General features: G+C 32.4%; 99 protein-coding genes and 1 CRISPR repeat array (1 of these 100 running past the window's edge). Of the genes, 40 read left to right on the top strand and 59 right to left on the bottom strand.

The window, feature by feature from the left end; genetic code table 11:
• On the top strand, nucleotides 1-1,724 hold the 3' portion of the coding sequence (typA, locus tag AB3G39_RS13330) for a translational GTPase TypA (protein ID WP_367752001.1). The gene continues 73 nt to the left of window position 1, outside the view; the window shows 1,724 of its 1,797 coding nt (coding positions 74-1,797); its start codon lies off the left edge, out of view; its stop codon occupies nucleotides 1,722-1,724.
• Nucleotides 1,725-1,815: 91 nt separating this feature from the next.
• Here the strand turns inward: typA and AB3G39_RS13325 are convergent, their stop codons facing one another.
• The 7 genes from AB3G39_RS13325 to AB3G39_RS13295 all read right to left on the bottom strand — a co-directional run bounded on the left by AB3G39_RS13325 (nucleotide 1,816) and on the right by AB3G39_RS13295 (nucleotide 15,592).
• The gene (locus AB3G39_RS13325; RefSeq protein WP_369753442.1) at nucleotides 1,816-4,602 is read right to left on the bottom strand and encodes a T9SS type B sorting domain-containing protein; all 2,787 of its coding nucleotides are present in this window, start codon (nucleotides 4,600-4,602) and stop codon (nucleotides 1,816-1,818) included.
• Nucleotides 4,603-4,697: 95 nt separating this feature from the next.
• Nucleotides 4,698-9,182: a T9SS type B sorting domain-containing protein gene (locus AB3G39_RS13320; protein ID WP_369765444.1), complete on the bottom strand. Its 4,485-nt coding sequence runs from the start codon at nucleotides 9,180-9,182 to the stop codon at nucleotides 4,698-4,700.
• Between the two features lie 23 nt (nucleotides 9,183-9,205).
• Nucleotides 9,206-11,539: a choice-of-anchor L domain-containing protein gene (locus AB3G39_RS13315; RefSeq protein WP_369765443.1), complete on the bottom strand. Its 2,334-nt coding sequence runs from the start codon at nucleotides 11,537-11,539 to the stop codon at nucleotides 9,206-9,208.
• Between the two features lie 15 nt (nucleotides 11,540-11,554).
• The gene (locus AB3G39_RS13310; RefSeq protein WP_367752008.1) at nucleotides 11,555-12,391 is read right to left on the bottom strand and encodes an ABC transporter permease; all 837 of its coding nucleotides are present in this window, start codon (nucleotides 12,389-12,391) and stop codon (nucleotides 11,555-11,557) included.
• A gap of 5 nt (nucleotides 12,392-12,396) precedes the next feature.
• Nucleotides 12,397-13,311 carry an ABC transporter ATP-binding protein gene (locus tag AB3G39_RS13305; protein ID WP_369765442.1) on the bottom strand — a complete coding sequence of 305 codons (915 nt, stop codon included), beginning with the start codon at nucleotides 13,309-13,311 and terminating at the stop codon, nucleotides 12,397-12,399.
• A 72-nt stretch (nucleotides 13,312-13,383) separates the two neighbouring features.
• Complete coding sequence (locus tag AB3G39_RS13300) at nucleotides 13,384-13,773, bottom strand: response regulator (RefSeq protein WP_367768508.1); 390 nt, start codon at nucleotides 13,771-13,773, stop codon at nucleotides 13,384-13,386.
• Nucleotides 13,763-15,592 carry a PAS domain S-box protein gene (locus AB3G39_RS13295; protein WP_367768510.1) on the bottom strand — a complete coding sequence of 610 codons (1,830 nt, stop codon included), beginning with the start codon at nucleotides 15,590-15,592 and terminating at the stop codon, nucleotides 13,763-13,765. Before AB3G39_RS13295 ends, AB3G39_RS13300 begins: the two co-directional genes overlap by 11 nt.
• A 299-nt stretch (nucleotides 15,593-15,891) precedes the next feature.
• On the opposite strand from AB3G39_RS13295, the gene AB3G39_RS13290 reads away from it, so the two are divergent.
• Together AB3G39_RS13290 and AB3G39_RS13285 are read left to right on the top strand one after the other, a co-directional pair.
• Entirely contained in the window at nucleotides 15,892-16,956 is a 1,065-nt protein-coding gene (locus tag AB3G39_RS13290; RefSeq protein ID WP_367752016.1) for a hypothetical protein, read from the top strand.
• A 51-nt stretch (nucleotides 16,957-17,007) separates the two neighbouring features.
• Nucleotides 17,008-17,892 carry an SdiA-regulated domain-containing protein gene (locus tag AB3G39_RS13285; protein ID WP_369765441.1) on the top strand — a complete coding sequence of 295 codons (885 nt, stop codon included), beginning with the start codon at nucleotides 17,008-17,010 and terminating at the stop codon, nucleotides 17,890-17,892.
• Here the strand turns inward: AB3G39_RS13285 and AB3G39_RS13280 are convergent.
• Nucleotides 17,875-21,603, bottom strand: a complete 3,729-nt coding sequence (locus tag AB3G39_RS13280; protein ID WP_369765440.1) for a metallophosphoesterase — start codon at nucleotides 21,601-21,603, stop codon at nucleotides 17,875-17,877. The two genes, AB3G39_RS13285 and AB3G39_RS13280, sit on opposite strands and share 18 nt — an antisense overlap.
• A 23-nt stretch (nucleotides 21,604-21,626) precedes the next feature.
• On the opposite strand from AB3G39_RS13280, the gene AB3G39_RS13275 reads away from it, so the two are divergent.
• Nucleotides 21,627-22,817 (top strand): Pycsar system effector family protein, encoded by a 1,191-nt coding sequence (locus tag AB3G39_RS13275; protein ID WP_367768518.1) that lies wholly within the window; start codon nucleotides 21,627-21,629, stop codon nucleotides 22,815-22,817.
• Here the strand turns inward: AB3G39_RS13275 and AB3G39_RS13270 are convergent.
• The 9 genes from AB3G39_RS13270 to AB3G39_RS13230 all read right to left on the bottom strand — a co-directional run bounded on the left by AB3G39_RS13270 (nucleotide 22,814) and on the right by AB3G39_RS13230 (nucleotide 31,410).
• Nucleotides 22,814-25,177, bottom strand: coding sequence for a GAF domain-containing protein (locus AB3G39_RS13270; RefSeq protein WP_369769435.1), 2,364 nt, complete (start codon nucleotides 25,175-25,177; stop codon nucleotides 22,814-22,816). The two genes, AB3G39_RS13275 and AB3G39_RS13270, sit on opposite strands and share 4 nt — an antisense overlap.
• A 160-nt stretch (nucleotides 25,178-25,337) precedes the next feature.
• Nucleotides 25,338-25,577, bottom strand: a complete 240-nt coding sequence (locus tag AB3G39_RS13265) for a hypothetical protein (RefSeq protein ID WP_369769434.1) — start codon at nucleotides 25,575-25,577, stop codon at nucleotides 25,338-25,340.
• Nucleotides 25,578-26,366: 789 nt separating this feature from the next.
• Nucleotides 26,367-27,425, bottom strand: a complete 1,059-nt coding sequence (locus AB3G39_RS13260) for a nucleoid-associated protein (protein ID WP_367752027.1) — start codon at nucleotides 27,423-27,425, stop codon at nucleotides 26,367-26,369.
• Between the two features lie 94 nt (nucleotides 27,426-27,519).
• Nucleotides 27,520-28,059, bottom strand: coding sequence for a hypothetical protein (locus AB3G39_RS13255; protein ID WP_367752029.1), 540 nt, complete (start codon nucleotides 28,057-28,059; stop codon nucleotides 27,520-27,522).
• Between the two features lie 106 nt (nucleotides 28,060-28,165).
• Nucleotides 28,166-28,768 carry an HPP family protein gene (locus AB3G39_RS13250; RefSeq protein ID WP_369769433.1) on the bottom strand — a complete coding sequence of 201 codons (603 nt, stop codon included), beginning with the start codon at nucleotides 28,766-28,768 and terminating at the stop codon, nucleotides 28,166-28,168.
• Nucleotides 28,769-28,774: 6 nt separating this feature from the next.
• Complete coding sequence (locus AB3G39_RS13245) at nucleotides 28,775-30,055, bottom strand: chloride channel protein (RefSeq protein WP_369769431.1); 1,281 nt, start codon at nucleotides 30,053-30,055, stop codon at nucleotides 28,775-28,777.
• Between the two features lie 142 nt (nucleotides 30,056-30,197).
• Nucleotides 30,198-30,587 (bottom strand): VOC family protein, encoded by a 390-nt coding sequence (locus AB3G39_RS13240; protein ID WP_369769430.1) that lies wholly within the window; start codon nucleotides 30,585-30,587, stop codon nucleotides 30,198-30,200.
• 1 nt (nucleotide 30,588) lies between these two features.
• Entirely contained in the window at nucleotides 30,589-30,849 is a 261-nt protein-coding gene (locus AB3G39_RS13235; RefSeq protein WP_367752037.1) for a hypothetical protein, read from the bottom strand.
• Nucleotides 30,850-30,852: 3 nt separating this feature from the next.
• Nucleotides 30,853-31,410: a sugar O-acetyltransferase gene (locus tag AB3G39_RS13230; RefSeq protein WP_369769429.1), complete on the bottom strand. Its 558-nt coding sequence runs from the start codon at nucleotides 31,408-31,410 to the stop codon at nucleotides 30,853-30,855.
• 270 nt (nucleotides 31,411-31,680) lie between these two features.
• Here AB3G39_RS13230 and AB3G39_RS13225 point away from each other — a divergent pair, with 270 nt between their 5' ends.
• The 9 genes from AB3G39_RS13225 (at nucleotide 31,681) to AB3G39_RS13185 (ending at nucleotide 40,854) form a co-directional block, all read left to right on the top strand.
• Nucleotides 31,681-33,840: a TonB-dependent receptor domain-containing protein gene (locus AB3G39_RS13225; RefSeq protein ID WP_369765437.1), complete on the top strand. Its 2,160-nt coding sequence runs from the start codon at nucleotides 31,681-31,683 to the stop codon at nucleotides 33,838-33,840.
• A 252-nt stretch (nucleotides 33,841-34,092) separates the two neighbouring features.
• Nucleotides 34,093-34,743: a hypothetical protein gene (locus AB3G39_RS13220; protein WP_369765436.1), complete on the top strand. Its 651-nt coding sequence runs from the start codon at nucleotides 34,093-34,095 to the stop codon at nucleotides 34,741-34,743.
• A 46-nt stretch (nucleotides 34,744-34,789) separates the two neighbouring features.
• Entirely contained in the window at nucleotides 34,790-36,127 is a 1,338-nt protein-coding gene (locus AB3G39_RS13215; protein ID WP_367768546.1) for a histidine kinase, read from the top strand.
• 222 nt (nucleotides 36,128-36,349) lie between these two features.
• Nucleotides 36,350-37,249, top strand: a complete 900-nt coding sequence (locus AB3G39_RS13210; RefSeq protein ID WP_369753454.1) for an alpha/beta hydrolase family protein — start codon at nucleotides 36,350-36,352, stop codon at nucleotides 37,247-37,249.
• A gap of 249 nt (nucleotides 37,250-37,498) precedes the next feature.
• Nucleotides 37,499-37,810, top strand: coding sequence for a 2TM domain-containing protein (locus tag AB3G39_RS13205; protein WP_367752048.1), 312 nt, complete (start codon nucleotides 37,499-37,501; stop codon nucleotides 37,808-37,810).
• Between the two features lie 17 nt (nucleotides 37,811-37,827).
• Nucleotides 37,828-38,133: a 2TM domain-containing protein gene (locus AB3G39_RS13200; protein ID WP_367768551.1), complete on the top strand. Its 306-nt coding sequence runs from the start codon at nucleotides 37,828-37,830 to the stop codon at nucleotides 38,131-38,133.
• A gap of 17 nt (nucleotides 38,134-38,150) precedes the next feature.
• Nucleotides 38,151-38,504, top strand: a complete 354-nt coding sequence (locus AB3G39_RS13195; protein ID WP_367768554.1) for a 2TM domain-containing protein — start codon at nucleotides 38,151-38,153, stop codon at nucleotides 38,502-38,504.
• Between the two features lie 58 nt (nucleotides 38,505-38,562).
• Nucleotides 38,563-40,053, top strand: coding sequence for an ArnT family glycosyltransferase (locus AB3G39_RS13190; RefSeq protein ID WP_369765435.1), 1,491 nt, complete (start codon nucleotides 38,563-38,565; stop codon nucleotides 40,051-40,053).
• A gap of 45 nt (nucleotides 40,054-40,098) precedes the next feature.
• Entirely contained in the window at nucleotides 40,099-40,854 is a 756-nt protein-coding gene (locus tag AB3G39_RS13185) for a LytR/AlgR family response regulator transcription factor (RefSeq protein WP_369765434.1), read from the top strand.
• Nucleotides 40,855-40,945: 91 nt separating this feature from the next.
• Here the strand turns inward: AB3G39_RS13185 and AB3G39_RS13180 are convergent, their stop codons facing one another.
• The 9 genes from AB3G39_RS13180 to AB3G39_RS13140 all read right to left on the bottom strand — a co-directional run bounded on the left by AB3G39_RS13180 (nucleotide 40,946) and on the right by AB3G39_RS13140 (nucleotide 49,188).
• Nucleotides 40,946-41,719 (bottom strand): CDP-alcohol phosphatidyltransferase family protein, encoded by a 774-nt coding sequence (locus AB3G39_RS13180; protein WP_367768563.1) that lies wholly within the window; start codon nucleotides 41,717-41,719, stop codon nucleotides 40,946-40,948.
• 63 nt (nucleotides 41,720-41,782) lie between these two features.
• A complete protein-coding gene (locus AB3G39_RS13175) occupies nucleotides 41,783-42,805 on the bottom strand; it encodes a COX15/CtaA family protein (RefSeq protein ID WP_369765433.1) in 1,023 nt (340 codons plus the stop codon).
• A gap of 49 nt (nucleotides 42,806-42,854) precedes the next feature.
• On the bottom strand, nucleotides 42,855-44,276 hold the full coding sequence (locus AB3G39_RS13170; RefSeq protein WP_369753459.1) for a CCA tRNA nucleotidyltransferase: 1,422 nt from the start codon (nucleotides 44,274-44,276) through the stop codon (nucleotides 42,855-42,857).
• A gap of 29 nt (nucleotides 44,277-44,305) precedes the next feature.
• On the bottom strand, nucleotides 44,306-44,689 hold the full coding sequence (locus AB3G39_RS13165) for a GxxExxY protein (RefSeq protein ID WP_367752062.1): 384 nt from the start codon (nucleotides 44,687-44,689) through the stop codon (nucleotides 44,306-44,308).
• Nucleotides 44,690-44,747: 58 nt separating this feature from the next.
• Entirely contained in the window at nucleotides 44,748-45,314 is a 567-nt protein-coding gene (locus tag AB3G39_RS13160) for an L-threonylcarbamoyladenylate synthase (RefSeq protein ID WP_369753460.1), read from the bottom strand.
• Nucleotides 45,315-45,460: 146 nt separating this feature from the next.
• Entirely contained in the window at nucleotides 45,461-46,234 is a 774-nt protein-coding gene (locus AB3G39_RS13155) for a glycosyltransferase family 2 protein (protein WP_369753461.1), read from the bottom strand.
• 40 nt (nucleotides 46,235-46,274) lie between these two features.
• Entirely contained in the window at nucleotides 46,275-47,339 is a 1,065-nt protein-coding gene (locus AB3G39_RS13150) for a glycosyltransferase family 9 protein (protein WP_369753462.1), read from the bottom strand.
• Nucleotides 47,340-47,358: 19 nt separating this feature from the next.
• The gene (locus AB3G39_RS13145) at nucleotides 47,359-48,339 is read right to left on the bottom strand and encodes a glycosyltransferase family 2 protein (RefSeq protein WP_369753463.1); all 981 of its coding nucleotides are present in this window, start codon (nucleotides 48,337-48,339) and stop codon (nucleotides 47,359-47,361) included.
• Between the two features lie 33 nt (nucleotides 48,340-48,372).
• Complete coding sequence (locus AB3G39_RS13140; protein ID WP_367752071.1) at nucleotides 48,373-49,188, bottom strand: 2,3,4,5-tetrahydropyridine-2,6-dicarboxylate N-succinyltransferase; 816 nt, start codon at nucleotides 49,186-49,188, stop codon at nucleotides 48,373-48,375.
• A gap of 344 nt (nucleotides 49,189-49,532) precedes the next feature.
• Between AB3G39_RS13140 and AB3G39_RS13135 the strand changes: the two genes are divergently transcribed.
• From AB3G39_RS13135 to AB3G39_RS13120, 4 genes are all read left to right on the top strand, one after another.
• The gene (locus AB3G39_RS13135) at nucleotides 49,533-49,766 is read left to right on the top strand and encodes a hypothetical protein (RefSeq protein ID WP_369753464.1); all 234 of its coding nucleotides are present in this window, start codon (nucleotides 49,533-49,535) and stop codon (nucleotides 49,764-49,766) included.
• A complete protein-coding gene (locus AB3G39_RS13130; RefSeq protein ID WP_367752075.1) occupies nucleotides 49,756-50,037 on the top strand; it encodes a type II toxin-antitoxin system RelE/ParE family toxin in 282 nt (93 codons plus the stop codon). Before AB3G39_RS13135 ends, AB3G39_RS13130 begins: the two co-directional genes overlap by 11 nt.
• 1 nt (nucleotide 50,038) lies before the next feature.
• Nucleotides 50,039-50,455, top strand: a complete 417-nt coding sequence (gene ruvX / locus AB3G39_RS13125; protein WP_367768583.1) for a Holliday junction resolvase RuvX — start codon at nucleotides 50,039-50,041, stop codon at nucleotides 50,453-50,455.
• 119 nt (nucleotides 50,456-50,574) lie between these two features.
• A complete protein-coding gene (locus tag AB3G39_RS13120) occupies nucleotides 50,575-52,074 on the top strand; it encodes a malate:quinone oxidoreductase (protein ID WP_367768586.1) in 1,500 nt (499 codons plus the stop codon).
• A gap of 40 nt (nucleotides 52,075-52,114) precedes the next feature.
• Here AB3G39_RS13120 and AB3G39_RS13115 read toward each other — a convergent pair whose 3' ends face one another.
• Entirely contained in the window at nucleotides 52,115-54,346 is a 2,232-nt protein-coding gene (locus tag AB3G39_RS13115) for an FUSC family membrane protein (protein ID WP_367768588.1), read from the bottom strand.
• A gap of 201 nt (nucleotides 54,347-54,547) precedes the next feature.
• On the opposite strand from AB3G39_RS13115, the gene def reads away from it, so the two are divergent.
• The 3 genes from def (at nucleotide 54,548) to mazG (ending at nucleotide 56,565) form a co-directional block, all read left to right on the top strand.
• Nucleotides 54,548-55,135, top strand: coding sequence for a peptide deformylase (def, locus tag AB3G39_RS13110; protein ID WP_367768590.1), 588 nt, complete (start codon nucleotides 54,548-54,550; stop codon nucleotides 55,133-55,135).
• Between the two features lie 89 nt (nucleotides 55,136-55,224).
• On the top strand, nucleotides 55,225-55,698 hold the full coding sequence (locus AB3G39_RS13105) for a DUF5606 domain-containing protein (protein WP_367752085.1): 474 nt from the start codon (nucleotides 55,225-55,227) through the stop codon (nucleotides 55,696-55,698).
• 84 nt (nucleotides 55,699-55,782) lie between these two features.
• Nucleotides 55,783-56,565: a nucleoside triphosphate pyrophosphohydrolase gene (mazG, locus tag AB3G39_RS13100; RefSeq protein WP_367752087.1), complete on the top strand. Its 783-nt coding sequence runs from the start codon at nucleotides 55,783-55,785 to the stop codon at nucleotides 56,563-56,565.
• A 209-nt stretch (nucleotides 56,566-56,774) separates the two neighbouring features.
• On the opposite strand, the gene AB3G39_RS13095 is transcribed toward mazG, so the two are convergent.
• A complete protein-coding gene (locus AB3G39_RS13095) occupies nucleotides 56,775-57,455 on the bottom strand; it encodes a Crp/Fnr family transcriptional regulator (protein ID WP_369753465.1) in 681 nt (226 codons plus the stop codon).
• A 106-nt stretch (nucleotides 57,456-57,561) separates the two neighbouring features.
• Between AB3G39_RS13095 and AB3G39_RS13090 the strand changes: the two genes are divergently transcribed.
• From AB3G39_RS13090 to AB3G39_RS13050, 9 genes are all read left to right on the top strand, one after another.
• Complete coding sequence (locus tag AB3G39_RS13090) at nucleotides 57,562-59,964, top strand: heavy metal translocating P-type ATPase metal-binding domain-containing protein (protein WP_369765432.1); 2,403 nt, start codon at nucleotides 57,562-57,564, stop codon at nucleotides 59,962-59,964.
• Between the two features lie 69 nt (nucleotides 59,965-60,033).
• The gene (gene ccoS, locus AB3G39_RS13085; RefSeq protein WP_367768600.1) at nucleotides 60,034-60,225 is read left to right on the top strand and encodes a cbb3-type cytochrome oxidase assembly protein CcoS; all 192 of its coding nucleotides are present in this window, start codon (nucleotides 60,034-60,036) and stop codon (nucleotides 60,223-60,225) included.
• Nucleotides 60,226-60,227: 2 nt separating this feature from the next.
• Complete coding sequence (gene ccoN, locus AB3G39_RS13080) at nucleotides 60,228-62,411, top strand: cytochrome-c oxidase, cbb3-type subunit I (protein ID WP_369753467.1); 2,184 nt, start codon at nucleotides 60,228-60,230, stop codon at nucleotides 62,409-62,411.
• A gap of 83 nt (nucleotides 62,412-62,494) precedes the next feature.
• Nucleotides 62,495-62,665, top strand: coding sequence for a CcoQ/FixQ family Cbb3-type cytochrome c oxidase assembly chaperone (locus tag AB3G39_RS13075; RefSeq protein ID WP_367752096.1), 171 nt, complete (start codon nucleotides 62,495-62,497; stop codon nucleotides 62,663-62,665).
• 25 nt (nucleotides 62,666-62,690) lie between these two features.
• A complete protein-coding gene (locus tag AB3G39_RS13070; protein ID WP_367752098.1) occupies nucleotides 62,691-63,590 on the top strand; it encodes a cbb3-type cytochrome c oxidase N-terminal domain-containing protein in 900 nt (299 codons plus the stop codon).
• A gap of 69 nt (nucleotides 63,591-63,659) precedes the next feature.
• Complete coding sequence (gene ccoG / locus AB3G39_RS13065) at nucleotides 63,660-65,078, top strand: cytochrome c oxidase accessory protein CcoG (RefSeq protein WP_367752100.1); 1,419 nt, start codon at nucleotides 63,660-63,662, stop codon at nucleotides 65,076-65,078.
• A gap of 47 nt (nucleotides 65,079-65,125) precedes the next feature.
• A complete protein-coding gene (locus tag AB3G39_RS13060) occupies nucleotides 65,126-65,575 on the top strand; it encodes a FixH family protein (protein ID WP_367752102.1) in 450 nt (149 codons plus the stop codon).
• 84 nt (nucleotides 65,576-65,659) lie between these two features.
• Nucleotides 65,660-66,361, top strand: a complete 702-nt coding sequence (locus AB3G39_RS13055; protein ID WP_369765430.1) for a sulfite exporter TauE/SafE family protein — start codon at nucleotides 65,660-65,662, stop codon at nucleotides 66,359-66,361.
• Nucleotides 66,362-66,402: 41 nt separating this feature from the next.
• The gene (locus AB3G39_RS13050; protein WP_369765429.1) at nucleotides 66,403-66,639 is read left to right on the top strand and encodes a YdcH family protein; all 237 of its coding nucleotides are present in this window, start codon (nucleotides 66,403-66,405) and stop codon (nucleotides 66,637-66,639) included.
• A 130-nt stretch (nucleotides 66,640-66,769) separates the two neighbouring features.
• Here the strand turns inward: AB3G39_RS13050 and hemN are convergent, their stop codons facing one another.
• A complete protein-coding gene (gene hemN / locus AB3G39_RS13045; protein ID WP_369765428.1) occupies nucleotides 66,770-68,134 on the bottom strand; it encodes an oxygen-independent coproporphyrinogen III oxidase in 1,365 nt (454 codons plus the stop codon).
• Nucleotides 68,135-68,273: 139 nt separating this feature from the next.
• The gene (locus AB3G39_RS13040) at nucleotides 68,274-70,280 is read right to left on the bottom strand and encodes a DUF349 domain-containing protein (RefSeq protein WP_369765427.1); all 2,007 of its coding nucleotides are present in this window, start codon (nucleotides 70,278-70,280) and stop codon (nucleotides 68,274-68,276) included.
• Nucleotides 70,281-70,789: 509 nt separating this feature from the next.
• Between AB3G39_RS13040 and cas9 the strand changes: the two genes are divergently transcribed.
• The 4 genes from cas9 to AB3G39_RS13020 all read left to right on the top strand — a co-directional run bounded on the left by cas9 (nucleotide 70,790) and on the right by AB3G39_RS13020 (nucleotide 78,437).
• Nucleotides 70,790-74,248, top strand: a complete 3,459-nt coding sequence (gene cas9, locus AB3G39_RS13035; protein ID WP_369765426.1) for a type II CRISPR RNA-guided endonuclease Cas9 — start codon at nucleotides 70,790-70,792, stop codon at nucleotides 74,246-74,248.
• A 49-nt stretch (nucleotides 74,249-74,297) separates the two neighbouring features.
• Nucleotides 74,298-74,537 carry a type II toxin-antitoxin system ParD family antitoxin gene (locus AB3G39_RS13030; protein WP_369765425.1) on the top strand — a complete coding sequence of 80 codons (240 nt, stop codon included), beginning with the start codon at nucleotides 74,298-74,300 and terminating at the stop codon, nucleotides 74,535-74,537.
• Nucleotides 74,530-74,805 (top strand): type II toxin-antitoxin system RelE/ParE family toxin, encoded by a 276-nt coding sequence (locus AB3G39_RS13025; protein ID WP_369765424.1) that lies wholly within the window; start codon nucleotides 74,530-74,532, stop codon nucleotides 74,803-74,805. The genes AB3G39_RS13030 and AB3G39_RS13025 overlap by 8 nt, the downstream gene beginning before the upstream one ends.
• 93 nt (nucleotides 74,806-74,898) lie before the next feature.
• Nucleotides 74,899-77,500: direct repeats of the CRISPR family, unit length 36 nt; unit sequence GTTGTGGTTTGATTAAAGATTAGAAAACACGATATT.
• A gap of 397 nt (nucleotides 77,501-77,897) precedes the next feature.
• Nucleotides 77,898-78,437, top strand: coding sequence for a transposase (locus tag AB3G39_RS13020; protein WP_369769428.1), 540 nt, complete (start codon nucleotides 77,898-77,900; stop codon nucleotides 78,435-78,437).
• On the opposite strand, the gene cas2 is transcribed toward AB3G39_RS13020, so the two are convergent.
• From cas2 to AB3G39_RS12990, 6 genes are all read right to left on the bottom strand, one after another.
• Nucleotides 78,434-78,763 carry a CRISPR-associated endonuclease Cas2 gene (cas2, locus tag AB3G39_RS13015; protein ID WP_369765422.1) on the bottom strand — a complete coding sequence of 110 codons (330 nt, stop codon included), beginning with the start codon at nucleotides 78,761-78,763 and terminating at the stop codon, nucleotides 78,434-78,436. The two genes, AB3G39_RS13020 and cas2, sit on opposite strands and share 4 nt — an antisense overlap.
• Nucleotides 78,739-79,653 (bottom strand): type II CRISPR-associated endonuclease Cas1, encoded by a 915-nt coding sequence (gene cas1, locus AB3G39_RS13010; RefSeq protein ID WP_369765421.1) that lies wholly within the window; start codon nucleotides 79,651-79,653, stop codon nucleotides 78,739-78,741. The genes cas2 and cas1 overlap by 25 nt, the downstream gene beginning before the upstream one ends.
• 203 nt (nucleotides 79,654-79,856) lie before the next feature.
• Nucleotides 79,857-80,609 (bottom strand): shikimate dehydrogenase, encoded by a 753-nt coding sequence (locus AB3G39_RS13005; RefSeq protein ID WP_369765420.1) that lies wholly within the window; start codon nucleotides 80,607-80,609, stop codon nucleotides 79,857-79,859.
• On the bottom strand, nucleotides 80,602-82,005 hold the full coding sequence (locus tag AB3G39_RS13000; protein WP_367768619.1) for a tetratricopeptide repeat protein: 1,404 nt from the start codon (nucleotides 82,003-82,005) through the stop codon (nucleotides 80,602-80,604). The genes AB3G39_RS13005 and AB3G39_RS13000 overlap by 8 nt, the downstream gene beginning before the upstream one ends.
• A gap of 129 nt (nucleotides 82,006-82,134) precedes the next feature.
• Nucleotides 82,135-83,331 (bottom strand): aspartate aminotransferase family protein, encoded by a 1,197-nt coding sequence (locus AB3G39_RS12995; protein ID WP_369765419.1) that lies wholly within the window; start codon nucleotides 83,329-83,331, stop codon nucleotides 82,135-82,137.
• Between the two features lie 75 nt (nucleotides 83,332-83,406).
• Complete coding sequence (locus AB3G39_RS12990; protein WP_369765418.1) at nucleotides 83,407-85,038, bottom strand: OstA-like protein; 1,632 nt, start codon at nucleotides 85,036-85,038, stop codon at nucleotides 83,407-83,409.
• 260 nt (nucleotides 85,039-85,298) lie between these two features.
• Between AB3G39_RS12990 and AB3G39_RS12985 the strand changes: the two genes are divergently transcribed.
• Nucleotides 85,299-87,167, top strand: a complete 1,869-nt coding sequence (locus AB3G39_RS12985) for an alpha-amylase family protein (RefSeq protein ID WP_369765417.1) — start codon at nucleotides 85,299-85,301, stop codon at nucleotides 87,165-87,167.
• Between the two features lie 85 nt (nucleotides 87,168-87,252).
• On the opposite strand, the gene AB3G39_RS12980 is transcribed toward AB3G39_RS12985, so the two are convergent.
• From AB3G39_RS12980 to rsfS, 7 genes are all read right to left on the bottom strand, one after another.
• On the bottom strand, nucleotides 87,253-88,029 hold the full coding sequence (locus AB3G39_RS12980) for a superoxide dismutase (RefSeq protein WP_367752130.1): 777 nt from the start codon (nucleotides 88,027-88,029) through the stop codon (nucleotides 87,253-87,255).
• A 7-nt stretch (nucleotides 88,030-88,036) separates the two neighbouring features.
• Nucleotides 88,037-88,306: an acyl-CoA-binding protein gene (locus tag AB3G39_RS12975; RefSeq protein WP_367752132.1), complete on the bottom strand. Its 270-nt coding sequence runs from the start codon at nucleotides 88,304-88,306 to the stop codon at nucleotides 88,037-88,039.
• The gene (locus tag AB3G39_RS12970) at nucleotides 88,306-88,959 is read right to left on the bottom strand and encodes a phosphatidylserine decarboxylase family protein (protein ID WP_369765416.1); all 654 of its coding nucleotides are present in this window, start codon (nucleotides 88,957-88,959) and stop codon (nucleotides 88,306-88,308) included. Before AB3G39_RS12970 ends, AB3G39_RS12975 begins: the two co-directional genes overlap by 1 nt.
• Entirely contained in the window at nucleotides 88,949-89,794 is an 846-nt protein-coding gene (locus AB3G39_RS12965) for a phosphatidate cytidylyltransferase (protein WP_367768631.1), read from the bottom strand. The genes AB3G39_RS12970 and AB3G39_RS12965 overlap by 11 nt, the downstream gene beginning before the upstream one ends.
• Before the next feature lies 1 nt (nucleotide 89,795).
• On the bottom strand, nucleotides 89,796-90,398 hold the full coding sequence (locus AB3G39_RS12960) for a lactate utilization protein B/C (RefSeq protein ID WP_367752138.1): 603 nt from the start codon (nucleotides 90,396-90,398) through the stop codon (nucleotides 89,796-89,798).
• Nucleotides 90,399-90,515: 117 nt separating this feature from the next.
• Complete coding sequence (gene ftsH / locus AB3G39_RS12955) at nucleotides 90,516-92,441, bottom strand: ATP-dependent zinc metalloprotease FtsH (protein ID WP_367752140.1); 1,926 nt, start codon at nucleotides 92,439-92,441, stop codon at nucleotides 90,516-90,518.
• A gap of 15 nt (nucleotides 92,442-92,456) precedes the next feature.
• Complete coding sequence (gene rsfS / locus AB3G39_RS12950; RefSeq protein WP_187016767.1) at nucleotides 92,457-92,828, bottom strand: ribosome silencing factor; 372 nt, start codon at nucleotides 92,826-92,828, stop codon at nucleotides 92,457-92,459.
• Nucleotides 92,829-92,923: 95 nt separating this feature from the next.
• Here rsfS and AB3G39_RS12945 point away from each other — a divergent pair, with 95 nt between their 5' ends.
• A complete protein-coding gene (locus AB3G39_RS12945; RefSeq protein WP_367768634.1) occupies nucleotides 92,924-93,652 on the top strand; it encodes a biotin--[acetyl-CoA-carboxylase] ligase in 729 nt (242 codons plus the stop codon).
• On the opposite strand, the gene AB3G39_RS12940 is transcribed toward AB3G39_RS12945, so the two are convergent.
• From AB3G39_RS12940 to pyrE, 3 genes are all read right to left on the bottom strand, one after another.
• Nucleotides 93,646-94,167 carry a GNAT family N-acetyltransferase gene (locus AB3G39_RS12940; protein ID WP_367768638.1) on the bottom strand — a complete coding sequence of 174 codons (522 nt, stop codon included), beginning with the start codon at nucleotides 94,165-94,167 and terminating at the stop codon, nucleotides 93,646-93,648. The genes AB3G39_RS12945 and AB3G39_RS12940 overlap by 7 nt on opposite strands.
• Nucleotides 94,168-94,250: 83 nt before the next feature.
• Nucleotides 94,251-94,643 carry an SRPBCC family protein gene (locus AB3G39_RS12935; RefSeq protein WP_367768641.1) on the bottom strand — a complete coding sequence of 131 codons (393 nt, stop codon included), beginning with the start codon at nucleotides 94,641-94,643 and terminating at the stop codon, nucleotides 94,251-94,253.
• A gap of 12 nt (nucleotides 94,644-94,655) precedes the next feature.
• Nucleotides 94,656-95,306: an orotate phosphoribosyltransferase gene (pyrE, locus tag AB3G39_RS12930; protein ID WP_367768643.1), complete on the bottom strand. Its 651-nt coding sequence runs from the start codon at nucleotides 95,304-95,306 to the stop codon at nucleotides 94,656-94,658.
• A gap of 7 nt (nucleotides 95,307-95,313) precedes the next feature.
• Between pyrE and AB3G39_RS12925 the strand changes: the two genes are divergently transcribed.
• Nucleotides 95,314-95,928 (top strand): NUDIX hydrolase, encoded by a 615-nt coding sequence (locus AB3G39_RS12925; RefSeq protein WP_367768645.1) that lies wholly within the window; start codon nucleotides 95,314-95,316, stop codon nucleotides 95,926-95,928.
• A gap of 187 nt (nucleotides 95,929-96,115) precedes the next feature.
• Nucleotides 96,116-97,462: a DEAD/DEAH box helicase gene (locus tag AB3G39_RS12920; RefSeq protein WP_367768648.1), complete on the top strand. Its 1,347-nt coding sequence runs from the start codon at nucleotides 96,116-96,118 to the stop codon at nucleotides 97,460-97,462.
• Between the two features lie 84 nt (nucleotides 97,463-97,546).
• On the opposite strand, the gene eutC is transcribed toward AB3G39_RS12920, so the two are convergent.
• The 4 genes from eutC to AB3G39_RS12900 all read right to left on the bottom strand — a co-directional run bounded on the left by eutC (nucleotide 97,547) and on the right by AB3G39_RS12900 (nucleotide 101,827).
• Nucleotides 97,547-98,287 carry an ethanolamine ammonia-lyase subunit EutC gene (gene eutC, locus AB3G39_RS12915; protein WP_367768651.1) on the bottom strand — a complete coding sequence of 247 codons (741 nt, stop codon included), beginning with the start codon at nucleotides 98,285-98,287 and terminating at the stop codon, nucleotides 97,547-97,549.
• 15 nt (nucleotides 98,288-98,302) lie between these two features.
• Nucleotides 98,303-99,679, bottom strand: a complete 1,377-nt coding sequence (locus AB3G39_RS12910) for an ethanolamine ammonia-lyase subunit EutB (protein ID WP_369769427.1) — start codon at nucleotides 99,677-99,679, stop codon at nucleotides 98,303-98,305.
• Between the two features lie 44 nt (nucleotides 99,680-99,723).
• Nucleotides 99,724-101,028 (bottom strand): ethanolamine permease, encoded by a 1,305-nt coding sequence (gene eat, locus AB3G39_RS12905; protein WP_369769426.1) that lies wholly within the window; start codon nucleotides 101,026-101,028, stop codon nucleotides 99,724-99,726.
• Between the two features lie 220 nt (nucleotides 101,029-101,248).
• Nucleotides 101,249-101,827, bottom strand: a complete 579-nt coding sequence (locus tag AB3G39_RS12900; protein ID WP_369765412.1) for a PhnA domain-containing protein — start codon at nucleotides 101,825-101,827, stop codon at nucleotides 101,249-101,251.
• Between the two features lie 187 nt (nucleotides 101,828-102,014).
• Between AB3G39_RS12900 and AB3G39_RS12895 the strand changes: the two genes are divergently transcribed.
• A complete protein-coding gene (locus AB3G39_RS12895) occupies nucleotides 102,015-102,545 on the top strand; it encodes a hypothetical protein (protein WP_367768660.1) in 531 nt (176 codons plus the stop codon).
• Nucleotides 102,546-102,722: 177 nt separating this feature from the next.
• Here AB3G39_RS12895 and coaD read toward each other — a convergent pair whose 3' ends face one another.
• A complete protein-coding gene (coaD, locus tag AB3G39_RS12890; protein ID WP_367768663.1) occupies nucleotides 102,723-103,184 on the bottom strand; it encodes a pantetheine-phosphate adenylyltransferase in 462 nt (153 codons plus the stop codon).
• Nucleotides 103,185-103,234: 50 nt separating this feature from the next.
• Entirely contained in the window at nucleotides 103,235-104,203 is a 969-nt protein-coding gene (locus AB3G39_RS12885) for a D-alanine--D-alanine ligase (protein ID WP_369765411.1), read from the bottom strand.
• A 228-nt stretch (nucleotides 104,204-104,431) separates the two neighbouring features.
• Here AB3G39_RS12885 and AB3G39_RS12880 point away from each other — a divergent pair, with 228 nt between their 5' ends.
• Both AB3G39_RS12880 and AB3G39_RS12875 read left to right on the top strand, forming a co-directional pair.
• On the top strand, nucleotides 104,432-105,049 hold the full coding sequence (locus AB3G39_RS12880; protein WP_369753482.1) for a PASTA domain-containing protein: 618 nt from the start codon (nucleotides 104,432-104,434) through the stop codon (nucleotides 105,047-105,049).
• A complete protein-coding gene (locus tag AB3G39_RS12875; protein ID WP_367768671.1) occupies nucleotides 105,039-106,079 on the top strand; it encodes an RluA family pseudouridine synthase in 1,041 nt (346 codons plus the stop codon). Before AB3G39_RS12880 ends, AB3G39_RS12875 begins: the two co-directional genes overlap by 11 nt.
• Nucleotides 106,080-106,243: 164 nt before the next feature.
• Here the strand turns inward: AB3G39_RS12875 and AB3G39_RS12870 are convergent, their stop codons facing one another.
• The 7 genes from AB3G39_RS12870 to truA form a co-directional block, all read right to left on the bottom strand.
• Nucleotides 106,244-106,504, bottom strand: a complete 261-nt coding sequence (locus AB3G39_RS12870) for a hypothetical protein (protein ID WP_369753484.1) — start codon at nucleotides 106,502-106,504, stop codon at nucleotides 106,244-106,246.
• 149 nt (nucleotides 106,505-106,653) lie between these two features.
• Nucleotides 106,654-107,193 carry a hypothetical protein gene (locus AB3G39_RS12865; RefSeq protein ID WP_369769424.1) on the bottom strand — a complete coding sequence of 180 codons (540 nt, stop codon included), beginning with the start codon at nucleotides 107,191-107,193 and terminating at the stop codon, nucleotides 106,654-106,656.
• Nucleotides 107,194-107,253: 60 nt separating this feature from the next.
• Nucleotides 107,254-108,423, bottom strand: coding sequence for a dipeptidase (locus tag AB3G39_RS12860; RefSeq protein ID WP_369765409.1), 1,170 nt, complete (start codon nucleotides 108,421-108,423; stop codon nucleotides 107,254-107,256).
• A gap of 356 nt (nucleotides 108,424-108,779) precedes the next feature.
• Nucleotides 108,780-110,690: an SPFH domain-containing protein gene (locus AB3G39_RS12855; protein ID WP_369765408.1), complete on the bottom strand. Its 1,911-nt coding sequence runs from the start codon at nucleotides 110,688-110,690 to the stop codon at nucleotides 108,780-108,782.
• 326 nt (nucleotides 110,691-111,016) lie between these two features.
• The gene (lpdA, locus tag AB3G39_RS12850; protein WP_369753488.1) at nucleotides 111,017-112,405 is read right to left on the bottom strand and encodes a dihydrolipoyl dehydrogenase; all 1,389 of its coding nucleotides are present in this window, start codon (nucleotides 112,403-112,405) and stop codon (nucleotides 111,017-111,019) included.
• Between the two features lie 219 nt (nucleotides 112,406-112,624).
• Nucleotides 112,625-114,379: an ABC transporter ATP-binding protein gene (locus AB3G39_RS12845; RefSeq protein ID WP_367752177.1), complete on the bottom strand. Its 1,755-nt coding sequence runs from the start codon at nucleotides 114,377-114,379 to the stop codon at nucleotides 112,625-112,627.
• 109 nt (nucleotides 114,380-114,488) lie between these two features.
• Entirely contained in the window at nucleotides 114,489-115,229 is a 741-nt protein-coding gene (gene truA, locus AB3G39_RS12840; RefSeq protein WP_369769422.1) for a tRNA pseudouridine(38-40) synthase TruA, read from the bottom strand.
• Nucleotides 115,230-115,343 lie beyond the last annotated feature (114 nt).

The raw sequence follows: 115,343 nt of genomic DNA, 5'->3' as shown, positions 1-115,343 counted from the left end.
TGTATCACTGTCAGTTATTTCGTGACAACGAAAACACAGGTGATCTAATCCTTGATAACAACGACTTAGAGCGCGAAAGAGGTATTACCATTACTTCCAAGAATGTTTCTGTTCAGTATAAAGGAACAAAAATTAACATTATTGATACTCCTGGTCACGCCGATTTTGGTGGTGAGGTAGAACGAGTATTAAACATGGCTGATGGAGTTTGTCTACTAGTAGATGCTTTTGAAGGACCAATGCCACAAACGCGATTTGTATTGCAAAAAGCGCTTGATCTTGGTTTGAAACCATGTGTTGTTATAAATAAAGTTGATAAAGAAAACTGTACTCCTGAAGAAGTACATGAGAAAGTTTTTGACTTAATGTTTGAATTAGGAGCTACTGAAGAGCAGTTGGATTTTCCAACAGTTTATGGTTCTGCTAAGAATAACTGGATGTCTGACCATTGGGAAAACGTAACTGATAATGTTGAAGCATTATTAGATATGGTTATTGAAAATGTACCAGCACCTAAAGTTTCTGAAGGAACTCCACAGATGTTAATTACATCTTTAGACTTTTCTGCTTTTACGGGTCGTATCGCTATTGGACGTCTTGAAAGAGGTGTCTTAAAAGAAGGAATGCCAATTTCTTTAGTAAAAAGAGATGGTACTGTTTCTAAATCAAGAATTAAAGAATTACATACTTTTGAAGGACTTGGTCGTAAAAAAGTAACAGAAGTAATTGCTGGAGATATTTGCGCTATTATTGGTGTTGAAGGTTTTGAAATTGGGGATACTATTGCTGATTTTGAAAACCCTGAAGCATTAGCGTCTATTGCTATTGACGAGCCTACAATGAGTATGTTGTTTACAATTAATGACTCTCCTTTCTTTGGTAAAGAGGGTAAATTTGTAACTTCACGTCATATTAGAGACCGTTTGACAAAAGAATTAGAAAAAAACTTAGCAATGAAATTGGGTGAAACTGATTCAGCTGATAAGTTCATGGTTTTTGGTCGTGGTGTACTTCATTTATCTGTTCTTATTGAAACAATGAGAAGAGAAGGGTATGAGTTGCAAATTGGTCAGCCACAAGTTATCATCAAAGAAATTGATGGTAAAAAATGTGAGCCTATCGAGGAATTAACTATCGACTTACCAGAATCACTTTCAGGTAGAGCAGTTGAATTTGTTACTATGCGTAAAGGTGAGATGCTTTCTATGGAAACTAAAGGGGAGCGTATGATTGTAAAATTCAATATTCCATCACGTGGAATTATTGGATTACGTAATCAATTACTTACTGCTACAGCTGGTGAGGCTATTATGGCACACCGATTCATAGGGTATGAACCTTACAAAGGTGAAATTGCTGGACGTAATAAAGGTTCGTTAATTTCTATGGAAAAAGGAAAAGCTATTCCTTATTCTATCGATAAGTTACAAGATCGTGGTAAGTTTTTTGTTGAACCAAATGCTGAAATCTACGAAGGTCAAGTAATTGGAGAAAACTCTCGTGGTGATGATATGTGTGTAAACGTAACTAAAGAGAAAAAACAATCTAACGTACGTTCTTCTGGGAATGATGAAAAAGCGAGAATTATCCCGCCAATCATTTTCTCTCTTGAAGAAGCATTAGAATACATTCAAAAAGATGAATATGTAGAGTGTACTCCAAAATCTATTCGTTTAAGAAAAATTTATTTGACAGAAACTGATAGAAAAAGATTTAAAATCTAATTTTATTATTATATAAAATAAAAGCCATTCGTAAGAATGGCTTTTTTTATGTCTTTACTTTTATTTCAGTCTTTATATGGTTTGTGTTTAGTTACCTTTTTAAACTAAAATGGCCTTTCGCTTTTCTACCATCTTCGAGTTCAATACTAAACCAATAATCATCTGAAGGAAGTGGGCCTCCGTTGTAATTTCCATCCCAACCAGGACTTGAGGGATTTAATTGCTTTAACAGCTTTCCATATCTGTCAAATATAAATATTTTTGCATTTTTATAAACACTCCCATTTAGTCCTTTTAAATTCCAGTTGTCATTTGCCCCATCTCCATTAGGTGTAAAGAAAGGTGCAGCTTCTAATACGGCAAAATTTCTTTTTACAAGGCCACATCCATTTATGTTTTCAATTATCAATTCATGAAATCCACCAGGTATATTTTTAAAATTTGGATTATCCTGAAATACTGTAGATAATCCATTTTCAAAATGAATCATATATCTATAGTCTTCTGGATTTGTAAGTTCAATTGTAACTTGATTAATTGGAGCTAAATCTTGTACATCGATATTTTGTATTTTTGCCAAATATGACATTATTACACTGCAGGTCCTAGTTTCGCTGCAACCAGATTTATTCTTTACAATAACTTTATAGTCCCCTTCTTTAGTTACTGTAATCGAAGGAGTCGTTTCTCCAGTTGACCATAAAAAAGTATAATCACTTGATAAAGCTTGTGGACCTAAACCAGAATTGATTGTAATAGATGGGTTTTCGCTTTCACAAAGAAAGCTTTTTTCAAAAGTGTTTATTTTTGGTGTTGGCTCTACAATTAAATCAAATTGTCCCGTTCCATAACATCCTTCTTTGTTCTCAGCTCTAATAAATATAGTTTTTGAATTTGAAGAATATTCTTTTTCAAGTTCATTGGTGCTTAATGACGCATCTTGTTCAGTAGGGTAAAAAAACAAAAGAATATCTGGCGTTAACCCCAGCTCGTTCCTAATTGCGTCTTTTTTTTCTTCTAAATTAAATACGCCTATTCCATCTCCCTTGTCACATTCATGCAAAGGTTCTGGAAGTATAGAATTGTTTTTATTTGCATGTAAAATTACTGTGCCAATTCTGTAACAAGATGAATTAGGTTGTGTTACTTTAAGGTATATATATTCGTCAGGAATAGTGTTTCTGTAGATAGGGTTGATAGAATTTAGATTGTCGACATCATTTTCTGCATCATTGATAGTGTGATAATAAAATACATCATATTCTTTATTTCCGAAGGTGATTTTATCATTTGCAGCTTCCAAATTAAAAGTAGCAAGACCATCTAAAGGATTTGAATCTTGTGTATCACATTGAACAAGTGTATAGGGATCCGTTGAAATAATGGGACTTTCATATATTGTAATGGTCTTTTCAATAGGCTCTCTATTTTCGCCATTTATAGTTTTTATTAATGTTACTTTATAATCACCGGGGTTTTTGTAAATATGATAAGCATCAATAGCATTTGATGTTGTACCATCCCCAAAATCCCATTGCACGGAGTCAATTTTTTCAATAGTGTTTAAAAAGAAATGAGTTGAATCTCCTAAGCAGTTAAATTCATATTCAAAAGTATATAGAAATAAGGAAGTAATAAATGGGGGTAATCCTAACTGTGATATTCCTCCATTTAAGCTAATAGCATTTTGTAGAAAATTACAACTTGTTCCATTTAATTCTGGATTGTTTATTACGGACATTTTATCAATATATCCTCCGCCATTGGGGTAACCAACACGGTATATTTTTTCATCAATGGCTAATTGTAGCGCTCCCGCTACATAATTCGAATTATTAACAATTGTATTTGTAGATGGAATGTTTGGATTTTTTAAATCAAATTGAATTAAATTACTTCCCAAAGACATTCTTCCGGTTTGATCAAATAAGTTTACGGTAACATATAGTTTTTTTGATTTTGCCGAGAATTCAACTCCATAAGGATTGGCATTATTTAATAATGTAATACCATTACTAATTTTACCTGTTCCTGCATCAAAGTCGTATAATAAAACATTTCCTGTATTTCTCCTTACCTCTCCTTTTGGACCCAAGTCATTGGTAAGTCTTATCGCCGTATTTGCCATGGCAATTTTTTTTCCATTAGGAGAAAATTTTAAGTAACCAATAGCATTAGAGATATAGCCACTGGTGGGAACATCTAGAGGAGTAGTTGTTTGAATGGGTTTTTGATTTAGCCCTTGAGTACTAATTTTAAAGGAGTAGAAAGTGTTTTTAAAATGTGTGACTACCCATATTGAAATACCATCTAAATGTTGAACTGCAGTAATTTTTTCAGAACATTTAAATTTTACATCTTCTGCATCATTTGGATTGTAGGTAATAAGATGTATGTTTTTTTCAGTACTTATGATGTCACCCAGTCCATTATTTAATCTTAAATCTACTACTGAATAGTTTAAACCATCATTTGGAGGATCTTCATCATTTGTTAAATCATCATCCACATTATCGGGATTAGGTTGGTCTACTGTGAAAATATAATAGATATTAGGATTTTTTGGTTTGGGAACAATTATTGCCGATTGAGTACTGGATTTATGACCAAGAAGTCCATAACCATTTGGCATTACTTGATGTGTTTTGTCGTATACAATTGAGCCGTCAGTATAAAATAATATGTTTCCATTTTTATCTGATATACTAGCGCAGCCTTCATTTGTGACCAATTTTCCATTATTTAATGCAACTGGACTTCCTGAGTTAAAGTCTAATCCAGCATTACCTCCAAAGTACCATATTGCAGCTTCTTTTTGTGCAAATAAAGGAGTTATTAATAATGAAAAAACCAAAACAAAAAAAATATTTATTTTCATGACCTATCTGAATATATCAAATGTACTAATTTTCAGAATTATAACAGAATTATAACAAAACAATTAAAATTTAATATTTAAAATAATTGAGCTTCTTATCTTTTGATACTAAAATGTCCTTTTACCTCTCTACTGTCTTCTAGTTTTATTGTATACCAGTAATCATCGGCAGGTAATGGTAGTCCATTAAAAGTTCCATCCCAACCTATACTATTGGGATTTAATTGTTTGAGAAGTTTTCCATAACGATCAAAGATGTAAATTATTGATTTTGAATTGAGATTAGTATTTACGCCTTTTAAATTCCAATAGTCGTTAAATCCATCGCCATTAGGTGTGAAAAATTTGGGAACCCCTATAACAGCAATCGTTTTTTGGATGATGCCACATCCATTGGTGTCATTTATAAATACTTCGTGAATCCCTGCTGAAACATTGTCAAAGAAATTAGAGGACTGGAAGGGGCCAGAAATGGCATCTAAACTATATTCATAATTCCCTTGTCCAGTAGCGTTCACTGTAATAGTATTGTTTTCAACTAAGTCTAAAACTAATATTGTTTCAATATGTGCTACATCAGAAGCAGTTACATTAATGGTCCTAATTCTGCTACAACCTGAGGCATTAGTAACCGTAACTGAATAATTTCCTGTTGCATTCACATCTAATGTATATGCCGTATTTTCTGCTAGAACTTGATTGTCCTTCGACCAAACATAAGTGTAGTTTTCTGTTGGCGAACTATCATGAACTCCAGCATTTAATTTTACAAAAAAGGAAGCGAGATTCGAACACACTAATGCATCATCGGTATGATCCTCATTTGTATTTATATTAGGTTTTGCATTTACTTTAAGTTTTATATGTGGTCCAAGCCCATAACAAGAGTTGTCTAATGTACTTTCTACTCGGACCCAAATTTCTTGGAAGTAAGGTGAATTTGTATTTCTGTAAGTAGTTGTGTTCGTTATTTCATTTAATTCAGATAAAGCATCCAATTCATTGTTGTAATATTTTATAGCATATAATGTACTTGGGGAAGGTAGAATTGCTTTAATATCTAAAGTGGTGGAACTAAAATCAAATGTACTTACCCCATCCATATCATCATGAGTGGAATCTATATAGTCGTCACAAGTTTCATAGGTGCGACTAAAAGTTGTTGGAATTTGTGTTGATGACACAACTAAATTTAACTGAGATATACTAAAACATCCATTTGCATTTTCTACTCGGGTCCAAATAGTATTTGTTTTACTTTTGTAATTAATAGGATTAACAATTTGAACGAATTGATTTTTTGCTTTTGCTCCATCAAAAGTGGTATAATACGTGAAAATTTCTTTGGATGAATTAGTAGAAATGGAACTATTTTGTTCAGTAATATTAAAAGTTGAAAAACCATCTAAATCATCATCACATTGTATTAATTCAATAGGTGTTACCACTATTGGTAGGGGGTAAACAGTAAGAATTGCTGCGTTAGAAATAAGTCCACAGGAATTTCCAACTTTACTTAAAAGTACTCTATAGTGATAACCATTCATATTATTAGTTACGCTTTTTATTATTATTTGATCTGTAGTTACTCCTGCATAAGTTGGACCATTAACAATATCATTCCAAGCAGTTCCATCTATTGATACCTGCCATTGATAGGCAGTTACGGCATTAGTTTGGATAGTAAATGAAGTTGCTTGTAATTCGCATTCTGATTGACTTTTGGGTTGTTCAGTGATACTAATAGGTGCTGCTACGAGGTAATTACTGTTAGGGAGCATATAACCATTAATTCGGCTAGTAACGATTCCAAAAGCATTAATTGTAACTGGATTATTTCCTAAAACGCCGTCATTATTGTTATCTGTAAAACCTGCTTCAGTAACATCAAAACAAGAATCATTATCACTGTCTAAATCTATATAATTAAAGCTACCGTCATTATCCGTATCTTCAATAGGTTTTTTTAAAATGCCACTGTCGGGAGTTGTTTCAAGATTGTCATAAAGGCCATTATTTCCAAAAGAGGAAGGAGGTCCATCAATTATTCCATCATTATTCGTGTCCGGAGCGCTACTTCCAGATTCAACCAAATCATAAATTCCATCATTATCACTATCTAAGTCGATGATATCGTATTTTTTTATAATAGAATCAAAGAGATCATTATCAGTGTTGATTTTGTTTATTCCTGGTTCAAAGGCATTATCTAATCCATTATTGTTGTCATCAATTCCGGAATAAATTTTAAATCCTTTTCCTTGTGCTTCAATAGTATCAGGAATTCCATCATTGTCACTATCTAAATCTAATAAATCTGGAATTCCATCTGAATCCGTATCATAGGTTTCAGTATGAGTAATCATAAATATCGCTTTATTTATGTTGGTTTCGGATAAATTATTATGAATTAAAGTAATTGAATTTGTAAGGTAGGTCGAAAATGTAAAGCTGCCAGTTCCAGGAAGCAATGGAGTAGTGCTCTTTAATCTAAATCTTATTTCAAATGAGGAAAATGTAGTATTGCCACTTTCGTAAATGCCGTCGAAGTTAGTGTCTACTAATAATTGATTTTGAGGATCACTCAAAGTAATAGTCTTGTCCGAAGGCACGCGTAATATAAAATCACCCTCAGAATTTAAATACTCAGAAATAGCTGTCGCTTGCGACGGACTATCTTGTGTAATATAATTTATTGAAAGGCTTTGAGGCGTCGTTAAATTAATGGTATAAGATGTGTTATTTGCTTTTCCAGCAGGAACTTCTGATACAAAACCATAAATAGGTTTGCCTATTATTGTACCATTGCCACTGATTACAGCATTAAAATCGGTGCTAGTAGTTGGATTAGATTGGTTAATAAGAGAGACGTAAGCTTCATCACTATTCAATATCCCGTCGTTATCAAGATCAATATCAATGTTGTTATTTACCGTGTCATTATCAGTATCTAACGGACAGTCACTAACTGGAATTTTATCTGATTCTAAAGTTGTACCACAACTAGCAATTGTTGCTTTAACATGGTAATATCCAGGTTCTTTTGGAAATAATACGTTTGTAGTTGCACTAGGAATTGCTACATTGTTATAATACCATTGGAAAGTATCAAAACCTGTAATTTCGCTTACGAAAAGACGCGTATTTGAGACACAACCAGTCTGGGCAATATTTATTTTGTCAAAAGTTATTTGTGGTTTAAAAGTAAATCCAGAATAAAAACCGCCATAAGTCGCCGCTCCATCTGAACCGTAGGAAGCAAGATATAATTGTCCCGAAGAATAAGCAGATACGTTACCAGAAAGTCCCGTTATCGTATAGGTTTCATAATTTGAATTTCCTGTGACTAATTTTGGTCCATCCACTGTAGCAGGTAAATCAGATAGCGAGAACGGTGTTCCATTGATTGCAAATGTTAGTGTTGCATTTTTCTCGGTAACGATTGTTACACGACCCGTAAATGTTCTGGAACCTATCTGGTTTAGATTAGGAATATTGTCAATTAACTTTGGAGTTTCACAACTTAATGGAGGGACGAAAAATAATTCTTGATTGGCTTGGTCGCTTCTAGAATTATCGCCAACACTTTGATAGATAAAAGTGTTTTTTGAAGTTCTAATATACAAATTACCAGCTACACTATAATTTGATCCATTCAAAGCAATGTATTCGCCAGCATTTAAAACTTTCGATGGACTTAAATTATCATTTAAATATATTTCGGTATTGTCTTCATTTGCGACAATAAGAACTCTTTCGACTAAATTTTGTCCTGTACTCTTTATTAATATATAATCCTTACCAGTTCTTTCCGCAGAAACAATCTGATCAAAACCTAAGTCGACATTTTGAAGTATATCACCATTTGTTCCAGCGTAAGATCCACAATTTACTGCAATAGGTTTATCTGAACTCACTAGTGAACCTATTAAGCCATCTCTGTTGGCATTGTTAGGTCCTTTAACAGCCAAAACATAACTTTCGCCACTATTTAGTGTAATATTTGCGGGAGTTGCTCCACCACCATTATTTATTAAAGAAACGCCTGTTTTAATTCCGCTAAATTTTATTAGTGTATTGTTCTCTGTAGCTAAGATTGATATGAAAGTAAGATGATTTACACTTAGACTACTAATATCTGTGTTTGTAAACGCACCAATCCGAAACTGAGTTCCTAAAGCGGCTAATCCTTTGGAAACTAATGCTCCTGCCTGATTACCATTTCCGGCTATTACCCTAACGGTTACATATACAACGTCCTCGGCTTCTATAACATATCCTTTGTTGTTTAAAACAGTACTTATTAAACTTTCTTTTACGTGAAGTTGAGTGTCATTTCCATAACCAACATTAAAAATATAGGGGCTACTTTGTGATACAATTCCTGTTACTATTGTTCCTCCTAGTTGAATTATTTTGAAATTTATAGGTGTAGTACTTGGAGTTGAGATATAAATATATTGCTCTTCGGCAGCAACATTACTTGAACCACTTAAAGGTGGTATGTAGTGGGTTTTGCTAAATTGTGCAAAACAGTTTATGGATAAGAATAAAAAGAAAAGAGCAGTTATCTTTTTCATTTGCTAAAAATATAAAAAAGATATTATCTTTTTAACGAAAAATGCCCTTTAATCATTTTCCCATCGGCAAAGGTTAATTGAAACCAATAATCGTCTGCAGGTAATTCGTACCCATTGAAAGTACCATTCCATCCTGTACTTTTTGACCCCAACTCTTTTAATAATTTACCATAACGATCAAATATTGTCAAAGTAGATTTTGATAATAAATCAAGATTTTTAATGTTCCATAAATCATTAAATCCATCCCCATTAGGAGTGAAATAACGAGGATAATCTAAAACATATAGGAGAAATGGATTTGATAAACCACATCCGTTTTTGTCACGTGCATAGGCTAAATAATTACCAGAAGCTATTCCATTAAAAATGGGGTTATCTTGAAAATAAGACCCATCTAATGAAAACTCATAATTTCCTGTACCAGTATATTCCAGTTCAACTGAATTTTCATTCCCTGCAAAATCATTTATTGTTGCTCCAGTTATTGTTGCTATACCAGAGGCTGTGATGTGGAAGTTCTTTGTTGCCTCACAACCATTTGTATCTGTAACGACTACTGAATAATCTCCTGCCGTATTGACCAAAATAGAATTTGAAGTTGCGCCTGTATTCCATAAATAACTGGAATATATGTTGTTTACAGCTATAGTAAGAGCACTTCCTTCGCATAAAGGAATGTTTTCATCTTCAAAGTTTGGAGGATTAAATGTATTTATAAAAAGTGTAATTTGAGTAATCGCATAACAATCAGATCCGTTAAGTACTCTTACAAATAGAGTTTGTTGGTAGGGAATCGTATTTTTGAATAAGAAAGGTAATTCGTTTTTTTCAAGATATGCATCTGTTGGGTTTGAATAAAAAGTAACAAAAATATTATTTCCTATACCTGAAAATTGACCAGAAGTAGCTACAGCCATTAAATCAAATTGATGTATTCCATCACTGACTCCATCATCATCACAAACTGTTACTGGATCTAGTGGAGCTATAGTTTTATTCGAAATGGATAGTGTCAATTCTGCGGAGTTAGAACAGCCATAATTGTCCGAAACTTTGGCAATTACAATTTGATTATTTGCTTTGTTCGTATAATTAGTTGGATTTATAATTTGATTTTGATTGTTTTGAGCATCAAAACTATTTTCGTAAAAAAACATTTGTTTTAGATTACTATTATTGTTTTTTATGATTGCTTCAGCTTTTGTTAAATTAAAAATGGCTATTCCATCTCCATTTTCATCACATTGAAATAAAGAGGTATTTTTTAATACAATTTCGGGTGTGTATTCAACTTTTAGTTCACTTGTAGCTATACATATTGTAGGACTTAAAATGACTTCGACTTTGTAGGTTCCTGCATCTTTAACGGTATAAGAAGGGCTAATTTCTCCTATTAATAAGACATTGTTTTTATACCATTTATATATATAACTGGCAGGAAGTTTAGTGTCAATTACATAATTTTCACCAAAACAAATTCCATTATTAGTTGCTAATAACCGATCGGCTCCTAATTCTACTTTGGTTGTAAAACTTCCTGCTTGTAGAAAAACTGCCGAATCATAATACTCAAATTCATCATCAGCAAGTACTAATTTAATATGATATGAATTTCCCGCAACAACATTAGTTTGTGCATTTAATACAACCGTTTGTCCACTATAATTAATAGGGCTTGTATTTGCTGGGCTTGTATTTATTTGTCCAAAATAAGATTCGTTTTTTGCTGCACAGCCTGATGTACTTCCAGTAGTATTAGTAAAACTGATAGTAGGATGAACATTTTCAGAGGAAACAGGAGTAATGTTATCGGGTAAAACAGCTAAATTTTTATAAACACCTGTTGGTCCATTTTCTTTAATTAAAAAAGCAAAACCATCTGAAAACCGACAAGGGAAATCATCTTGATATTCATTTGAAGCAAAAATATAATTGAAATTAACAAAATTGGTTAAGGGCGTAAAATCAAATTCTAATACTGTTGCATTTATGGACTTAATTCCTAAGGCTTGATCTAAATCGGTATCTCCTTTCCAAGACGAACTTCCGCCACCTTGATTTCGTATAAAGGGACCAACTGAATTAGTGCTACTCCAAGTACTTAATAATACTCCTTCGGTAAAAGGAAAGTTACTTGTTACTGAATTAAAATAACTATAACTATTTTTTATTCCAGAAAAAGTATCCCCAGTTACACTAGGATTAGAGGTGTTAGCGCAAGGACTTTTATTTGTTAATAAATCAACCAAGTTTTGTGCTGTGTAGCTATCATTTACAGTAATATATTGAGCCTTTCCTATTGTAGTGCAAAAGGAAAAAAGGATACAAAGTGAAATTGTTTTTAAACATCTCATAGCCTTGTAAAGGTACTACAAATCTCTGTTTTTTAATAATCTATAAGATAATAACATAAAAAGTAATGACCAAGTTAGTACAATTAGTATAGCGCTAAAGTGTACACTATAATCTATTGTGCTATTAACTCCAATTTGCGTCCCAATATTTTTTATGACCGATAGCCTTCTAAAGGGCATAACAATTAAATTAGACATAGATTCTAAAGGGAAAAATTGTGTTATAGAATCGGCGGTATCACTATCTGGAAATATTTTAAAAGTTAAAATTCCTTTCGTAATCCATTCCCCTATTGTCCAAACTAAAAGAAAACCTAATGCAAAAGCGGAGCGTTTAACGAGTATCCCCAAAAACAAACAAAAGGAGAAAAACCCAACTAATTTCACGAAAAATGCCACTAGATATTCTAAATCACTAAATACGATACTTATTTCTGTATAAGATGAAAAGCTGTACCCTAATAATAAACTCATCAAGAAAACAAAAACAGTTGAAACCAATGCAAATAGAAGTACAGTCAAGAATTTAGAAATGATTAATTCTTTTTTACTCATTCCGTCAATCAAGTTTTGTTTTAACGTACCATAGCTGTATTCATTTGCCATCATTGAAACAATAACAATGGCTAAAAAGAATTTTAACCAAGCAGCTATATAGGTATTGAAATGCCATATAATTGGAAAGTTAAAAATCCCCATTTCGGCAAGATCTAACTTAAAAAATCCAATATCAAATTTTATTGATGCTATTAATGCAATAAAGGAAAGAAGAATGAAATAAGTAAGTGTAAGTATTCTACTGGCTTTATTCATCCAGATTTTTTGTAATTCTATAGATAGTAATCGTTTCATAGCGGCTAGTTTAATGTTGTTGGTGTAACTGTACTGGTCAATTCTAAAAACTGTTCTTCAAGGCTATTTTTACGTTTTACCAAATGACTTAAACTAATGTTTTTTTCAAAAAGGAATTTGTTTAATTCAGCCGCTTCTAATGCATTTTTTAAATAAACAAAAACTTTTCCCTCTTCTGTTTTTACACTTTCTACAGCTGGATGTGTTTTTAAAATAGCAATTAAATTGGCGTTGTCATCAGCTTGTAGCTCAAAGAATCCTTCATTTGCAGTCATGCCATCAACAGAACCAGAATATAAAACAGTTCCTTTTCTTAAGACCAATACATGGGTACATACTTTTTCGACTTCATCGAGTAAATGAGAAGCAAGTAATATAGTTGTTCCTTGAGCAGCGATTTGCTTGATAATATCTCTAATTTGGTGAATTCCTTGTGGATCTAATCCATTGGTAGGTTCATCAAGAATAAGGATTTCTGGATCATTCAGTAGGGCAGAAGCAATGGCTAGGCGCTGTTTCATTCCTAAAGAAAAAGTACTGAACTTACTATTTTTTCTTTCATCTAAACCTACTAATTCTAGTTTTTCCTGAATTTTAGTATAGTTGATATTCTTAATTTTACAAACTAGTTTTAGATTTTCTTCCGCCGTCATGTAAGGATAAAAGTTAGGTCTTTCAATAATAGCCCCTACTTTTTTCAAAGCTTCATGAGTTTCCATTTTACCATCAAACCAAAAGTATTCTCCGGATGTTTTATTTACAACATTCAAAACAATTCCCAATGTTGTGGATTTTCCACTTCCGTTAGGACCTAAAATACCGTAGACATGTCCTTTTTTAATTTCAAAAGAGACATCTTTCAAGGCTTGTAAACTGCCGTAGCGTTTATTGAGATTTTTAATCGAAAGAATAGTTTCCAAAATGTTCGTTTTTTAGTTTTTAATAGGACGAACAAAGTATGAAATTGTTACTATTATATTTCAAATTATGAATTAAATTAATTTTGAGGCTTCTTCTAATTTTTTTGCGTTGATAGGTTTCATAATATAGCTTTTTACCATATCATATTTTTTTGCCATTTCAATATCTGAAGGATCAATGGAAGAGGTAACAATAAAAATTGAAATATCTTTTTTTATTGGTAAAAGGATAAATTCGTCCAAAAATTGCCAACCATCTAGTATTGGCATATTTAAATCAAGTAAGATAACATCAGGCAAATTATCAGGATCTGTAGCGTTTTTTTTTAAGTTTTCTAATGCAACTTGGGGGTTAAAAAACGGAATAATCTCTTCACAAAAATGATTTTTTGTAATTAACATACTCATTAATTTTATAGATAATTTATCATCATCAATAATATAAGTAATTTTATTTTTCATTTAAGTGAATTTTAAAAGTTGACCCAACACCTTCTTCACTTTCTACTTCAATTTTACCTTTCATCGCTTCTAATTGGTTTTTGGTAATAAAGAGTCCAATACCTCTTGCGTCATCATTGCCATGAAAAGTTTTGTACATTCCAAATAATTTATGACCGTTTTTATTTAGATTTATTCCTAATCCATTGTCTTTAAAGCTTATTATGGTATAATGTTCATTAATTTCGTAACCTATTTCTAAAGTAGCTTTTCTTTTCGTGGATTTGTATTTGATAGCATTTGTAAATAAATTAAGTAGAATGCTGTCCAGATAGGCAGGAATTACACTTACAACAAGGTTGTCAGGAATAGAATGTGTTATTTCTATGCAACTTTCAACGATTGATTGACTTAATGCCATCTTTACTTTTTCTATTTCATCTTTTAAACAAATGTGTTTTTTATCAATATTTGTGTTTTTTTGAATGGTTATGATTTCGTTTAAATACTCAATCGTTTCGGATAATTTATCAGTTCCTTCTTTAAACATTTCTATATAAGACAATTTTTCATCAGTATCATCCGCACTTTCCATAACATCTAAAATCATAGATAAATTACTGGCATGCGAGCGGATATTGTGTGAAACGATATGAGCAAAATTAAAAAGTTTGTCATTTTGATCATTGGTAACATCTAATATTCTTCGGAGTTCTAGTTCTTTTTCTTTAGCTACGGTAACGTCTCTACCTACACAAATAAATTTGGTGCAATTTCCTAGATTGTCAAAAACAGGTGTTGTACTTGACTCATACCAAAATTTTTCTTTTTGTTTGTTATAATTAAGGATTGTGGTTTTTATATTTTTTTTAAAATGAAGGGCATCATTAATGTTACTAATAGTTTGTAAATCGGTTTCCGGACCATTTAAAAAGGCACGAGGTTTTTTACCAATGATTTCATTTAGAGAAAAACCAGTCAATTTTAGAAAAGCATTGTTTGCCCATACAGTCTCACCTTCTGGATTTGCAATTATAATTGCATCAGATGTTTCGGATGCTACTAGAGATAGCATGTTAAGGTTGTCTTCTACATTTTTACGTTCACTTATATCTCTAAAAAAACAAACTAAAAAAGTACGATTGCCGACGATGAATTTTTTTCCTGATGCGACTTCAACTGGGATTATAGCACCCAAGTTTGTCTTTATAAAAGTCTCATTTACAAAGTAGTTGTCTTTATCTTTATTATTGGCTAGAAACAATCGGATTTCAATTCTTTTCTCAATTGGGAACAACTTTGAGTTGTGTATACCTAGTAATTCAGATGATTTATATCCCGTAAGCTCATAAGCTCTCGAATTACAATCCGTAATTATTCCAGTAGAATAATCAATAATAATTATGGCATCATTAGCACTGGAAAAAATAGAAGAAAATTTCTTAACGTTTAATTCAAGTTCATTAATTAAATTTTGCTCTTTTGTAATATCTTGAAAAGTACCTAATAGTCTAATTACTTTATTGTTTTTCAATTCCGTCCGACAAATACATTCAACATATTTTATGTTATTTTTTGCTGTGGTAATTTGAAATTTATCATTAAATGAGATACCATCGCTAATTGCTTTTTCTATTAAAGCTACAATTCTTTCTCTGTTTTCACCGGGGCTATAAAATTTAATTCCGTCACCATTTATCGGTTGAAAGTCTTCAGGGACTTCAAGAATACATTTTGTAATGGAATCCCAATATACAGAATTGGTCTCTAAATTCGATTCCCAGATACCAATTTTTGCAGATTCGGCTGCCTTGATATAAATATCATGCTTATTCGTCATAGTAGGTTTTAAGATAATGGTATATTATGTCTTGGGGACTTTCAAATTTAAAATAAATTATTCTCTGAATCGTTTTTTTTGTATTTAATATTTTATTTTTTGAAGTTAAAAAATGTTTATTTTCTAATTGCTTGATAATCAGAAATATTTTTTAGCTGGTTAAAATATTTTTTTTAGTAGATTAAATATTGCATGAATTAACTGATACTGATGCATTCCGCTTTTTTAAAACTAAGAAGTTTATCTTTTATTGCCAATACGGATCAAATTAATGTAAATTTGCATTAAATTTTATCCAAATGAGCGAAGGCGAAATTCTATTTAAAAAACCAACTTATCCTGTAAATAAACCGTTATTTGACTATTTAGAGCGTTTTGACCGTATTTCAAAAGTTCAAATTTGTTATGATGATTTACTGCGTTTTTCTGGTTCAATAAATGTGTATGATAAGCAGGACCAGGACACTTTATGGGCACGTGTTTTTTATAATGAATTTGAAAGAAATGAAATAGACTTGAATTTGAAAAAAATCTATTCTCTTTTGCACTCAGATGGAAACAATGATATTATAAAATTTTTAAATGTAGATGCAATTGATTTTTGCACTTTTGGAAATTCTAAACCTTTTAGGATAAAAGTCAGAAATATTTTAAATGATAATTATGTACATTTTTACATTAAAAAAGCAGATGCTTCCCGTATATATGGACTGGAATTGGAACATATATTATCACCTGATAAAATAAATTTTTTAGTATACGATGATACTTTAATTGAAGAGCATATTATTGGGATTCCAGGTGATGTATTCATTGAAACACTATTAAATGACTGTACGGAGACTGAAAAATCTCAAATTGCAAAAGAATTTGTAAAATTTAATGAACGTTGTATGATTCGCCTTTTGGGTGACATGAGAGCGTATAATTATGTAATCATCCCAATTCATGATTTTGATCAAGTAGTGTATAGAATTCGTCCTATCGATTTTGATCAACAATGTTATGAGGGTAATTTTAAAATTTATCGTCCCCAATTCTTTAAGGAAAACTATCCGATGGTAAAATTGGTTAAAGAAAAACTGCAAGAAAGTTCAATTGAGCAATATAAAAATGAAGAACGTGCAGCCTTAGCCAAAAGAATTCTTTCGGCAGAAACACGTATCAAAAGAATATTGAAAATTATGGGGAACGATATGATTGCCCCAGACGAACATGTACAACAATTAAAATTGGACCTTTATAAATACACCAACGACTTGAATTTTAAAAATGCAAAACGAATGGGTAATGTATTGAGTGCTGCATTCAAATTTGTTACAAGGAACTTTAAAAATGCCAACTTATTTAAACCTGGTTTCTAGTTTGTTTTTTTGATTATCTTCTTTTTTATTTATGTGATATCGGTATAATTTATGAAAAATTATTTTTTGTTTTTTTCGGTCGGTTTCTTTTTATTTTCATGTCAACAAGATTCAGGTTTACTATCTCCCCTTTATAAATTACCGGACAATTTAAAGGAGGTTTCTGGTATTAGTTACGCACCAGAAAATCATTTAGTTTGGGTAATTGAAGATAGTGGCAATAAGAATAAAATCTATGCTTTAGATCAAAAAGGGAATGTTGCGAATAGTCTAACAATAAAGAAGACAAAAAATATTGATTGGGAAGAGATTACTAAAGATGGAGATGGGAACTTATATATAGGTGATTTTGGGAACAATGAGAATGTCAGAAAGGATTTATGCATTTATAAAATTGCAAAAGCAGCATTAGATAATAAGACAACTGCACCCATTTATAAAGTGTCTTTTTCTTATCCAGAACAAAATGAATTTCCTCCAAAAAAGAAAGAATTACTTTTTGATGTTGAAAGTTTTTTTGAACTAAAGGGTAATTTTTATTTGTTTACTAAAAACAGAAGTAAGGGATTTGATGGTACTACATTATTGTATCGAATCCCAAATAAAGAAGGATTCCATCAAGCGAAGTTATTAGGTAAATATAAAACAGGGAATGATTTTGATAACTATGCAATAACAAGTGCAGCTATTAGTCCAGATCAATCAAAAGTAGTCTTGTTGAGTCATAGCAGAATTTGGTTATTTGAGAATTTTAAAGAGGACGATTTTTTCTCGGGAAAAATGTGTGAATTTAATTTAAAGCATAATTCTCAAAAAGAAGGGATTTGTTTTAAAGATAATGATAAATTACTAATTGTCGACGAAAAAACAAAGGGTAATGGGGGAATGGTTTATGAAGTTTCCATAAATAACCTTAAACTAAAATCCAAACCCTAATCCAAAAGTGATTCGTCCTTCATCATCTGGGCTCTTAAAATAAGTAAGCCTAGCAGTGATTACATTTAAACCATTAAGCCATAAACCTCCACCAAAGGATTGATGCCACTTGTTTGATTTCTCTCCGTCTAACCAAACTCTTCCATAATCAAAACCTCCTAAAACACCATAAGTCATTGGAACAATACTTTCGCGTATTTTTCCAATATTCCATCTTAAATCACTACTTTGAAAAAAGGATTGCTTGCCTAAAAAGCGTTCATTTCTAAAACCTCTTAAATCATAATCACCGCCTAAAGTTGCACCTTGATGGAATTCAAAATTATTATTTAATACTGCTTTTCCTTTTAACAGTGTTGCTAAAACAAACTTACCATTAGAGTCAATTTTGTGATTAAAATTAAGTTTTGATTCAATTGTTGGAAAATTACGATTTAGATCACCTAGGTTTACTTTCCAGCTTCCTGAAATCGAGAAACCCATTCCAATGCTTGGTAATGAGAGGTTGTCGTAATTTTCATAACTATATTTTAATGAGGTTCCTGCAAATTGTTGATTTTCAAAAACGTTTGGGTTTACAGTATTTACAGTGGTTATAAAACGATTTACAGTCCTGTCAATTTCTATATTTTCAAAAATAGATTGAATAGTTATTGTACTACCATTAAGGCCTGCTTTTTTTAATTGTGGAGCCGCTTTAATAATTCGAATACGAACACGGTTGTAATCCATTCCTTCGATATCATCATTATTTAGTGTTTCGTTTCCATATCCAAAATAATTGATTGCAAAATTGGGACTTGTAAACTGTGTATCTAAATTAAAATCCCATGAACCAATAACTTTTGGCGCTGATAAATTATAAAGCAATTCAAAACCTTCAGTAGCAAAATAATAATTAGCTTTAAATATATGTTTTCTAGTGTATGGATTTTGCTTGAAACGATTAACGGTGTAGTTGACATTTATACCAAATTTTATTCCATCATCAGGGTTAAAGCCTATTATAGGATATCCTGAAAAGGCATTGTATTTTGGCTTTTTGTAATTATATAAGTTAGTTTCATAATTGTCGCTCAATTTTTTTTGAGTTTTAGAATCGATATTGAAAGTGTTGTTTTTAGAATCAAAATCTAAGATTTTAATTTTATCTCCGTTTTCTACGGTATAGGTATCGTTATTTTGACCACCAATTAGTCTAATTTTTGTTTTTGAATAATAATTCCCTTTTACTTCAAATTCATCATCATCATCTAACCCATAGATCCATATGTTTTTAGTTTTAGAACCATTATAACTAATGCTATGGATTAATTGTTCTCCTTCTTTTTTTAATCTATAAACAGAAACTTCAATATTGTTTTTTGAGATGTGATTGATGACAAATTTGTCTTTTTTATTGGTACCAACAATCAAAACTGTTTTTTGTAAAACGGTGGAATAATTAGAAGCATAATTAGCTAGTTTTGCTCTTCTAGATTTTAACTTTTCCTTAATTTCGGCAATTGTTTTATCCTGAACCTCTTTTGGTAAACTAGTAAAAGCATTATCAATCGCTTCATCTGTAAGGTTTTCTTGAATGTATCGTGCTTCTTTAATCCAATCTTTTTTTGTTGCCGTTTTTAAAAAAGCCAAGTCTAATTGATAGGCTTCACGATTAAACCACTTGACATTTTTTATATCATCTTTAAAACTTTGCATATGTCGCAATGCGGGAATATTCATTAAAATAGAAAGCAAAGCACCATCGTATTTTGAAAATGCTTGGTCTCTATCTCTAGGAATCGGTTTGTAAATTATTTTCCCATCCTCCTTATATTCGCCCCAACGCCATTGATCATAATGCCTGTCCCAATCTCCAATTAACATGTCAAATAAACGGGCTTTTATATATTCGTTTTCATCAATACTATATTTCTCGTCTTTTACTAGATTTTCTAATACTTCTTCGGTTCCTATTATATCCTTTGGAGTACCAAAACTTTTTAATTTTTTTTGACTTTCCGAAGGCCTTTCTTCAACTAAATACAATTCATCACCAAAATTGGTGTTAAATTCTTCCAAGCCATTTTGCTTTGGGATGTAAAATAATTTTGGATTAGTGTGAGATACCCCAATTTTATCTGCTAAAGCACCAACAGCTAAGGGAGTGTATGGATGTGCAGTGGTATAAAAATCATATAAAAAGTCTTCAGCAAATGTATTTTCAAATTCGTTTTCTACATATTGATCTTTAAATGCAACACTTTGCAAAAATCGGGAGACACTCTTTTTAACTGCACGCATTACATATTCCTTACCGTCTTTATCAACAAGTCGTAATGATTTTGATTGATGACCCCCACCTGCAATATCTGGTTTTAAACCTCCATACAAGGTATCTAGAATGGCAGTTTTGGCTTCTATAAGTACACCATAATAATTTCTATAATGTGTTCCTAAAAATAAATTATGTGCTTTACTTTTATGAATCATGTCTGGAGTATAAACAGCCGATTTTGTTGTTAGAGAAAATTTATTTGGATATTCTAAAACTACTTCGTTTTTGGGAAATAAGACAGTTTTCTCAAAAAGGAGCTTGTTTTTATTGTTTTCTTGACCAAAAAAGGAAACGATTGTTTTTCCATTACGATAGACTTTTAAAGTAGCAAAACCATTTTTACCGTAAGAGAAATCATTTTGATAGATCGCTCTGGCTGCTTCCGACTTTGATCCAGCACCGCTTATTATTTGTTTTATATTTTGATGATCAATGTATTGTAAATTATGATCGTGTCCAGAAACGACTATAACATTATCATGTCCTTGTAAAAGGGTTTTTATTCTTTTCGAAAAAGCGGTATATTGTTTGTTTTGAATGTCTTGAGGGCTTATTCCGGATGTTTTTCGAATAAAGTTAATTAAAGAGCCTATTACTGGAAGCGGGATTTTTTGTTCCAAGGGAAAAAGCTGTTTTTTTAATGAAAACTGACCGCCATGACTACCGTTGCTCATTAATGGATGGTGTAATGCGAGTATTACGGTTTTCTCTTTGTTCTTAGTTAATAAACTTTCCAGTTCCTCAAAAAAGGCTTCTCGAGATTTAATATCACAATCGTCATTTATTGTTGGAGTCTTGTCCCAGTCCTCCAAGAACCATTGACTATCAATTGTAATTAGTGTTGTGAAATCATTAATTTTTAAATCATCTATGGGACAACCTTTTCCTGGTAAAAATGATTTTTTATCATTTAAGTAATCAGTAACAATTTCTTCTTGACGCTTTAAACCATTTATTCCATTATACCAATCATGATTTCCAGGTATAAAAAGCGTTTTCCCTTTAAACTCTTTAGAAAGTGCTAACTGGTTTAATAGTTTGTTTTTTGCCAAATCATAACTGGATTTGTCTTCTTTATTTGGCATTCCTTTCGGGTAAATATTGTCTCCCAAAAAAAGTAACGTAGCATTTTTATCTGATTTTAGTAATGCTTCATTAAGTTGGTTTAGCGTTTTTTTTGAATTATCTTCGTCACTATTACCAGCGTCACCAATTAAAAAAAAAGTATGAGCAATTTTAGAAGTATCATCTGCGTTTGTTGTTAAACTAGCTGTAATTTTATTTCCATATTGTGCATGATGAGTTGCACAAGAATGCAATATGAATATTGATAAAAATAAGTATGCGGGTATTTTATATTTTATAAAATGATTATCTGAAAACAATTTCATAATTTAGTATTATAAAAATTTTTATGAATCTTATAGAACAAGCCGAAAATTTTGTAATTAAATTACTCAAAGATAGACTTTCTATTTCATTTACATATCATAATGTTAAGCACACAATGGATGTGGTTAAGGCGGTTGAAGTCCTTAGTGAGAAAGAGTCTTTAAGTCAATTAGATAGGGAAATAGTTTTAATAGCGGCTTGGTTTCATGATACAGGTTACATTCAAGGATGTGATCATCATGAGCTTTCTAGTGTAACGATAGCCACTGATTTCCTCAAAGAAAAAGACAAATCTACAGAATACATTGAAAAAGTGGCTAGTACAATTCAAGCTACTACATTCGATTATGCACCTAATACGGTTCTGGAAAAAATCATAAGAGATGCTGATTATTCTCATTTTGCGAGTCCTGATTATTTAAGTATTTGTGAATCGTTAAGAACGGAATGGGAAAATACACTGCAAAAATTCTATAATGATTTTGAATGGGATAGCGAGAATTATAGAATACTAACACAATGTCATCAATATTATACTGATTTTGCAATTGCTAATTGGACTCCGTTAAAGGAAAAAAACATACTCTTGGTTCAAGATAAAATAAAAAAAATAGAAGCCAAAATGGAAGAAATGCCTAAGAAAATAAAAAATAAAAAGAAAACGGAGAAAAACAAAAAAGCGGATCGTGGTGTTGACACTTTGTTTCGAATCACATTAAGTAATCACACGAGATTAAGTGGTATTGCTGACAGTAAAGCCAATATTCTACTTTCAGTAAATGCAATTATTATTTCTATTGCGCTTTCGTCAATTATTCCAAAATTAGATAGTGCAAATAACGCGCATTTGGTTATGCCAACATTTATTATGCTTATGTTTAGTGTGATTTCAATAATTTTTGCCATCCTATCTACACGCCCAAAAGTTACCAGTGGTATTTTTACGCGAAAAGACATTGAGGATAGAAAAGTAAATTTGTTGTTTTTTGGTAATTTTTATAAAATGCCTTTAGAAGAATATGAATGGGCTGTAAATGAAATGATGAAAGACAACGAATACTTATATAATTCTTTAATTAAAGATTTATATTATTTAGGCTTAGTACTTGAAAAAAAATATAGATTGTTAAGGATTACTTATAATATTTTTATGATCGGAATTATTATTTCGGTGATTGCATTTGTACTGGCTTTTTATTCTGTTAGAGCTTAATTTATTTCACTTAATAATTCCTGATAAGAATATTTATCATTAGAAGACTCTGTATTAACCACTTTTATTCGTAAAGCTTTTAAACCTGAAACGCCCTGTAGCTCTTCAATGTCAAATTGTTCTATAGTAGGTTCTAGAATTTTTTTGAATTGCAAAAATTTAATGTATTTCAAATATTCAGTTTCTTCATAGCTATGAGAATATACGATTGTTATTTTTTCTTTTTGAGTTATTCTTTCTTGCGTACCTTTAATATTTGCTTTGTCAATGCGTTTTTTTACTACTTCATAGCGGGCATTATATGTTCCATCTACGTCAAAACGTTTTTCGTCCATTCTAAATCGTATGGAAAGTGGGGAGCTAAATACTAAAATTAATGAAGTCACATCTAACTCATATGGTAAGGCTTTTTTTAATCGATGGTGTTCTAATTCCATTTTGCATAAAGTTTGTAATTGCCATAATCTCAGGTTGCTAAGATACATGATGTCAAAAGGTTGTGAAGGTGTGATAGAGGCTCCAATATATAAATTATGTTCTACTCCATCAGTTTTAAATCGTTCAAAATAATGAGGAAAAATGGTTTGAGCATCAAGTTGTTCCTTATCTAGAATGGAAGCCATTTTTTTATTGATAATGGACATTGCATCATCAAACTTTTTTCTAGAATGATAAAACAAAGCTGTTTTAGGATCTAATTCTTCAAAATATTCGTTAATTATTAATTGACACGTATTGTCAATCTTAGAGTTATTTAAAATAGGATGTATTTCTTTTTGAATATAGTTTTGAATTTGTTGCTCAGTATCTGCTTTTAATTCCTTTTCAAGTTCTTTAAAATAGGTTTGCATTTCAAATTTTCGTTGTTCCAATAATGTGAGTGAGCTATTAGATTTCAAGCTCTCAAAAATAGTTAACAATGTTTTTAATTGATTTTTAAGATCCTCTTTAACAGTGTCATTTCTATGCTGTGAAGAGCCTTTAATGTCTATTTGACCATATAAAGGATATACTTCTTTAAATACAATTTCTTTAAAGATATAGTCTTTATTTGGGCTATTCGTTTGGTAGTATTTTTCAGCTTCGTTCTTAAATTTCCAATATACACTGGAATGGATTGCAGTATATTCTCTTTGAATTACTGCCTCTATTTGGTTTTGTAAATCGACATTGTAGCGTTCCAAAGAATCAATTACATATGGCAGTAGAAGGTCTAAATTGTTAGCATTGATACTGTTAAGTTCTCTTGTTTTGGAAGATACTAGCTCTATAATACCAAGTAGTTTGCCGTTTTTTAAGACAGGAGCCAGAATACAACTTTTTATATTTTGTTTCAATAAATGGTTTCCTAAAGTCTCATTTCCTAAGATTGTAGAGAATTTTTCAACATTTGAAATTATAAATGGTTTTTTTTCATTTAAAAGAGTAATTTGAGAACATCCAAAAAAGGCTTTGTTACAATCGACCATTTCATCCTGTTCAAAAAGAATGTAACTTTTTATTTTGTTATTGAATGGCGGCTTTATGAATTTATCTTGTTTTTCATCATAAAAGATTAAACCTACTTTTAAATCGGGAATTTTAAAGATGGACCTAAATATAGTTTCAAAATTTTCTTGATTTCCGGCATCGGTTTCAGACTTTAATAAGTTACTTTTTAAATTAGAAATTGCACTTTCTGTGGTAGCATCAAAAAGAGTTACGATACCAAAACCCTTAAATATCCAACTTTCTATTGGAAATTTTTGTTTCCATAACGAGATGTCATCATAATTATCCATTAATTGATCAATATCTTCTGGGGTTAATGCAATTGATTTTTTAGTTGGAGTTATTTCTAAAAAATCAGCATTATAAAGAATACGATAATGTTTTAGTATGCCATTTGAATCAGGAATATCATAAAATAAAGGTTTATTGATTTCAAAGTGTTGTTGGTAAACCGTATTCAAGATGAGTATACAACTTACAATGTATAACTGATCCCCGTCAAGGTCTCTAATGGACATGTCAAAAGTACCGCCTGCCTCTTTTAGAATTTTACTAAATCTTTCCGAAAAATTAAAGGTCAAGTTTTGAAAGGGAATTGTAACCGCCTTGATTTCATTTTTTGTCAATGCAGTTGGAAATAAATCAGCCAGTAAGTATTTTATGAGTGTTTTATTATCCTCAATAATAGATATATCTTCAATACCAGTACTAAACTCAGGAATATGTTCAATTTCTTTTAATAGTGCTTTGGCATAATTGGAGCGATAATCAATTTCAGACAAAGCTATTTCCTCCAAAGATTCAATCAGTTTATGAAATGAAATTAAGGTTTTAAATGGACTTTCTTTGAAAAATTTAATGTTTCCCATAAAATATGATATAGGGTACAAATCTACAAAAAACTAAAATTAAAAGTACATTTTGATAACTTATTGTGTTCTTTTTGTCAATCTTTTCCTATTGGCCTTTTGTGTCTTATTTACACTAAAACAGGGAAAAGTAAGGATGTTTTTTTGAGCGTACTATAGGTTATGCTTTATGGAGTTTTTTTTTATAAAATTGGATTAAAGTTTCGTTGATTTCTTTTAATTCAGGAGTGAGGTTGGTTCTATTACCTTCATTATCATTTGTTAATTCTAAATCACAGATTGAACATTTATATTCATTGATGTGATTGGTAATTCTTCTTGATAGGATGGTTTTATGACCAATAATTTTGCAAATCATTTTTTTACTTAGGAAAATGTCTTTGATTTCTACTTTGGTCATAATTAGGTTGTTTAGGTAGATTTGGGGATAATAAACTTATTAAATTATCGTTAATATCCCTAAATTTATCGATTAAATGCGTGTTTATTTATTTTTAATAAGGTATTACGTATATTTTGTAACAATAACAAATTAAAATATAAAAAAAATCTCTAATTACTGAAAGTAATTAGAGATTAAAAATTTGGGGCAAAATTTTTTAAAATAAAAATTATAGGACTAACTCATAATTTAGATTTATTTTATAATTCAAGACTAATCAATAATAATTAGACATAAATTAATTCTTTTCTATTCGAATAACTTGAACCTCGTAAAACCTTTTTTTTATTGTTTGTAAACAATGTATGATTAATAGTATCAGCATCTCTTTAATTTAAGTTTTGAACAATTATTATATCTAAATCAAATGTAAGGAGTCATTTTTTTTAATAAATAACTCTCTTTTTATTTTATTGACAATTAAATGTCATTAAATAAAGGGGCTTATTCTATCTAATATTCATTAGATTTAAAAAATATTTGATTTCTTAATTTTGTAAAACAATAGGCTAATTAATTTGTCTCATAATAATAATTGTTTAGGTAGCTTTAGGGACTGTAAATATAGAATTAATCCGTTAAAACGATTAAAAAAATCGATTAAATACATAAATTTAGTTTATTTATAGTAAATACCTTATGATTATAGGTCAATACTATATTTGTTGCTTTCTGCTTACGGCATCAAAAAACCCTCAACTATATTATAATTGAGGGTTTTTTAGGTCTTAATTTATGATTTACGGTTTATGATTTCTCTTCTTTGTTGAAATAAACCAAGTAATAATACATTTGCTTTTCTTCGTCCCAACCTTTTTCAACAAATTTCTCTGCACTTTCAGGATTAATGAAATCCATTTTTATTTGAATGTGTGTATCTAGATTGATTACATTTTTGATTGACTTACGTGCATCAGTAACTGCTGCATTAGCAATAGGGAATGAGGTTACGTCTTCAATACTGTATTTTTCTCCTTTATCAACTTTGTAATTTTTGAATTCAGGGATTAAGTCTGGGTTGTCAAGAACTTCATTTAAAAAATTAGTCTCTTCAAACTGATCGTTTTTGGCGAAATAATTTACAGAACGATTCATGAACATGACTTCTTCTTTTTTGTCTTCTGCTGGAAAAACAACATCTTTGGCAAAACTTTGACAGAATTTCAAATATTTCTTAGTAATGAAATTCTCATCTTCAAATGCATCTACTGATAAGAAATGTTCTAACCAGTAACGAGCATCATAACGATTGCTGTCTACTGTAAGTATTTTATATCCTTCTTCTTTTTTATGATTAAAAATAATACATCCTTTATCTAATTTACTTAGGTTGATACCTTGTTGTAAAATCATTTCTAGATGCGTTCCTTTTTCTTCAAATTGCAAAAAGTCTGATTGCAGCTCGCTTTTAAAAATTCCAATGGCGTCCACTACATTATTATCAATATTTACATTGGTCAAATACGTAACATAAACCTCACCATTCTTAATGTGTGGATGGTTTGATTGCTCAAATAAATGTTGTGTGATTTTTTTAGAACCTTCGTGTAAACTGCTAGGATTGTCAAATATTTCCGATGCGTATTTATACATGTCGTTGTAATCCAAATCTACTTCATGGGCAAACTGGAAATAGTTCTCCTCTTTTTCTCTAAATGGTTTTAGAAAAAATTCTTTTATAAGAGGCACAATTTCGTCTTGAAGGCTAAATGGTTGCTCCGATAAGAAAATAGCTTCATTGCGACTTTTATTTCCTACTCTGTGAATAGAAAGTGTCTCAATATGTGTGTTAAATAAGTTGATCATTTTTTTTATGTTTATGTAGATGAAAGAGCCAAGATAAAGGACGCTACTGAGGAGGTCTTTGATCTTGGCTCTTGATTCTTAGTTTTTAGCTATACTAATTCCAATTCTCTTCAAATCCAAAATCTTCAAAGCTATCATCTCCTCCAAACATATCTAGATCATCTTCATCTAAATCATCTTCAAATTCGCTGGCAAAATCATCAGCATTGTCTGCTTCAAAGTTTTTTTCCATAGCTTCATCTGGCATTTCACCATGTGAAAATAAGGTCTCAGGATATAAATTTCCTGCTTCTTGCTCTTCAATTGCAGCTAGTTCTACAAGGAATGTCCACATATTGATGAAGTCATAAACATAGATAATCTTAGTGTTTTCGTCATCCAATAAATCGGATAAAACATAATCACTCATGATTTTTTGCTCCCCTGGAACATCTCCAGTATCAAAAAGTGAAATTTCATCCTCTTGATTCCAAGTTTCATCACAAGTATAGAAAGAGGCTACTTCCATGCCGTCAAAACCAAATGAATTGAAGATAGCGTTGTGTAAATCTTCTAAAGTATCATCAGCAAGTATTGCTATATCTCTAAATATATCTTCTTCAGCATCTAGAATTACTCTGAATTTGTAAACCATAATCTTTGTTTTTTATTGAAAGGTCAAAGGTAAAATTTAATTTCAGATATCTTTTTAAGAAACTTGATTTGTTAATAAGATTTCAATATTGTTATAAGTACTATGCCTACAGCTTTTTAATAATTCGTTTTTTAAAAGTATGGTACTTCTTGTGGTATCTGTTATTGCTTGGGTAACTTCGATTTTCAGTTATATTATTGACTACTAATGCAACTAATAGAAGTATAAGTACACCAATAAGGACTGGGCTCAAAACATACCAATAACCTAGCTCTTTTATTTTAGAAGAACCAATTACGGCAATCAATGCAGTGGCTCCTCCTGGTGGATGTGAAGTTTTTGTAATTTGCATGAGAACTATGGAAATTGACACCGCTAATGCTGCAGCTAACCAAATGATTTCTGGAAATAATAAGTGGATTGTGACGCCAATTATTGCAGAAATAAAATGTCCTCCAACCAAGTTTTTGGGTTGTGAAAACGGGCTTTGAATATTGCCATAAATTAAAACGCTTGACGCCCCAAAAGATCCAATGAGATAAACATTATCGGAATCAACAAAATGATGAGAATTAAAATAAGCAATAGCTCCAATGCCAATAAACGAACCAACAAAAGCCCAAAAGTGTTCCTTAAAATCAATTAATGTTTCTTTATAAAGGATATATCTAGTTTTGCGATATCCTTTTTTAATTTTTTGAATAGGCATGTTTTTTTATTTTGATAGACTAGCTGAATAGGAATATACGGAGTGTGGATAAATCATCTTTGCTGTATATTTTGAAATAAGACAAACGACTAAAATGGGAAAAAACAAAGTGTAATCATTTGTTAAACCACAAATTAGGAATATTGCTGTAAAAGGAGCGTGAATACTAGCACTCAAAACAGCTGCCATTCCTAATACCATAAAGTTAACAGGAATTATCTTAGCTTTAAAATAAGTATTTAAAATTAGCGCTATAAATAAACCTAAAAATGCACCGATGAATATACTTGGAGCAAAAACCCCTCCGTCTCCACCAGAAAATAACGTGGCTGATGTGACAATGGGTTTTAAAAGAATAACTCCTATAAGGGTATATAGTAAGTTAAAAGATATTTTCACTTCATTTGGATTTATAAAAATCATTTTGATGGCATGATAACCTTCTCCATAAAGTTGCGGGAAGAAAAATAGAGAAAAACTTAGTATTACAGATCCAATTATAATTTTGTAATAATGACTTTTTATTTGGGTTAAATTATTTTTGAAAAATAAAACACAACGGGTAAGGTAAACAGAATTAATTCCAGCCAAAATTCCCAAAAGAATAAAAAACGGAATTGCTCTTAAATTCCAAGTGGTAATGTCAACCGTAAATAATGGTTTTTCGTCAATTAAATAGACAAGTCCAAAAGAAACAGTAACAGCAATAATAGTACTAATTAAAAAAGTGCGTGTTACTTTTCTAGAAATGACTTCAAACACAAAAAAGATTCCCGCAAAAGGACTATTAAACAAAGCTGTAATTCCTGCCGCTACTCCAGCACAAATTAATTCGGTTTTGTACTCTTTAAAAATATTTTGTTTCCTTTGCGCAACTGATCCTATTGTAGCAGTAGCTACGACTGTTGAAACCTCAATTCCTGTCGATCCTCCAAAAACAACAGTCAATAAACCATTAATAAAATGAGATGCAATTTTAGATTTAGGTAAGTTTTTGGTTTTAGAGCCTGTACTTTCAAATATTTCGTTAATTCCTTTATTTTCTTTTTTATTAAATACGTACTGCCTTAAAAAGTAGATGATCGAAAGCCCAAAAACAGGAAAAACAAAAATAAAAATAGGATGTAAGGAAGCTTGGCTGAAGAATATTTCTTCATAGTACTCCGTTAGTTTTTTTAAGGTTATTCCTAAAAAAGAAGAAAGAAAACCAATCAAAATGGAAACAATAACTATTTTTTGGAATTTAATAAACCGAATATTTTTTTTAATATGTGCTATTTTATTCATCTAAATTGATATTGCAAACCTTAATTTTTTTAAGGTTTGCAAATGTAAATAAATAAAACTGGATAGGGGTTTGTTAAGAATCAGTTAGCAGTAATTTTAAGAAATCTTTATAATTAGCAAGCTTTTGGGATTAATAATTTTATTAAAACTCATAAAACTCTAACGGCAAACCATCAGGATCGGCAATAAAGAAAAATCGTTTTTGAGTATAGGCATCTACTCGAATTTCTTCAGAGGAAATGTTATTTGTAATTAAAAAAGCTCTTGTTTTTTCAATATCATTTACTTCAAAAGCCAAATGACGCAAACCGCAGGATTCTGGAGTCGAAGGTCTTTGTGGTGGATTTGGGAAAGAAAAAAGTTCGACAACAAAGTTTCCGTTTAAAGACAAATCTAATTTATAGGATTCTCTTTCTTTTCGATAAATTTCTTGAATGATTTTTAATCCTAAAATTTCAGTATAAAAATCCTTTGACTTTTGATAATCAGAACAGATAATGGCGATGTGGTGTATTTTGTTAAGTTCTAGCATTTTATTGTAAATAAATCATGGTGGGTAAATTAGCTTCGGGATTTTCCACTAAAGCTTGTGCGTGTAATTTGTTGATGAGTACTTTTGTTTTTTCGATAGAATCAATTTTAAACAAAAAGAAAACTTCAGTATCATTATCTGTATTTTGCCAAATGTTTTCTAAATACATTCCTTGGGAGGCATGAAATTCCTTGTCTTTTTCTAGGATTTCTTTAATAACTGCAATTGGAACATTGTTGAGTTTAGCTAAGACATGTGACATAGTTTATTGATTTAGTTTTCGTATGACTTTCGCTGGATTTCCAACTGCTAGTGAATTATCGGGAATGTCTTTAGTAACTACTGATCCAGCACCTATAACACAACCTTTACCAATAGTGATTCCTGGGCAAATAACGGAGTTTCCACCAATCCAGCAATCGTCTCCAATGGTTATCGGTAATGCACTTTCAAGAGTTTTTCTTAATTCAGCTTCCAGTGGATGCGTAGCAGTATACAATTGAACTCCGGGTGCAAAAAACACATTCGAACCTATTGTTACTTTTGCACAATCCAGCACCACACAGTTGACATTAAAATAAACGTTTTCTCCACATAATATATTGTATCCATAATCGCAATGAAAAGGAGGTTCAATATAAAGATTTGCTCCAGCATTCGGAATCAATTCTGCTATAATCTCACGTGCTTTTTTGGTCACTCGATATTGAGTAACATTCAAGCTATGTAGCAAGTTTTTTGCCTTTCTTCGCCCTTTAACTAAAACAGGATCTCCAGCAAAGTAATACTCACCATCAATCATTTTTTCTTGTTCCGTTTTCATTTACTATAAATCTTTGTTTCTAAATATTTCTTGGGCATGCCCTCCGCAAAAGCTTCGGTCGGGCTGTTCGTTGCAATCTCCCATGAAAAATGGGAGGATTTCCACTGCCATCCCTCATGCAAATCGCCATTGTAAATCCTTACGATTTGATGTAAATATAACAGAAAATCAAATCGACTACAACTCATCCCTGAAAATTGACAGTTCAGTTAGTTTAAGTTTTTAAAAAGAGACAATCAAAATACATTTGGAGAATCAAAATCAAACCAAATGAAATCAATCACTACATTAATTACTTTATTTTTTACCACTTTACTATTTGCACAAGCTACTATTTCAGGAAAAGTGATAGATGAAAAAGGAAAACCAATCGTTGGCGCTAATGTTTTTATCGAAGGAACTTACGACGGAGCAACATCTAATGAAATGGGGGATTTCTCATTTGTAACGGACGAAAAAGGAAATCAAACATTAGTAGTTAGTTTTTTAATTTACGAAACTTCAAAAACTCAAATTGATGTTGCTAATTTTCAGGGAAAAACCATCAAACTAAAAGAGAATTTAAATGCTTTGGACGCGGTTGTGATTACAGCTGGCACAATGGAATCAGGTGAGAAAGCACGGGTTTCAGTTTTAAAACCGTTAGATATTGTAACCACAGCAGGTTCGGCTGGGAATATTATTGCTGCTTTACAAACCTTGCCTGGGACACAAAGTGTGGGTGAAGACGGTCGTTTGTTTGTTCGCGGAGGAGAAGCTAATGAAACTCAAACTTTTGTCGACGGTATTCGTGTGGCACAACCGTATGGCGCAACAACTAATAATTTGCCTACTCGTGGTCGGTTTTCTCCATTTTTATTCAATGGTATTGCTTTCTCTACTGGAGGGTATTCTGCCGAATATGGGGAAGCGTTATCGAGCGTATTGCTTTTAAATACGGAGGACAATCCGGATCAAAACAAAACCGAAATTTCACTAATGACTGTTGGCTTAGGGCTTGGAAATACTCAAAAATGGGAAAAGAGCTCACTGAGTGTAAATGCTTCGTATATCAATTTAGCTCCTTACCAAGCAGCAATTCCACAAAATGTGGACTGGAATAGTCCTTTTCAATCTTTGTCGGGAGAAACGGTGTATCGCTATAATTTTAATAACGGAATTCTGAAATTGTATGCTGCTTTTGATTCTTCTAAATTTGATATTAATCAGGAAAATATAAACAGTCCAGAGAAAATAAGGGTGAATCTAAACAATGATAATTTTTATTTGAATACTTCATACAAAGGCGGTTTTGGAACTAATTGGCAAATTACTACTGGTATGAGTTATGGGTATAGTAAAAATAAAATAGGATTGGATTTAGATCAAGTTGATAATGATGAAAATGCGGCACATTTAAAATTGAAATTGAAGAAAAGCTTTTCTAATTATTTTAAATTGTCTTTTGGAGGGGATTATTTTAGTACCAAATTCAATGAAGATTTCAAACCTAATCTTGGAACAACGAATACAAATGGGTACAACTCGAATATTGCAGCATTCTTCACTGAAGCCGATGTTTTATTTTCGAAAAAGTTTGCCGCCAAAATTGGGTTAAGAGCTTCGTACAATGATTTACTTGATGAAACTGCCCTTGCTCCAAGACTTTCATTAGCATACAAAGTAGCTAAAAATAGTCAGTTCTCATTGGCTTACGGAGATTTCTCTCAAAGTCCATCTGTTGATTATATAAAATATTCTAAATACCATCAGTTTGAAAGTGAGAAAGCGGCTCATTATATTTTGAATTTTCAATATGCTAAAGACAGTAAAACCTTTAGAGCCGAAGCCTATTATAAAGACTACAATAATCTAGTAAAATACGATACTCAGGATATTGCTTATAATTCGGTTTTTAATAATACGGGTTCAGCATACGCTAAAGGGTTGGATTTATTCTGGAGGGATGGAAAAACAATTAAAAATCTAGAATATTGGATTTCCTATTCTTATATCGATACCAAAAGAGATTATAAAAATTTCCCAGTAGCCGCAACCCCCAGTTTTGTCGCTGATCATAGTTTGTCAATCGTAACTAAATATTGGATATCAGACTGGAGATCACAAATTGGATTTACGAATTCTTTTAGCTCAGGACGTCCCTATAATAATCCAAATGAAACCCAATTCATGAATGGAAAAACGAAATCGTATAATAGTTTAAGTTTTAACTGGGCGTATTTAATAAGTGCTCAAAAGATATTGTATTTCTCCGTTTCAAATGTATTAGGAACACAAAATGTTTTTGGATATGATTATGCTAAAGACCCAAATGCAGCGGGTTATTATAACCGAAAAACCATCACGCCCACAGCAGATCGGTTCTTCTTTGTTGGTTTCTTTTGGACCATTAGCAAAGACAAAAAAGACAATCAGTTGAAGAATCTGTAATTTGTCTTAAAGTTATAAAGTTGAAAGTTTAAAAGGAAGAATGATTTGGATTTTCAAAGACTTAAAGTATTTCCGCAAACAATGTGACTTTCGACTTTATGACTTTCAACTAATTTACCGATTCATCCTTAAAATTCAACAGTTCAGTAATTATAAATTTTTACAACCGTATTTCTGAAATACTTTTGAAATATAAATTAACAACGTTTCAATCATCAATAAAAAATTAATCAATCTTAAAAGCTAGAAATCATGACCAAATTAATTACCACTTTCGCACTATTTGTTATTACATTATTATCGGCTCAAGGACAACAAAGCACTATAGAGTCAACAGGAGGGAAGTTTGAACAAGGAATGGGAAAAGCCTTTGGACTTTGGGGAGAAGGGAAAACTACAGAAGCTTCTGATTTGTTCGAAAGAATTGCCGCTGCTGAACCTACGAACTGGTTGCCTAATTACTATGTGGCTTTAGTAAATACTACAACTGCTTTTGGAACTAAGGATAAAGAAAAAATAAATTTATTACTTTCGAAAGCACAAAACGCTTTAGATGTAGAAATGGGTAAAGATCAAAATAATGCCGAATTGTATGTGATGCAAGCTATGATTAATACCGCTTGGATTGTTTTCGACCCTATGACGAACGGACAAAAACTATCTGGACCTACTATGGGATTGTACGCAAAAGCTGAAGCAATTGCACCTAATAATCCGAGAGTAGTTTATTCAAAAGCAGAATTTGAAATAGGCGGAGCCAAGTTTTGGGGAAAAGATACCAAACCGATGTGTGCTCAAATTGATAAAGCCATTGAACTTTTTGCTACTTTTAAACCTGAAACACCTTTTTCTCCTAAATGGGGATTAGACAGAGCTTTAGAAGCACAGAAAAACTGTAAATAGGATAATTAATCAAATTCAATTTTCCTATTACTTAATTTAAAATAATATGTATAAAATTAATAAAGAAATACCTAAAGTATTTGTACTCTCATTTATTATCTTTTTTATAGCTCAATTTTTGAACTTGATTTTAGGGAATACAATACGATTTGATCTAAGTTTATTAATTAGTTTTGGATTTACCTTGTTGTACACGTTATCACTGTATGTGTCTAATATGTATCTTTTTAACTCCCTAGATTTGTATTTTAAAAAGGATAGGTTTTCTCTAAAAAGGATTGTAATTGGATTTTTTGGAGCATTTTTACTTTCTTTATTCGTTATTTTTTTACTGCGTATTTTTGAAGAAGTTTTAGTCAATGGGATGACATTTCAAGAGTTTTTATCAGCTGAAAAGCCATCCAATTATTTGTTTTCAATTAGTATTACTTTTTTTGTAACACTATCGTTATATACTTTTTATTTCTACAAATTATACAACGAAAACAAAGTAAAAGAACAGAAAATCATCGCTGGAACTGCCAATGCGAAATTCGAAAGTTTAAAGAATCAAATAGACCCACATTTTTTATTCAATAGTCTGAATGTATTGAGTTCTTTGATCGAAGAAAATCCAGATAATGCACAGCGATTCACGACTTCCTTGTCGAAGATTTACAGGTATGTATTAGAACAAAAAGACAAAGAATTAGTTTCTGTTGAAGAAGAATTGGCTTTCGCCAAAACGTATATGAACTTGCTTAAAATGCGTTTTGAGAATAGTTTGTTTTATGAATTACCAAATTCTATAATTGATCCAGAAGCTAAGGTCGTCCCGCTTTCCTTGCAGTTGTTGTTAGAAAACACAGTAAAACACAATGTGGTAAGTGAAAAAAGACCTTTGCATATTCGAATTAGCATTCAAGGAAGTTATTTAGTAGTTGAAAATGATTTTCAAAAGAAAGAAGTATTACAAGACCGTCAAGGAGTTGGTCTTCAAAATATAATTAATCGATACGGAATTATCACCGATAGGAAAGTATTGATAGCACAAAATGAAAAAGTATTTTCGGTCAAAATACCAATTTTGACCAAACAAATTACAGTTATGGAAACGACAAAAGAATACGATGAAAACAATGCCTACTACAGAGCAAAAAAGCGTGTAGAAGAATTGAAGGGTTTTTATGGAAATTTAATTTCTTATTGCTGTGTAATTCCTTTTTTAATTTTTATTAATCTAAGGTATTCGCCAGAATTTCAATGGTTTTGGTTTTCAGCAGGTGGTTGGGGATTTGGTTTAATCATGCATGCTTTGAAAGTTTTTGGGTATAGCTCGAATTGGGAAGAACGAAAAATCCAGGAAATATTGAGTAAAGAAGATGCAAAACAAACATGGAAATAGTCATGGAGAATAAATATCAAGAAGAAGATTGCTATTCTAAGGCAAAAAAAAGATTCAATAAAATCAAAGCATTTTAGTTGCATTTGTTCATCTATTTTAGTGTAACTCGTACTATATTTTTATTAACTAGAAATTCACTCCTGAATTACAATGGTGTTCATATTCAGTAGTTGTGGGCAATGCTAAAAACACTTAAAAAACAAATTTTTACATTAAACAAAAATGAACATTAACTCTTTTTCAAACTTATTTATTTGGTTAGTAGTAATAACTTTACCAGAAATTGTATTTTCTCAATCAACGGAATTTACAATTCAAGATGTAAAATTCGAAAGTCAGGGCGTCACTCTTTCAGGCTCAATTTTAACGCCAAAAAAAACATTTGCAGCTGTTGTAATTGTTCATGGGTCTGACCCTGTAAAAAGAGAATTGGAGTTTGCAAAACGTCTTGCCAAAGAAGGCATTGCTGTATTTACATATGATAAACGAGGAGTTGGGGAATCAGGCGGTGTATATGTGGGACCATCTGTTGGTACTAATAATATTGACACAACTAATCTTAGTTTATTATCTCACGATGCAAATACAGCAGTAAATACATTTAGAACCTATTTGAAGGATAAAAAGATACCTATTGGATTAGTTGGCTTTAGTCAAGCAGGGTGGATAATCCCAATTACTACAAGTAAAAATCCGAAAATAGAATTTATGGTTTTGTTTAGTTGCCCAACAATTACAACTCTGGAACAACTAAGGTTTCAGTTTTATACCAATGGAAACAACAATTTTTGGGAAACTCATTCAGAAGCGGATGCTCGTGAACATGTCAAAAATGATGCTGACCGCTATCAATTTACGGCTACTGATCCCAAAAACGCTCTAAATAAACTTTCAATTCCGGGACTTTGGCTTTTTGGTGAGAAAGATATACAGATCCCGGTAAAGATGTGTATCGAGCAATTAAACACATTGAAAGTTCTAGGTAGACCTTTCGAATATACTTTGTTTTCTAACTTAGGACACAATACTTCTTCTGACAATGATGCTGAACCTGTTGATATTTCAATTCAATGGATAAAACAGAAAGCTTTGAGTATTCAAAAGTCTAAAGTATCAAAATAAAGAAATGCCTACAATTGTATAGAAATATTAAGAATTTTCTTATAAATTTATGTTTGCGTTCCGTGGGAAATTTTATCTTAGCTGAAAGATCACTGCCAAGAATTTCGAAACCTTGCAAAGCCGCATTCCAAGAACGTTAGTAGAGGAATTCGTTTATTAATACATGCCTGTAAAATTTAATATATTTACCGATTAGTGAGAAGAAAGAAAAATTCAAGAGATTTTAATTAAAGAAGATAATAAACAAACATGGAAATAATCATGGAGAATAAATATCAAAACGAAGAACGTTATTTTAAGGCTAAAAAGCGAGTAGAGGAAATTAAAGGATTTTACGGAAACTTGATCTCTTATATTGTTGTAAACACGGGGCTTTTAGTACTTAATTTGGTTACCTCACCAGAATATTTATGGTTTTTTTGGCCGCTATTAGGTTGGGGAATGGGTGTGTTTTTTCACGGGATGAAGGTTTTTAATTACATGCCATTTCTAGGTAAAGATTGGGAAGAGCAAAAAATCAAAGAATTTATGGAGAAGGAAAAAATGCAGAAATGGAAATAATATTTTAAATCAATAAAATGGAAAATAATTATCAAGAGGAGAAACGCTATTATGAAGCGCAAAAAAAAGTAAAAGAAATTAAAAGTTTTTATGTGCATCTTACAGTATATCTTCTGACAAATCCAATTGTAATTGCAGTAAATCTGATTACTTCTCCAGAATATTTGTGGTGTTTGTGGTGCTTGTTGGGCTGGGCAATACCAATAGTTTTACATGGTTTAATCGCTTTTGATTACCCTCCTTTTTTTAATAAAGAATGGGAAAAAAGAAAAATAAAAGAGTTTATAGATAAAGAAGAACAATCCAGAAATAATTGGGAATAATTTAAATTTTTGTAAAAATGGGAAGATTTAGACGAAGAATGTATGAAAATTATACGTCAGGGAATGATAGTCCTGATGCGCGTTATGATATTGCTTATAGAAGAGTAAAAAGAATAAAAGGGTTTTATGTTCATTTATTAGTTTACGTTTTAGTTAATGCCTTTATAGTGCTTTCTACTTTTAATAGAAGCTTGCTCGGAAGTGAAGTCTTTTGGAAATGGGAGACATGGAGTACGGCTTTATTCTGGGGAATTGGTTTGCTATCACATGGATTATCAGTTTTTGGAAGAGAGTTGTTTTTTGGATCCGATTGGGAAGAGAAGAAAATTCAAGAATTAATGGATAAGGATAAAAATAATAAATGGGAGTAAAATGAATTTTTAGATTTGATTCTTTATTATTTAACCGTAAACTAGAAAGCTAGCTACCTTGAAAAAATATGTACCAGTTATTGCCGTTTTAGCCTTTATAAAACTTATAATTCATTTAATTGGAAATCAAAATTATGGTTTCCATCGTGATGAATTATTGCACCTATCAGTAAGTGAACACTTGGATTGGGGTTATTTTGAATTTCCACCTTTTATTGCTTTCGTAGGTAAAGTGGCTCATTTCGTTTTTGGATACTCTTTATCAGGAATTCGTTTTTTTTCTACTTTAGCTGGAATTGGAATACTTATAATCTGTTGTTTCATTGCCAAAGAATTGGGCGGAAAGAGAAATGCCGTTTTGTTAGCAGGAATTTCAGTTTTGGCATTCTTACCCTTTTACCGCAACCATTTATTATTTCAGCCAGTAGCTTTTGATCAGTTTTTCTGGACTTTAGGATTCTATTTTTTAATTAAATACTTCAATACCAAACAAATTAAATTTCTGGTGCTTCTAGGAATTACTTTTGGTATTGGCTTGATGAATAAATACACCATTCTAGTTTGGGGATTTGGAGTTTTTATTGGATTGATGTTTTACGATAAAGGGAAATTATTCAAAAATAAATGGTTGTATATTTCAGGAATTATTTCTTTTTTAATTTTTCTCCCCAATATTATTTGGCAAGTAAACCACCATTTTCCTCTCATTTTGCACTTAAAGAAATTAAAAGAAACTCAATTAGATGCTAATGGTACATTTGATTTTGTTATCGAACAAATCAAACACCCTTTCACATTTACGATTAGCCTCATTGGTCTAGTTGCTTATTTTTTGGATACCAATTTAAAAAAGTATAAAATTTTTGGAGTTGCCACGCTTGTCATCTTTGGAACCCTATGGATTATGGAATCCAAAGCCTATTATTTCTTTGCCATTTATCCAATACTGTTTGCAGCAGGTGCCGTGAAAATCGAAAAATTATTGGAGAATAAGCCTAAATGGATTTATGTTGTGGCTGCGGTACTATTACTTCCGGCTCTTCCTTTTTTGCCTTTAGCAATACCTATTTTGCCTATCACGGATTATGTGGAATATGCTGATGCAAAAAAGCTACAGGACGGTAGAGTCGAATTAACATCGGATTATGCGGATATGTTTGGTTGGGAAGAACAAGTGAAATTAGTAGATAGTTTATATCAATCCTTACCGTTAAAAGAGAAAGAGAATTGTATGATTTGGGCCGAGAATTATGGTGAAGCTGGTGCATTAGAAATTTTAGGAAAAAAGTATCATTTGCCTAATCCAGTTTGTTCACATGGGAGTTTTTGGACTTGGGGAACGGGAAGTACAGATGGCACTTTTTGTATCAGTGTTGGGAACGAAAAAGTAGCCGTTGATCGTGTTTTTCAGGAGGTGAAATTGGTTAAAGTAATCAAGCATAAATATGCCATTGATGAAGAAAATAATATTCCCGTTTATCTTTGTAGAAAACCCAAAATTAACCTGAAGAAAAAATGGCCTTTGTTAGAAAAATATGTTTTTGAATAACATGTTTTTTACACTCATTAATTTAGATTTTAAAAACAATATTTTATGACTATCATAATAATCGAAGATGAAAAACCGGCAGCAAGATTGTTGCAACGTAAATTAGAAAAGCTGAATCTGGAGGTAGGAGTAATGCTTCATTCTGTAGAAGAATCTATTGAATGGTTTTCGAATAATGAACATCCAGATTTGATATTTTTGGACATCCAATTGTCGGATGGATTGTCCTTTGAGATATTTGAAAAAATCGAAATTAAGAGCGCAATTATTTTTACAACTGCCTACGATGAATATGCTTTGAGAGCATTTAAATTGAACAGTATTGACTATCTTTTAAAGCCTATTGACGAAGATGATTTAGAAATTTCAATTGCAAAATTTAAGGACCGTTTACCTAAAAAGGAAAAGCTTCAAATTGATTTTGAAGAGATCAAAAAAATGCTTTCAAATCCGTTTGAAAAAAATTACAAAAAACGGTTTACAGTAAAAATAGGGCAGCATCTAAAAGTTATTTCTACTGATGAAATAGAGTGTTTTTATAGCGAAAATAAGGGGACTTATATTCATACTTTTGACAATAGAAATTATCTTGTCGAAACTACTTTAGAAGTATTGGAGCAAGAATTAGATCCTTCTGCTTTTTATCGAGTGAGCCGTAAATTCATTATTCCAATGAAGGCAATAAAGGAAATTATTGTCTATAGTAATTCTCGTTTAAAAGTAATTTTGCCGTCGTATACCACCGATGAGGTTGTTGTAAGTAGAGAAAAAGTTTCTGATTTTAAAAATTGGATTGCTTAATTAGTGGTTAAACTATGAGTTTATAATAAATAGCTTAACTATCTCGTATTTAATTTTTTAAATACCGACAATAGATTATCTCTATTGGGTATTAATGTCTAAAATATCGCTTTCTTATTCCTATTAGGATAAAAATAAAAATGGAATACACTATAAAAAATGGAGCAATGTATTCAATGTAATCTAAGGCCAACATCAGCGCTATTATTAATAGTTGGAAACCCAATCCATATATAGATACAAAAGTCATAAACCAATTTGGTAATGTTTTGACTCTATAAGCATCCCTGTCGAAGGTGTGAATTATTTTATCAAAACCACCATAAACAAGGGTATAAATTTCGAATAAAATTGCTACTGATTTTTGACTTTCTCCAGGTAAAGCTTTAGGCATTTTGTACTCAAAAACTTTGCTTGTGGAGTCACCTCCAATTGATTTGTTTCTTAAAATTACATAGTAATAATTGTATAATGTTCCCTGTAATTGGATGCAAAAGAAAGCCAATAATGCGACCCAAAAAGGCGTTGCTGAAACGTAGCAAATTGCCGATAAAAAGAAAAAATTTAGAAAAATATCAAAGACACTGTCAAGGTATCTTCCAGTGTAGGATGGTCTTTTTTTTAAGCGTGCCAGTTCCCCATCAGCGGCATCAATTATCGATTTTAAAATAATAAAAACACCTGCTAAATAGTATTGATTTTGCACTATAAAATAGACAGCAATAAGACCTGATAGGCCAAAAAGCAGCGTAACATGTATAGGGGTAAATCGAGTATTTTTTAATCGTTTTGCAAATAATTTTCCAGGTGATCTTCCGTAATCTGATAAATCGAAGAACTTATCCTGAGCAGCAAGTTTAGACATTTTTGTTTAAGATGAACAAAGAAATGTGACAATATAGTCAAATGTAAATATAGCTAAAAGTTGTTATTTAGACAATCGGTGCAAGGTAAATGTCATGGCTGATAAAAGGAAAAAAGCATTGATTTGGTGGATTAATCCTAGCCATAATGGGACACCATAAAGTAATGTAAAAACACCTAAAGCAAACTGTAAAAAAACAAGAATTACAAGCAAATTAACACCGTATTTTTGTCCATTGTCCAATGCGTATTTTTTGCTTTTAAAATAAAGTAAAAGCATCATAGCAACTACAAAATAAGCTAATGTTCTATGTATAAACTGCACGCCACTTTTTCCTTCGGTAAAGCTTAAAAACAGGTTTTTTTGCTCTAAAAATACCGAGTCATGAATGAATTGTCCATCACTCATTAATGGCCAATGATTGTGAATTAAACCTGCATTTAAACCTGCAACAAAGCCTCCGTAGATGATTTGCAATAATAAAAAAGCAAGTGCATATTTAGCGATAGTTTGTAACGATTTTTGAGCAGCTCTTTTGTCTGGATAAATTAGGTCTAACGCTACCCAAAAAGTGTAAGCAAAGGTAATAAAGGCTGTCGTAAGGTGTAAGGCAAGTCTAAAATGGCTTACATCAGGATTATCAATTAATCCGCTTCGAACCATAAACCAACCAAAAAAGCCTTGTAAACCACCAAGGCCTAATAGTATGATGCATTTTTTAATTGTGCTTTTGTCTAGTTGTTTTCGAATTAAAAAATAGATAAATGGAAGCATAAATACCATTCCAATGGCACGACCTATAAAACGGTGAAACCATTCCCAGAAATAAATAAATTTATAATCAGAAAGGGTAAAATCATTATGGATATTGATTTTTTGATATTCAGGAAATTGTTTGTATTGGTCAAATGCTTCTTGCCATTTTGCTTCTGTTAATGGGGGTAGAGTATCTGTTATCAAGTGCCAATCAGTCATCGATAGACCTGAATTTGTCAATCGGGTGATTCCACCCACGACTACCATTATAAAAATTAATAAACAACCGGATAACAACCAAATTATAACTGATTTATTCTGTTTTTTCATTTTGAAACTAATTTTGGCAAAGATATTTTATAAACAATTAATTCTTAATTCAACAAGCGTTAATCTTTAATCCGATTTTTTGAGCCCTTTTTAACATAAAGTCGTAAGCAGCTTGGTACTCGTTGGCGATTTCACCTTCTAATATAGCTTCTTTTATCGCTTCTTTCAGCATGCCTATTTCTTTGGAAGGCTTTATGTTAAAAAGCTCCATAATTTCCTCTCCTGTTATTGGAGGTTGAAAATTACGTACTTGATCGCGTTCTTCTACTTCCACAATTTTCTTTCGAACAATTTCAAAATTACTATGGTATTTCTTGAATTTATTTGGGTTTTTGGTGGTAATGTCAGCTTCACAAAGTGTCATTAAGTCTTCTACATCTTCACCAGCGTCAAAAACCAATCGGCGTACTGCTGAGTCCGTAACTGTGTCTTGCGAAAGTACAATAGGACGGGAGCTCATCATGACCATTTTTTGAACAAATTTCATTTTTTGATTCAAAGGCATATGCAAACGTTCAAATAATTTTTTGACCATTTTTCCTCCGAGAAATTCATGTCCGTGAAAGGTCCAGCCTTGTTTTTTATTAAATCGTTTGGTTGGTGCTTTCCCAATATCATGTAGTAAAGCAGACCAACGAAGCCATACATCATCTGTGTTTGGACAAATATTATCTACGACTTCAAGCGTATGGTAGAAATTGTTTTTGTGTGTTTGCCCTTCAATTTCTTCTACGTTGTTTAAAGCGGTCAATTCTGGTAAAAGAATGTCTAGAAGTCCCGTTTTGTAAAGCAGTAAAAAGCCAATTGATGGTTTATCAGTCGAAAGAATCTTATTTAATTCATCTACAATTCGTTCTCCTGAAATGATTTTGATTCGCTCAGCATTTTTAGTTATGGATTGCAGCGAATTTTCCTCTATTTCAAAATTCAACTGATTGGCAAAACGAATGGCACGCATCATGCGCAACGGGTCGTCAGAATAGGTGATATCTGGATCAAGAGGTGTTTTTAAAACCTTGTTTTCCATATCTTTTAAACCATTAAAAGGATCTAATAATTCCCCGTAATTTTTTGAGTTTAAAGAAATAGCCAATGCGTTGATGGTAAAATCACGACGGTCTTGGTCATCTTTTAACGTTCCGTTTTCTACAACGGGGTTGCGACTTTCAAAATGGTACGACTCTTTTCTAGCACCAACAAATTCGATTTCAGTATCTTCAAAACGCAACATGGCAGTACCATAAGTTTTGAAAACCTGAACTTTTGGTTTGTTAGGTAGTAATTTAGATACTTTTAAAGCCAATTCGATTCCGCTGCCAACAGCAACGATATCAATGTCTTTTTTAAAATCTCTTTTTAAAATCAAATCTCTCACAAAACCACCAATAACATAACTATCAACGTTAAGTTCTTGGGAAGCCTGAGAGATGACTTGGAATATTTTGTTATGTAATGCTTCTTTGTAATTCATAAGATTCTACCGCAGATTCGCAGATTTTTTTATTTTTTTGTGCGAACAATTCGTTTGTATTCTAAAGAAATAGAATTGAAATTCACCAATAATGCAAGTTCATTATCTGACACTTTTAGATAATTTAAGCATTGATTATAATGGCTATTATTAAAACAATCTACAGTTTTAATTTCTAAAATTATTGACTTATAAAGTACGAAATCTGCATAAAACTGATGCTTTAAAATTGTGTTTTTATAGTTTACTGAGTATTCTTTTTCACGTTCATAAGGGATGTTGTTTTCGTTAAACTCAAATTCTAAAGCGTCTTTATATACAATTTCTGAAAAACCTTTTCCTAAAGTTTTATGAACTTCAAATAGAATTCCAATTATTTTGTAGGTCTCATCTGCGGATAAATATTCCTCCATAAATTAAAATTTTAATCTGCGAATCTGCGGTTGTACTTTAATAATCTGCTATTAAAAACTATTTACGTATCACTTTTACCTGAGAGTCATTTGTCAACTTTATAATTGTCGATGGTTTCCCCCCAATTTTATCGCGGTGCAAATTTACAACATAGTCTACACCTTTAATAATCTCAGGACTAATTTCTTTGAAACTTTTTGGTGTGGGTAGCCCTGATATGTTGGCCGAAGTGGAAACTAATGGTTTTTTCATTCGCTCCAATAGTTTAAAGCAAAAAGGTTCTTTTACGATTCGGATTCCTAAAGTTTTGTCGGTGGCAATTAAGTTAGCAGCAATGTTTCTAGGATTATCAAGAATTAAAGTAGTGGGGTTTTCGGATAAATCCATGATTTGCCAAGCTACTTCTGGGATTTCTTTGAAAACATTGTACATCATTTTTTCGCCATTCATCAAAACGATCATGCTTTGCGTTTCGGCTCTTTGTTTGAGTTTGTATATTTTGGCTACAGCCTCAGCATTAGTTGCGTCACAACCTATTCCCCAAACGGTATCTGTAGGATAAAGGATAATTCCACCTTCTTTGATCACTTCAAGTGCTTTAATTACTTCTTCGTTAAGATCCATAGTTATATAAAAAAAAATAAATTTGACTGCAAAAATAACTATTCTAAATGTTATAACTCTTTATTTGAGTTTCTAATAACTTAAAATACTGTTTTTTTATACTTATTACCTGTGGTTTTTTGAAATACCGTTTAGTAAATCTCCCTTTAATTTAGTGTGATTTTAAGGATTCTTAATCGTTTGTAACGAATAAAAACACTGTACGCATTTAGATAGCAAATAGTGATTCCTTTTTTTCCGTCGAGAAACCCCAATCGTACAATATAATTAAAAAGGAAGTTATAGGCAGGGTGGAGGTATTGGAACAAAATGGAAGGAAAGTCATTTTGCATAAACTTTTCCTGTGCTTTCAATTCTCCGTAACGTATTATTTTTGCTTTATAAGAACCATAATTAGGATAGGAGTAATGAATGAGTTTGTTTTTGAATACCGCCGTTTTTCCATTCGTAATTAATTTTTCATGGACTAATTTTTCAGTTGCGTAAGTAGCAAATCCTTTATGGAAAAGGCGAAAAATTTTATCATTTTGACAGCCACTAAAATGAAGAACCTTATGTTTGAACATAAATTTTCTACGAAACTGAAAAGCAATAGAAGTTGTTTTTTGTTGTGTCGTTTCTAGAATTTCTGACTTTAATTCAGGAGTTAGCCTTTCATCAGCATCAAGGAAAAGAATCCAATCATTTTGGGCTAATGAAATCGCATAATTTCTTTGTGCTGGATAATTTTTAAAAGTGTTTTGAAAGAATTTTACTTTTGGAAATGATTTACAAATTGCTTCCGTTTTATCTGTACTAAATGAATCGACAACAATAATTTCGTCCGCAAAATCCAAATCAGCCAAAAGCGTCTGCATTTGATTTTCCTCGTTTAATGTAATTATTAAAACGGATATATTTGTATTAGACGATTCAATCATAAATTATGGGCAGTTTGAAAATAAGTTCTTTCTTTTGGGTTTAGCGAGAATGTGTATTTAAAAAAGTTTGCAACGAAGGGAATAATAGTTCAGGTTGAAACTCATTATAAAATAATTTAGTTTCTTTTTTTACAATTTTAGCTGACTTTCCTTCAAATAATTCGGGTTTAAATTCATTTAAATGTAAGGAAATATGATTGATTCCGTCTTCAAATGTGGCCCAGCCTTTTTTGTCAATCCAAGGAGAAAAAACAATGTAGGAAGGTTTGTGGAGTGCTTTAGCCATATTGATTGCTCCACCATCATTACCAATAATCATATCACATTGGTTCATTATGGCGATAAATTCTCGAATTGTTTTTCCTAAAACAGAGAAGTAGATTTTTTGTTTTGTACTCTCTTTGCATCCATTGAAGATCGTTTTAGCTTCTTCAATTTGCTTTGGAAAATAATTAAAAAGGATATTACAGTTATCATTGTCACCAATGAAATCAACTAATTCTGACATGTATTTCAATGGATAGGTTTTGTCGGGACTGCTTCCAATAATACTGAGCATAATCGTTTTTTTGGATCGATCTAGACCATGAGAATCCAATAGGGAAGAGGCGAAATCATTTTCCTCCTTTGTTACATAAATTTCTGGAAATGTAATCAAATCGATGTTGAGCTGCAATGGATCTAGCAATGCTAATCGTTGTTCAATTATTAAGCCTAAATTACTAGTAGGTGTTTGCTGTCTTATTATATTATCTGTATAAAGGAATGTTCTCCCTTTTTTTAGATAAGATATTTTTTTTGATGCTCCTGAAAATAATACTACGAGCCAACTTTCTAATTTGGAATAAGCATCTATAACAATATCGTATTTTTCTTTACGAATCGTTTTTAGGAATTTATAAAGTTCCCATTTACTCTTTTGATGTTTTTCCTTAAAAAGGATAAGATTATCAAAGCTAGTATTTCCCTGTAAAACAGCAATTGTCGATTCATAAACCATGTAATCAATTTGAGCGTTGGGGTATGCTTTGCGCAAATTATCACATAATAAAGAGCTTATTAAGACATCTCCAATCATTTTTTGTTGAATAACAAGTATTTTCATTTGATTTGGATTTGAAAAATTATGCTTTTATTTTCAAGTAATTCATGGCTCTAGGACTAATCCAGGTTTGCTTTTGTATGGCATTAAAATAATAAACGGATAGATTTTTAAGCATCAATCGATTCACTTTTAATTTTGGAATAAAAAATAAAAATAGACTAATTACAGATAATATTATTTTTTCTAATAGTACTCCAATAATCAACAAGCTATGTAAATAGATTTGTATTCCAAAAGTAAATTGATTGCTAATATAAGTGTGTTTTGAAATAATAACTTCTGTTTTTGTGAGTGCTTTTGTTTTGATATTCAATCGGGAAGCACCACCATGTTGATGAAAAATCGTTGCTTTTCTAGTAACGGCAACTTTTCCACCTATATCGGTTATTTTTTTACAAAGATCAACATCTTCAAAGTACAACCAGTAATCTTCGTTCCAGCCGTTAATTTTGGTGTACCAATCTCTGTTTATAAAAACAACTGCACCAGTGACCCAATCTGGGTAAAACAAATCGGTAGTAGTGTTAAAGCGTTTTTCTAGTTTGGCTTTGTTCCATTTTCTAAAAAGCGCTCGCGAAATTCCGAAAAAGCGTCCCAAAGCAGGAAATAAGTTGTTTTGCTTATAGAAAATAGCATTCTCATTGATTTGTAAACACGATAGAATTCCAATTTCAGGATGTGAAACGGCAGTTTGTAAAAGTATTTCTAATGCTTCAATAGTAAGTTTGGTATCTGGATTTAAAAAAAGGAAATGGTTTCCCGTTGCCATGCTTGCACCAACGTTGCAACCATTTGAGAAACCATTATTTCCAGAATTTTCTATTATTGTAAACTTGGAATATTTTTCTTTAAAAATAGAGAATTGTCCATCGTTAGAGAAATTATCAATTACGATAACCTCAAAGGAAATTGTTTTTGAAACAATTGTAGCAATAGATTCTAAACATTCGTCTAATGCTTTCCAGCCACGATAATTAACGATAATTATAGATATATCCAATAGGTCTTTTATAAAGTGGGTTAACGAATCGGATTATACCGCTACGTCATATTCGCGTAAAGCATCATTCAATGAAGTTTTCAAATCAGTTGAAGGTTTACGTGTCCCAATGATTAATGCACATGGTACTTGAAATTCACCAGCAGCGAATTTTTTAGTATAACTACCAGGAATCACTACAGAACGAGCAGGTACAAAACCTTTCATTTCAACCGGAGTTTCACCAGTAACATCAATGATTTTTGTAGAGGCAGTCAAACAAACATTAGCACCAAGAACTGCTTCTTTACCAACATGAACTCCTTCAACAACAATACAACGAGAACCTACAAAAGCGCCGTCTTCAATAATTACCGGAGCCGCTTGCAAAGGTTCAAGAACACCACCAATACCAACACCACCACTTAAATGTACATTTTTACCAATTTGAGCACAGCTTCCTACAGTTGCCCAAGTATCAACCATGGTTCCTTCATCTACATAAGCACCAATGTTTACATAACTTGGCATCATGATTACACCACTTGAAATATAAGCACCATAACGAGCTGATGCTCCAGGAACTACACGAACTCCTTTGGCAGCATAATCTCTTTTTAGCAACATTTTATCGTTGTATTCAAAAATACCGGCTTCCCAAGTTTCCATTTTTTGAATAGGGAAGTACATTACAACCGCTTTCTTTACCCATTCATTTACCTGCCATCCTTCACCTACTGGTTCAGCAACACGTAATTTTCCTGCGTCTAATAATTCAATAACTTCTCTGATAGCATCAGTTGTTGTAGTTTCTTGTAACAAAGCACGGTTTTCCCAAGCTTGTTCTATAATTGTCTGTAATGGATTCATTTTTGTTAGATTTTTGACAAAGATATACTTTTTAACCAAAAGCAAAAAGTGAAAATTTTTCCAAAATGTTAGTTTTTTCATATGATTTCTTTGGGCATGACCCTACGTAAAAACTTCGGGTCGGGCTTTTCGTTCTCGCTTTTTTATTACTGGTCAAAAAATCCAGCAATAAAAAGAGCTTCACTACAATCCCTCACGCAGCCCTCTTTAAAGACAAGATTTTGATTTTAAATTTGTTTTAAAAATCATATGAAAACAGACAAGATATTTGGTGTGATGGAGAAACGAATACAAAAAACAACTTATCATGAAATGTTTTATCTTTGTATTTTAAAATCAAGATTATGGAAACCATTAGATTAGAATTTCAACCCAATATCAAAGCCAAAATTTTAGAATTATTGAGTTCATTCTCTTCGGATGAGTTGAAAATAGTTCAAGAAGAAGCACAATTGGATAGTAATAAAAGAAAGGTAGATATTGCTTATGCTAAACTAAAAAGTGGTGCTGAAAAAATGCATACTGTTGAAGAAGCAGATGCTATTTTAGATCAAACCTTTTCAGAATATGACAGTTAGTGTCTCCAATGAATTTTTGGAATTACTTACAAATCAAGTTCGTTTTATTTACAAAGACAAACCCAAAGCGGCATTAAAATTCAGAAAAGAATTACTTAGAAACATTAAAAAAGACCTAAAACATCCCTTTCATTTCAAAGTATCTAGATATTTTGAAAATGAAAACATAAGAGATTATGTTTTTAAAGGATATATAGCTGTTTATGAAGTTGATGTTGAGAAAGAAATGGTTTCTGTTTTTGCTTTCATAAAATATAAAGACTCCCTATAAAATGCCAAGAATACTTTCCATAGACTACGGTCAAAAACGCACCGGAATTGCTGTTACAGACGAAATGCAAATCATCGCCTCGGGATTAACTACTATTCCCTCTGCTACAGCTATTGCTTTTTTGAAAGATTATTTTACCAAAGAAAAGGTGGAGGCAGTTTTAATTGGGGAACCTAAACAAATGAATGGTCAACCATCCGAAAGTGCCTCAATAATAAAAGGCTTTGTGACTCATTTTACCAACCATTTTCCAGACATGAAAGTCATACGAATGGATGAACGTTTTACCTCAAAAATGGCTTTTCAAACTATGATCGATAGTGGACTCAATAAGAAACAACGTCAAAATAAAGGCCTAATTGATGAAATTTCGGCTACAATTATGCTTCAAGATTACCTGATTCAAAAAAAGTTTTAAGTAGTCATTTTGAATCAACTATAAAGACTAGAACGTTTTCGTAATTTCTAACTTTTCCACCTTAATTTATTATAATTTTTTTAATTATATAAAGTATCTTTGCATTTTAAAATTTTGATATGCTTGATACAAAAACCATTCGTTCAAATACTGAAGTAGTACTTATAGGAGCTGGAATTATGAGCGCCACGCTTGGCTTAATTCTAAAAGAACTACAACCTGATATAAAAATTCAAATTTTTGAGAGATTAGACATTGCGGCTGCCGAAAGTTCTGATGCATGGAATAATGCTGGAACTGGACATTCTGCTTTTTGTGAGCTGAACTATACCCCAGAAGGAGCAGATGGTTCTATTGATCCTAAAAAAGCAATTAGTATAGCTGAATCATTTGAAGTATCAAGACAATTTTGGTCTTATTTAGTGGAACAAAATAAATTACCTTCTCCAGAAAATTTTATCAAAAGTATTCCGCACATGAGCTTTGTGTGGGGTGAAAAAAATGTTGCCTATTTAAAGAAACGTTTTGAGGTGTTACAAGCCAATCCGCTTTTTAAGGATATGGTTTTCAGTACTGATTTTTCTCAATTGAAAGAGTGGATGCCGTTAGTAATGGAAGGTAGAGATGAGTCTGAGAAAGTGGCTGCCACTTCTATGGCTATAGGAACGGACGTTAACTTTGGTGAATTAACTAGAAATATCTTTGGTTATTTATCAAATTTAGATGGAGTTACGATTCATTATAACCATGAAGTTTCTAAGATAAAAAGACGTGATGATGGTAAATGGAGATTAAAAATCACGGATTTGGTTACGGGTCAAAAAATGAAGGTGTATACTAAGTTTTTATTTATTGGTGCAGGTGGAGGTTCTTTACCATTATTAGAAAAAGCCGATGTTCCTGAAGGAGAAGGGTACGGTGGTTTTCCAGTAAGTGGGCAATGGCTTAAATGCACGAATCCAGAGGTAATTGCTAAACATAAAGTGAAAGTATACGGAAAAGCTAGTGTAGGTGCGCCTCCTATGTCTGTTCCTCATATCGATTCTAGAATGATTAATGGAGAAAAACAATTACTATTTGGACCTTTTGCTGGTTTTTCTACTCGTTTTTTGAAAAATGGTTCTTATTCTGATTTGCCATTATCGATCACTACAGATAATATTTTTCCAATGATTTCTGCAGGAATAAAAAACATTCCACTAACAAAATATTTAATAGAGCAAGTACGTCAATCGCCAGAAGATAGAATGAATGCCTTAAGAGAATATGTGCCTGGAGCAGAATCGAAAGACTGGGTTATAGAAAGAGCAGGGCAAAGAGTTCAGGTGATAAAAAGAGATAAAAAAGAAGGAGGAATACTTGAATTTGGTACTGAGGTGATTACTACTGCCGATGGGTCTTTATCAGTATTATTAGGCGCTTCACCAGGCGCTTCAACGGCGGTTTCCATTATGGTAGATCTAATAGGTAGATGTTTTAAAGACAAATTGGCAACATCAGAATGGCAAGAAAAATTGAAAATAATGATACCCTCTTTTGGCCAGCAATTAAATGAGAATCCTGCACTTTCAGCTGAAATAAGAAAACACACTGCTGAAGTTTTAAAACTGAATAATTAAGTTTTAAAAATAGAATTGCAATTATAAAAAAAAATGAATCCTATCTAATGGATTCATTTTTTGTTTGGATCAATATTTTTGTTGTTTTTACAATATTTTCAGATAAGTTTATTAACCAAATCAATTGTTCAATCACAAGTTGTGCCTCTTGCATTTTTTGTTGAAACACTGCGTCATTACTATTATTTACTTGTTTTAGTTCTTTTTCACGAATCTTTTTTAACTCCGTAAATCGTGTATTGAATTCTTCATTATTGTTTTCTTCTTTTTGTTCTAAAGCAGTATTTCCTAAAAGTACTATAGCGTAATCTAAATTTTTTATTACTTGATTTACAACCACATTAAAGGCTTCAGAAGCTTCGGTTGTTTTGTGTGATTGAATATAGGTTCCTAATGAGGCTTCGGATGACAGTAAGGCATGGTTCAGCACCGTTAATTTATACACTTGAGCTAGTTTGTTTTGCTTAGATTTAGGTTCTTGCAACATCCTTTGGAAAGAAGCCATAAGGTTTCCAATTTCAATAAATGCTTGTTTTCTGGCAAGGCGGTAAGAGGTAGAAACGATTCCTTTTTCATTGTAGAAAATCGATATTTGTTGTAAATAATTTCTGTTGGCTTTAATGGATTTTTCCAAATGGATTGGAATACTCAAAAATTCCCAAGAAGGCCATAAAAAATAATTAGCTAAAAAGGATAATGTAGCACCCACTAGGGTATCTAATATTCGAAATTGGATTACATCTTGAATATTAGGTGTTAAAATTCCATAAATAAAAACCACATATAAAGTGACAAATGTGGCTCCAATTTTATAATTAGTGGGAGTAAATGAAAATCCAAAAAGCATTGCAATAATAGCTAAACCCCCTATTATGTTTTTATCATGAACAATTGATAAAATCCCAAAGGCAATTAATCCACCTAAAAGAGTACCAAAAATTCTTTGATAAGTGCGTTGTTTTGTTAAGCCGTATTCTTGTCGCATGATAACTATAATGGTAAGTAATATCCAATATACATTCTGAAACGGAAGTAGTTGCCCAATTATAAAACCAATTAATATTGTAATTGTTAAACGCAGAGAATGTCTAAATACGGTCGATGAAAAACTCAAATTTTCTAGAAATGTACTTATTGGGTAATATAATGGCGTTATAAATTTTTCTAAATCTTTGTCTCTTTCTTTAAAGTCATGTAAGTCGACGGTTGAAGTATAAGCACGTTCTAGTGTTTTTATTTTTTCGACTTGCTTTTCAGCATAGTGCAACATAGTTGTAAGCATAAAAACGCCTTCAGTCGCACGTGTTTTTCCTATCTCAATTTCATAGTCAGAAATAGCTATTTCAAATTCGTGTAAATCGGTTATTAAATTATGTTTCGAATTGTATTTGCTTTTGTCTTCAATGCTTTTTGATATTTCTTTTAAGACCTTGGACAGGTTATATGCTAAGTTTTGATATGTCAATAAAACATTGGGATGGTTATCAAATTTTTGATGTAATTTATTATGATCAAATGAAGTTGATATGGCGAGTTCCATTATTTCTACAAGTGAAATAAAAAGAATAAGCATTTTACGATTTTGATTTGAAGAACCTGAATTGGTACGATTTCGTATTAAAATTTCTCGAATATTTTCATGAATAGCATTCAGTTTTACTTGTAATAGTAACTGTTTTTTTGTGATTGCTTTTCTATCCGAATTTATTTTCCAAAGATCACCTCTTAATTTTAAGTAACTGGAAGTTAATTGAATGCATTCGGCGATCTGTAGTTCTACATATCTATGAGGTCTAATGTAAAAAAAAAGCAATGAAATTAGTAAATAAAATAATCCTCCTATAAGTAGAAGTCCGGAATGCAATACCATTTCCCAGCCCGAATTAATATGAGCAAACGCCAAAGAAATAGACAGTAAAGCTGAAAATGAAACCATAATCGCACGTTGTCCGTAAACGGAGATCATGGATAATATAAAAATTAATATTGCTAATAATGGATAAAAAATCCATGGGTAGGGATGGATAAGATTTATTAATAAATTCACTCCAGAAACAATTAATGTAGCTACTAGAATTCCAATTACTTTGTGTTTTAAGTTACTGGGAATGTCACTTGGGTACGTGAAAAATGCACCAAGAGCTATTGTAAAGCCAATAGAATAATCACCTAAATAGGTAAATAACAAAACAGGAATTACTGCGGAAATAGTTACTTTTAATGCATTTGTAAAATTGGTACTGTCTGTAAATTTTTTTATTGTAGAAATCATAAATAATATCGCTTACTCACAAAGATAAGGATTGTATGATTTAAGCCTATCATAATGAATGACCATTTAATACAATAGTATAAAAAAATATTATTTATCAATTTGGAATTATTCATTGTCTAATTTTTTACTATTTTTGCAAACTGCAGTTAAGGAATGTTGATTCTGGATTTGTGGTTGATAATATTTAATACAAGAACAATGATTTTACCAATTGTAGGATATGGACATCCTGTTTTGAGAAAGGTAGGGGAGGATATTACGGAGGAGCACCCAGACTTGAAACAAACTATCGCGGATATGTATGAAACGATGTATAATGCTTATGGTGTTGGCCTTGCGGCTCCACAAATAGGGAAAGCGATTCGTTTGTTTATAATTGATACAACTCCCTTTAGCGAGGATGAGGATTTAGAAGCATCGGCACAAAAAGAATTAAAAGGCTTTAAAAGAACTTTTATTAATGCGAAAATTCTAGTGGAAGATGGAGAAGAATGGTGTTTTAACGAAGGTTGCCTAAGTATTCCTGACGTTCGTGAGGACGTTTATAGAAACGAAAGAATTACTATTGAATACTGTGAAGAGGATTTTGTAATGAAAACGGAAGTGTTTGACGGTTTAATTGCAAGAGTAATTCAACACGAATACGATCATATTGAAGGAATCTTGTTTACAGATAAAATTTCATCTCTAAAAAAACGATTGATACAAAAAAAATTAAAAAACATTACTGAAGGAAAAACGTTTCAAGATTATAGAATGCGTTTTATTGCGAAAAAAGGAAGATAATATTATTTTTCATTTCTTATTTTGGTATGGTCTTTGGTCGTGACAAAAAATATAATACAAATTGAATTCTTAATAATAATTAAAAAAGCATGAGTTTAGAAAAAATATTATCCATTTCAGGGAAGCCAGGTTTATACGTACTTAAAGTACAAACGCGTACTGGTTTTGTAGCTGAATCATTAGCAGATGGAAAAAAAATCACGGTAAATTTAAAAAGCAATGTAAGTTTATTATCTGAGATTTCAGTTTATACTTATGAAGGAGAACAACCGTTAGGCGAAATAATGAAACGTATTGGGGCTAAGGAAAGTAATGGTCCAGCAATCTCTCATAAAGAAGATAATGCCACATTAGCAGCTTATTTTAAAGAAATTTTGCCAGATTACGATGAAGAAAGAGTGTATCCATCTGACATCAAGAAAATTTTGAATTGGTACAATACGATTCAAGCAAAAGGGCTAATTGTAGATGAGGCTCCAGCTGAATCTACTGAAGTAGAAACTACTGTTGAAGCAGAAGCAGTTGTTGAAAAACCAAAAAAAGAAAAAAAAGTTAAGGAATAATTAATTCCTTATGTTTATAAATTAATCCTGTAATCTTCTTTATTAGATTACAGGATTTCTTATTTTTACACAAAACCGTACGCTATGAATGCAAGACAAATTCAACTTCAAGCTTTTGAAAGATTATTAAATATTATGGATGATCTAAGGGAAAAATGCCCTTGGGATAAAAAACAAACTCTTCAAACATTACGTCACCTTACTATTGAAGAAACCTATGAATTGGGGGATGCTATTTTGGATAATGATTTAAATGAAGTAAAGAAGGAATTAGGTGACTTACTATTACATATTGTTTTTTATGCCAAAATAGGCAGTGAAACTAATGATTTTGACATTGCGGATGTGTGTAATGAAATTTGTGAAAAATTGATTCACCGTCATCCTCATATTTATAGTGATACGGTAGTAAAAGATGAAGAAGAAGTCAAGCAAAATTGGGAAAAATTAAAGCTTAAAGAAGGTAAAAAATCGGTTCTTGAAGGAGTTCCTAAAAGTTTACCTGCTTTAGTAAAAGCAAGTAGAATTCAAGATAAAGTAAAAGGGGTAGGATTTGACTGGGAAGAATCACATCAAGTTTGGGACAAGGTTCAAGAAGAATTGGAGGAATTACAGGTTGAGGTTAAAGCAGGAGACCAAGATAAAATAGAAGCCGAGTTTGGCGATGTTTTATTTTCAATGATTAATTACGCTCGCTTTTTAAATGTAAATCCCGAAGATGCTTTAGAACGCACTAACAAAAAATTCATTAAACGTTTTCAATATTTAGAAAGTAAAGCAGGAGAATTAGGAAAACCACTAATGGACATGACTTTGGCTGAAATGGATGTTTTTTGGGAAGAAGCGAAGCGGTTACCCCAAAAATAGGAATTTAAAATCTCTGATTTTCACATACTTCAATTTTGGGAAGAAGCGAAGCGGTTACCCCAAAAACAGGAATTTAAAATCTCGGATTTTCACATACTTCAATTTTGGGAAGAAGCGAAGCGGTTACCCCAAAAACAGGAATTTAAAATCTCGGATTTTCACATACTTCAATTTTTGGAGGAAGCGAAGAAAGTATTATGACAAAATAATTATTCTGCTATTCTTTTCAATTTATTGATGTCAATAAGTGTGATTTTTTTACCAGTTAATTCAATTAATCCCAATTTTTTGAAATCAGAAAGTAATCGTATACAACTTTCGGTGGCAGTACCAATCATACTGGCTAACTCTTCTCTAGATAACTGAACTTTTAAGCTACTATCTTCATTTATGCCAAAAGTAGCTTGTAAGTACAATAGTGTTTCTGCAAGTCTTTCTTTTACTGTTTTTTGAGCCATATCAACCATATGTCCATCAGCTTCTTTAAGATCGCCACAAATTACTTTCATGACATTCATTGAAAACTGATTGTTTTTATCAAAAAAGCCCATTACTTCAGTTTTAGGAATAAAACAAACTTCCATGTCCTCTAGTGCTACCGCACTTAAGTTAACAGGTTCATCACTTATTAATGATCTCTGACCTAATAATTCTCCTTTTGAAACAAGTTTAACTATTTGATCTTTGCCATTTGGGCTTAACTTCGATAACTTACAAACACCATCTTTAATACAAAAGATTCCATTTACATTTTCTCCTTCTTCAAAAATGACTTCCCCTTTTTTTATGATGCGTGATGTTTTACAATCAGCAAGTTTTACTAATTCATCTTTGTTGAGGGCTTTTAGTGAGCTAAATTCCCTAACGATACATTGTTCGCATTTACTCATCTTGAAATAGTTTGTTTTTATGTAAAAATACGCTTTAATATGACATATATCATATTTTAATTAACATTCGTTTAAGAGCTTTGCATCAGGTAAAATGAGCAAATTTATGGACACACAAAACTGTTTCCATTGTGGGTTAGATATTATAAGAGCAGAAGAAATTATTTTTGACAATAAAGAGTTTTGTTGCAACGGTTGTAAAACGGTGTACGAAATCTTTAGTGTCAATGATTTGACTTGCTATTATGATTTTGAAAAATCCCCTGGAGCAACACCATTAGATATTAAAGGTAAATATGAATTTTTAGAAAATGAAAATATCATTTCAAAATTATTGGATTTTCAAGAAACTGCAACCGCTATTGTTTCACTTAGTATTCCTCATATTCATTGTAGCTCGTGTATTTGGATTTTGGAAAATTTACAGCGTCTTCAAAAAGGAATAAGTACTTCTCAGGTTAATTTTCCAGAAAAAAAAGTCCGAATTACCTATAATCCTGAAGAAGTTTCGCTTAGTGAAATTGCTTATTTATTGAGTTCTATTGGCTATGAGCCCTATATTAGTTTAGAAAACTATGAAACCGGAAGTAATAGTGTGGATCGAAGTTTAACTTATAAATTGGGAGTCGCTTTCTTTTGTTTTGGAAATATTATGTTGTTATCCTTTCCAGAGTATTTTGAAGTAAGGGAATATTGGTTGGACGCGTACCGTCCTTTTTTTAGATGGTTAATCTTCGCTCTTTCGTTACCCGCTTTCTTTTATTCAGCTAGTAGTTATTATGTTTCGGCTTATAAAAGCATCAAATCGAGAATGTTGAATATTGATATTCCTATTGCTTTAGGGATTATAGTAATGTTCGTTCGCAGTACCGTAGATATTGTTTTTGATTATGGGTCCGGTTTTTTTGACAGTTTGACTGGGTTGATTTTCTTTATGCTTTTAGGTAAAATGTTCCAAATTAAAACATACAGTTTTTTGAGTTTCGAAAGGGATTTTAAATCGTATTTTCCAATAGCGATTACTAGAATTAATCCTGATGCAACAGAGGAAAGTGTACCTGTCTATGATATTATAAAAGGCGACCGACTACTTATAAGAAATCAAGAGTTAATTCCCGTAGATGGAATTTTGATTAGTGATAGCGCTTCTATTGATTACAGTTTTGTAACTGGAGAAGCTGTACCTATTACTAAAAATTCTGGTGATAAAATATTTGCAGGAGGTAAACAAATAGGTAAAGTGATTGAAATGGATGTTTTACAGTCTACTTCACAAAGTTATTTAACTCAATTGTGGAGCAATGATGTTTTTCAAAAAAAGGTAGAGCAAAAACACAAAAATATCACGGATACGATTAGTCATTATTTTACTCCAATTTTACTCCTGATTGCTTTTGTTTCGTTTGGATATTGGATTTTCATCGATACCATTAAAGCTTTCAATGTTTTTACTTCCATATTAATTGTGGCTTGCCCTTGTGCTTTAGCCTTAACCGCACCGTTTACAATGGGGAATGTATTGCGAATTTTAGGTAAACAGAAATTTTACCTGAAAAATGCTTTGGTAATAGAACAATTAGCAAAAGTAGATACCATTGTTTTTGATAAAACGGGTACTATAACGACCAATAAAAAATCAAGTATTTCCTATCAGGGTAATCCTATTTCTGATAAAGATAGACTTGGGATCAAGAATTTACTTCGAGCTTCTAATCACCCTTTGAGTCGTATGTTATATGATTATTTACCTGAGATGCAAAAAGTATCTATTGCTGATTTTGAAGAAATTAATGGGAAAGGGATTCAGGGCACTATAGATGGGAGACAAATTAAAATTGGTTCTGCTTCATTTGTTGGAAAAATGGAAGACAATGCTTTGTTACGAACCGTTGTTCATATTAGAATTGATGGCGTTTATTATGGGAAATATATTTTCAATAATCAATATCGAGAAGGTTTAGATAGCCTTTTTAAAGGATTAAATGATGATTATCAAATCAAAGTCTTATCTGGAGATAATGATGGTGAAAGAAGAGCCTTAGAGACCATTTTACCTCAACGAACCGAATTAATTTTTAATCAAAATCCAGAACAAAAATTGGAGTTTATCAAAAAACTACAAGAACAAGGTCGCAATGTGATGATGGTAGGGGATGGATTGAATGATGCAGGAGCATTGGCACAAAGTAATATAGGTATTTCAATATCAGAAAATGTAAATGTTTTTTCACCTGCGTGTGATGCTATTTTAGAAGCCAATGAATTTCAAAAACTGCATTATTTTTTAAAACTTTCTAAAAAAGCGATGACCACAATTAAGTTGAGTTTTGCTTTATCACTGCTTTATAATGTAGTAGGGTTATCATTTGCCATTAGTGGGAATTTACGACCGCTTGTTGCGGCAATTATTATGCCTTTAAGTACCATTACAATTGTCAGTTTTGTTACCGTTATGAGTAATTATTATGCAAGAAAGTTAAAATATTTTAATAAGAATTTTAACAAATAAACGAAGTATGATAAATGTCATATTTTATAAAAAGAGAGCAGGCTAACTTTGTTAACACAAATTTAAGGTATGAGTGTCATTTATTTATTAATCTCCATTAGCATATTCGTTGCGGTTGGCTTTTTTATTGCTTTTATAGTAGCGGTAAAAAGTGGTCAATATGATGACGATTATACGCCATCTGTCAGAATGCTTTTTGACGATGAAATCAAAAAAACACCCCAAAAACAAATACAAACAACAGAAGAAAAACAAAATTAATTATGGAAATGCAGCAGTTTTACTATGACAACAAAATTGTAAAAAAGTTTATTTACGCTACCATTGTTTTTGGCGTAGTCGGAATGGCCGTCGGACTTTTATTAGCAACATTTTTTTTATTCCCAAACCTTACTGACGGGGTTTCGTGGTTAAGTTTTGGTCGATTAAGACCTTTACACACCAACGCCGTTATTTTTGCCTTTGTAGGTAATGCCATGTTTGCCGGAGTATATTATTCTTTGCAACGATTATTGAAAGCAAGGATGTATAGTGATTTTTTAAGTAACCTTAATTTCTGGGGTTGGCAATTGATTATTGTAGCGGCAGCTATTTCCTTACCAATGGGATATACTTCTTCTAAAGAATATGCTGAACTAGAATGGCCTATTGATATTGCAATTGCATTAATTTGGGTTGTTTTTGGGATCAATATGATTGGTACGATTTTAAAAAGAAGAGAACGTCATTTATATGTCGCCATTTGGTTTTACTTAGCGACTTTTGTGACAGTTGCAGTATTGCATATTTTTAATAGTTTGGCTATTCCTGTTTCTGCAATGAAAAGTTACTCTGTTTATGCAGGAGTACAAGATGCATTAGTACAATGGTGGTATGGTCATAATGCGGTTGCCTTTTTCTTGACAACACCATTTTTAGGATTAATGTATTATTTTGTTCCTAAAGCGGCAAATCGTCCGGTATATTCTTATAGATTATCAATTGTTCACTTTTGGTCATTAATATTTTTATACATCTGGGCTGGACCGCACCATTTATTATATTCTGCTTTGCCTAACTGGGCACAGAATCTAGGTGTTGTTTTCTCAATCATGTTAATTGCACCTTCTTGGGGAGGTATGATTAATGGATTGTTGACTTTGCGTGGAGCATGGGATAAAGTGCGTGTAGATCCTGTTTTGAAATTTTTCGTAGTAGCTATTACTGGATATGGTATGGCAACTTTTGAAGGACCGATGCTATCATTAAAAAATGTAAATGCAATAGCGCATTTTACAGATTGGATTATTGCACATGTTCACGTAGGAGCGTTAGCATGGAATGGATTTATGGCTTTTGGTATGATTTATTGGTTGGTTCCAAGAATGTCAAAAGGACCTTTATTCTCTGCTAAACTAGCCAATTTCCACTTTTGGATTGGAACATTAGGGATTATACTTTATACGCTTCCTATGTATGTAGCTGGATTTTTACAAGCTTCTATGTGGAAACAATTTAATCCTGATGGAACATTAACATATGGTAATTTCCTTGAAACGGTAACGCAAATTATGCCAATGTATTGGATGCGTGCTGCTGGAGGAACATTATATATTATTGGAATGTTTGTCTTGGTATACAATATTACTAAAACTATAAGAGCTAATGCTGCAATTGAAGATGAATTAGCCGAAGCACCAGAATTACAAAAAATAAGTAGTGGTAGAACTAAAGGTGAAAAATTTCACCCTTGGTTAGAAAGAAAACCAATTCAGTTAACTATTCTGGCTACTGTAGCGATTTTAATTGGAGGTGTTATTCAAATTGTACCTACAATTATGGTAAAATCTAATATCCCAACAATTGCCAGTGTAAAACCATATTCGCCATTGGAATTAGAAGGTCGCGATTTATATATCCGTGAGGGCTGTGTAGGGTGTCACTCTCAAATGGTACGTCCTTTCCGTTCTGAAGTAGAACGTTACGGACCTCAATCAAAAGCGGGAGAATTTGTATATGATCACCCATTCCTTTGGGGTTCAAAACGTACAGGACCGGATTTATTAAGAGTAGGTGGTAAGTACAACGACAATTGGCATTTCAATCACATGTGGAGTCCACAAAGTGTATCTTCTGGATCTATAATGCCTGGGTACAAATGGTTATTTGATAATAGCGCTTTAGATATTTCTGACATTGAAAAGAAAATGCAAGTGATGAAAACACTTGGGGTTCCTTATACAGATGCTGAAATTGCCAATGCTAAAAATGCAATCAAAGTACAATCTCAAAAAATTGAAGACAATTTGCATGCTGATCCTGACTTTGTGAAAAGTTATGAAAATAGCAAGAAAAAAGCCGAAGCAAAAGGAGAAAAATTTGTGCCAATGCATCAGAGAGAGATTGTAGCATTGATTGCTTACATCCAAAGATTAGGTACAGATATAAAAGTAAAAGATAAAAAGTAACAAAGTAGCAAAGTAGCATAGTTATAAAGTGTTGAAAAACAAATTTGTAACTGTGCTACTTTGAAACTCAAAACTATAAAAAAATGTTCGAACAAATAAAACACAACATGGAAACGATTGCAGGTGTTGCAATTTATCCGATACTATCGTTATTGATTTTCTTTTTCTTCTTTGTGGGGCTTGGTATATGGGTTGCATCCTATAAAAAAGAGAAGATCAATGAATTGAGCCAAATTCCATTAAACGACAATTAATCAGTATAATTTCAAATTAGATAAAATGAAAAAATTAATCCCAGCATACGTAAGAGTACCCGTAATTTTCTTTCTCGTGTTTGGCGCTATGGAATACTTTATAGATTCTGGCGATCGTGCAGCATTTATAAAATATCCAATGGTTTCGGTATTTCTATTTGTATTTCTCTTTCTTTTAATAGCGATTGAAATCACCGTAAGTGCTATTGATAATATTACGTATCAAATGCTTACAGAAGAACAAAAAGCAAAATTAGAAGAAGTTAGTGCTATAAGTTATAAAGAGAGCGAGTGGTTTAAAAAGTTAATGCAAAAACTGACTAAAACCGAGCCTATTGAAAATGAAGCTAATTTATTGTTGAGTCATGATTATGATGGAATCAGGGAATTAGATAATAATTTACCACCATGGTGGGTGTATTTATTTTACGGATGCATCGCTTTTGCAGCAATATATTTAGTTCGTTTTGAGATCATGGGTGGCGATAATCAGGAAATGGAATTGAAGAAAGAATTGGCTCAAGCCAAAATAGATGTGGCAGAATATATGAAAACGGCTCCAGATTTAATGGATGAAAAAACGGTAACCTTACTGACTGATCCAGCTGATTTAGCCATAGGAAAAACCATTTTTACAACCAATTGCGCCGCTTGTCATAGAGCGGATGCGGGTGGACAAATTGGTCCTAACCTAACAGATGATCATTGGATTCTGGGTGGTGGAATTAAAAATCTTTTCCATACTGTAACTAATGGGGGTCGTGATGGTAAAGGAATGATTTCATGGAAAGGAACTTTAAAACCAAAAGAAATTCAAAAAGTAACTAGTTATATATTGTCATTACAGGGAAGTAACCCAAAAGATCCAAAAGCACCAGATGGTGAAGTTTGGGTTGATGATGCTGTAGCACCTGCAGCAAAATAAAAACACTGATTTACTAAGTTTTTAAAAGTGTAAAATAGCTTAAAACTTAGAATTATAAATTAAAACAAAATGTCAAAATTACCAGACGAAGCTTTTAGAGATACAATTGGAACCATTGATATTGAAGGAAAAAGGAAATTTATTTTTCCAAAAAAACCTTCTGGAAAATTCTATGACTATAGAAAATGGGTGAGTTATATTTTGTTGATCATTTTAGTTGCAAACCCATTTATTAAGATTAATGGGAACCAATTTATGATGTTCAATGTGTTAGAACGTCGTTTTAATATTTTTGGATTCCCGTTTTGGCCACAAGATTTTTATCTTTTTGTGCTGTTTATGATAGTAGGAGTCGTATTTGTAATCTTATTTACGGTAATTTTTGGACGAATATTTTGTGGCTGGATTTGCCCTCAAACTATTTTCTTAGAAATGGTTTTTAGAAGAATTGAATATTGGATAGAAGGAGATCGTGGAGCCCAAATCCGATTAGAAAAACAAGAATGGAATAGCGAGAAAATAAGAAAGAAAGGAATTAAGTGGTTTATATTTTTACTCATTTCTTTTGCTATTGCAAATGTGTTTTTGGCGTACCTAATTGGTAGTGATGAATTGATTCAAATGATTGAAGACGGACCAGAGACCCATTTCAGTACACTAATTGCATTGTCTATTTTCACAGGGGTTTTCTACTTCATCTTTGTATGGTTTAGAGAACAAGTGTGCATCATAGCTTGTCCATATGGTAGACTTCAAGGGGTATTATTAGACAATAAATCAATTAATGTTGCCTACGATTTTGTTCGTGGTGAAAAAGAATTGGGTAGAGCCAAATTCAATAAGCAAGAAGATAGAACTGTTTCTGGAAAAGGAGACTGCATTGATTGTAAACAATGTGTAAATGTTTGTCCTACCGGTATTGATATTCGTAATGGAACGCAATTGGAATGTGTGAACTGTACCGCATGTATTGATGAGTGTGATATAATCATGGATAGCGTAGGTTTACCCAAAGGATTAATTCGATATGCATCTGAAGATGAAATAGAGAAAAAAGCGCCTTTTAAATTCACTGCTAGAATGAAAGGCTATTCCGCTATTTTGTTGATTTTAGTTGGTATTTTAATTGGATTATTATTTTTACGAACCGAAGTAGAAGCAACCATTTTGCGATTACCAGGACAACTGTTTCAACATAAAGGAGATAATATAAGTAATGTATTTACCTATAAAATTATCAATAAAACCAACAATGATTTTAATGATATTCATTTCAAATTGGTAGGAATAAAAGGAAATTTGAATGTAGTGGGGAAACAACATTTCAAAGTAAAAAAACAAGGAATGAATGAAGGAACTTTATTTGTTGAAATCAATCAGTATACATTAGAGAGTGATAAAACAAAATTAAAAATAGAAGTGTACGAGGGCAATAAAAAAATTGAAACCAGTACAACCAGTTTTTTAAGCCCACGAAGTTTCGATTAGCATAATAATGTATTGAAGGAGTTTACTTCAAAAAAATAATAGAAAAAATGAAAATAAATTGGGGAACCGGAATCGTCATAGCAATAGCTTTGTTCATGAGTTTTATATTATACTTCGTGATTAAAGTACAAACTAATTCTAAATATGATAATGAATTGGTTGTTGAAGAATATTACAAACACGATGCCCGTTTTGGGGAGGAAATGACTCGAGTACAGAATGCACAAGATTTAACTCAAAAGCCTATTATTACCAAAACTAGGGATGGAGTTACCATTGTTTTTCCAAATGAATTTATTCCTAATAAGATAAAAGGGAATGTGTCCCTATACAGACCGTCTAACAAAAAATTAGATTTTGAAATTCCAATTTCATTATCTAATCCAACTTTGCTCATACCTAAATCAAAATTGGTAGGCGGTCGATGGGACATTAATATGGAATGGCAATATGATGGAAAATCGTATTTAACCAAAGATGTGATTTATATTGATTAGAAACAACATGTTGAAGTTGTAAAACGCGAAGTGGTAATGATTTATTTCTTCGGGCTTTCGACCTTTGACTTTTAGACTAAATTTATGCTTTATACAGCCTTTATTTTTGGATTGATCAGCAGCTTTCATTGCATAGGAATGTGCGGTCCTATTGCTATGATGTTGCCTGTAGACAGAAATAATCCAGCGAAAAAAGTCACTCAAATAATGACATATCATATAGGTCGATTAACGGCTTATGGGACAATAGGATTACTTTTTGGATTGGTAGGAAAAGGTTTTTTTATGGCTGGAATGCAACAAAAATTATCTATCTTTATAGGAGTGCTAATGTTGCTTGTTGTCTTGATTCCTCAAAAAGTGGTGGCTCGTTATAATTTTTCAAAGCCTATTTTCAAAATAATTTCAAAAGTAAAACAACAGTTAGGGAGTCAATTTAAAAACAAGAGTTACAAATCATTATTTACAATAGGTTTACTAAATGGTTTTTTGCCTTGTGGCATGGTGTATGTCGCTTTATTTGGAGCAATGGCTATGCAATCTGCCAGTTTTGGAATTATATACATGCTCTTATTTGGATTAGGAACTGTTCCCATGATGAGTAGTATGATATATTTGAATTCCTTTATTACGATTTCTTTTCGAAATAAAATTCAGAAAGTGGTTCCTTATGTTGCCGTTCTTATTGCATTACTATTTATTTTAAGAGGTTTAGGGTTAGGCATACCTTATGTCTCACCATCTAATATGACTTTGTTTATTCAAGCTACCCCAAATTGCCATTAATTGATTTAACATCATTTAAATATTCTATAAAATTAAACACAATGGAAAGACACAATTTAATACACGAATTTCCTGAATACGAGGAAAAAATACATCAACTAAAAGTAGAAGATGATCATTTTAGAGAGCTCTTTGACGAGTACCATGAATTAGAACATGAAATTCATCGCGTAAATACGGATATTGAAGTAGTTACTGATGAACATGCCCATGAATTGAAAGCGAAGCTATTATTCATTAAAGATGAATTATACAGTATTTTAACTAAGGATGAATAAACTGCATTTCTAATAATTGAATTACGATATTTTTTAGAAAAAATCACTGCAAATTTGCAAATGATCAACACAATATAAGTGTTTCAACTTGCGAATTTGCGGTTTATATTTTAACTCAAAGGCGAGTTTTTTATACAGTCATTGAAAATAATTTTGTATCAGGTGTTTTTCGTTTTAATAGTAAGTCAAATGCCATACATATATTGCGAACATGTGCTTTACCCGATTCCGTAACTTTTATTCCACTAGCGCTTAGTAGTAGCAAACCATCTTTTTCCATTTCTTGCAATTGGGCTACTACTTCTGGAATTTCTTCAAAGTAATCACTTTTGTTTTTCCAAGAAGTTTCAAATTGGCACATTAAATTCAAGATGTGTTTTCGAATAATTAAATCTTCGGCTGTCAATAAATGACCTCGGTAAATGGGTAATTTATTCCATTCTAATATTTGATAATAGTCTTCCAAGTTTTTTTCGTTCTGAGCAAAACTGTACCAACTATCACTTATGGATGAAACACCGAGTCCAATCATTAATTTTGTTTTAGAAGAGCTGTACCCCATGAAATTACGATGTAATTTCTCATTTTGAAAAGCTTCGTATAAAGAGTCCGTTTTTAAAGCAAAATGATCCATTCCTATTTCATGATATCCATTTTCTAGTAATAATTCTTTACCTATTTGGTATAGCATTCTTTTCTCTTGATCTTTTGGGATGTCTTCGTCCTTGAAACCACGTTGCCCGTTTCCTTTTATCCAGGGAACATGGGCGTAACTGTAAAAAGCCAATCGATCTGGTTGTAAGGATTTTGTTTTTTCTATAGTATCAATCACATCTTCTATTTCTTGAAAAGGCAAACCAAAAATGATATCATGTCCAATTGAGGTATATCCAATTTCTCTAGCCCAAAAAGTGACTTTGGCTACATTGTGAAAAGGTTGTTCTCTATGAATGGCTTTTTGTACTTTTTCAGAATAATCCTGAACGCCAAAACTTACTCTTCTGAAACCTAAATCATATAGTTTTTGTAAATGTTGGTATGTTGTATTGTTAGGATGTCCTTCAAAACTGAATTCATAATCGGGAGCTTTCTTTGCATAACAAAAAATCCCATTGATTAAATCTTCTAAGTTTTTAGTCGAGAAAAAAGTTGGTGTTCCGCCACCCAGATGAATCTCTTTTACGATAGGTTGTTTCCCTAGAATTTCACAATATAATTTCCACTCCTTGAGCAATGCTTCAATGTAAGGGTGCTCTACTTCATGGTTTTTGGTTATGCGTTTATTACATCCACAAAAAGTGCACATACTTTCACAAAAGGGGAGATGTATATATAAACTAATTCCTTCTTTTGAATTACTTTCTATAAATGATTTTTGTAAAGTTGCAATCCAATCCTCATATAAAAAATCGGTTTCATTCCAATACGGAACGGTGGGATAGCTAGTATATCTAGGACCGGGAACATTATATTTTTGAATTAGTTTACTTTTCATTTCTAGGAAATTTATCTTAAATCAAAAGTACATGGAAACATTAAAATTTAAAATGATAATTATCATGCTTCATTTTTTATAATAAAAAAACCTCATGCTATTTCTAGGATGAGGTTTATTACGATAAAAATTAAAAGCTTTATTCTTGATTTATATTTCTTAGTTGTTTTAATTTTTCTTTCCAAACATCTAAGCTTTCTTTATGGATAGCAATGTTTTTTCGAACTTCTAGAACAATAGAATTTTCTTTTTTAGCATTTCTAGTATTCGTAAAAAACTGAATATTGTTTTCCAATTGGAAAATTTCATTTTGCACTTCATCAATTTTACGCATGATGAAAATCTTTTCGTTTTCTAGTTTACGAGTATCGTTATTCTCTGATAAATGATCCATTCTGTTAGCAAAACGCAACATATCAGTATCTTTTTTACTCAAACTTAATTTATCAAACAGCGCATCAAGGATTTTATTGAATTTTCCTTCAATATGTCTTCTTGGAAAAGGAACTTTACCCAAGTTTTTCCAATTTTCGATGTGTAATTTGATAGCATCCAAATCCGTTTTGTGATCTCCCGTTAATTGGAATTCTCTCAACGTTTCTAGATAAGCTTTTTTATTATCAAAAGAAGCCACCTCTTCACCATTTTCCTCATTCTTTTGCTCTTTTAATTTGTCAAAATAATGGTTACAGGCATCTTTAAATTCTTTCCATACTTTGTCCGAATATTTTCTTGGCACATGCCCAATTTGTTTCCACTCATCCTGAATACGCTTCATGATTGGAGTAGTCACAGCAAAGTCGGTGCTGTCTTGCAATTCAATTGCTTTAGCAACAAGTGCATTTTTTTTATTTAAATTTTCAGTTTGGTCTCTCTTAATATCTTTGTAGAAAGAATTTTTAAAAGAGTTGAAATTTCGAACTGCTGTTTTGAACGCAGCCCAAGTTTCTTCATTCACTTCCGAAGGCACTTTTCCAGCCGAGAAAAAAGCAGTTCTTAACGCTTCTACTTTTTCAATTTGGCCAAGCCATTGAGAATGAGCATTTACTTTCACAGATGCTAATTCTTCAATTTTAGAAATAATTTCTTTTTTCTTTTCTAAATTTTCAACTTCTGTACCTCTCAGTTTCTCAAATAAAACCTCACGTTTGTCGTGCATTTTTTTTGTCAAATCACTGAACAGATTCCAAATTTCATCACGATTTTCCTTAGAAACAGGACCTATGTCCTCTTTCCACATTCTATGTAAATCCTGCAGTTCTCTAAAAGCTTTATTCACATCTTCTTCATGCAATAATTCCTCAACACGCAAAATAATTTTTTGCTTTTGTTCCAGATTGTGCTTGAAGTCTAAGTCTCTGGCCTCTCTGTCAAGATGCAAATAATCATAGAAATTTTCTACATGAAAATGATAATTATTCCATACATGATTGTATTTGTCTTTTGGAATTGGTCCTGCATTTTTCCAGCGCTCTCTTAATTCATTAAAATGTTTTAAGGTGTCTTTGATGTTTTCCTGCGGATTAATTAGCTCTTTTAATTCTTCAACGATAGCTAATCTATTTTCTAAATTCGATTTCAAGTTCGTTTGTAAACTCTTGAAATGAACATTTTTATTGTTTTTATATTGCGTGTAAAATTGGTCAAATTTCACTTTCAACGGAAAATGGTATTGAAAATCTTCAGTACTATCAGGGTTTTCTGCTTGGAATTCTTCTTTTTTCTCTTCTATGAAGTGATTGAATTTTGCCAAAAAAGCTTTCTTGATTTCATCAACATGATCCTTTACTGACATTACTTTATCAGTACCAACAAGGTTTTCTAACTCATCAACAAGCTGCTCCATAGACAAAGTATCATAATCTTGCATCGGGATGTGATGACGCTCCTTCAAGGTCTCATCTTCACTTTCCTCAGCATTAGAATCGTCTATTGAATTTAGTGCTTTTTGATTTTCGTTTTCAATTACCGTATCTGTAACCAAAACTTTTTCGGTTGCAGGTTCAACAGTGTTTTCTTCTGCAGGTACAACTGTCTCCTCCGCTACAGTTTCTAGGTTCTCTGTAGTTTCTGGAGTTGATTCAATAGAATCAGTTGTTAACGTTCCATCTGCATTTTGCAGGTTATCATTCTTTTCTTCTAACATTTGTTCAATGTGTAAGGTTTCTATTTATTGAACACGAAAGATAGTAAAGCAGTATTGAAATACAAAACAATTATCTAATTTAGAGTCGTTTTAGGTTAAAATGTAGGGTTTTTTTGTAGCAATTTCCTGCTATTCGCTCTATCTTTTATAGCTTAAAAAAAGCTATAAAAGGATGCCGCTACTATCAGGGCTAGGCATTGTTTATAGGTTTAAATTTTAGTGATTTAAAGACAATTGGGGCGATTGTAAATAATTAAATGTAGTCCACAATAACAAATACTTATTGAAACATAAAAAAGTACAAATTATAAAATAAAAAAAGTCCCACCGAAGCAGGACTAAAGATTTTCATCTACGGCATATAGCCTTATTGTGATAAGATTAAAGATTAGAAATTTTAATCAGTTACAAACATAACTAAAAATTAGTTAGTTAGCAATGAGGAAAACCGTAAAGGGACTAATTATTTTTACCGTAGCTTTAAAAATTCTTACAAAACAAAGATTGATATGGCAAAAATATTAGGATTAGATTTAGGAACAAACTCGATTGGATGGGCTTTGATTGATGATAAATTGAATAAAATAATAGGTGTTGGAAGTAGAATTTTTCCAATGGGAGTTGAAAACTTGGGTGATGGAGATAATGAAATGTCTAAAAATGCAAGCCGGACAGGGGCAAGAGGAGTAAGGCGTCAGTTTTTTAGAAGAAGATTAAGAAAGAAAGTGCTGTTGAAAGCACTTTCGGAAAATAATATGTGTCCAATGAATAACAGTGATTTTGACGATTGGAAAAAAACGAAGCAATTTCCATCCGAAAAATTAGCTTCTTGGGTTGCTATAAATCCATATGAATTACGTCAGAGAGCTTTGAATGAAAAACTATCTTTAGAAGAAATTGGCAGAGTTTTTTATCATTTAATTCAAAGAAGAGGTTTTTTAAGTAACAGTAGAAAAGGCGGAAGCGATGACGGAGCTATTTTTAAAGGAAATGCTAAAGAAGGAAAAATCGGAATTGATGATACTTTGGAAAGTATTGAAGGTAAAACATTAGGCTCTTATCTATATGAAATTTATCCAAAAGAAAACCAACCTTTTCAAGATGGATTAGAAAGAATCAGAAATAGATATACTACTCGTAAAATGTATATTGATGAATTTGAGATGATTTGGGGGAAGCAATCCCAGTTTCATTCGGTACTAAATGATGATTTAAAAACAATTTTGGGAGGAAGAAAGCAAGACAATTACACAGCTGATGGAATTTTATTTCATCAAAGACCTTTACGTTCTCAAAAGCATTTAGTTGGTAATTGTTCTTTTGAACCTTCAAAAACCAAATGCCCAATTAGTGCTATTCCTGTTGAAATGTTCAGAATTTATCAATGGGTTAATACGGTTGAATACAATGGAAAAAAAATCTCTCAAGACGAAAAAGACAAACTAATTGAGCAATTACTTTTATCTGATAAAATTGAATTTAAAAAACTACGAAAAGCTATTGGCAAAGAAAGTGCTGAATTTAAGTTTAATTATAAAGACGATGATAGAATAGTTGGAACTCACACTATTTCTAATTTATCAAATAAAAAATTCTTTGGTAAAAAATGGTTTGATTTTTCAGAGAAAGAGCAAGAAGATATTTGGCACGTTTTGTATTTTTTTGATAGTAAATCAAATTTAAAAGGATATGCTATTCAGAATTGGAATTTCTCAGATGAACAAGCTATTGCTATTTCTAAATTTAATGTAAAAGACGGTTATGCTAGTTTGAGTCGAAAAGCAATTGGGAATATTTTATCTTTTCTCCACCAAGGATATACCTATGATGTTGCCGTAGTTATGGGGGGAATAAAAAATACATTTGGTGATAAATGGCAAAATGATACTACAGAAAACAATCAAAAACAATTAGACTTAGTTGATAATATTGAAGGAATTGTGAGGTCGAAAATATCAGGAGGTTTTATCGATACGATTAAGGATTTACTTCGTAAAGATTTCCAATTGGATGATAAACAATTAAAGAAACTCTACCATCATTCCGCAACCATTGATGTTGAAGTATTATTAGATAAATTACCAGCTGGTGCAGCTGCAGACAAGGAAATTCAAGCGATTCGGAATCCTATTGTCATTACTGCTTTATTTGAATTGCGAAAATTAGTCAATGAATTAATTGAAGAACACGGGCAACTTGATGAGATAAAAGTAGAAATGGCTCGTGATTTGAAAATATCTAAATCACAACGAAATAAAATTAGAAGAGACCAAAAAAGATTGGAGCGAGAAAATGATAGAGTAAAAAGTGAAGTAGAAAAATATACTAGAGTTTCTCACGATAACATATTAAAATTCAAATTATGGGAAGAGTGTAAACAAACTTGTCCTTATACAGGGGTAACAATTCCAATCAACAAACTTTTTACAGGTGAAGTTCAAATAGAGCATATTCATCCTTGGAGTCGTTCATTAAACGATAGTTTTAATAACAAAACATTGTGTTATGCAGATGAGAACAGACGAAAAGGAGACAAAACACCTTTTGAATTTTATGGAAACGATGAGTTAGATTGGATTTCTAGAAAAGAACGAGCGTTAAAATTATTTTCTGACACTAAGGAATATCCGAATGCTTACCAGAAATTTAAACGATTTGTTCAGGTTAAATTTGATGACGATTTTTCTTCAAGACAATTAAACGATACGCGATTTATAAGTAAAGAAGCAGCGACTTATTTAACTCAAGTTTGTAAAAAAGTAAATGTTTCGCCAGGTCAAATGACAGCCAACTTACGCCAAAAATGGGGTTTGAACACGGTTCTGAATGATGAAAATGCAAAAACTCGTGACGATCATCGTCATCATGCTATCGATGCTTTGGTTATGGCTTGTGGAAAAACAAGTTACTTACAAGAATTATCAAAATGGAATCGTTACAATAGAAATTATGATTTAAAAGATTTTCCAATGCCTTGGGAAACCTTCCGATTTGATGCTGAAAAAGCAGTAGATAAAATATTGATTTCGCATAAACGTATTTCTAATGATATTACTATTCGATATACTAAAGTTGAGAAAAATGGAAAAATGCATATCAACAAAGGGGTTTCTGCACGAGGACAATTGCACGATAAAACATATTATGGTCAAAATAAAAACTGTAACCCTGATGAATATGTTTATAGAGTTGATATTAATAATTTAAGTTTTTCTCAACTGACTAATATTGTTGACTTTAATTTGAAGGAAGTAATAGTTAATGAAATTTTTAAAAAATTAGAAATTGATGAAGTTGAGTTTTTCAAAAGAATGAATTCAAAAGAGAAAAATTTAGATAAGAATTTGCAAAAAAGGATAAAAGAAAAAGTTGATGGAATATTAAAAGGAAATTCTTTTTTTATGCCAAATGAAGGAAAAAGATATAAGCGATTAAATAAAAATGAACCTGAAAACATAGAAAGAAAACCTGTTCCAATTAAGAAAGTTAGAATTAAAAAAGTTTTAGGTAAAGCTGAAAGGTTGAATGAAAATATTAAACAGTTTGTAGATCCGCAAAGTAATCATCACGTACTTATTTATAAAGACGAAAAAGGAAATTTAAAGGAAGAAGTTGTGACTTTTTGGACTGTTGTTGAAAGAAAAAGCAAAGGATTTCCAACTTATCAATTGCCTGCTGAAGGAAAAGAAATAGTTACGGCTTTGCATATTAACGATATGTTTTTATTAGGTCTAAATGAAGATGAAATTAATTGGGAGAATCCTGATTATGAGAATTTAATAGATAATTTGTACAGAGTTCAAAAATTGACATCTGGAGATTATTTTTTTAGAAAGCATAAATCTTCAACGGTAACTGATGATGATTACAAACAAATAAGGGGGTTTGGAGAGGGAAAAACAGGATGGTTTACTTTTAATCCAATCAAAGTAAAAGTTTCAGTATCAGGAAAAATTTCAAAAATCTAATTTTATTTCGAAAGTTTGGTGTAAATTTACACCAACTAAAATTATTGTTATGACACGACAAAGTATCACTTTAGCCAATCAAAATGATGAATGGTTAAAAAAACAAGTTGCAGAAGAAGAATTTACTAGTAAAAGTGAAGCTGTTAATTATTTTATAAAGCAAGCACGGGAGCGTGAAGAATATCACAACTTTGTTCAAATGAAAATCGATAGAGGTTTGAAAAGTGGTTTTAGCACTAAAACTAAAGAAGAACTTTTGGCGGAAATTAAAAGTAGGCTAAATGTATGAGTATCATTTATCTTATGAAGCAGAAGAAGATATTATAAGGATTTTTGAGTACGGTTTAGGGAGATTTGGTTTGCAACAAGCCAATAAATATTACGATATGTTGTTTGAGTGTTTTTCTAAAATAGCATCAAATCCGTTTATGTTTCCAGTTGTTACAAAGTACAGGGATGTAGATCGTTTTTGTGTTTGTGGAGTTGATACCATTTATTTCAATATCAAAGGTGATGAAATTGAAATCATCACAATCATTGGAAGGCAAGACTACTAAAAGTTCTTTGACATAAGTTTTTCGACCTCTTAAACATCTCAAACCACAACTGAAAGATATAGCATCCGCCCAGTAGGGATGCAGTAGCTTTCAGTTGTGGTTTGATTAAAGATTAGAAAACACGATATTTGATACTGAACAAGGAAAGTATTATGCACAGTTGTGGTTTGATTAAAGATTAGAAAACACGATATTCAAACTAAACATGTAGTTACTAATGATGAGTTGTGGTTTGATTAAAGATTAGAAAACACGATATTTGTTATGAAGTGCTTAAATAGTTATGCTACGTTGTGGTTTGATTAAAGATTAGAAAACACGATATTTTATTTATGATAAGACTAAGGTAGGACTTGTTGTGGTTTGATTAAAGATTAGAAAACACGATATTAAAACCTTTAGACTATATACCTGAAGAAATAGTTGTGGTTTGATTAAAGATTAGAAAACACGATATTTTGATGATGTGTTGACATCAAGAACAAACTGTTGTGGTTTGATTAAAGATTAGAAAACACGATATTAAAGCGGTAAAATCAATAAAAGTAAGTTCGTTGTGGTTTGATTAAAGATTAGAAAACACGATATTTATTGTTTCTGGTATTGTCCTGCAGTGCAAGTTGTGGTTTGATTAAAGATTAGAAAACACGATATTATGCCTTACTGATTTGCAAGAACTAGAGCCGTTGTGGTTTGATTAAAGATTAGAAAACACGATATTCCTAATGAAATTAGAACAGCGTTTAAATAGTTGTGGTTTGATTAAAGATTAGAAAACACGATATTAACTATTGGAATTTCACGCATAATTGACACGTTGTGGTTTGATTAAAGATTAGAAAACACGATATTCCTTTAGAATTTTGGTATGAACCGCAGCGAGTTGTGGTTTGATTAAAGATTAGAAAACACGATATTGTTAAATATGAATTAGAGTGCAAAAAGCTAGTTGTGGTTTGATTAAAGATTAGAAAACACGATATTCAAGCGAATTATACAAGTCCAAGAGATTAGTTGTGGTTTGATTAAAGATTAGAAAACACGATATTAAGATGCGAAAGGACAAGCGTTGACAACAGGTTGTGGTTTGATTAAAGATTAGAAAACACGATATTTAATTTTATTTTTGAAATATTCTTAACTCAGTTGTGGTTTGATTAAAGATTAGAAAACACGATATTAATTAAACAGTGATTAATCCTTTTGCTACTGTTGTGGTTTGATTAAAGATTAGAAAACACGATATTAGTTTCATATATTAAAACAAGCCCTATACAGTTGTGGTTTGATTAAAGATTAGAAAACACGATATTACAAAAATAACAAATGGCAGTAGCATACACGTTGTGGTTTGATTAAAGATTAGAAAACACGATATTAGTTTCATATATTAAAACAAGCCCTATACAGTTGTGGTTTGATTAAAGATTAGAAAACACGATATTCAGTTGCAAGAATTATAGGGACGGCTAACGTTGTGGTTTGATTAAAGATTAGAAAACACGATATTTTAGCCACACAAGGCCCGAGCTACGATACAGTTGTGGTTTGATTAAAGATTAGAAAACACGATATTCCACTGCATACTTCGATTACGTCGGGCGCTGTTGTGGTTTGATTAAAGATTAGAAAACACGATATTCAAACACGTGTTGCGTGAGGTTTTGGGTTGGTTGTGGTTTGATTAAAGATTAGAAAACACGATATTGACTAACGATAGTTTTACATCAACTCCAGAGTTGTGGTTTGATTAAAGATTAGAAAACACGATATTATCCAATGGAAGATGTGTTAAGAATTACGCGTTGTGGTTTGATTAAAGATTAGAAAACACGATATTACTCAATTTCAAAATCTCTTCCATTGGATCGTTGTGGTTTGATTAAAGATTAGAAAACACGATATTGGTATCAAAGACATCGAGAATAGAACTTGGTTGTGGTTTGATTAAAGATTAGAAAACACGATATTCGCAATTGCTGATGAAACAGTGATACGCTCGTTGTGGTTTGATTAAAGATTAGAAAACACGATATTATAAACAAGCTTTTCATTCCTTCCTTGATGTTGTGGTTTGATTAAAGATTAGAAAACACGATATTTAGTTCCTGTAAATTCTGTAATATCAGTATGTTGTGGTTTGATTAAAGATTAGAAAACACGATATTCTGCCCGTGTGCAAAAAGGATGGACACAGCGTTGTGGTTTGATTAAAGATTAGAAAACACGATATTAGGATCAAATTGGTATTACCGGTTTGACTAGTTGTGGTTTGATTAAAGATTAGAAAACACGATATTGGGCGAAGTAGTCGGATGGGGTCGAGGTCGGTTGTGGTTTGATTAAAGATTAGAAAACACGATATTTTCAATAGGTGGAACTCCTTTAACACATCTGTTGTGGTTTGATTAAAGATTAGAAAACACGATATTTTGTTCTTCTAAAGCATCGTTAAAAGAACTGTTGTGGTTTGATTAAAGATTAGAAAACACGATATTAAAATCCAAATACTCTAGAGATCAATAGAGTTGTGGTTTGATTAAAGATTAGAAAACACGATATTTTAGCTAATCAAGGCGCTGGCTATGATACAGTTGTGGTTTGATTAAAGATTAGAAAACACGATATTAAAGATGGTAATAGATATTTTATGCCAGTAGTTGTGGTTTGATTAAAGATTAGAAAACACGATATTAGTTGGCTTGTTACCTTCTAATAATCAATAGAATAAAGAGATATGTCGTAAAATAAAATGCTCCTTTTTAGCACGTGATAGACTAGATTGGAGCATTTTTTTGTTTGTAATAGAAAATGACAGGGCACGACCTGTCTGGATGGTGACAGAATTAGTGTTTTATATTAATCCGTTGGGTGTACTTAAATTTAAGTATTAAAATTACAAATTGTATAGTTAGAATGTATTGATTTTGTCATTTCGAGTAACTAAAAATCGCGTTTTTTAAATATATCATGTGATTTGCTTCGCCTGTTCGAGCTTCGCTCTCGAGTCTCCTCTGTCGCAATGACAAAACAACTTTTTTTTGTTATTTTTAAATAATAAACTAAACGGGTTTTTATATTATAATATTTTGATGAAAAATAGAAAAAGAAATCGAATGAAAGGATTCGATTATTCCAGTAATAATATATATTTTGTGACGATATGTGTTCAAAATCGAGAATGTTGTTTTGGATACGTAGGGACAGGTCGCGACCTGTCCGTACATCATCGCGCCGAAAATGAGATTAATGATTCGATTGAAGTTGAAATGGATTTAAATAAATATGGTAAAATTGTAGAAGAAAAAATAATTTGGTTACAAGAACAATACAAATATGTAGAAATACATAATTATGTAGTTATGCCCAATCACGTACATATTATTATTGAAATTGATAGTTTGAAAGTTGTAGATTCTGCCGTGAAAATAAAATCCTTGTCAAGTTTGATAGGTGCTTTAAAAACTAAGTCATCTAAATTTATTCATATTGAAGGATTAGAAAAGTTTTCTTGGCAGCGTTCTTTCCATGACCATATAATAAAGAATGAGAATTCTTATGATAATATTAATAACTACATAGATTTAAATCCTCAAAAATGGCATCAAGATACTTTTTATGAGGTACATTAAAACAACTCTAATTGTGTTGGAGTATCAATATTCTCTTGCTTGGCTTTGCCTAAATAATTGATTATCATACCAAATTGTTTATCGGTTATTCGTAAAACACTTACTTTTCCTAAAGGAGGAACAAGTTTGTTAATTCTTTTCTCGTGTACATCGGCACTTTCACTACTTGCACAATGCCGTATGTAAACAGAAAATTGCATCATACTAAAGCCATCTTTCAGTAGGTTTCCACGAAATTGTGACGCATTCCTTCGGTCTTTTTTGGTTTCTGTGGGTAAATCAAAAAACACAAACAACCACATTATTCTATATCCATTGAGTTCCATAATTTTGGATATTTAATTTTTTTTCGGTGACCTGTAAAACATTGCTGTAAAGAACTAGCCGTTTTTTGTAAAGCCACCATTAGAGGACTTTTCTCGTCTTTAAAATAAACCGTTCTGGTGAGTATTTGTAGTAGTTCCGCTTTAATAGCTGTATTTAGTTCTTGTTCGTGATGGGTATTCATTATTTTATAAACAGCTTCATCTACAAGTGGTCGGAAAGGTTCCATAATATCATCTGCAAGTGCAAATGCATTGTATTTGCTTTTATGATGAATCCCTAACGTGTTCAATAATCCGCTTCCAGATAATGACCTTGCTGTTGCAGCTCTTAAAATGGCATAGCCATAGTTCAGGAAATTATTTGGATAATCTCCATAGCGCTCTCTTTTTAAACCCTCTTTTTCAAGGTTTGGTTGTGGGAAATGTTTCCAATAAAATTGTGCAGCAACTCCTTCCATGTTAGAAGTATCTCCGCTTAGTACTTTACTCGCCAAAAAATCAAACGTATTTTTATCGTTCGTGAGTTTTTCTAATAATTCACCTTGATTTTTAATTTTTTCAATAATTGTTTGCTGCCACAATTTCTTTTTTAGGGGTACGGAAGCTTCAATTTGGTTTTTAAAAATTTCTTGTTGTATATGATGGCTGTTGAGGTTTAAAAACATACCATTGGGAAGATGGTTTTTTCCGCAAATTATTATAGCTGTATTATTCTCAATAATTAAATTCATTGCAGGAATACTCAAGTAAATTTCGGGATTGTCAAGCAGTAAAAAGCCAATATCTTCAATTGGAATAGTTGTTTCTCGGGTTTCTGTTTTGAGTACTAATTGAAGATTTTTTGTAGTTATAGAAGATTTGTTTTCAACTAGAATAGTTCTTTTTATCATAATTTTGACCTTTAATTTGCTTAACAATCTGATTATTAAGTAAATTAAGGGATAATCTAACTAGAATCTTTACGGGAATCCTCATTGAGGTATTAAGTGATATTACTTTGGTAATAAAAAAACGTCTTGATATAAAATTGGATTGCCCACGCGAGTAGACAAATTTTATATCAAGACGATTCTATTTTTTATTGAATTTAGCTCTATTTATTCCAAATCTTCCAAGCTTTCTCTGCCTGAAAAACGAGCATATCTAATCCGTTTTTAATTTGTGCTCCTTGTGCTTTAGCTTTTTTAAGGAAAGTAGTTTCGGCAGGATTATAAATTAAATCAAAGGCGATATGTTGGGCACTAAAGAACTCGTATGGTAGTAATGGCGCTGCCTCAATATTAGGGCTAGTTCCTACCGGACTGGAGTTAATTATAATTTGATACTCATCAAATGTTTTGGAATCAATTTGATCATAGCCAATTGCATTTTCATTTGAGGTTCTAGATACAAAATCATATCTAATTCCCAATTCATCAAGAGCATAAGCCACGCCTTTTGAAGCGCCTCCTGTACCTAGTATTAAAGCTTTTTTATGATGGGGTTGCAATAAAGGTTTTAAGGATTTTTTGAATCCATAATAATCCGTATTGTACCCTTTTAATTTTCCTTTTTTGGTAAATTTAATGGTGTTTACAGCACCTATCAATGCTGCTTTTTTGGATAATTTATCCAAATAAGGCATCACAACTTCCTTGTAAGGAATGGTAACATTCATCCCATTTATTTCCTGATGATTTTCTTTTATGATGGTAGTAAAACCTTCTATTTCAGGAATATCAAAATTTTCATAAGTGTAGCCTACAAAGTGCTCTGTCTCAAATTTTTCTGTAAAATATCCTTTCGAAAAAGAATAACTAATATTTTTACCTAGTAAGCCAAAACGTTTTTTTTCAATATTAGTCATTATTCTTTTTATGTTTGTCAATGTAATTTCGAACTGTCTTTTTGGTCCAAACTACAGGAAATAGATCTTCAATTAAGATGTAATTATCAAATTTTAAACGCAAGCCATTACTTAAATGGAATTTTGCTTTTGTTGTATCTTGAATCATAAAATACAAACCAGCTAGGCGGTATTCTACTTCGTTTTCTTCAGGGTAGAACTCTGATGCTTGTAATAATGTTTGAATAGCACTTTCAAATTCACCTAAAAATTGTAAAATATCAACCCAGAACAGCCAAGTGTCTAATTCCGTATCTCCAAATTCTACTGCTTTTCGATATCCAAATTCTGCTTCTTCAAAGAAGTTCATCTGTTTGTTTATCGTAGCATATCGTTTCCAGTACAAACGGTTTTGGTTGTCAATTGCTAATGCTTTGTTTACATAAAACAACGCTTTTTGAAAGTTTTTTTGACGAACATAAAAATCAGTAATGGCAATCCATCCTTTGTCTAATAGCGGGTCTTCATGTACGGTTTCATTATAAAATTTAAGTGCAAGAATGGTGTTACCTAATTTTTCATGACATTTTCCTATTCGAAGTAAAGCATAGGAGGTAGCGTCATCTAATTCAATGGTTCTACTGTAACTTTCTATTGCTTCTTCGTATCGATTCAATCGTTCAAAGGCTTTTGCTTTTTCCATAAAAGCACCTAAGAATTCATCATCGATTAGGGTGGCATAATCAAAAGCACGAATAGCATTTTCATACTCTTTTATTCCATAATATAAACGCCCCATTTGATGCCAAGCAATTTCACTGTATGGATTTTTGTCAATGTATTTGTTTAAATAAGCAATAGCTTCCAAATTTTGGTCTAGAAATTCAAAACAATACACTACATTATACAATGCCGATTGATCCTCAAGATCTTCTTCGAGGCATTTGATGAAGCTTTCTTTGGCTAGTTCTAGATTATCCATAAATAGATATTCCATTCCGATTAAATTATAGACATCAGCATAATCATCGGTAAATTGTAAAGCAATTTTTAATAATTCAACCGCTTTTTCATGTTGATCCCTTTTGGAACAAATGTTAGCTTTTTGAATGTAAATTTCTTCATTATTAGGTTCAATAGCATATAGCTCATTGAGTAATTTCTCGGCTATATCTAGTTTGTCGTCATACACCAGCATCTCTACTTGAACCAACTTCAATCCTGTCGATTTAGGGTGTTGGTCTAATGCAAGTTTGAGTGCTTTTTTTGCCAAAGCGGCCTTACCCATATCAAGATAATGAAGGATAATTTCTTCAAACTCTTCGGAGTCAAAAAAGAGTACTTTGTTGGTTTTCAACATAGACTCAAATTTGGATAGTGATAAGTTATAGTCTTCTTCTTCGTTGCTTAATTGCATACTTTATTTTTTTGAATTTGGCCTAATTAAAGTTAGGCATCCATATTATTGTTGTGAAGAAAAACCTGAATTGTTGTGAACAATTTAATTAACAATAAGATATTATTAAATTAGAGTTGTATTTTAAGCTTATTTAGGGTCCATTTCAACCTGAATTTCATTTAGTACTTCTAGCATTATGGCACAACCTTCACGAATTTCCTCTTCAGAAATAGTTAACGGTGGCGTAATTCTAATCGCACATCCTTCAAATAGTAACCAGAATAATATTAATCCTCTGTCTTGGCATTTTAAAATCACTTCATTCGTTATTGCTGCACTACGTGTCATTGCGGCAAGCATTAACCCTTTTCCTCGGATTTCTTTTATCAAAGGGTGTACCAAAAGCGATTTAAATAAGTTTTCTTTTTCTAAAGCACTGGACATTAGATCAGTTTCAGTAATTTCCTGCAAAGTGGCCAAACAGGCTGCCGCTATGACAGGATGACCGCCAAAAGTAGTAATATGCCCTAGCTTTGGGTTATCACTTAATAAATCCATCATTGCTGCCGATGCCGTAAAAGCACCTACTGGCATTCCGCCTCCCATTCCTTTTCCCATAACTAAGATATCTGGAACTACATCATAATTTTCAAAACCAAAAAGAGTACCTGTTCGGCCAAAACCAGGTTGGATTTCATCCAAAATTAATAAGGCTCCAACTTCAACACATCTGGCTTTTACCTTTTTCAAAAAACCGTTTTCTGGTTGGATAAATCCTGCACCTCCCTGAATTGTTTCTAGTAGTACACCAGCAGTTTTGGTGGTTATTTTTTGTAAATCGGCCTCATTGTTGAAAGTGATAAAATCAACATCAGGAATCAAAGGACGAAAAACTTGTTTGCGCTCTTCAAAGCCCATAACACTCATAGATCCCATCGTATTTCCATGATACGCATTATGACAAGAAATCAACTGACTTCTTCCTGTAGTTCGTCTAGCTAATTTCAAGGCGCCTTCTATTGCTTCTGTACCTGAATTTACTAAATAGGTTTTGTCTAATGGAGCGGGAAGGAGTGAGGCTAATAGTTTGCAATATTCCACAGCCGGACTTTGTGAATATTCTCCATATACCATTACGTGTGAATATTTGTCTAACTGGTCTTTAATGGCTTGATTGACTCTTGGTGGTTGGTGTCCTAACGTACAAGCAGAAACTCCAGCGACAAAGTCTAAATATTTTTTATTATTTGTATCGAAAATGTAAGAGCCAATAGCATGTGAAACTTCCATTCCTAGTGGGTATGGAGAGGTTTGAGCTTGGTATTTTATGAAATCAGTATTCACGGAATTTTGTTTTATTTTTTAATTGGGCATCCATTAATTAAGGAAAAGTAGAATAAAATAACTGATACGGACCACTTATTTCTTTCCTTTCTTCTTGTCATAGTTCAATGTTTCCTTTCGGATTTTCATAGGGACGTCTTTCTTTGCTTCTTCTGCTTTGGTTGCATTACTTATTTTATCATTATCCTCATTTTCATCTGGAGGAAAAATATCGTCTTTAGACTTTATTCGTTCCTCACCACGCCATACTAAACCTCGAAGTTTCCGAGCATTTTCTGGTAAATCTTTTTCTGGATAAATATCACCATCCACTTGCTGGAAAAAAGTGATGGTCTCAATGGTTTTTTCATCAAAAATGATATTGATCTTACTACTTACGTTTTTATTGATTCCAATGAGTTCTTTGTCGTCATTTCGCATGTAATAAATCACCTCTGTATTTTTTATAATGTCCACATCATGTAGTTTTCCTTCTTCAAATTTCCCAAATAGATTTTGTCCCTTAACTTGATTATAGCCCGTTCCTAGCGTATCTTTCGAGACGAGGAAGGTATTATTAAGCACTTTGAGCGAGTCGAGTTCTTTAGTATTGTTGTTGCCAATTAGGTGCATTACATCTCCTGTAATTTGATTTTCACCATTCCAGAGTATTGGATTTCCCATTAGTTTTGTTAATGCAGTTTTGGAACTGGAATGAATGGAATCACATTTACCACTCATATCCGTTTTGAAAAAACGAACATTATTAAAAGCTCTTATGATGCGGTTTCCTTCTTTTCCTGTTACCATTAATTTTTTTCCATGAATGTAAACCGAGTCGTTTTCGACAAAATTCACTGCAACAGCTCTTTTAGTTACAAACATAGAGTCTTGTTTTTTGTAAATTTCAGCATAATTTCCTTTCACAATCCCACGGTTAATGGAATCCGTTATTTTCACATTTCGTGTGGCCGATGCAAATTCTCTATTTCGATCATAATACAAACTATCTCCTTTTATAACCCGATCATCGTACCTGATGTACGATTTATTGAGAAAATGAGCCAGATTTTTTTTAGTGTCATAAAATCCTTTTTCGGTATAAATATAATTGGCTTTACTGGTAATTGTTGAAGGACCTAAAAGGTACGAATGACCTGAATTAGTATAATAATCCAAATGATTTGTTTTGATAACATAAGTGGGATTTGTAATAGTTACCGCGGTTAGGAACTGAAATTTCTTTTCGGCAACGTAGTATTTTCCTGATTTACTTTTTAAAGTATTGTCTTTATTAACAATAGTTCCCAGTGAATTATAGTAGGCTTCTTGCGTGTTTCTATCAAAATTAATCGTGTCAGTAGCCAATGTTGCATCTGGAGAACTCATAATAGCATTTCCTGTTGCGTATGCCTTTTTTAAATTTCCATTGTATTCAGCATATTTACTGTTTAAAAATAAAGTATCTCCCTGAACCAATTGTACATTTCCAAAGGCTTTTAAATAGTTCTCTTTTTGAAAAAAATAAGCTTTATTGCAAGTCAAAACAGCTCCGTCATGGTTTACTCGAACATTTCCTGTAAGTAGAACGGCATCAGGAATTTCAACTTGATTGACATCGAAATAATCAGAATGCTCTACAACAATTTTTTTAGGGGCTTGCGCCAAAATGAAATTAGTACAAATCAATAACAAACAATAACGAAGGAAAAATTGTGATTTCTTCAATGGATTTATTTTTTGACAAATTTATGAAAAAGGAGACAATCCTAATCCATATTAGGAATTATTTATAATTCACAAAAAAGGCATTGAAAATGCTTTATTTTGTTTTGAAAGTTATCAACTAATTAAGCTACTGTTTCGTTGTAGTTTTTGTTTTTAAATTATAATTTATTTTATTTGAAACGATAGCTTTTTCATTAGTTTAAAATAGATTAATTTAGGAAATTGATAAAAAGAGCGTAAATCAGGATAAAAAATTTTGTATGATAAAAAAAATAACTATTGTTGCAAGCATAAGTACAATGCTATTGGCCACAGCTTGCAAGACAAAAGATTTAAAAATGGAAAACGGAAATAAAGAGATAGCCTCAAATAAAAAGGAAGTAGTATATCAAGTATTTACAAGATTGTTTGGAAATAAAACGACAACTAATAAACCTTGGGGTACACTTGAGGAAAATGGAGTAGGGAAATTTAATGATTTTACGGATACTGCTCTTAAAGAAATAAAAGATTTAGGAGTTACCTATATTTGGTACACCGGAGTTCCCCATCATGCTTTAATCCGAGATTATACTGCTATTGGAATTTCTAATGATGATCCTGAAGTGGTAAAAGGGCGAGCTGGTTCTCCATATGCAGTGAAAGACTATTATAATGTTAATCCAGATCTAGCTGTAAATCCTGCGCATCGTTTAGAAGAATTTGAAGCCTTAATTGCTAGAACTCATAAAGCGGGTTTAAAGGTTATTATTGATATTGTGCCCAATCATATCGCTCGTAAATACGAAGGAAAAAACAATCCAAAAGGAGTTCGGGATTTTGGTGCAGATGATGATGTATCCGTAGAATATAAAAGAGATAATAATTTCTACTATATACCCAATACGCAGTTTGAAATTCCAGATGCAGATGTGCCATTAAATGGAGAAAGTAACCCGTTAATTGATGGGAAATTCAATGAATTTCCCGCAAAATGGACAGGAAACGGTTCTCGTAAAGCTAAACCAGATCGCAATGACTGGTATGAAACGGTTAAGGTAAATTATGGTATTCGCCCAGATGGTTCTAAAGATTTTCCTGAACTTCCATATGGGTTTGATACTAAATCATACCAAGAACATTTTGATTTCTGGAAAGATAAAGACGTTCCTAATTCTTGGATCAAATTTAGAGACATTGCATTCTACTGGACGGCCAAAGGAGTGGATGGTTTTCGATATGATATGGCCGAAATGGTACCATTTGAGTTTTGGAGTTACATGAACTCCGCTATAAAAGTGAAGAATCCGAATGCCTTTTTATTAGCTGAAGTGTATAACCCAAATGAATATAGAAATTATATCCGTTTAGGGAAAATGGATTATTTGTACGATAAAGTAGAAACTTATGATAAATTAAAAGATGTTATTCGTGGTCATTCATGGCCTGATGGTTTATCAGATATCCAGCACGGTATGGCCGATATCGAACATCATATGCTTAAGTTTTTAGATAATCATGACGAACAACGATTAGCAAGTCCTGAATTTGCTGGTACACCTGAAAAAGGAAAACCTTTAATGGTTGTTTCAACCACTATAAGTACGGCGCCAACTATGATTTATTTTGGACAAGAAGTAGGAGAGGCTGCGAATGAAAATGCTGGCTTTGGAACCCATTCTAGAACTTCCATTTTCGATTATATTGGTGTTCCTAGTCATCAGCGTTGGATGAATTGTGGAAAATTTGACGGTGGGCAACTCACAGAAAAGGAAGCATTACTTCGCGACTTTTATAGGCGATTGCTTAATTTTTCTCTTAACAGTTCTGCTTTAATGGGTAAATTTCAAGAGATTCAATCAGTTAATCGTGATGCAACTTCGGGTTATGCAACTGGAATTTACTCATTTGTTAGGTGGTCTGAAAATGAAAAATTGATTGTTGTCGTTAATTTTTGGTCTGAAGAAGGGTATGAATTTGAATTAAAAATACCTTCAGATATTATTCAAAAATGGAACTTAAAAGAGGGCAATTATACTATAGAAGATCAATTGTATAAAAAGAGTAAATTGGAAATGCGAGTTGAAAATGGAGAAGGAAAAATACATGTCAAGATTGGGCCTTCGGAATCTTTTATTTATCAATTATAGGGTTCTGTTCAATTGCTGTAGACAAATAAAAAAGCTGATGTATACTTTTAGTAGACGTCAGCTTTTTTATTTTTAGGTAGCTATTTTAGTATCTTTTCCTTTGAGAAGCTTCGTAGTTTTCGTTTATTTTTTTCCAATTAATGACATTAAAAAACGAATCAATATAGTTTCTTCTTCGGTATTGATAGCCTAGATAATAGGCATGTTCCCATAAATCTAATGCTAATATAGGAGTTCCTGGAATTACTGCATTTCTCATTAATGGATTATCTTGATTTTGCGTACTGGTTACTTTTAATTTTCCATACTTGTCTACAATTAACCAAGTCCAAGCTGATCCAAATTGATTTGTTGCTTCAGCTTTAAAACTAGCAACAAAGTTTTCATACGAACCAAAATCTCTATTAATTAATGAAGCTATTGTGTCTGTTGGTTTTCCGCCAGTATCAGGAGCCATAGATTTCCAATATAGACTATGATTGTAATACCCTCCAGCATTATTTCTTAAATCGGCATTGTTTATGTCTAATTTAGATAAAATATTCTCAATGGATTGATTCTCATATTCAGTTCCAGCAATCAGTTTGTTTAGATTATTGGTATACGTCAAATAATGTTTAGAATAGTGCGTTTCTAATGTTAATGGGGAAACAGTTGGTGCTAATGCATCATATGGATAAGGTAATTTTTCTAGTTGGAATGAACCAGGTGCAGCTTTTACATCCTCAGGAAATCCAATAGTGACCTTTTCTTGTGCTGTGGGTAATGGTACTTCGACAACTTCAGTAAGCTTTTTATTTTTACATGAAATTAAAAGTGAAATTAGCAGCAGGTTTGTTATTATAAAATAATATTTTTTCATTAGTGCATTATTTTTTCAATAGGGAATTGATGATTTCGATATACTGTTCTTTTGCCTCAGTTGAAGAAAGATGACTTATTTGCATCCAAGCATTAGTCTTAAATGCATCCCTTAAATGATAGGTAGACGTTTGTCTTGGTTCTAATGTGCCAAAAGTAGCTTGTTTGTAAAAGGCATAAAGGCGTAGCTGCACATCTTGTGGTAAAGATGCTTGAGTCATTTCGGAAGCGGATTGAACTGCTTCCTGAAACCTAGTATCTAAATCTTTTTCAATCATTATCCTTTTGTTGCAATAACGGTTTTTCCTCCAATAGCTTTTTGATTAAGCTCTACGTTGATAGGTGTGCCTAAAGGTAAAAAAATGTCTACTCTTGATCCAAATTTAATGAATCCTGCGTCTGTTCCTTGAACGACTTGCATTCCTTCTTCAGCATAGTTTACAATTCGTCTTGCTAAAGCTCCTGCAATTTGACGGTATAAAATAGCGCCAAAAGTTTCGTTTTCTACAACTATAGTTGTTCTTTCATTTTCTTCACTTGCTTTAGGATGCCAAGCAACTAAAAACTTACCAGGATGGTATTTACTAAATTTCACAATTCCGCTTAATCCATAACGGGTAACATGTACATTAATTGGTGACATGAAAATAGAGATTTGTAAACGTTTATCTTTAAAATACTCCCCTTCATAAATTTCTTCAATAACAACTACTTTCCCATCTACAGGTGCCAGTATTTGATTTTCATTTATAATCACCGTTCTTTTTGGATTTCTAAAAAACTGTAATATAATAATCAAAATTAAAAATGCACTTAGCTGAATTACCATTTTAATCCAGTTGATGTCGATGAATTTATCAGATAGTAATAGCACAGTTGCTGTGAAAATAATTCCTAATAAAATGGTTTTGGTTCCTTCTTTATGAAACATAATTTAAAATTTGATAAAATAAAAATATAATTGGTGCTACAAATATAACACTATCTAGACGATCTAGTACACCTCCGTGGCCAGGCATTATTTTTCCGCTGTCTTTTACTCCAGCAATACGTTTAAATTTTGATTCGATTAAATCACCAATAGTTCCAAAAGTGCCAACTATCGTGGCTATGATTAGCCAAATGTAAATTTTACCTTCAGCTATTTGTATGTAATATTTAGCAATTAGATAGCTAGCAATAACAGCAAATACAACTCCTCCAAAAAAACCTTCAATAGTTTTCTTAGGCGATATTCTTTCAAATAATTTAGTTCTACCAATTGATTTCCCAACGATATAAGCAAAAGTATCATTTGTCCATATCAATATAAAGATACTAATAAGAATTTTAGGATTGTATCCATCTTTACCAAAAGGAATTTTTGTAATAATGACGAAAGGAAGTATGATGTATCCTATTAGATATACATATTTTGAAAAGGAATCAATTTTAAGTGTTTTATTATCAAATAGAAAATGAATACATTTCATAAATACAAAAAGAGTTGCAAATAAAACGGCCAGATCAAATGTTTTACTGAATCGTAAGGTATAGAATAGTCCATCAGTAGCAAAGGTTATTTTGTAAAATAACAAATACGAAAGGATAGCAAATAAAAATGGAAATATTTTTTGAATTTGAACTAAATTACAGAATTCCAATGTAGCGATGAGGAGAAATATCCCAAAGAGGATAAAAAAACTTTCGGTAGAATATAATATGCAGAATATTAATAAAATAATATAAACAGCACCAGATATTGCTCTCTTTAAGGTTTCATTCATCTTAAAGATCTTCTAATAGCAACAAATAAAGGTTTTTTGCCGAACTGCCATATTGAGTAAAGTCTTCTTCTTTGGCTTTTTCAAAATATTTAATTGCGGTAATATTTGTTGGATAATCTCTTTCGTACTTCTTCTTTATTGCGCTAAGTCCATCGCTTTTCACTCCAAGAATCTGACTTGTAGTTGCAAAAACTATAATGTTTGTTGGTAGTTCGTTTGGTTTATGCTGTTTTATTTGCTTTGAAGAGAATAATATTGATCCTTCTTCGGCAATTAAATTTTCGCAAGTAGAAAATAGGAATTTTGGATTAGCTGCCTTTTCATAAGTAAGTTTATTTTCTTGCAAAATGTTGAAAAGGGAAGAGTCGTAACACAATACTTCACTTTCATACCAGTCATTCTCTTCTAAAATATTCTCAAACTGTTCTTTTACTTCTTCAGAATTCTCACAGTATAAAAATTTACCTCCATTTTTTTTAAAATTGAATATAAACTGTTCGTCTATTGACATACTGCTGTCAGAAAAAGAGCTGTTATTTTCTTTCTCTTTTTCCTCTTCTGAAGCCGAAATACTAGAACCAAAAATTTTTCTAAAAAGACTCATATTTTGTTAAGGTACTTTATATGTTATTTGAAAACGTCCAAAGATAAAAAAATCTTAATTCAAAAGCGGGTTTTGAATTAAGATTTTAAAAATAATTAAATTTTTGGGTAATTTATGTTATGAAACTACTTCCTCAAGATTTTTGTCAAAAGTTCTTTTTCCGAAAATAGCTTCTAGATCATCTTTGAAGATTACTTCTTTTTCAATAAGTATATCTGCCAGTTGATTTAGTTTGTCTTTGTTCTCTTCTAGAATTTTTATTGCTCTTTGGTATTGGCTTTCAATTAATAATGAAATTTCAGTGTCAATTATTTTAGCTGTTTCTTCAGAGTATGGTTTAGAGAAATTATATTCACTTTGGCCAGTTGAATCATAATAGGTAACATTTCCTATTTTGTCGTTTAGTCCATAAATGGTAACCATCGCGCGAGCTTGTTTGGTTACTTTTTCTAAATCACTTAATGCTCCAGTTGAAATTCGATCAAAAGTAACTCTTTCAGCAGCTCTTCCTCCCATTGTTGCACACATTTCGTCTAACATTTGGTCTGGGCGAACAATTAAGCGCTCTTCTGGTAAATACCAAGCAGCACCTAAACTTTGTCCTCTAGGAACAATAGTTACTTTTATAAGCGGTGCCGCATGTTCCAGCATCCAACTTACCGTTGCATGTCCTGCTTCGTGAATAGCAATAGCTTTCTTTTCTTCAGGTGTAACAATTTTATTTTTCTTTTCTAATCCACCAACAATTCTATCTACTGCATCCAAGAAATCTTGTTTGTCAACTGCCGTTTTATTATAACGTGCAGCAATTAATGCAGCTTCGTTACATACATTGGCAATATCTGCTCCAGAAAATCCTGGAGTTTGTTTTGCTAAAAAGTCTAAATCTAGCCCTTCTACTTTTTTCAAAGGAGCAAGGTGTACTTTAAAAATTTCTGCACGTTCACGAATATCAGGTAAGTCAACAAATATTTGTCTATCAAAACGACCAGCACGCATTAAGGCTTTGTCTAGAACATCTGCTCTATTCGTAGCCGCTAAAACAATTACATTTGAATTGGTTCCAAAACCGTCCATTTCAGTTAGCAATTGATTCAGTGTGTTTTCTCTTTCGTCATTTCCACCTGACATATTACTTTTTCCTCTTGCTCTACCTACAGCATCTATTTCATCAATGAAAATGATTGCAGGAGATTTTTCTTTGGCTTGTTTAAACAAATCACGTACACGTGAAGCTCCAACACCAACAAACATTTCAACAAAATCAGATCCTGATAAAGAGAAAAAGGGAACTTGTGCTTCACCAGCTACGGCTTTTGCTAATAATGTTTTACCTGTTCCAGGAGGCCCTACAAGCAAAGCACCTTTGGGAATTTTACCACCTAGATTGGTGTATTTTTCGGGGTTCTTTAAGAATTCTACAATTTCTTGTATTTCTTCTTTGGCTCCTTCAAGTCCTGCAACATCTTTGAATGTTGTTTTTACATCTGTTTTTTCATCAAAAAGTTTTGCTTTTGATTTTCCAATGTTGAAAATTTGTCCACCTCCACCACCGGCTCCACCAGACATTTTTCTCATAATGAAAATCCAAACTCCAATAATGATAATAATTGGAAGCAAGCTGATAAGGATATCGGTCCAGTTGCTTTTTTGAGCAAATTTAAAATCTTTTAATTTTCCTTCAGCAATGGCTTTTTCTAATTTGGATTGGAATATTTGATCGTTACCTATCTCAAAAGTATATTGAGGACCTTTGCTGACATTACCCAGCATGTCTTTAGCTACTTTTTCATGTTCTTTCAATTTTAAAGCATCTGCAGTTAAATACACTTCTGCTTCTGTTTTATTTGAAACTATTACCTTTTGAACTTGGCCTTTTTCTAATATAACATCAAAATTAGGCGGAGTTAATGGTGCAGGTTCTTGAAAATTAGAACTACCAGTTATAAAACTGATAAATAAGAAAATAAGAAGTATGGCAGTGTAAACTAACCATGGACTTACTTTAAATTTATTAGGGTTTGGATTATTATCTTTTGCCATTTTAAGTGTCTTTCTTTAGTATTTGTTTGCTATTGTAGTAATTTTTGCATCTCCCCACAAACTTTCAATATTGTAATATTCTCTAATTTGTTTTTGAAAAACATGAACTACAATGTTAACATAATCCATAAGAACCCATTCAGCATTGTCTGAACCTTCAACATGCCAAGGTTTATCTTTTAATTCTTTTGAAACTGTTTTTTGAATAGAGTTAACGATAGCGTTAACTTGTGTGTTTGAATTTCCGTTGCAAACAACAAAATAATCACAAACTGCGGTATCAATTTCTCTTAAGTCGAGAATATCTATATCATTTCCTTTTACTTCTTCGATTCCTTTAATGATGTTTGCTAATAAATCATCATTGTTTATTGTCTTTTTTGCCATGAAAAATTTTTATATAAGTTTGTAAAGTTACCATTTTTTGTGATTATTTTTGAACCTTAACATAATATTAAATTCTCTCCCACAAATAATAACTAATGAAACTAATCAAACTCGATGCCATAGATTCAACTAATGAGTTTCTAAAAGGGTTGTCAAGTAAACAAAAACTGGAAAACTTTACAGTTGTAACGGCAGAAAATCAAACTAAAGGTAAAGGGCAAATGGGGTCAGTCTGGTCCTCTGAAGCGGGTAAGAATCTAATAATGAGTGTTTTTATTAAAGATTCTTTATCTGATGTTAATCAGATTTATAACCTTAATATAGCGATAGCATTAGCAATTATTCAAAGTTTGGAAACATTTAATATTCCTAATTTAAGCATTAAATGGCCAAACGACATTATGTCATATAATTTCAAAATTGGCGGTCTTTTAATTGAAAATAGCATTAAAAGTGACGGGAATTTGAGTTCAATTGTAGGTTTAGGGCTCAATATTAATCAAACAAATTTTGATAACTTGCCTAAAGCGTCTTCAATTGCTAAAATTTGCGAGGCTTCATTTGATAAAGAAAAAGTTCTTTATTCTATAATTGACAAAATAAAGCAAAATACCGACAAGCTAAAAAATGATTCTGATTCTATGTGGGAGGAATATGTCAATTTACTTTTCAAAAAAGGTGTTCCAATGCCTTTCAAAGACGGTTTAGGTAAAAATTTTATGGGTATTATCCAAGGGGTTTCTACCTCTGGTAATCTTCAAGTTCTTTTAGAGGATGATAGTATTGCCGAGTATAGCCTTAAGGAGATACAAATGCTTTATTGAGCTATAGGGAATTCTAGCAAGGCTAATTTTATATTTCTATGTTGAACGGGTAGATTATTGGTGTTTGGCGTGGTGAAATTATTTAAAAAATTAAAGCCAAAACTGCAGTAATACTTGATGATAATAGGATTGTCTGCCCAAGTATCCATACGTAAATAATCTATATTTTTTTGTAAACAATATTTTTTTGCCCATTCAAATATTTTTGCAAATTGTTGTTTTCCCTTGTGTTTCGGGTTCACCACAATACGATGCAAGTAGATGGCTGAATCCTTATCTTTTTCTTCCCAAATAATTGGGTCATTACTACATGTCGAAAAGATGCAGGCAATTTCGTTGTGAATTATAATTTTATATTGAATTTTTTCTTTGATATCATTTTTGATCACATCAACATCATAACCATTCCAAACAGGAAATTTATTTTTTTGTTGGTACAGTATGGCTTCGTCAAACATCCAGCAGATAAATGGAATATCATGTTCTGTGGTGTTTGTTATGGTAAATGGTTCCATTTTTATGATAGTGTGTAATTGATGTAAAAAGACACCCTTTTTGTTTTCACTAAAAGGGTGTCTTTTTTATATAAAATCTGAATTTATAACTTGCCCATATTCGAAGCAAGAGTTTCAATAAATTTACCAATAGGTCCTTTTATCATCATAGCCATCATCGGGTTAAAATCACCTTCGAAATCCAATTTTACAGCACTTGAACTGTCAGAAACAGTATCAATATTAGCTGTAAGTGTAAAAGGAAGTTTGTCACTTGCAGCACCTAAAACTACTTTGTTTGGTGCTACTTTTTCTTTCATTTTAAGTTTGATTTCAGGCATCCCTTTTAATCCAAAAATAAAAGCATCTTCTCCAATAACTTCAAATTTAGCAATGTTTTCAGGCATTAACTTTTCGAAACTTTTCACATCAGTCAATAAATCAAATAATTCTTGTGCCGATTTCCCTACAGTAACTTTTGGACTTTCTAAGTTCATTTTTTTTATTTTTTATTTTTTTTCCACATCCCAAGTAGATGGAATAGTGCTCCATTCTCTCAATGTTTTTTCTTCTTTTTCAGTGATATAACTTTTTGCAACAGCTAAATTAAGTAAGTTTTGGTAATTACTCAAGGTGTATAAATCCAGTTTGGCGTCTTTAAAGTTTTGTTCAGCAACATCAAAACCATAGGTAAAAATGGCAGCCATCCCTTTAATATTCGCACCAGCAGCACGCAAAGCTTCAACAGCATTCAAACTGCTGTTACCTGTACTGATCAAATCCTCGACCACAACTACATTTTGCCCTTTTTGTAAAAAACCTTCCACTTGGTTCTGGCGACCATGTTTCTTGGCTTCTGGACGCACATATACGAACGGGAGTCCCATGCTTTCAGCAACCAGCATACCAATTCCTATCGCTCCAGTGGCCACACCGGCAATAACATCTGGCTTGCCAAATTGTTTTTCAATATGTTTAGAAAATTCATCTCTAACATAATTTCTTATAGTTGGAAATGAGAGTATTAGCCTGTTATCACAATAAATAGGTGATTTCCATCCGGAAGCCCATGTAAAAGGATTTCCTGGATTCAATTTAATTGCATTTATTTGTAAAAGCAATTCGGCTGTTTTTTCGGCAGTATCTTTATTAAAAATCATAATACAAATGTATAAAGTTTTTGTTAACGACAAACCACTTTTTTTGACAAATAAAATCTCAAAAGAGACAGATTTTCAATTATTTCTTCTTGAAAGCATTGATATAAAACAACTTATAGTCAAAATTTTTCAAAATAAAATTCAAAAAGCCTATCTATATCATCCTGATGAAAAGGAGATTATGAAGACTTTGAAAACAAAAATCCCTGTAAATAAAGCAGGTGGAGGATTAGTTTACAATAAAAAAGGGGAGGTGCTCTTCATTTTTAGGAACGGAAAATGGGATTTACCCAAAGGCGGAACTGAAAAAGGAGAGGATATGGAACAAACTGCCATGCGTGAAGTCGAAGAAGAGACTGGTGTGAATTTATTGAGGGTTACACACAAACTTCAAAAGACCTATCACGTCTTTAAACGCAATGGTGTTTATAAGCTAAAAATCACTCATTGGTTCGAAATGCAGTCCGATTTTGAAGGTATTCCGCAGGGCCAATTGGAGGAAGGAATCGAAAAAGTGGCTTGGTTTAGCCCAGATGAGATACCTGACGCATTAAAAAATTCTTATGAGAACATTAAATTATTGTTTGAACAAGAAAAAAGTATTCACCCTAATTCATTGTGATTTGGGCATATCACCATTAAAAAAAAGAGGCCAATCAGCATTACGGTGATTGGCCTCTTTTTTTAATGCTGTCAGGCTATTCGCGCTACTTCGGTAGCCAGCTTCTATCCTTTATGCAAAAAAAGAGCTAAGTCAGTTCGTTATTCTTGTTCAATCAATTTTAACTACCTTTGCGCAAATTATAAAAATGAACAAGAAACACCATTCTAACAATATACTATTGAATTTAGGCATCGAGAGCCTAAATGAAATGCAGGAAGTAGCTCAAGACGCTATTTTAAACGATAATAATGTCTTACTATTATCACCAACAGGTTCTGGAAAAACATTAGCTTTTTTATTGCCTATTTTAGAAATGTTACAACCTGAGATTCTATCGGTTCAATGTTTAATTCTGGTTCCGTCACGTGAATTAGGATTGCAAATTGAACAAGTTTGGAAAAAAATGGGAACTGATTATAAAGTGAATGTATGTTACGGAGGACATTCCATAGATACCGAAATCAAGAACTTAAGTAATCCACCTGCAGTTTTAATAGGAACGCCAGGACGTATTGCGGATCATATTGATAGAGGAACTTTTCGTGTAGATAAAATTCAAACACTAATTCTTGATGAATTTGATAAATCATTGCAGTTGGGATTCCATGAGCAAATGTCATTTATCATTGGGAAATTGACCAAACTAAATAAAAGAGTTTTGGTTTCGGCGACTTCGGATATTGAAATTCCTAAATACACTAGAGTAGTTAATCCTACAATTCTTGATTTTATTCCGGAACATGAAGTAGAGACCAATCTTTCAATGAAATTGGTAGTTTCTAAAGAGAAAGACAAAATAGGAAGTTTATTCAACCTGATTTGTTCTTTGAAATCAGAGTCGGCTATTGTTTTTTGTAATCATCGTGATGCAGCAGAGCGCATTAGTGATACTTTAAACGAAAAAGGAATTTACGCTACGTATTATCACGGAGGAATGGATCAGGACGAACGGGAGCGTGCCTTAATTCAATTTCGTAATGGAAGTGTTAGTTATTTAATCACAACGGATCTAGCAGCACGTGGATTAGATATTCCTGAAATGAATCATGTTATTCATTATCACCTGCCATCTAAGGAAGATGAATTTACGCATAGAAACGGTCGTACAGCTCGTATGACAGCTTCAGGAACTGCGTATGTTGTGGCGCATGAAAGTGAGAAAAAAATGGATTATATCGATTATGGAATGAACGTTTTTCCAATTGATAATGCTACTACTTTGCCTAAACCGCCACAATTTCAAACTATTTATATCAGTGGAGGAAAGAAGAACAAACTAAACAAAATTGATATTGTTGGTTTCTTTTCTCAAAAAGGAAAACTGGAAAAAGGAGATTTAGGACTAATTGAAGTAAAAGATTTCATTTCTTTTGCAGCAGTGAAATTTAATAAAGTAAAAGATTTATTGCACAACATTAAGGATGAAAAAATGAAAGGTAAAAAGTTCAAAATTGAAGTCGCTAGAAAAGTAATTAAGAAAGAAGAGGAATAGATTTTTTTTAAATCCAACTATATTTTAAAACTACAACTTGAAGCGTTTAAAGGCGTTTAAAGTTGTAGTTTTCTTTTTTTGTAATTATTCCTCTAGGTAATAATCAGTAAAATCATCTTTCAAGGCGACTCCTGAAATTTGTCTGCTAATCATTTGTTCTAATAAATAGGCTAATTTTTGAGCCGCAAACTCATAAGATAGTCCATCAGGCTGAATGTTGGATACACAATTTCTTTTTTCATCAGTATTTCCTTTTTTGGGATTCCAAGTGATATAAGCACCCATACTTGTAGGCGAACTTAAACCAGGTCTTTCGCCAATTAATATCAAAGCAATTTTAGCATCTAATAATTCACCTATTTCATCCGAAATAGCCACTCGGCCATATTTTACAATAACTATGGGGGCAAGGTTTTTTATTTTTAATTTCGGAATTAACAATTCAATTAGCTTCATCGCATGAAGATTAACGGCTTCTGCCGAAAGGCCATCTGCGATAATGATGCATAAATCAGCTTTCTTTTTGGGATAATCGTCTAGTTGCGTACTGCTTTGATCATGGAGTAATCGTCCTTTATTTGGATTTCTAAGGTATTCGCTGGTATTTGCTATTTGACTTTGTGCAAAAATCGTTGTTAATCCTATGTTTTTTGCGTCAGCTTTTATATTTAGCACATCTAGTTCAGTACTTATCGCATCTTTTGCAAGGGCATGTGCCATTCTTAACTGTAACACTTCATTGGTAGGTAGCGCATTTCCAGCTCTACCAAGTGCAATTCTTGCATTGGTGAATTCTCTTAATTGGTGCCAGTTGTCTAATTCCATATTTTTAAATTAGGATTACCTTTTGATTAATTCTAATAATTTATTTTGATTTTGAGCTTTTAAGAGTTCTTTTTTGCTGTTCATAATTCCCATTTTGATGAGCCATTCTTCAAATTCGGGTGCAGGTTTTAAGCCCAGTAATTTTCGTATATACAAAGCATCATGAAACGACGTACTTTGATAATTGAGCATGATATCATCTGAGCCTGGGATTCCCATAATAAAATTGCAACCTGCGGTTCCCAATAGTGTTAGTAGAACATCCATATCGTCTTGATCTGCTTCGGCATGATTGGTATAGCAAATATCGCAACCCATAGGTAATCCCATTATTTTAGCACAAAAATGATCTTCTAGACCTGCTCTAATAATTTGTTTACCATCATATAAATATTCGGGTCCAATAAAACCTACCACTGAATTTACTAAAAAAGGATCAAAGGCACGCGCCACAGCATAAGAGCGCGCTTCGAGTGTTTGTTGGTCAATACCATAATTGGAATTCGAAGAAAGGGAACTGCCTTGTCCTGTTTCAAAATACATTACATTTTTACCAATAGTTCCACGGGATAATGATTGTGCGGCTTCATATCCTTCTTTTAATAACCCTAAATTGATTCCGAAACTGGCATTTGTTTTTTCGGTTCCACCTATAGATTGAAAAACTAAATCTACGGGAGCACCTTGTTCTATTGCCATTATGGTATTGGTAATATGACTTAAAATACACATTTGCGTCGGAATTTGATATTGCATTCGCATATCGTCGAGCATTTTTAACAAATTAATTTGTGTGGTGATATTATCAAATGCAGGATTAATTCCTATAAGTGCATCGCCATTTCCATAAAATAAGCCATCAATAACTGAGGCTAAGATTCCTTTGACATCATCTGTTGGGTGATTGGGTTGAAGGCGAGTAGATAGATGTCCTTTGAGTCCTACTGTACTTCTGAATTTTGTAATTACCTCACATTTTGAACTCACCAATATCAAATCTTGGAGGCTCATAATCTTTGAAACGGCAGCAGCTATTTCAGGAGTTATGGCTTTTTGTAAAGCAGTTAATTCTTGTTTTTGTATTTTATTATCGAGTAAATAATTGCGAAAATCACCTACTGTAAGATGTGATATGTTTTTAAAAGCTTCTTGATCGTGCGTGTCAATAATCAAGCGGGTCACTTCATCAATTTCGTACGGAATTAATGGCTTGTTCAAGAACTCACTTATGGGTAACTCAGCCAATGCTATTTGGGCTGCCACTCGTTCTTGGTAGGATTGTGCTGCGATTCCAGCCAGTTGATCACCAGAGCGCAGCGGAGTTGCTTTGGCCATTAATTCAGCTAAAGAATCGAAAACAAAAACAGTATTGTTGACAGTATGTTTATACATTTTTTATTCGTGCTTGTACTTATTGATGTTGGAATCAGTGCAAATTATTTTTCTCCTTTATAGAAAATTTTGAACAATGCAAAGCCCAAAACGATCGCTCCAAAATACCATAACGCCAAAATGGGATTGTAATAACTCATGGCTATCAACGAAAACAATCCAATTAATAGTGCTGTAATAGGGAGAGCTGGATATAAAGGTACAACAAATGGGCGTTCTAAATTGGGTTCTGATTTTCTTAATTGCAGTAGCGACATCATGGAAAGAATATATAATGTAAGCGCTCCAAAAACTGCTATAGTTATTATTTCACCCGTTTTATTGGTAAATAAGGTGGCAATTCCTAAACCTGTATTTACAATAAGTGCATTGGCGGGAGTTAAAAATTTAGGATGTACTTTACCTAGGAATTTTGGTGCAAAATCTATTTTTCCAAATTCCATTGTTGCTCTTCCTCCCGCAAGAATGAGTCCGTGGAAAGAGGCAATTAAACCAAAAAGACCCACGCCTATCAATAAATGATACATCATGCTATCAGTAGAAACTGCCATTCCCATTGCCATTGGCAAAGGAGAATCGGATAAACTACCGTCTGCTTTATACACCACTTTTTCCCAACCACCTACACCAATGGTTGCTACGAAAACCATGATACACAATATAACGAGTGTAAGTATGGCGCTTCCAAAACCTTTTGTAATGTCTTTTTGTGGATTTATGGTTTCTTCGGCAACATTCGCGACGCCTTCGATACCAAGGAAAAACCAAATTGCAAATGGGATGGCCGCAAAAATTCCTTCCCAACCATTTGTACTTGCATTAAGCGTTAGTTTTTCTGAAGAAAAATACGGAATAGTTACCCCAAAAAACAATAGCAACTCGGCAACAGCTAAGATGGTAATAAACAATTCGAATGTTGCGGCTATTTTTACCCCAAAAATATTGAGAGCTGTAAATAATAAATAAGCTCCAATTGCCGCTGGTAAAATAGGGATTTGAGGAAAGGAGAGATTCAAGTACGCGCCTATTGCGATTGCGATGGCTGGCGGAGCAAATACAAATTCTATAATTTGTGCAAGTCCTGTAATAAAACCAATGTCTTTACCAAAGGCTCTGTTCGCATAATCAAAACCGCCACCTGCTTTAGGAATCGCACAGGATAATTCACAATACGAAAAACTAAAACAAACATACATGATAATGATGATAAAAGTGGCAATGGCCATGCCAAGCGTGCCTCCTTTTTCTAATCCTAAATTCCACCCAAAATACATTCCTGAAATCACATAACCTACTCCAAGTCCCCAAAGCAAAAGAGGAGAAAGTGTTTTTTTTAGATGTGCACTCATAAATTTAGAATTTGAATTATTTGTAGTTAAAAAGTTAAAACTATAAATATTATTTCAAATAAATTTATTTTAAGGGATTATTGTTGTGGTATTTTCTTCTAATTGATAAATATTTTATTTTTTAACTTTTGAATAGAGATATAATAATTGATTTGAGTATAAAACAAAAAAAACGTCTTGAATAGTCAAGACGTTTTTAATATAAACCCATTTTGGTAAATTATGTTTTCTTTACATATTGTGTAATAATCACGATAGTTTGACCATCTACTTTTCCTTCAATATATTCAGCGTTTTCGTGGTCTAAACGAATGTTTCGAACCGCAGTTCCTTGCTTAGCGACCATACTAGAACCTTTCACTTTAAGGTCTTTTATCAAAACAACCGAGTCTCCATGTTCTAGGATTACGCCGTTGCTGTCGCGGTGTATTATTTTATTTTCATCATCTTCACCTTCCCCCGTTGCTTGAGCCCAAGCAAGGGTGTCCTCGTCAAAATACATTTGGTCGATTAATTCTTGGGGCCAACCTGCTGCGCGTAAACGGCTTAACATTCTCCAAGAAACGACTTGTACAGCGGTATGCTCGCTCCACATGCTATCATTCAGGCATCTCCAGTGATTAAGGTCTTCATGACCTGGGTTTTCAATTTGGTCGATACAGGTACTACACGCCATTATAGCTTCGTCTATTCCCCCTTTTTTAGTGGGTAAAACCTCGTATACCTTTAGGTTTTCTGTTGCGGCACATAATTCGCATTGTGATCCACTGCGTTTGATTAATTCTCTTTCGATACTCATTGTTGGCTTTTATTTTATTTTATGCAAAAATAGGGTTAAATAATGTTTTTTACAACAAACATATTTTTTAGATAAAATCTTATAAATAGTTTTAAATAGCTATTAATTAGTGTTTTAAGTAGGGATTAAATTGCTTGCTGAATTAAATTATTTAAATTTAAGTAAGTAACAATTAAATTATAAAGCTATGAAAACTAAATCATTACTATTTGCAGGTTTTATTTTTATTTTATTCGTATCCTGTGATTCGACTTCTATTGATGGATCAGAACAAATTGCCGCATCTTTAAGTGCAAGTGCAAAAAGTGTTAACGCGAAACCAGTTGAAAAGGATGTGTCCATTTCACTAGTGGGTATAGACAATTCTACTGGAACTGGATCTAATTTCGTAGGTACAATGACACATTTAGGAGAGGTACATGGAGCTACGTCCACCACTCTTTTCCAAGATAATGGTGATGGCACTTTTAATTATGGATCGAGTGATATCCTTTATGCCGCAAATGGAGATGAATTATATACGGAAACAAAAATTGTTTTGACTTTTAGTTCAGCAACAGCTGCAACGTATGTTGGAGGATTTATTGTAACAGGAGGGAATGGTAGATTCCTTGGAGCAACAGGGTCTTTCTCTATTGCCAATGGTGTTTATATCATTAATGAGTCTACAGGCTTAGGTACGTCAACCCATAATGCAATTGGAAAAATTACGTATTAATGAAATAATTTGGAGTTTTTAAATTTGATCAAGTATGTGCAATAAAAGTTTTACTATGGTATAATACTAAACTTTTATTGCAGATACTTTTTTAAGTATCATGTAAAGTGAACCTTTTAAATAATTAAAAGAATATTAAATTAAATAATATTTTTTTAGATTAATTAAAATATAAAATCATTTAGAACTTACTCTAACTGCCTCCGGCACTAGCATTTCGTACTCTCCTCCATTGCGGATGACATCTCTTACAATACTAGAACTAATGTAAGAAGTTCTTGCAGCAGTCAGCAAGAAAACCGTTTCTATTTTGGATAAATGTCTGTTAGTGTGTGCAATTGCTTTTTCAAACTCAAAATCGGCTGGATTTCGCAATCCACGTAAAATGAAGTCCGCATTTACTTTTTTACATAAGTCAATTGTAAGTCCTTCATAATTAATAACGCTAACTTTTGGTTCATCCTTAAACGTTTCTTCAATAAAGCGTTTCCTTTCTTCTAGGGTAAACATGTATTTTTTTTCGGCATTAACACCAATTGCTATGACAATTTCATCAAATAAAGGAATTGCCCTTTTAATAATATCTTCATGTCCTAGTGTAATGGGATCAAAAGATCCTGGAAATATAGCTTTTCTCATTTATGTTAGAGTTTCAAGTTTGAGGTTTCAAGTTTAAATCTGTAATAACTTTATAAAGATAACTCGATTGCATTAGTAAATAACTCAGTTAGTGAAATTCCGGCAGCTTCGGCTTGTTGTGGAATCAAACTTTCAGTAGTTAAACCAGGAATAGTATTCATTTCTAGCATATATGGTTCGTTGTTCACGATAATGAACTCAGAGCGAGAAAATCCTTTCATACGTAGTATTTCATAAGCACGTTTAGCAATGTTTCCCACTTTTTGGGTCATTTCATCAGAGATTCTAGCAGGAGTGATTTCTTGTGATTTTCCTAAATATTTGGCTTCGTAGTCGAAGAAGTCATTTTCGGATACGATTTCTGTGATGGGTAAAACGGTGGTTTTTCCTTGGTAATTGATTACCCCTACAGAAACTTCGGTTCCGTCTAGGAAACTTTCGATGATGATTTCGTTGTCTTCTTTGTAAGCGACTTCGATGGCAATTGGCAATTCGGCTTCCGTTTTTACTTTAGAAATTCCAAAGCTAGAACCTGCTTTGTTTGGTTTTACAAAACAAGGTAAACCTACTTTACTTACAATTGCTGCAGTGTCAATATGTTCTCCTTTATTTAAGTAATATGATATAGCACTTTTTATTCCGTATGGTTTTAACACCGATAAAAGATCTCTTTTATTGAATGTTAAAGCGGCTTGGTAATAATCGCATGAAGTATGTGGTATATCTAGCAATTCAAAATAAGCTTGCATGAGTCCGTCTTCACCTGGAGTACCATGAATGGCGTTGAAGACACAGTCAAATGTGATTTTGTTACCGTTAAGAGTTATAGAAAAATCATTTTTATCAATTGGGAATTCGGTGTCATTATCATCAACATAGACCCATTTTTCTTTAAAAATGTGAATTCGAAATCCATTGTATTTTGTTTTGTCCAAGAATTGGTATACTACGTTTCCGCTTATTAGTGAAATTTTGTATTCGCTGGAATAGCCGCCCATGATAATGGCAATATTTTTCATTTTATATTGTTTAATGTTGGAACACAAATTGTGTTTTGTAGTTCGAATCGTTTTATTTTCTAGCCCCGATAGCAGCGGTATCCTTTTCTTTTTTTCTTTAAAAAAGAAAAGATACAAGCGTATAGCGGGAAATAGCTCCAAATATACAAGGGTATTTTTTGCTTAAACAAAATTATCATTTTTTTTGAAACGAAATAGCTATATCTTTGCCCATATAAAAAATAATTTATGAGTTTACGTAAATACCTTACCAGCCGTGTGTTTTTTCTACAAGTATTTATCGCGGTTTTGATAATTGCCGTTTTGGGATATCTTTTTATGCATTGGTTGACTTTTACTACTAATCATGGAAATGAGATTGCTGTTCCTAATTTAAGTAAACTAACAGAAGAGCAAGTGGAGGAAAAACTAGATGATTTAGACTTAGATTACGTTTTACTTGATAGCGTGGATTATAGAAATGATTATCCTAAATACAGTGTGGTACAACAAGATCCCTTGCCTGGAGCCAAAGTGAAAGAGGGTAGAAAGGTGTATATTAAAATTAATTCATCGGGATTTTCATCAGTGAAAGTGCCTGATTTAATTGAAAAAACATACCGTGAAGCAGTACCTACGCTAAAAGCGTTAGGTCTTGAAGAAGGGACAATTACTTATATACCAAATCTTGGAAAAGACATGGTATTAGAAATGCGTTATAAAGGTAGAAATATCAAAGCGGGAGATAAAGTATTGAAATCGTCTAAAATTGATCTAGTTTTAGGAGATGGAAAAGCGAGTTATGAAGAAGATATAAGAACGGATAGCATTGCTAATCCAACACAAGAAATGCCTAATGAACAATAATGTAGAGTCGATTGACTTAGAAGAAGAATTATACGAACATTTTAAATTTGAAGTTCCAAAAGGAATAACACCTATACGAATTGATAAATATTTAATGGGATTGATTCAAAATGCAACCCGAAATAAATTACAAATAGCAGCTACTGAAGGGAATATTTTTGTGAATGATGCGACTGTGAAGTCAAATTATAAAGTAAAAGCTTTTGATGTAGTTCGTGTGATGTTGACGCATCCACCCTACGAAAACCATATTATCGCGGAGAATATTCCGTTAAACATTGTTTATGAGGATGATGCTTTGTTGTTAATCAATAAAGAACCAGGAATGGTGGTTCACCCTGGACATGGAAACTATACAGGAACATTAGTGCATGCCTTGGCCTATCATTTTGATAATTTGCCAATGAATAGCAGTGAGCGACCAGGATTAGTACATCGTATTGATAAAGATACTTCAGGCTTACTTGTAATTGCCAAAACGGAAGCGGCGATGACCCATTTAGCCAAACAATTTGAGGCTAAAACTTCTGAAAGAGAGTATATAGCGTTAGTTTGGGGGAATGTAGCTGAAGAAAGTGGAACAATTGAAGGAAACTTAGCTCGTCACTTGAAAGACCGCATGCAAATGGCTGTTTTTGCAGATCCAGAGATTGGGAAACCAGCGATTACTCATTATAAAGTTTTGGAACGTTTTGGTTATGTGACTTTGATTTCATGCCAATTAGAAACGGGGCGTACACACCAGATTCGTGCCCATTTAAAACATATAGGACATCCTTTATTTAATGACGAACGTTATGGTGGTCATTTGATTTTAAAAGGAACTACGTTTACAAAATATAAGCAGTTTATAGACAATTGCTTTAAAGCATTGCCAAGGCAAGCATTGCATGCTAAAACACTTGGTTTTGTGCATCCTACCACTAAAGAATTGATGCGTTTTGATACTGAATTACCACAAGATTTTCAAGATTGTATTGAAAAATGGAGAGGGTATTCTAAATCACATTTAACAGAGGAAGAGGAGTAGAGTTTCAAAGTTACAGAGTTTCAAAGTTTCGGAGGTTTAAAGTTGCTTAGCTTTGAGGATTTGAAAATCTAGATAAATAATAAAAATCCCTTTTGAAAAAGTCAAAAGGGATTTTTGGTTAAAAATGGTTTTTGGATTGTTCCACTACTTTTTTATATCTAAAACTATTTAATTTGTTTTAATGCTATTTTCTTGTTGTCTACAAATAAGCGGCAACGAACTTTAAAAAAGCCAGAAAGATTTGTTTTCACAGAAAATTTTTCTCCTTTTTTAGTAGTTAAAATTCCGGTCATTGTACTAGGAGTAATAAAATTTAATTGTTCATCCTGTAGTTCATTATTAATGAAAAGTTTTTCACCTGTAAACCAGTTATTAGTGATTTTTATTTCTTCATTTTCATAATTGGCAATCCATTCACTTTTCATTATTGTCTGTTTTGTTATTTTCGTAAAGGGCAACTACTAAAAGCGTAGTTGAATTATAAACCTTATGAGTCAATTAAATTATATGTAAAATTCTGACTTTTTAACTACAATCACAATACCCACTTTTAGTGATATTTGAAAGAATTGGGTTACAGGTTATTATTATTATTATTATTTATTTTCATGCCTTTTATTTGAGTTATTCCACTGCAAAACTCATCGATATAAACTTGATATTGTTTAATGGCTTCTTGTTGTGCTCCAAACTGGATTTGCATTGTTCCTGCTTTTCCATTATATAAAAAGCCTTGAAAAATGTAGGTGTAATTATTAAAATCTAAAGTACATGTAAAATATTTAACTTTCATATCATGAATCATCTTATCATATATTTTAAGGTTCTTTATTTTGCCAAATTCTGCATATTGTGATTTTAGTGTTTTTTTGATGTTTTTTTCAGGTACAAAATAATCATATTCAATAAAATAGGCGTTAAGTAAGTTATAAGTGTCGTGAAATTCTGCATCCCATTTTGAAGTCAAATCACTTTTTATCCAATGATTATTATTGTATTTTATTTCAAAAATTCCTTTCCGACTTTTATAAATAGTAGTATCTGTTGAGGGAATTACTTGGCCTATGGTAATTAATGGGTAAAAAAGAAACAGTAAAATGTGTTTTTTGAGCATTGATTTCATTTTATATTTTGATCGTTTTAATTAATATTTATGGTGTTTTCGTTTAAGTCATTATTTGGATTCGTTTGCTTTTAATACCCTTAATATATTACCACCAAGAATTTTAATTATATCTTTTTTACTATATCCTTTTTCAACCAGTGCTTTTGTAATTAATGGATATGTTGTTACATCGTCCAGCTGTTGTGGTGTTAAATTAATTCCATCAAAGTCGGAGCCCAATCCTACATAATCAACACCCACTAAATTAATGATGTACTCGATATGTTGAATTACATTAGATAGTGGTGGTCGCATTGCCTGAGCTTCCTCATGATATTTGTTATAAAGGTAATCTTGTGCATAAAAATCTATCATTCCTGTTTTCATGAGGGAGTCATTTTCAACGGCATGTTTTTGAAGGAAAGCAAGTTCTTTAGCATCAAAAGTGGGATCAATAAATCCGGGATTAAAATTTATTTGGATGACACCACCATTTTTTGCGATGGCTTTTATTTGGCCGTCTTTTAAATTGCGACGGTGTGGGACAAGACTATATACGGAACTATGAGAAGCAATAATAGGTTTAGTTGTGGTTTTCATTACATCCCAAAAAGTTTGGTCGCCGGAGTGGCTTACATCTACAATCATTCCTATTTGGTTCATGTGTTGCACTACTTGTATTCCAAAATCAGTGAGTCCTTTGTGAGTCAAGTTAGGATTGGTAACTTCCTCCATAGCGCTTGTAGCCCATGTGGGAGCTACGTTATGTGTTAAGGTAAGGTAGCGTGCCCCACGATTGTAAAGACTGTCTAATTTATTGAGGTCGTTTTCTATCATATGTCCCCCCTCGACACCAAATAGTGCCGCAATTTTATTTTGATGTACGGTTTTTAGGAGTTTTGCATAATTACTCACTTTTACAATTTTGTTTGGATTACGGGCTATTACAGCATCTAGACTGTCCATTTCTCTATTGGCATAAGCAAAGGGATTTTTTAAATCGCCCTCACAAAACACAGAAAAAAATTGAACATCTAGCCCTCCTTTTTTCCATCGGTCTAGGTCGCTGTGTGTTTTTCCTTTTAGATCTTGGTCAAAAACAATTCCTATATCGGCAGCTTTCATGAGGATGTCATTATGAGTATCGACCACAATGGCTTCCTGATGTATTTTTTTGTAGGATTGAGCGAAGGTTTGACTCGTTATTAGAATACTAAGTAATACTAATTTTATTTTCATAGTACAGCTTTGGTTTGATGTTGGGTCACTTAATTGAAATTGAGAATACCGAAATAAAAACGATTTCTAAAAAAGAGGTTGTTAGTGAACTAAAGTACTGTTTTATTTGGAATAATCGAGCGTAATTTGTTGGTTTTTAGTGCGTAAAAATAATATTTATGGCTTGTATCGGGGTTGTCCTAGTTTTAATTTACCGCTCTTTTATAAACTAGGCTGCGTAAAGGATAGCAGCGGAAATCCTCCCTTTTTGGGAGATTGTAGCGAATAGCCTGACGCTACTGTAACGGAGTGGAAGTAGGGGTACGCCATAAAAAAAAATCCGACTTGCTTACGCAAATCGGATTCTGGTGTTAGAGTTATTTATTTTTCTTGGTGTTATCAGTGGAACTGTCCATCATTTCCATGAGTTTCAGTCCTAATAATCCACTAATTCCTCCTTCGGAACCATTAGTTCCTGTGATTAAAACATCAGGAATTACTTTTATATTTCCTTTTCCAATCTCTTCGGTGATTTTATACTTAGTAAAGTTATCACCACCCATAGCAGAGACTTGAAGTTGGTAGGCCTCAGCAGTCGATTTACCAATAGCCATAATTTTTTCGGCTTCGGCAAGACCTGTTTTCGAGATCTTCTCGGCTTCGGCACTTGCATTTAATTTGGTTGCTTCAGCTTGTGCACCCGCTCTCGCTTTTGTTGCTTCGGCTTCTGCATTGGCACGCATTTTTGTAGCTTCTGATTCGGCATTTACGTTAAGTTTCAAACTCGTAGCATCTCCTTCGGCTTTTTTTACCGTTGCATCAGCAGTACGTTGCGCAATCTCGACACTTTGTGATGCTTTTACAATTTCTTTTTGCATATCAGCAATAGCGGTTTCTTTCTCTACACCTTGACGTTGTTCTTGCGCCATTCTTTGTGTTTGATAGGTTTTTTGCTCTTCTTCGGCAATTTTCCTGTCAGTTAATGTTTTCATCAATGAATCAGGTGGTACGATGTCACCAATCAATGTATCTACCGCATTTACATTGTACTCGTCCAAAACGGTTTTGATATGCGTCTTAGCCGATTCTTGACGCTCTTTTCGAGTGCTTAAAAATGAAATTACGTCACTGTCTTGAGCCGAGTTTCTAAAATAGTTACCAATGGTAGGTTCTAATACTTGTGAAACCAAGTTAGTCATACTACCAAAACGTGCAATTACCTTAGGTGCTTCATTGGCTGGAACGTGAATAATTTGTGCAACATCTAGATTGAACGGGAAACCATCTTTAGATCGTACCGTGATTGTTGATAGGTTTTTGTCTAAATCATGGGATTCGCTTCTAGCATTGGCCCAGTTCAAAACTAAGTTTGTTGTAGGAACAGGTTCTAGCTTTGTTGTGTATTTGTTTAAAGCATATTTCCCTGGTCCTAGGGGTTCCATCCAAACGCCACGTTGTCCTTTTGAAACAATATTTCCGTGTTTAAAAGTATCGCCTGTTACATCTTTTCCATCTTCTCCAATATAGGAGATCACTACTCCTACATAACCAATAGGTACATCAGTCATTGGGTTTTGTTCAATTTGAATTCCCCATGTATTGATATAATAAGATCCTGCAAGCATCACTTGAGGTTGTAAACCGCGATTTCCGCCATTATCAAGAAAGGCGTCAAAATCTTGAAAGTTATTGTGTCCGTCAATGTTTTTACCCGCAATTTGTCCTTGGGGTATAGGCTCTCCGTCAAGCGCTGTTACAATACCAATCATGTTTTCATAAATCTTGATTTGTTCTACAATCACAATTTCGAATAGAAAGGTATTAATACGATAGGATCCAGTGGTGATAAAGGCCGTTTGACGCCCTTTTTGACCACCATTGTTTAAGAATGCAGTTGCATCCTGAAAATTATCTGATGTTACCTTGCGGGCAAGAATTCGACCTGTTGGGATTTCTTGTCCATCTCTACTTAGAATCAAACCAATTTGACCTTCTGGAATGATTGTAAATCCAGTCATATCAACAGAGTATTGCCATATCCACATCATCCAATATAATCCTGGAGCCAGTGTTCGTGCTTGATACCCGGCTTCGCCTTTAGTAGCTATAATTCTACCATCAGGTAACGACTTATCAGCGCCGAAGAGTACAAACTTTTTTGTCACTAAACCAATTTTATTCTCGGGAACAATAACCATCCCAAAGAAAACACGCAAAACGAATTTGTAAAAAATGATGGAAAAAACTACCGGGAGTATCCACCAAAAAGAGGCCATTAAAGTTGTCATATTTGATTATTTAGACTACTAAATTACTGTTAATTTTTCCTGTTAAAATAAAAATCGTAAAAAATTAACATTTGCTAAATTTTGCACTTTTGCAGTAAAAAAATCGCTTTTCTAAGGTCGGAAATTGGCATTCTACGACACGATTTTTCGGTTTGTCAACTATGTTTGGTATTTTGGATTTTAACAATTTTAAAACGAATTTTATGAAAAAGGGCTAGTTCTTACTATTTTTATCTGAGTATAAAACAAAAAAAATCCGACTTGCTTTCGCAAATCGGATTGTGTATTTCTTATAATCGTATTTTAATATAGTCTCAACTTACAATTTACAAGTGAATTACTTCACCGTAAGCATCAGCAACTGCTTCCATAACTGCTTCACTCATTGTTGGGTGAGGATGGATCGATTTTAGGATTTCGTGCCCTGTAGTTTCTAGTTTACGCGCTACAACTGCTTCAGCAATCATATCCGTAACACCAGCACCAATCATGTGACAACCTAACCATTCACCGTATTTAGCATCAAAGATTACTTTTACAAATCCATCAGAATTTCCAGAAGCCTGTGCTTTTCCAGAAGCTGAAAATGGAAATTTACCAATTTTCAATTCGTATCCTTTTTCTTTAGCTTGTTTTTCTGTCAAACCAACAGAAGCGATTTCTGGAGTAGCATACGTACAACCTGGAACGTTTCCGTAGTCGATTGGATCTACATGTAATCCAGCTATTTTTTCAACACAGTTGATTCCTTCTGCAGAAGCAACATGTGCCAAAGCTTGTCCTGGAGTTACATCACCGATAGCGTAATATCCTGGGATATTCGTTTGGTTGTAAGCATCCACTATTATTTTGTCTCTATCAGTAGCAATTCCTACTTCTTCTAGACCAATGTTTTCAATATTTGTTTTGATTCCAACAGCCGAAAGTAAAATATCAGCTTCAAGAACTACTTCTCCTTTTGCTGTTTTTACAAATGCTTTCACTCCAGCTCCAGTAGTGTCAATGCGCTCTACAGATGAGTTTGTCATAACTGTAATTCCAGATTTTTTCAAAGATTTTTCCATTTGTTTAGAAATATCTTCGTCTTCTACAGGAACTACGTTTGGCATAAATTCTACAATAGTCACTTCCGTTCCCATTGAGTTATAGAAATGAGCAAATTCTACTCCAATTGCACCTGAACCAACGATAATCATTTTTTTAGGTTGGCTTGGTAAACTCATTGCTTGGCGGTAACCAATTACTTTTTCTCCATCTTGAGGTAAGTTAGGTAACTCACGTGAACGTGCACCCGTTGCAACAATAATATGGTCTGCACTATATTCAGTTGTTTTACCATCTTTATCGGTCACATCGACTTTTTTACCTGGTTTTATTTTTCCAAAACCATTAATAACGTCAATTTTATTTTTTTTCATTAAGAAAGTAACCCCTTTGCTCATTCCTTGTGCAACCCCACGGCTACGTTGAATAACAGCAGGAAAATCCTTATCGAATGAAGAAACAGTCAATCCATAATCGGAAGCATGTTTTAGATAATCAAAAACCTGAGCTGATTTTAGTAATGCTTTCGTTGGGATACATCCCCAATTCAAACATACACCACCTAAGCTTTCTTTTTCAATTACGGCAACTTTAAACCCTAATTGAGATGCTCTAATGGCAGTAACATATCCACCCGGACCACTTCCTAAAACTATGATATCGTATTTCATTTTTATAAGTTTTCTAAATTAATTGATTTGGCGAATTTAAGGATTTATTCTGTTTTGGAAAAATTTAAAGATTCAATTATTTAAAGATTTGTTAGGAATCATGAAAATAATAAGTGAATACTTAATTGGCATCAAAAGATCCTCTTAAATTATTTAAGTAGTTAGTAAATAAAATTTGTAGGTAAGTATTAAGATTGTCTAATTACAATTTAGTTTTTACTAGTTAGCTACAGAAAATTGAGAATCATATAAATTCTTATAATACCCACTTTCACGATTGATTAATTCTTGATGGGTTCCTTGTTCTACAATTAAGCCTTTGTCCATCACCACAATTTTATCGGCATTGACAATAGTAGCCAGTCTGTGCGCAATTACAATCGAAGTTCTACCTAAGGTAATTGTTTCTGTAGCACGTTGAATCAATTCTTCGGAATACGTATCAATAGATGATGTGGCTTCGTCTAGAATAAGTATACTTGGATTACTTACATAAGCTCTCAAAAAAGCTATCAATTGACGTTGACCAGAAGATAGCATTACCCCGCGTTCTTTCACATCAAAATCATAATTATCAGGTAAACTCATAATGAATTCATGAACGCCAATTTCTTGGGCTGCAGCCAAAACATCTTCTCTAGTGATGTCAGGGTTATTTAAGGTAATATTATTATAAATAGTATCAGCAAAAAGAAAAACATCTTGTAAAACGACTGCAATTTGTTTTCTTAAAGAACCAAGTGTATAATTCTCAATATTAGTATCATCAATAAAAATGGTTCCACTATTAATTTCATAAAAGCGATTCAATAAATTAATGATTGTCGATTTTCCCGCGCCGGTCGATCCTACAATCGCTATAGTTTCCCCTGCTTTTACTTCTAAATCGATTCCTTTTATGACTTCTTCATCGGCGATGTAACTAAAGTGCACCGCTTTGAATTCAATGTTTCCTAAAAATACTGGAGCTTCAATTAGTCCAGTATCCTGAATTTGATCTTGGGTATCAATAATTTCAAAAACACGATTCGCAGCAATCATTCCCAATTGCATCTCGTTGAATTTATCAGCAATCTGACGCAATGGATTAAATAACATTCCTATAAACATGGTGTAGGAAAACAAATCTCCAAAAGTCGTGAAATGATCCCCATTCAATATTTTAATACCACCGTAAAGTACTATAAATCCTAATGTTAGAGATGAAATGATATCAGCAATAGGGAAGAAGATGGAGTTGTATAAAATGGTTTTTATCCAAGCTTTTTTATGTTTATCATTGATTTCTTTGAATTTTTCTGCTTCAATTTCTTCTCGATTAAACAATTGAACAATTTTCATTCCTGTTACCCGTTCCTGAACAAATGAGTTCATATTGGCAATTTGAGCGCGCACTTCTTCGAAAGCGACCTGCATTTTACGTTGAAAGATTCGGGTTATAAAAACCAAAATCGGCATGGCAACAATTACAATCCATGTTAATTTCCAGTTCATATAGAACATGAAAATAAGGACCACAAACATTTTCATCAAGTCACTGATAATCATAAACAGTCCCTGACTAAAAATACGTGCAATAGATTCGATATCCGAAACGGAACGTGTAACTAGTTGTCCTACGGGCACCAAATCAAAATATTTCATTCTAAAACTCAAGATGTGTTTAAAGAGTTTAGTACGAATGTCTTTCACAATGTCTTGCCCTAGCCAGTTGGCCCAAAAAACAAAATAAAACTGTGAAAAAACCTCACATAAAAGAACGATTCCCATCAAAGTGATGTAAAACAAAAGCCCCTTAGCATCTTCAGTTTGAATGTAATCATCCACTGTTTGCTTCAATAAATAAGGACGCAAAGCCGCAAAAATAGATAAAGAAACCGCAAAGGCAATAACGCCATTAAAGCGCCATTGATACGGTTTAGTATATTGTAATATTCTTTTAAATAATCGAGTGTCGAATGCTTTTGCTTTCATTTTTTTTACCTGAATTTAGTTCAGTTATTTGGAGCTAATTCCTGCTTTTCGCTTCAATATTTTTATTTTTTAAAGAAAAAAATAAAAATGATTTCCACTTCAATCAGGGCTATTTAGTTATGTAATCGTAATCTATTTCGGTTAAATACAATCCGTGGGCCGGTACCGAAAACCCAGCTTTGTCTCTGTTCTTGCTTTCAATGATAGTATTAAAATCATCCAGCGTTATTTTATGTAACCCGATATTAACAAGCGTTCCTACAATAGAACGCACCATATTTCTTAAAAACCTATTGGCCGATATTGTAAAAATTAGTTTGTTGTTTTCCACTTTCCAATTTGCTTTGTAAATCGTACAATCAAACGTATTTACATCTGTATTGACCTTAGAGAAACATTGAAAATCAGTATGGTTGAATAGCAATTTTGCGGCTTCATTCATTAAATTAAGATCTAATTTTTGATGAAAGTACCAACTTTGTTCTTGCAAAAAGGCGTCTTTAAACGTGTTGATATGATATTCATAGGTTCTTTTTGTCGCATCAAATCGAACATGCGCTTCTTGGTGAACTGAAATAATATCATAAACAACAATGTCTTTGGGCAAGTAAGAGTTGAGTTTGTGAATCAATTTAGCGATATCAAACGAAGTCTCAAAATCAAAATGGGCATACATCACTTTAGCATGAACGCCTGTATCTGTTCGACCGGCGCCCATTAGATTGATGTCTGAATTAAGTAATACCGAAAATGCTTTGTTTAACGTTTCCTGAACAGAGGAGGCATTTGGTTGGTATTGCCAGCCATGATAAAGAGTTCCGTTATACGCTAATTTTATAAAATATCTCAATTTAATGTGGTCGCAAAGTTTCAAAGAAGCAAAGATACAAAGTTTTTATGTTGAGAAAAGGTTAAATGTGTAAGTTCTGATTGTAAGGATTTATTTTCTTCTTTTTAAAGAAAC

The sequence above is a fragment of the Flavobacterium sp. WC2416 genome, assembly GCF_041200095.1.
Lineage (GTDB): Bacteria > Bacteroidota > Bacteroidia > Flavobacteriales > Flavobacteriaceae > Flavobacterium.
The sequence above is the reverse complement of the archived record's forward strand: the minus strand, read 5'-3'. Positions and strand labels throughout refer to the sequence as shown.

Coding starts and splice junctions, on each gene's coding strand:
- AB3G39_RS13325 (WP_369753442.1), bottom strand. CDS start 4,602: ATGAAAATAAATATTTTTTTTGTTTTGGTTTTTTCATTATTAATAACT.
- AB3G39_RS13320 (WP_369765444.1), bottom strand. CDS start 9,182: ATGAAAAAGATAACTGCTCTTTTCTTTTTATTCTTATCCATAAACTGT.
- AB3G39_RS13315 (WP_369765443.1), bottom strand. CDS start 11,539: ATGAGATGTTTAAAAACAATTTCACTTTGTATCCTTTTTTCCTTTTGC.
- AB3G39_RS13310 (WP_367752008.1), bottom strand. CDS start 12,391: ATGAAACGATTACTATCTATAGAATTACAAAAAATCTGGATGAATAAA.
- AB3G39_RS13300 (WP_367768508.1), bottom strand. CDS start 13,773: ATGAAAAATAAAATTACTTATATTATTGATGATGATAAATTATCTATA.
- AB3G39_RS13295 (WP_367768510.1), bottom strand. CDS start 15,592: ATGACGAATAAGCATGATATTTATATCAAGGCAGCCGAATCTGCAAAA.
- AB3G39_RS13290 (WP_367752016.1), top strand. CDS start 15,892: ATGAGCGAAGGCGAAATTCTATTTAAAAAACCAACTTATCCTGTAAAT.
- AB3G39_RS13285 (WP_369765441.1), top strand. CDS start 17,008: ATGAAAAATTATTTTTTGTTTTTTTCGGTCGGTTTCTTTTTATTTTCA.
- AB3G39_RS13280 (WP_369765440.1), bottom strand. CDS start 21,603: ATGAAATTGTTTTCAGATAATCATTTTATAAAATATAAAATACCCGCA.
- AB3G39_RS13275 (WP_367768518.1), top strand. CDS start 21,627: ATGAATCTTATAGAACAAGCCGAAAATTTTGTAATTAAATTACTCAAA.
- AB3G39_RS13270 (WP_369769435.1), bottom strand. CDS start 25,177: ATGGGAAACATTAAATTTTTCAAAGAAAGTCCATTTAAAACCTTAATT.
- AB3G39_RS13265 (WP_369769434.1), bottom strand. CDS start 25,577: ATGACCAAAGTAGAAATCAAAGACATTTTCCTAAGTAAAAAAATGATT.
- AB3G39_RS13260 (WP_367752027.1), bottom strand. CDS start 27,425: ATGATCAACTTATTTAACACACATATTGAGACACTTTCTATTCACAGA.
- AB3G39_RS13255 (WP_367752029.1), bottom strand. CDS start 28,059: ATGGTTTACAAATTCAGAGTAATTCTAGATGCTGAAGAAGATATATTT.
- AB3G39_RS13250 (WP_369769433.1), bottom strand. CDS start 28,768: ATGCCTATTCAAAAAATTAAAAAAGGATATCGCAAAACTAGATATATC.
- AB3G39_RS13245 (WP_369769431.1), bottom strand. CDS start 30,055: ATGAATAAAATAGCACATATTAAAAAAAATATTCGGTTTATTAAATTC.
- AB3G39_RS13240 (WP_369769430.1), bottom strand. CDS start 30,587: ATGCTAGAACTTAACAAAATACACCACATCGCCATTATCTGTTCTGAT.
- AB3G39_RS13235 (WP_367752037.1), bottom strand. CDS start 30,849: ATGTCACATGTCTTAGCTAAACTCAACAATGTTCCAATTGCAGTTATT.
- AB3G39_RS13230 (WP_369769429.1), bottom strand. CDS start 31,410: ATGAAAACGGAACAAGAAAAAATGATTGATGGTGAGTATTACTTTGCT.
- AB3G39_RS13225 (WP_369765437.1), top strand. CDS start 31,681: ATGAAATCAATCACTACATTAATTACTTTATTTTTTACCACTTTACTA.
- AB3G39_RS13220 (WP_369765436.1), top strand. CDS start 34,093: ATGACCAAATTAATTACCACTTTCGCACTATTTGTTATTACATTATTA.
- AB3G39_RS13215 (WP_367768546.1), top strand. CDS start 34,790: ATGTATAAAATTAATAAAGAAATACCTAAAGTATTTGTACTCTCATTT.
- AB3G39_RS13210 (WP_369753454.1), top strand. CDS start 36,350: ATGAACATTAACTCTTTTTCAAACTTATTTATTTGGTTAGTAGTAATA.
- AB3G39_RS13205 (WP_367752048.1), top strand. CDS start 37,499: ATGGAAATAATCATGGAGAATAAATATCAAAACGAAGAACGTTATTTT.
- AB3G39_RS13200 (WP_367768551.1), top strand. CDS start 37,828: ATGGAAAATAATTATCAAGAGGAGAAACGCTATTATGAAGCGCAAAAA.
- AB3G39_RS13195 (WP_367768554.1), top strand. CDS start 38,151: ATGGGAAGATTTAGACGAAGAATGTATGAAAATTATACGTCAGGGAAT.
- AB3G39_RS13185 (WP_369765434.1), top strand. CDS start 40,099: ATGACTATCATAATAATCGAAGATGAAAAACCGGCAGCAAGATTGTTG.
- AB3G39_RS13180 (WP_367768563.1), bottom strand. CDS start 41,719: ATGTCTAAACTTGCTGCTCAGGATAAGTTCTTCGATTTATCAGATTAC.
- AB3G39_RS13175 (WP_369765433.1), bottom strand. CDS start 42,805: ATGAAAAAACAGAATAAATCAGTTATAATTTGGTTGTTATCCGGTTGT.
- AB3G39_RS13170 (WP_369753459.1), bottom strand. CDS start 44,276: ATGAATTACAAAGAAGCATTACATAACAAAATATTCCAAGTCATCTCT.
- AB3G39_RS13165 (WP_367752062.1), bottom strand. CDS start 44,689: ATGGAGGAATATTTATCCGCAGATGAGACCTACAAAATAATTGGAATT.
- AB3G39_RS13160 (WP_369753460.1), bottom strand. CDS start 45,314: ATGGATCTTAACGAAGAAGTAATTAAAGCACTTGAAGTGATCAAAGAA.
- AB3G39_RS13155 (WP_369753461.1), bottom strand. CDS start 46,234: ATGATTGAATCGTCTAATACAAATATATCCGTTTTAATAATTACATTA.
- AB3G39_RS13150 (WP_369753462.1), bottom strand. CDS start 47,339: ATGAAAATACTTGTTATTCAACAAAAAATGATTGGAGATGTCTTAATA.
- AB3G39_RS13140 (WP_367752071.1), bottom strand. CDS start 49,188: ATGAATCCATTACAGACAATTATAGAACAAGCTTGGGAAAACCGTGCT.
- AB3G39_RS13135 (WP_369753464.1), top strand. CDS start 49,533: ATGGAAACCATTAGATTAGAATTTCAACCCAATATCAAAGCCAAAATT.
- AB3G39_RS13130 (WP_367752075.1), top strand. CDS start 49,756: ATGACAGTTAGTGTCTCCAATGAATTTTTGGAATTACTTACAAATCAA.
- ruvX (WP_367768583.1), top strand. CDS start 50,039: ATGCCAAGAATACTTTCCATAGACTACGGTCAAAAACGCACCGGAATT.
- AB3G39_RS13120 (WP_367768586.1), top strand. CDS start 50,575: ATGCTTGATACAAAAACCATTCGTTCAAATACTGAAGTAGTACTTATA.
- AB3G39_RS13115 (WP_367768588.1), bottom strand. CDS start 54,346: ATGATTTCTACAATAAAAAAATTTACAGACAGTACCAATTTTACAAAT.
- def (WP_367768590.1), top strand. CDS start 54,548: ATGATTTTACCAATTGTAGGATATGGACATCCTGTTTTGAGAAAGGTA.
- AB3G39_RS13105 (WP_367752085.1), top strand. CDS start 55,225: ATGAGTTTAGAAAAAATATTATCCATTTCAGGGAAGCCAGGTTTATAC.
- mazG (WP_367752087.1), top strand. CDS start 55,783: ATGAATGCAAGACAAATTCAACTTCAAGCTTTTGAAAGATTATTAAAT.
- AB3G39_RS13095 (WP_369753465.1), bottom strand. CDS start 57,455: ATGAGTAAATGCGAACAATGTATCGTTAGGGAATTTAGCTCACTAAAA.
- AB3G39_RS13090 (WP_369765432.1), top strand. CDS start 57,562: ATGGACACACAAAACTGTTTCCATTGTGGGTTAGATATTATAAGAGCA.
- ccoS (WP_367768600.1), top strand. CDS start 60,034: ATGAGTGTCATTTATTTATTAATCTCCATTAGCATATTCGTTGCGGTT.
- ccoN (WP_369753467.1), top strand. CDS start 60,228: ATGGAAATGCAGCAGTTTTACTATGACAACAAAATTGTAAAAAAGTTT.
- AB3G39_RS13075 (WP_367752096.1), top strand. CDS start 62,495: ATGTTCGAACAAATAAAACACAACATGGAAACGATTGCAGGTGTTGCA.
- AB3G39_RS13070 (WP_367752098.1), top strand. CDS start 62,691: ATGAAAAAATTAATCCCAGCATACGTAAGAGTACCCGTAATTTTCTTT.
- ccoG (WP_367752100.1), top strand. CDS start 63,660: ATGTCAAAATTACCAGACGAAGCTTTTAGAGATACAATTGGAACCATT.
- AB3G39_RS13060 (WP_367752102.1), top strand. CDS start 65,126: ATGAAAATAAATTGGGGAACCGGAATCGTCATAGCAATAGCTTTGTTC.
- AB3G39_RS13055 (WP_369765430.1), top strand. CDS start 65,660: ATGCTTTATACAGCCTTTATTTTTGGATTGATCAGCAGCTTTCATTGC.
- AB3G39_RS13050 (WP_369765429.1), top strand. CDS start 66,403: ATGGAAAGACACAATTTAATACACGAATTTCCTGAATACGAGGAAAAA.
- hemN (WP_369765428.1), bottom strand. CDS start 68,134: ATGAAAAGTAAACTAATTCAAAAATATAATGTTCCCGGTCCTAGATAT.
- AB3G39_RS13040 (WP_369765427.1), bottom strand. CDS start 70,280: ATGTTAGAAGAAAAGAATGATAACCTGCAAAATGCAGATGGAACGTTA.
- cas9 (WP_369765426.1), top strand. CDS start 70,790: ATGGCAAAAATATTAGGATTAGATTTAGGAACAAACTCGATTGGATGG.
- AB3G39_RS13030 (WP_369765425.1), top strand. CDS start 74,298: ATGACACGACAAAGTATCACTTTAGCCAATCAAAATGATGAATGGTTA.
- AB3G39_RS13025 (WP_369765424.1), top strand. CDS start 74,530: ATGTATGAGTATCATTTATCTTATGAAGCAGAAGAAGATATTATAAGG.
- AB3G39_RS13020 (WP_369769428.1), top strand. CDS start 77,898: ATGAAAAATAGAAAAAGAAATCGAATGAAAGGATTCGATTATTCCAGT.
- cas2 (WP_369765422.1), bottom strand. CDS start 78,763: ATGGAACTCAATGGATATAGAATAATGTGGTTGTTTGTGTTTTTTGAT.
- cas1 (WP_369765421.1), bottom strand. CDS start 79,653: ATGATAAAAAGAACTATTCTAGTTGAAAACAAATCTTCTATAACTACA.
- AB3G39_RS13005 (WP_369765420.1), bottom strand. CDS start 80,609: ATGACTAATATTGAAAAAAAACGTTTTGGCTTACTAGGTAAAAATATT.
- AB3G39_RS13000 (WP_367768619.1), bottom strand. CDS start 82,005: ATGCAATTAAGCAACGAAGAAGAAGACTATAACTTATCACTATCCAAA.
- AB3G39_RS12985 (WP_369765417.1), top strand. CDS start 85,299: ATGATAAAAAAAATAACTATTGTTGCAAGCATAAGTACAATGCTATTG.
- AB3G39_RS12980 (WP_367752130.1), bottom strand. CDS start 88,029: ATGAAAAAATATTATTTTATAATAACAAACCTGCTGCTAATTTCACTT.
- AB3G39_RS12975 (WP_367752132.1), bottom strand. CDS start 88,306: ATGATTGAAAAAGATTTAGATACTAGGTTTCAGGAAGCAGTTCAATCC.
- AB3G39_RS12970 (WP_369765416.1), bottom strand. CDS start 88,959: ATGTTTCATAAAGAAGGAACCAAAACCATTTTATTAGGAATTATTTTC.
- AB3G39_RS12965 (WP_367768631.1), bottom strand. CDS start 89,794: ATGAATGAAACCTTAAAGAGAGCAATATCTGGTGCTGTTTATATTATT.
- AB3G39_RS12960 (WP_367752138.1), bottom strand. CDS start 90,398: ATGAGTCTTTTTAGAAAAATTTTTGGTTCTAGTATTTCGGCTTCAGAA.
- ftsH (WP_367752140.1), bottom strand. CDS start 92,441: ATGGCAAAAGATAATAATCCAAACCCTAATAAATTTAAAGTAAGTCCA.
- rsfS (WP_187016767.1), bottom strand. CDS start 92,828: ATGGCAAAAAAGACAATAAACAATGATGATTTATTAGCAAACATCATT.
- AB3G39_RS12945 (WP_367768634.1), top strand. CDS start 92,924: ATGAAACTAATCAAACTCGATGCCATAGATTCAACTAATGAGTTTCTA.
- AB3G39_RS12940 (WP_367768638.1), bottom strand. CDS start 94,167: ATGGAACCATTTACCATAACAAACACCACAGAACATGATATTCCATTT.
- AB3G39_RS12935 (WP_367768641.1), bottom strand. CDS start 94,643: ATGAACTTAGAAAGTCCAAAAGTTACTGTAGGGAAATCGGCACAAGAA.
- pyrE (WP_367768643.1), bottom strand. CDS start 95,306: ATGATTTTTAATAAAGATACTGCCGAAAAAACAGCCGAATTGCTTTTA.
- AB3G39_RS12925 (WP_367768645.1), top strand. CDS start 95,314: ATGTATAAAGTTTTTGTTAACGACAAACCACTTTTTTTGACAAATAAA.
- AB3G39_RS12920 (WP_367768648.1), top strand. CDS start 96,116: ATGAACAAGAAACACCATTCTAACAATATACTATTGAATTTAGGCATC.
- eutC (WP_367768651.1), bottom strand. CDS start 98,287: ATGGAATTAGACAACTGGCACCAATTAAGAGAATTCACCAATGCAAGA.
- AB3G39_RS12910 (WP_369769427.1), bottom strand. CDS start 99,679: ATGTATAAACATACTGTCAACAATACTGTTTTTGTTTTCGATTCTTTA.
- eat (WP_369769426.1), bottom strand. CDS start 101,028: ATGAGTGCACATCTAAAAAAAACACTTTCTCCTCTTTTGCTTTGGGGA.
- AB3G39_RS12900 (WP_369765412.1), bottom strand. CDS start 101,827: ATGAGTATCGAAAGAGAATTAATCAAACGCAGTGGATCACAATGCGAA.
- AB3G39_RS12895 (WP_367768660.1), top strand. CDS start 102,015: ATGAAAACTAAATCATTACTATTTGCAGGTTTTATTTTTATTTTATTC.
- coaD (WP_367768663.1), bottom strand. CDS start 103,184: ATGAGAAAAGCTATATTTCCAGGATCTTTTGATCCCATTACACTAGGA.
- AB3G39_RS12885 (WP_369765411.1), bottom strand. CDS start 104,203: ATGAAAAATATTGCCATTATCATGGGCGGCTATTCCAGCGAATACAAA.
- AB3G39_RS12880 (WP_369753482.1), top strand. CDS start 104,432: ATGAGTTTACGTAAATACCTTACCAGCCGTGTGTTTTTTCTACAAGTA.
- AB3G39_RS12875 (WP_367768671.1), top strand. CDS start 105,039: ATGAACAATAATGTAGAGTCGATTGACTTAGAAGAAGAATTATACGAA.
- AB3G39_RS12870 (WP_369753484.1), bottom strand. CDS start 106,504: ATGAAAAGTGAATGGATTGCCAATTATGAAAATGAAGAAATAAAAATC.
- AB3G39_RS12865 (WP_369769424.1), bottom strand. CDS start 107,193: ATGCTCAAAAAACACATTTTACTGTTTCTTTTTTACCCATTAATTACC.
- AB3G39_RS12860 (WP_369765409.1), bottom strand. CDS start 108,423: ATGAAAATAAAATTAGTATTACTTAGTATTCTAATAACGAGTCAAACC.
- AB3G39_RS12855 (WP_369765408.1), bottom strand. CDS start 110,690: ATGACAACTTTAATGGCCTCTTTTTGGTGGATACTCCCGGTAGTTTTT.
- lpdA (WP_369753488.1), bottom strand. CDS start 112,405: ATGAAATACGATATCATAGTTTTAGGAAGTGGTCCGGGTGGATATGTT.
- AB3G39_RS12845 (WP_367752177.1), bottom strand. CDS start 114,379: ATGAAAGCAAAAGCATTCGACACTCGATTATTTAAAAGAATATTACAA.